This is a genomic window from Rhizobium sp. PAMB 3182 (assembly GCF_052908355.1).
In genome coordinates this window covers 2564829-2680171 of the sequence record NZ_CM128607.1, presented here as the reverse complement: position 1 = coordinate 2680171, position 115343 = coordinate 2564829, and the positions used below count along the sequence as shown (strand labels likewise).

At 62.7% G+C, this 115343-nt stretch carries 99 protein-coding genes (2 of these 99 cut by a window edge); 47 read left to right on the top strand and 52 right to left on the bottom strand.

Features of this window, described 5'->3' with window-relative positions; genetic code table 11:
• From ACU5AZ_RS12955 to pcaD, 8 genes are all read right to left on the bottom strand, one after another.
• Positions 1–518, bottom strand: the 5' portion of a protein-coding gene (locus ACU5AZ_RS12955) for a D-amino-acid transaminase (protein WP_446822774.1). The gene continues 337 nt to the left of window position 1, outside the view; 518 of the gene's 855 nt are visible here — the first part of the coding sequence; its start codon is at positions 516–518; the stop codon falls past the left edge of the window.
• A 4-nt stretch (positions 519–522) separates the two neighbouring features.
• Positions 523–1509: an N-acetyl-D-Glu racemase DgcA gene (gene dgcA, locus ACU5AZ_RS12950; RefSeq protein WP_446822773.1), complete on the bottom strand. Its 987-nt coding sequence runs from the start codon at positions 1507–1509 to the stop codon at positions 523–525.
• Positions 1506–2507, bottom strand: coding sequence for an N-acetyltransferase DgcN (gene dgcN / locus ACU5AZ_RS12945; protein ID WP_446822772.1), 1002 nt, complete (start codon positions 2505–2507; stop codon positions 1506–1508). The genes dgcA and dgcN overlap by 4 nt, the downstream gene beginning before the upstream one ends.
• Positions 2508–2679: 172 nt before the next feature.
• Complete coding sequence (locus tag ACU5AZ_RS12940; RefSeq protein ID WP_446822771.1) at positions 2680–3738, bottom strand: 3-carboxy-cis,cis-muconate cycloisomerase; 1059 nt, start codon at positions 3736–3738, stop codon at positions 2680–2682.
• Complete coding sequence (pcaG, locus tag ACU5AZ_RS12935) at positions 3735–4352, bottom strand: protocatechuate 3,4-dioxygenase subunit alpha (RefSeq protein ID WP_446822770.1); 618 nt, start codon at positions 4350–4352, stop codon at positions 3735–3737. Before pcaG ends, ACU5AZ_RS12940 begins: the two co-directional genes overlap by 4 nt.
• A 1-nt stretch (position 4353) precedes the next feature.
• Positions 4354–5103 (bottom strand): protocatechuate 3,4-dioxygenase subunit beta, encoded by a 750-nt coding sequence (pcaH, locus tag ACU5AZ_RS12930; protein WP_446822769.1) that lies wholly within the window; start codon positions 5101–5103, stop codon positions 4354–4356.
• Positions 5096–5512 carry a 4-carboxymuconolactone decarboxylase gene (pcaC, locus tag ACU5AZ_RS12925; RefSeq protein WP_446822768.1) on the bottom strand — a complete coding sequence of 139 codons (417 nt, stop codon included), beginning with the start codon at positions 5510–5512 and terminating at the stop codon, positions 5096–5098. The genes pcaH and pcaC overlap by 8 nt, the downstream gene beginning before the upstream one ends.
• A gap of 12 nt (positions 5513–5524) precedes the next feature.
• Positions 5525–6316, bottom strand: coding sequence for a 3-oxoadipate enol-lactonase (pcaD, locus tag ACU5AZ_RS12920; protein ID WP_446822767.1), 792 nt, complete (start codon positions 6314–6316; stop codon positions 5525–5527).
• Positions 6317–6407: 91 nt separating this feature from the next.
• On the opposite strand from pcaD, the gene pcaQ reads away from it, so the two are divergent.
• The 11 genes from pcaQ (at position 6408) to ACU5AZ_RS12865 (ending at position 25469) form a co-directional block, all read left to right on the top strand.
• Entirely contained in the window at positions 6408–7340 is a 933-nt protein-coding gene (gene pcaQ / locus ACU5AZ_RS12915) for a pca operon transcription factor PcaQ (RefSeq protein ID WP_446822766.1), read from the top strand.
• A 385-nt stretch (positions 7341–7725) separates the two neighbouring features.
• Positions 7726–9150 (top strand): mannose-1-phosphate guanylyltransferase/mannose-6-phosphate isomerase, encoded by a 1425-nt coding sequence (locus tag ACU5AZ_RS12910; protein WP_446822765.1) that lies wholly within the window; start codon positions 7726–7728, stop codon positions 9148–9150.
• A 131-nt stretch (positions 9151–9281) separates the two neighbouring features.
• The gene (locus tag ACU5AZ_RS12905) at positions 9282–12608 is read left to right on the top strand and encodes a transglutaminase family protein (RefSeq protein ID WP_446822764.1); all 3327 of its coding nucleotides are present in this window, start codon (positions 9282–9284) and stop codon (positions 12606–12608) included.
• Between the two features lie 9 nt (positions 12609–12617).
• Entirely contained in the window at positions 12618–15035 is a 2418-nt protein-coding gene (locus tag ACU5AZ_RS12900) for a circularly permuted type 2 ATP-grasp protein (protein ID WP_446822763.1), read from the top strand.
• Between the two features lie 14 nt (positions 15036–15049).
• On the top strand, positions 15050–15928 hold the full coding sequence (locus ACU5AZ_RS12895; protein WP_446822762.1) for a transglutaminase family protein: 879 nt from the start codon (positions 15050–15052) through the stop codon (positions 15926–15928).
• 204 nt (positions 15929–16132) lie between these two features.
• Positions 16133–18598, top strand: a complete 2466-nt coding sequence (locus ACU5AZ_RS12890) for a glycogen/starch/alpha-glucan phosphorylase (RefSeq protein WP_446822761.1) — start codon at positions 16133–16135, stop codon at positions 18596–18598.
• Positions 18595–20790: a 1,4-alpha-glucan branching protein GlgB gene (gene glgB, locus ACU5AZ_RS12885; RefSeq protein ID WP_446822760.1), complete on the top strand. Its 2196-nt coding sequence runs from the start codon at positions 18595–18597 to the stop codon at positions 20788–20790. The genes ACU5AZ_RS12890 and glgB overlap by 4 nt, the downstream gene beginning before the upstream one ends.
• Positions 20791–20808: 18 nt before the next feature.
• Positions 20809–22080, top strand: coding sequence for a glucose-1-phosphate adenylyltransferase (gene glgC, locus ACU5AZ_RS12880; RefSeq protein WP_446822759.1), 1272 nt, complete (start codon positions 20809–20811; stop codon positions 22078–22080).
• 4 nt (positions 22081–22084) lie between these two features.
• The gene (glgA, locus tag ACU5AZ_RS12875; RefSeq protein ID WP_446822758.1) at positions 22085–23527 is read left to right on the top strand and encodes a glycogen synthase GlgA; all 1443 of its coding nucleotides are present in this window, start codon (positions 22085–22087) and stop codon (positions 23525–23527) included.
• Between the two features lie 23 nt (positions 23528–23550).
• The gene (locus tag ACU5AZ_RS12870) at positions 23551–25179 is read left to right on the top strand and encodes an alpha-D-glucose phosphate-specific phosphoglucomutase (protein ID WP_446822757.1); all 1629 of its coding nucleotides are present in this window, start codon (positions 23551–23553) and stop codon (positions 25177–25179) included.
• Positions 25179–25469, top strand: a complete 291-nt coding sequence (locus ACU5AZ_RS12865; RefSeq protein WP_446822756.1) for a hypothetical protein — start codon at positions 25179–25181, stop codon at positions 25467–25469. The genes ACU5AZ_RS12870 and ACU5AZ_RS12865 overlap by 1 nt, the downstream gene beginning before the upstream one ends.
• Before the next feature lie 17 nt (positions 25470–25486).
• On the opposite strand, the gene ACU5AZ_RS12860 is transcribed toward ACU5AZ_RS12865, so the two are convergent.
• Positions 25487–25924 carry an FKBP-type peptidyl-prolyl cis-trans isomerase gene (locus tag ACU5AZ_RS12860; protein ID WP_446822755.1) on the bottom strand — a complete coding sequence of 146 codons (438 nt, stop codon included), beginning with the start codon at positions 25922–25924 and terminating at the stop codon, positions 25487–25489.
• A gap of 227 nt (positions 25925–26151) precedes the next feature.
• Between ACU5AZ_RS12860 and glgX the strand changes: the two genes are divergently transcribed.
• Positions 26152–28134 (top strand): glycogen debranching protein GlgX, encoded by a 1983-nt coding sequence (gene glgX, locus ACU5AZ_RS12855; RefSeq protein ID WP_446822754.1) that lies wholly within the window; start codon positions 26152–26154, stop codon positions 28132–28134.
• Positions 28135–28169: 35 nt separating this feature from the next.
• Positions 28170–28658, top strand: coding sequence for a MaoC family dehydratase (locus tag ACU5AZ_RS12850; protein ID WP_446822753.1), 489 nt, complete (start codon positions 28170–28172; stop codon positions 28656–28658).
• Between the two features lie 31 nt (positions 28659–28689).
• Here ACU5AZ_RS12850 and ACU5AZ_RS12845 read toward each other — a convergent pair whose 3' ends face one another.
• From ACU5AZ_RS12845 to ACU5AZ_RS12830, 4 genes are read right to left on the bottom strand one after another with little or no spacing between them, the layout of a single operon-like run.
• Positions 28690–29244 carry a sarcosine oxidase subunit gamma gene (locus tag ACU5AZ_RS12845; RefSeq protein WP_446822752.1) on the bottom strand — a complete coding sequence of 185 codons (555 nt, stop codon included), beginning with the start codon at positions 29242–29244 and terminating at the stop codon, positions 28690–28692.
• Positions 29237–32230 carry a sarcosine oxidase subunit alpha gene (locus tag ACU5AZ_RS12840; protein WP_446822751.1) on the bottom strand — a complete coding sequence of 998 codons (2994 nt, stop codon included), beginning with the start codon at positions 32228–32230 and terminating at the stop codon, positions 29237–29239. The genes ACU5AZ_RS12845 and ACU5AZ_RS12840 overlap by 8 nt, the downstream gene beginning before the upstream one ends.
• On the bottom strand, positions 32227–32544 hold the full coding sequence (locus ACU5AZ_RS12835) for a sarcosine oxidase subunit delta (protein ID WP_446822750.1): 318 nt from the start codon (positions 32542–32544) through the stop codon (positions 32227–32229). Before ACU5AZ_RS12835 ends, ACU5AZ_RS12840 begins: the two co-directional genes overlap by 4 nt.
• A gap of 50 nt (positions 32545–32594) precedes the next feature.
• Positions 32595–33848, bottom strand: a complete 1254-nt coding sequence (locus tag ACU5AZ_RS12830) for a sarcosine oxidase subunit beta family protein (RefSeq protein WP_261928722.1) — start codon at positions 33846–33848, stop codon at positions 32595–32597.
• A gap of 325 nt (positions 33849–34173) precedes the next feature.
• Between ACU5AZ_RS12830 and rpsU the strand changes: the two genes are divergently transcribed.
• Both rpsU and ACU5AZ_RS12820 read left to right on the top strand, forming a co-directional pair.
• Complete coding sequence (gene rpsU / locus ACU5AZ_RS12825; protein ID WP_261928721.1) at positions 34174–34398, top strand: 30S ribosomal protein S21; 225 nt, start codon at positions 34174–34176, stop codon at positions 34396–34398.
• 126 nt (positions 34399–34524) lie between these two features.
• Positions 34525–35427 (top strand): tetratricopeptide repeat protein, encoded by a 903-nt coding sequence (locus ACU5AZ_RS12820; protein ID WP_446822749.1) that lies wholly within the window; start codon positions 34525–34527, stop codon positions 35425–35427.
• Positions 35428–35551: 124 nt separating this feature from the next.
• Here ACU5AZ_RS12820 and ACU5AZ_RS12815 read toward each other — a convergent pair whose 3' ends face one another.
• Positions 35552–35776, bottom strand: a complete 225-nt coding sequence (locus tag ACU5AZ_RS12815) for an aa3-type cytochrome c oxidase subunit IV (protein ID WP_446822748.1) — start codon at positions 35774–35776, stop codon at positions 35552–35554.
• Between the two features lie 363 nt (positions 35777–36139).
• On the opposite strand from ACU5AZ_RS12815, the gene ACU5AZ_RS12810 reads away from it, so the two are divergent.
• Positions 36140–36703 carry a TRAP transporter small permease subunit gene (locus ACU5AZ_RS12810; RefSeq protein ID WP_446822747.1) on the top strand — a complete coding sequence of 188 codons (564 nt, stop codon included), beginning with the start codon at positions 36140–36142 and terminating at the stop codon, positions 36701–36703.
• A gap of 3 nt (positions 36704–36706) precedes the next feature.
• Complete coding sequence (locus tag ACU5AZ_RS12805) at positions 36707–38614, top strand: TRAP transporter large permease (protein WP_446822746.1); 1908 nt, start codon at positions 36707–36709, stop codon at positions 38612–38614.
• A gap of 51 nt (positions 38615–38665) precedes the next feature.
• Here ACU5AZ_RS12805 and ACU5AZ_RS12800 read toward each other — a convergent pair whose 3' ends face one another.
• Entirely contained in the window at positions 38666–39334 is a 669-nt protein-coding gene (locus tag ACU5AZ_RS12800) for an HAD family hydrolase (RefSeq protein WP_446822745.1), read from the bottom strand.
• A 117-nt stretch (positions 39335–39451) separates the two neighbouring features.
• Complete coding sequence (locus ACU5AZ_RS12795; protein WP_446822744.1) at positions 39452–40558, bottom strand: TRAP transporter substrate-binding protein; 1107 nt, start codon at positions 40556–40558, stop codon at positions 39452–39454.
• A gap of 289 nt (positions 40559–40847) precedes the next feature.
• Here ACU5AZ_RS12795 and ACU5AZ_RS12790 point away from each other — a divergent pair, with 289 nt between their 5' ends.
• Positions 40848–41621: a gamma-glutamyl-gamma-aminobutyrate hydrolase family protein gene (locus ACU5AZ_RS12790; protein ID WP_446822743.1), complete on the top strand. Its 774-nt coding sequence runs from the start codon at positions 40848–40850 to the stop codon at positions 41619–41621.
• A 3-nt stretch (positions 41622–41624) separates the two neighbouring features.
• Here ACU5AZ_RS12790 and ACU5AZ_RS12785 read toward each other — a convergent pair whose 3' ends face one another.
• The 3 genes from ACU5AZ_RS12785 to ACU5AZ_RS12775 form a co-directional block, all read right to left on the bottom strand.
• A complete protein-coding gene (locus ACU5AZ_RS12785; protein WP_446822742.1) occupies positions 41625–42593 on the bottom strand; it encodes a 2-hydroxyacid dehydrogenase in 969 nt (322 codons plus the stop codon).
• 10 nt (positions 42594–42603) lie between these two features.
• On the bottom strand, positions 42604–43635 hold the full coding sequence (locus ACU5AZ_RS12780; protein WP_446822741.1) for a LacI family DNA-binding transcriptional regulator: 1032 nt from the start codon (positions 43633–43635) through the stop codon (positions 42604–42606).
• A 127-nt stretch (positions 43636–43762) separates the two neighbouring features.
• Complete coding sequence (locus ACU5AZ_RS12775) at positions 43763–44269, bottom strand: MarR family winged helix-turn-helix transcriptional regulator (protein ID WP_446822740.1); 507 nt, start codon at positions 44267–44269, stop codon at positions 43763–43765.
• 84 nt (positions 44270–44353) lie between these two features.
• On the opposite strand from ACU5AZ_RS12775, the gene ACU5AZ_RS12770 reads away from it, so the two are divergent.
• A complete protein-coding gene (locus ACU5AZ_RS12770; RefSeq protein ID WP_446822739.1) occupies positions 44354–45145 on the top strand; it encodes a creatininase family protein in 792 nt (263 codons plus the stop codon).
• Here the strand turns inward: ACU5AZ_RS12770 and ACU5AZ_RS12765 are convergent.
• The gene (locus ACU5AZ_RS12765) at positions 45131–45652 is read right to left on the bottom strand and encodes a GNAT family N-acetyltransferase (protein WP_446822738.1); all 522 of its coding nucleotides are present in this window, start codon (positions 45650–45652) and stop codon (positions 45131–45133) included. The genes ACU5AZ_RS12770 and ACU5AZ_RS12765 overlap by 15 nt on opposite strands.
• A gap of 139 nt (positions 45653–45791) precedes the next feature.
• On the opposite strand from ACU5AZ_RS12765, the gene ACU5AZ_RS12760 reads away from it, so the two are divergent.
• The 3 genes from ACU5AZ_RS12760 to ACU5AZ_RS12750 all read left to right on the top strand — a co-directional run bounded on the left by ACU5AZ_RS12760 (position 45792) and on the right by ACU5AZ_RS12750 (position 50020).
• A complete protein-coding gene (locus ACU5AZ_RS12760; protein ID WP_446822737.1) occupies positions 45792–46907 on the top strand; it encodes a CobW family GTP-binding protein in 1116 nt (371 codons plus the stop codon).
• Positions 46907–47893 carry a WD40 repeat domain-containing protein gene (locus tag ACU5AZ_RS12755; RefSeq protein ID WP_446822736.1) on the top strand — a complete coding sequence of 329 codons (987 nt, stop codon included), beginning with the start codon at positions 46907–46909 and terminating at the stop codon, positions 47891–47893. The genes ACU5AZ_RS12760 and ACU5AZ_RS12755 overlap by 1 nt, the downstream gene beginning before the upstream one ends.
• A 276-nt stretch (positions 47894–48169) precedes the next feature.
• Positions 48170–50020, top strand: coding sequence for a methyl-accepting chemotaxis protein (locus tag ACU5AZ_RS12750; RefSeq protein ID WP_446822735.1), 1851 nt, complete (start codon positions 48170–48172; stop codon positions 50018–50020).
• A 106-nt stretch (positions 50021–50126) separates the two neighbouring features.
• Here the strand turns inward: ACU5AZ_RS12750 and ACU5AZ_RS12745 are convergent, their stop codons facing one another.
• The 4 genes from ACU5AZ_RS12745 to odc2 all read right to left on the bottom strand — a co-directional run bounded on the left by ACU5AZ_RS12745 (position 50127) and on the right by odc2 (position 53597).
• Positions 50127–50573 (bottom strand): glyoxalase superfamily protein, encoded by a 447-nt coding sequence (locus tag ACU5AZ_RS12745; protein ID WP_446822734.1) that lies wholly within the window; start codon positions 50571–50573, stop codon positions 50127–50129.
• A 232-nt stretch (positions 50574–50805) separates the two neighbouring features.
• Complete coding sequence (locus ACU5AZ_RS12740; protein ID WP_446822733.1) at positions 50806–51495, bottom strand: OmpW/AlkL family protein; 690 nt, start codon at positions 51493–51495, stop codon at positions 50806–50808.
• A gap of 305 nt (positions 51496–51800) precedes the next feature.
• Complete coding sequence (locus ACU5AZ_RS12735; RefSeq protein WP_446822732.1) at positions 51801–52388, bottom strand: GNAT family N-acetyltransferase; 588 nt, start codon at positions 52386–52388, stop codon at positions 51801–51803.
• A gap of 75 nt (positions 52389–52463) precedes the next feature.
• A complete protein-coding gene (gene odc2 / locus ACU5AZ_RS12730) occupies positions 52464–53597 on the bottom strand; it encodes an ornithine/lysine decarboxylase (protein WP_446822731.1) in 1134 nt (377 codons plus the stop codon).
• Positions 53598–54121: 524 nt separating this feature from the next.
• Here odc2 and ACU5AZ_RS12725 point away from each other — a divergent pair.
• The 3 genes from ACU5AZ_RS12725 to ACU5AZ_RS12715 all read left to right on the top strand — a co-directional run bounded on the left by ACU5AZ_RS12725 (position 54122) and on the right by ACU5AZ_RS12715 (position 56759).
• Positions 54122–55018, top strand: a complete 897-nt coding sequence (locus tag ACU5AZ_RS12725) for a LysR family transcriptional regulator (protein ID WP_446822730.1) — start codon at positions 54122–54124, stop codon at positions 55016–55018.
• Between the two features lie 71 nt (positions 55019–55089).
• Positions 55090–55722 (top strand): DUF1007 family protein, encoded by a 633-nt coding sequence (locus ACU5AZ_RS12720; RefSeq protein ID WP_446822729.1) that lies wholly within the window; start codon positions 55090–55092, stop codon positions 55720–55722.
• A complete protein-coding gene (locus tag ACU5AZ_RS12715; RefSeq protein ID WP_446822728.1) occupies positions 55716–56759 on the top strand; it encodes a nickel/cobalt transporter in 1044 nt (347 codons plus the stop codon). The genes ACU5AZ_RS12720 and ACU5AZ_RS12715 overlap by 7 nt, the downstream gene beginning before the upstream one ends.
• Before the next feature lie 11 nt (positions 56760–56770).
• On the opposite strand, the gene ACU5AZ_RS12710 is transcribed toward ACU5AZ_RS12715, so the two are convergent.
• Both ACU5AZ_RS12710 and ACU5AZ_RS12705 read right to left on the bottom strand, forming a co-directional pair.
• A complete protein-coding gene (locus tag ACU5AZ_RS12710; RefSeq protein WP_446822727.1) occupies positions 56771–56977 on the bottom strand; it encodes a hypothetical protein in 207 nt (68 codons plus the stop codon).
• The gene (locus ACU5AZ_RS12705) at positions 56974–57672 is read right to left on the bottom strand and encodes a GNAT family N-acetyltransferase (RefSeq protein ID WP_446826007.1); all 699 of its coding nucleotides are present in this window, start codon (positions 57670–57672) and stop codon (positions 56974–56976) included. Before ACU5AZ_RS12705 ends, ACU5AZ_RS12710 begins: the two co-directional genes overlap by 4 nt.
• 170 nt (positions 57673–57842) lie before the next feature.
• Between ACU5AZ_RS12705 and ACU5AZ_RS12700 the strand changes: the two genes are divergently transcribed.
• Complete coding sequence (locus ACU5AZ_RS12700) at positions 57843–58289, top strand: MarR family winged helix-turn-helix transcriptional regulator (RefSeq protein ID WP_446822726.1); 447 nt, start codon at positions 57843–57845, stop codon at positions 58287–58289.
• A gap of 3 nt (positions 58290–58292) precedes the next feature.
• Positions 58293–60281: an FUSC family protein gene (locus ACU5AZ_RS12695; protein ID WP_446822725.1), complete on the top strand. Its 1989-nt coding sequence runs from the start codon at positions 58293–58295 to the stop codon at positions 60279–60281.
• Here the strand turns inward: ACU5AZ_RS12695 and ACU5AZ_RS12690 are convergent.
• A complete protein-coding gene (locus ACU5AZ_RS12690) occupies positions 60256–60957 on the bottom strand; it encodes a tellurite resistance TerB family protein (protein WP_446822724.1) in 702 nt (233 codons plus the stop codon). The two genes, ACU5AZ_RS12695 and ACU5AZ_RS12690, sit on opposite strands and share 26 nt — an antisense overlap.
• Before the next feature lie 73 nt (positions 60958–61030).
• Positions 61031–61669 carry a 2-dehydro-3-deoxy-phosphogluconate aldolase gene (locus ACU5AZ_RS12685; RefSeq protein WP_446822723.1) on the bottom strand — a complete coding sequence of 213 codons (639 nt, stop codon included), beginning with the start codon at positions 61667–61669 and terminating at the stop codon, positions 61031–61033.
• Between the two features lie 162 nt (positions 61670–61831).
• Between ACU5AZ_RS12685 and ACU5AZ_RS12680 the strand changes: the two genes are divergently transcribed.
• The 3 genes from ACU5AZ_RS12680 to trhO all read left to right on the top strand — a co-directional run bounded on the left by ACU5AZ_RS12680 (position 61832) and on the right by trhO (position 64252).
• Positions 61832–62326 (top strand): CYTH domain-containing protein, encoded by a 495-nt coding sequence (locus ACU5AZ_RS12680; protein WP_446822722.1) that lies wholly within the window; start codon positions 61832–61834, stop codon positions 62324–62326.
• Entirely contained in the window at positions 62304–63245 is a 942-nt protein-coding gene (locus ACU5AZ_RS12675; RefSeq protein ID WP_446822721.1) for a CHAD domain-containing protein, read from the top strand. The genes ACU5AZ_RS12680 and ACU5AZ_RS12675 overlap by 23 nt, the downstream gene beginning before the upstream one ends.
• Positions 63246–63334: 89 nt before the next feature.
• Complete coding sequence (gene trhO, locus ACU5AZ_RS12670; RefSeq protein WP_446822720.1) at positions 63335–64252, top strand: oxygen-dependent tRNA uridine(34) hydroxylase TrhO; 918 nt, start codon at positions 63335–63337, stop codon at positions 64250–64252.
• A 26-nt stretch (positions 64253–64278) separates the two neighbouring features.
• Here the strand turns inward: trhO and ACU5AZ_RS12665 are convergent, their stop codons facing one another.
• The 3 genes from ACU5AZ_RS12665 to ACU5AZ_RS12655 all read right to left on the bottom strand — a co-directional run bounded on the left by ACU5AZ_RS12665 (position 64279) and on the right by ACU5AZ_RS12655 (position 68542).
• A complete protein-coding gene (locus tag ACU5AZ_RS12665) occupies positions 64279–66450 on the bottom strand; it encodes a bifunctional diguanylate cyclase/phosphodiesterase (RefSeq protein WP_446822719.1) in 2172 nt (723 codons plus the stop codon).
• A gap of 124 nt (positions 66451–66574) precedes the next feature.
• Positions 66575–67090, bottom strand: coding sequence for an NADPH-dependent FMN reductase (locus ACU5AZ_RS12660; protein ID WP_446822718.1), 516 nt, complete (start codon positions 67088–67090; stop codon positions 66575–66577).
• Positions 67091–67162: 72 nt separating this feature from the next.
• A complete protein-coding gene (locus ACU5AZ_RS12655; RefSeq protein ID WP_446822717.1) occupies positions 67163–68542 on the bottom strand; it encodes a GH1 family beta-glucosidase in 1380 nt (459 codons plus the stop codon).
• Positions 68543–68895: 353 nt separating this feature from the next.
• Here ACU5AZ_RS12655 and ACU5AZ_RS12650 point away from each other — a divergent pair, with 353 nt between their 5' ends.
• Positions 68896–69534: a CatB-related O-acetyltransferase gene (locus ACU5AZ_RS12650; RefSeq protein ID WP_446822716.1), complete on the top strand. Its 639-nt coding sequence runs from the start codon at positions 68896–68898 to the stop codon at positions 69532–69534.
• Positions 69535–69584: 50 nt separating this feature from the next.
• Here the strand turns inward: ACU5AZ_RS12650 and xylA are convergent, their stop codons facing one another.
• The 5 genes from xylA to ACU5AZ_RS12625 all read right to left on the bottom strand — a co-directional run bounded on the left by xylA (position 69585) and on the right by ACU5AZ_RS12625 (position 76402).
• Positions 69585–70895: a xylose isomerase gene (gene xylA, locus ACU5AZ_RS12645; RefSeq protein WP_446822715.1), complete on the bottom strand. Its 1311-nt coding sequence runs from the start codon at positions 70893–70895 to the stop codon at positions 69585–69587.
• A gap of 44 nt (positions 70896–70939) precedes the next feature.
• On the bottom strand, positions 70940–72391 hold the full coding sequence (xylB, locus tag ACU5AZ_RS12640; RefSeq protein ID WP_446822714.1) for a xylulokinase: 1452 nt from the start codon (positions 72389–72391) through the stop codon (positions 70940–70942).
• 26 nt (positions 72392–72417) lie between these two features.
• The gene (locus ACU5AZ_RS12635; RefSeq protein WP_446822713.1) at positions 72418–73443 is read right to left on the bottom strand and encodes a LacI family DNA-binding transcriptional regulator; all 1026 of its coding nucleotides are present in this window, start codon (positions 73441–73443) and stop codon (positions 72418–72420) included.
• A gap of 128 nt (positions 73444–73571) precedes the next feature.
• Positions 73572–75152 carry a DHA2 family efflux MFS transporter permease subunit gene (locus tag ACU5AZ_RS12630; RefSeq protein WP_446822712.1) on the bottom strand — a complete coding sequence of 527 codons (1581 nt, stop codon included), beginning with the start codon at positions 75150–75152 and terminating at the stop codon, positions 73572–73574.
• Positions 75153–75169: 17 nt separating this feature from the next.
• Entirely contained in the window at positions 75170–76402 is a 1233-nt protein-coding gene (locus tag ACU5AZ_RS12625; RefSeq protein WP_446822711.1) for an HlyD family secretion protein, read from the bottom strand.
• A 167-nt stretch (positions 76403–76569) separates the two neighbouring features.
• Between ACU5AZ_RS12625 and ACU5AZ_RS12620 the strand changes: the two genes are divergently transcribed.
• The 6 genes from ACU5AZ_RS12620 to lysS all read left to right on the top strand — a co-directional run bounded on the left by ACU5AZ_RS12620 (position 76570) and on the right by lysS (position 82215).
• Positions 76570–77217, top strand: coding sequence for a TetR/AcrR family transcriptional regulator C-terminal domain-containing protein (locus ACU5AZ_RS12620; protein ID WP_446822710.1), 648 nt, complete (start codon positions 76570–76572; stop codon positions 77215–77217).
• 94 nt (positions 77218–77311) lie between these two features.
• Entirely contained in the window at positions 77312–78049 is a 738-nt protein-coding gene (locus ACU5AZ_RS12615; RefSeq protein ID WP_446822709.1) for a TerC family protein, read from the top strand.
• Between the two features lie 149 nt (positions 78050–78198).
• Positions 78199–78594: a DUF1236 domain-containing protein gene (locus ACU5AZ_RS12610; RefSeq protein ID WP_446822708.1), complete on the top strand. Its 396-nt coding sequence runs from the start codon at positions 78199–78201 to the stop codon at positions 78592–78594.
• Positions 78595–78663: 69 nt separating this feature from the next.
• Positions 78664–79014 carry a hypothetical protein gene (locus ACU5AZ_RS12605; protein ID WP_446822707.1) on the top strand — a complete coding sequence of 117 codons (351 nt, stop codon included), beginning with the start codon at positions 78664–78666 and terminating at the stop codon, positions 79012–79014.
• 226 nt (positions 79015–79240) lie between these two features.
• Positions 79241–80713 (top strand): glutamate--tRNA ligase, encoded by a 1473-nt coding sequence (gene gltX, locus ACU5AZ_RS12600; protein ID WP_446822706.1) that lies wholly within the window; start codon positions 79241–79243, stop codon positions 80711–80713.
• A gap of 5 nt (positions 80714–80718) precedes the next feature.
• On the top strand, positions 80719–82215 hold the full coding sequence (gene lysS, locus ACU5AZ_RS12595; RefSeq protein ID WP_446822705.1) for a lysine--tRNA ligase: 1497 nt from the start codon (positions 80719–80721) through the stop codon (positions 82213–82215).
• Positions 82216–82326: 111 nt separating this feature from the next.
• Here the strand turns inward: lysS and ACU5AZ_RS12590 are convergent, their stop codons facing one another.
• Both ACU5AZ_RS12590 and tal read right to left on the bottom strand, forming a co-directional pair.
• Positions 82327–83799: a hypothetical protein gene (locus ACU5AZ_RS12590; RefSeq protein WP_446822704.1), complete on the bottom strand. Its 1473-nt coding sequence runs from the start codon at positions 83797–83799 to the stop codon at positions 82327–82329.
• Positions 83800–84044: 245 nt separating this feature from the next.
• Positions 84045–85010, bottom strand: coding sequence for a transaldolase (gene tal, locus ACU5AZ_RS12585; RefSeq protein ID WP_446822703.1), 966 nt, complete (start codon positions 85008–85010; stop codon positions 84045–84047).
• 234 nt (positions 85011–85244) lie between these two features.
• On the opposite strand from tal, the gene ACU5AZ_RS12580 reads away from it, so the two are divergent.
• Entirely contained in the window at positions 85245–86237 is a 993-nt protein-coding gene (locus ACU5AZ_RS12580) for a sugar-binding transcriptional regulator (RefSeq protein WP_446822702.1), read from the top strand.
• Between the two features lie 10 nt (positions 86238–86247).
• On the opposite strand, the gene ACU5AZ_RS12575 is transcribed toward ACU5AZ_RS12580, so the two are convergent.
• Both ACU5AZ_RS12575 and ACU5AZ_RS12570 read right to left on the bottom strand, forming a co-directional pair.
• Positions 86248–87129, bottom strand: a complete 882-nt coding sequence (locus ACU5AZ_RS12575) for a methylated-DNA--[protein]-cysteine S-methyltransferase (protein ID WP_446822701.1) — start codon at positions 87127–87129, stop codon at positions 86248–86250.
• 79 nt (positions 87130–87208) lie between these two features.
• Positions 87209–87706 carry a DUF2244 domain-containing protein gene (locus tag ACU5AZ_RS12570; protein ID WP_446822700.1) on the bottom strand — a complete coding sequence of 166 codons (498 nt, stop codon included), beginning with the start codon at positions 87704–87706 and terminating at the stop codon, positions 87209–87211.
• A 25-nt stretch (positions 87707–87731) separates the two neighbouring features.
• On the opposite strand from ACU5AZ_RS12570, the gene nth reads away from it, so the two are divergent.
• A complete protein-coding gene (gene nth / locus ACU5AZ_RS12565) occupies positions 87732–88499 on the top strand; it encodes an endonuclease III (RefSeq protein ID WP_446822699.1) in 768 nt (255 codons plus the stop codon).
• Here nth and ACU5AZ_RS12560 read toward each other — a convergent pair.
• The 4 genes from ACU5AZ_RS12560 to ACU5AZ_RS12545 form a co-directional block, all read right to left on the bottom strand.
• Positions 88489–89211, bottom strand: a complete 723-nt coding sequence (locus tag ACU5AZ_RS12560) for a sulfate transporter family protein (protein ID WP_446822698.1) — start codon at positions 89209–89211, stop codon at positions 88489–88491. The genes nth and ACU5AZ_RS12560 overlap by 11 nt on opposite strands.
• A gap of 133 nt (positions 89212–89344) precedes the next feature.
• Positions 89345–90667 carry a tetratricopeptide repeat protein gene (locus tag ACU5AZ_RS12555; RefSeq protein ID WP_446822697.1) on the bottom strand — a complete coding sequence of 441 codons (1323 nt, stop codon included), beginning with the start codon at positions 90665–90667 and terminating at the stop codon, positions 89345–89347.
• A complete protein-coding gene (locus tag ACU5AZ_RS12550) occupies positions 90664–92019 on the bottom strand; it encodes an HlyD family type I secretion periplasmic adaptor subunit (protein WP_446822696.1) in 1356 nt (451 codons plus the stop codon). The genes ACU5AZ_RS12555 and ACU5AZ_RS12550 overlap by 4 nt, the downstream gene beginning before the upstream one ends.
• The gene (locus ACU5AZ_RS12545; RefSeq protein ID WP_446822695.1) at positions 91991–94219 is read right to left on the bottom strand and encodes a peptidase domain-containing ABC transporter; all 2229 of its coding nucleotides are present in this window, start codon (positions 94217–94219) and stop codon (positions 91991–91993) included. The genes ACU5AZ_RS12550 and ACU5AZ_RS12545 overlap by 29 nt, the downstream gene beginning before the upstream one ends.
• 214 nt (positions 94220–94433) lie before the next feature.
• Between ACU5AZ_RS12545 and ACU5AZ_RS12540 the strand changes: the two genes are divergently transcribed.
• Positions 94434–95624, top strand: a complete 1191-nt coding sequence (locus tag ACU5AZ_RS12540) for a glycosyltransferase family 4 protein (protein WP_446822694.1) — start codon at positions 94434–94436, stop codon at positions 95622–95624.
• Here the strand turns inward: ACU5AZ_RS12540 and ACU5AZ_RS12535 are convergent.
• The 4 genes from ACU5AZ_RS12535 to ACU5AZ_RS12520 form a co-directional block, all read right to left on the bottom strand.
• On the bottom strand, positions 95615–97129 hold the full coding sequence (locus ACU5AZ_RS12535; protein WP_446822693.1) for a tetratricopeptide repeat protein: 1515 nt from the start codon (positions 97127–97129) through the stop codon (positions 95615–95617). The genes ACU5AZ_RS12540 and ACU5AZ_RS12535 overlap by 10 nt on opposite strands.
• Positions 97126–102153 (bottom strand): tetratricopeptide repeat protein, encoded by a 5028-nt coding sequence (locus ACU5AZ_RS12530; RefSeq protein WP_446822692.1) that lies wholly within the window; start codon positions 102151–102153, stop codon positions 97126–97128. The genes ACU5AZ_RS12535 and ACU5AZ_RS12530 overlap by 4 nt, the downstream gene beginning before the upstream one ends.
• Positions 102154–102244: 91 nt before the next feature.
• Positions 102245–102631, bottom strand: coding sequence for a DUF6165 family protein (locus ACU5AZ_RS12525; RefSeq protein WP_446822691.1), 387 nt, complete (start codon positions 102629–102631; stop codon positions 102245–102247).
• Between the two features lie 92 nt (positions 102632–102723).
• Positions 102724–103479, bottom strand: a complete 756-nt coding sequence (locus tag ACU5AZ_RS12520) for an IclR family transcriptional regulator domain-containing protein (protein WP_446822690.1) — start codon at positions 103477–103479, stop codon at positions 102724–102726.
• A 149-nt stretch (positions 103480–103628) separates the two neighbouring features.
• On the opposite strand from ACU5AZ_RS12520, the gene ACU5AZ_RS12515 reads away from it, so the two are divergent.
• The 3 genes from ACU5AZ_RS12515 to pcaF are packed head-to-tail and all read left to right on the top strand — an operon-like array spanning position 103629 to position 106272.
• Positions 103629–104336 carry a 3-oxoacid CoA-transferase subunit A gene (locus tag ACU5AZ_RS12515; RefSeq protein ID WP_446822689.1) on the top strand — a complete coding sequence of 236 codons (708 nt, stop codon included), beginning with the start codon at positions 103629–103631 and terminating at the stop codon, positions 104334–104336.
• Positions 104333–105022, top strand: coding sequence for a CoA transferase subunit B (locus ACU5AZ_RS12510; protein ID WP_446822688.1), 690 nt, complete (start codon positions 104333–104335; stop codon positions 105020–105022). Before ACU5AZ_RS12515 ends, ACU5AZ_RS12510 begins: the two co-directional genes overlap by 4 nt.
• 47 nt (positions 105023–105069) lie before the next feature.
• Positions 105070–106272, top strand: coding sequence for a 3-oxoadipyl-CoA thiolase (gene pcaF / locus ACU5AZ_RS12505; RefSeq protein ID WP_446822687.1), 1203 nt, complete (start codon positions 105070–105072; stop codon positions 106270–106272).
• Between the two features lie 110 nt (positions 106273–106382).
• Here the strand turns inward: pcaF and ACU5AZ_RS12500 are convergent, their stop codons facing one another.
• Positions 106383–106925 (bottom strand): M15 family metallopeptidase, encoded by a 543-nt coding sequence (locus tag ACU5AZ_RS12500; RefSeq protein WP_446822686.1) that lies wholly within the window; start codon positions 106923–106925, stop codon positions 106383–106385.
• Positions 106926–107895: 970 nt separating this feature from the next.
• On the opposite strand from ACU5AZ_RS12500, the gene nspC reads away from it, so the two are divergent.
• Both nspC and ACU5AZ_RS12490 read left to right on the top strand, forming a co-directional pair.
• Positions 107896–108993, top strand: a complete 1098-nt coding sequence (gene nspC, locus ACU5AZ_RS12495; protein WP_446822685.1) for a carboxynorspermidine decarboxylase — start codon at positions 107896–107898, stop codon at positions 108991–108993.
• Between the two features lie 48 nt (positions 108994–109041).
• Positions 109042–110289: a saccharopine dehydrogenase family protein gene (locus ACU5AZ_RS12490; RefSeq protein WP_446822684.1), complete on the top strand. Its 1248-nt coding sequence runs from the start codon at positions 109042–109044 to the stop codon at positions 110287–110289.
• Between the two features lie 59 nt (positions 110290–110348).
• Here the strand turns inward: ACU5AZ_RS12490 and nagA are convergent, their stop codons facing one another.
• On the bottom strand, positions 110349–111563 hold the full coding sequence (gene nagA, locus ACU5AZ_RS12485) for an N-acetylglucosamine-6-phosphate deacetylase (RefSeq protein ID WP_446822683.1): 1215 nt from the start codon (positions 111561–111563) through the stop codon (positions 110349–110351).
• Between the two features lie 313 nt (positions 111564–111876).
• Between nagA and ACU5AZ_RS12480 the strand changes: the two genes are divergently transcribed.
• Positions 111877–112809, top strand: a complete 933-nt coding sequence (locus tag ACU5AZ_RS12480; RefSeq protein WP_446822682.1) for an ROK family protein — start codon at positions 111877–111879, stop codon at positions 112807–112809.
• 127 nt (positions 112810–112936) lie between these two features.
• Positions 112937–113842 carry a bifunctional methylenetetrahydrofolate dehydrogenase/methenyltetrahydrofolate cyclohydrolase FolD gene (folD, locus tag ACU5AZ_RS12475; RefSeq protein WP_446822681.1) on the top strand — a complete coding sequence of 302 codons (906 nt, stop codon included), beginning with the start codon at positions 112937–112939 and terminating at the stop codon, positions 113840–113842.
• An 18-nt stretch (positions 113843–113860) separates the two neighbouring features.
• On the opposite strand, the gene ACU5AZ_RS12470 is transcribed toward folD, so the two are convergent.
• Together ACU5AZ_RS12470 and ACU5AZ_RS12465 are read right to left on the bottom strand one after the other, a co-directional pair.
• The gene (locus tag ACU5AZ_RS12470) at positions 113861–114565 is read right to left on the bottom strand and encodes an SDR family NAD(P)-dependent oxidoreductase (protein ID WP_446822680.1); all 705 of its coding nucleotides are present in this window, start codon (positions 114563–114565) and stop codon (positions 113861–113863) included.
• 101 nt (positions 114566–114666) lie between these two features.
• A protein-coding gene (locus ACU5AZ_RS12465) for an ABC transporter ATP-binding protein (RefSeq protein ID WP_446826006.1) crosses the window boundary here: on the bottom strand, positions 114667–115343 show its 3' portion. Its footprint extends 64 nt past the window's final position; the window shows 677 of its 741 coding nt (coding positions 65–741); its start codon lies beyond the right edge, outside the window; it ends in the stop codon at positions 114667–114669.

Here is a 115343-nt window from a genome sequence, read left to right as displayed (position 1 = left end):
CGCACCAGCCATCCGTCGTCGGCGCCGGCCTTCTTCGCCATGTTCTTGACCATCGACGGATAAAGGAGCTGTACCGTCTTGATGTCGGCGCGCCGCCAGCGCAGGTCTTCCGCCGTGATCACCTTCATCGCCAGATCGGCGATCGGCTTGGCCGTCAGCGCCTTCTTCTGCGTGAACATGACAACCGTGTTGGCCGTGTCCTTGGCCGGGAACAGGAAATCGCGATCCGCCACCCCGCGCGTCACCTGCATGTAGACGAGACCCTCGTCGATGCCGTTCAGCGCCACCAGTTCGCGATGGATGTCGAGAAGATCCTGATCCGTCAGCGAGAACGGCATGTCCAGTTCCTTCAGCGACCGGTGCAATCGCGCCATATGGCCGGGAAAATCGACAAGCTTGCTGTCGAGAACGGACGTCACCTCGTAAATGCCGTCGCCGAACAGGAAGGCGCGGTCGAAGATCGAAACCCTGGCTTCGTCCTCGGGAAGGAAGTCGCCGTTGATATAGACAGTCCGCATGATATCAGCCCCAGAGAGATGCAGACGGCGGATGCATGATCGAGCCGTCGTAATGAATGGCAGCCTCGCGCTCGGATGCGAGCAGCAGAGGCCCGTCGAGATCGACATACTGGGCGCCCTGCGCGATCAGGAAGGCCGGCGCCATGGCGAGCGATGTGCCGAGCATGCAGCCGACCATGACGCCGAAGCCTGCCGCCTGCGCGGCCTTCTTCAGCTCCAGCGCTTCGGTCAGCCCGCCGGTCTTATCGATCTTGATGTTGATGAGATCGTACTTGCCCTTGAGCTTCGGCAGCGACGCCCGGTCGTGGCAGCTCTCGTCCGCGCAGACAGGCAGAAGCCGCTCGATGCCGCGCAAGGCGTCGTCGGCACCCGCCGGCAGCGGTTGCTCCACAAGCGCCACGCCAAGCCGGACGAAGACCGGGGCCAGTTCGAGATACTGCTCGACCGTCCAGCCCTCATTGGCGTCGACAATGATCTTGGCGTTCGGCGCCCCGGCCCTGACGGCCTCGATCCGCTCGAGATCGCTGTCCGTGCCGAGCTTCACCTTCAGGAGCGGCCGGTCGGCATTCTTCGCCGCACTCTGGCGCATGCCCTCCGGCGTACCGAGCGAGAGCGTATAGGCCGTCGCCATCGGCTTGGGCTCGCGCAGACCCGCCAGCTGCCAGGCCGGAAGGTCGGCGCGCTTGGCCTCGAGATCCCAGAAGGCGCAGTCGAGCGCATTGCGCGCAGCACCCGGCGGCAGGCGCTTCTGAAGCCCCGCCCGCTCCATACCGATCTTCAGGTCGGTCGCCACCGAGCGGATCGTCTCGATGACGCCGTCGACCGTCTCGCCGTAGCGGGCATAGGGCACGCATTCGCCACGACCGGTATAGCGGCCGTCCGTCAGCTCGACCGTCACAACCCTGATCTCGGTGCGTGATCCGCGCGAGATCGTGAACGAGCCGGCGATCGGAAAGATCTCTTCCCGAACGGTAAGCTGCAATCCGCTCATATCGCCTCCAGCGCTTCGGCAAGCCTCTCCGCACCGTGTCGGAACGGATCGACGGTCGGCAGGCCCATGCGCTTCTCGACTTCGGCGCAATAGGCAAGCGATTCCGCATCCGACATGGCGGAGGTGTTGAGCGAGATGCCGACGACCTTGCAGTCGGGATTGACGATTTGCGCCATGGTCAGCGCCAGATCGCGCAGCGCCTCCAGGCTCGGCAGCTGATAGTCCGGCAGGCCGCGCATATGCGGGCGATTGGGCTCGTGGCAAAGGACAAGTGCATCCGGCTGCCCGCCATGCACCAGCGCCAGCGTCACGCCGGAATAGGAGGCGTGGAACAGGCTGCCCTGCCCTTCGATCAGGTCCCAATGGTCGGCATCGTTGTCGGGCGTCAGATATTCGATCGAGCCGGCCATGAAGTCGGCGATCACGGCATCGAGCGGCACGCCATCGCCGGTGATCAGGATGCCGGTCTGGCCGGTGGCGCGGAACGTCGCCTTCTTGCCGGCCGCGCGCATCGCCTTCTCGACGCAGAGCGCCGTATACATCTTGCCGACGGAGCAATCGGTGCCGACGGCGAGCATGCGTTTGCCTGTCCGCCTTTTGCCGTTGGCGATGGGGTACTGAACGGTCGGAATGCGCACGTCATGCAGGGCGCGCCCGAGTTCCTTGGCCTTCGCCGCGAGATCCGCTTCGTTGCGGAGAAGATTGTGAAGGCCGGAAGCAATGTCGAGACCCGCTTCGAGCGCTTCGATCAGCACGTTCTTCCACGCCGGCGAAATCACGCCGCCACGGTTGGCGACGCCGATGACGAGCGTCTTGACGCCTTTCTCGACGGCTTCGGCGATCGTCATGTCCGGCAGCTTCATGTCGGCCTTGCAGCCTTCCAGACGGAATTGGCCCTTCGCAAACTCCGGACGCCAGTCCTTGATGCCTTGCGCGACCTTGGCTGCAAGCGGATCGGGCGCATCGCCCAGGAAGAGGAGATAGGGAGTTTCGATCATGAGTTACGTATCCGGAAATGTCTGGCTGAAAACAGGGAGGGTCAAGCCGACAGAGCGGCAATCGACCGGCATCATGCGCAAAACTGTCTGCGCACGCAACCTGTCAGGGAGACTGATTTTCGATCCCTTATGCCGCAGGGGGAGGAGGTCGTCGCGACTGCGAACGGACCCTTCAGCCGGCGGTACCGAGCATCTCGATCCGCTCGGCAAGCGTCGCCGCCAGCGTCAGGCCGGCCGCCGTCGCCCCGACCATCTGCGGCAGGAGCATCCATTCCAGCGTCCATGCAGCGCCGGAGCGCTCCTGTTCGTGAACCAGGCTGTGATGAAGCCCCGAGAGCTGTACGGCGTTGAAGCGGGCAAGTGCGACAAGGGTCTCGGCCGCGACCGGATTCTGCTTGTGCGGCATGGCGGACGAGCCACCGCCGCCGGAAAGACGGATCTCGTCGGCCCGCTCGGCTAGCAGCGCGACGTCCTGTCCGAATTTTCCAAGCGAGCCGGTCAACAGCGAAAGCAAAGAGGCAAATTCCGCCAGGCGATCGCGCTGACTGTGCCATTGCGGCCGATCGGCAAGGCCGAGGTCCTTTGCCAGAGCCGCACGCACCGCATCGCCCTTCTCGGCGAACTTTTCGAGCGTGCCCGCGGCGCCACCGAATTGCAGGACAAAGCCGTCTAGCGCGAACGTGTCGAGCCGGGCTGCGCTGCGGGCCAACGGCTCGCACCACGCCTGGACGCGATCCGCCGCCGTAATCGGGATCGCCACCTGCATGCGGGTGAATCCCATCAGCCGGTTGCCGCCGAACCTATCGCGCAGCCGGTCAAGCCCGGCTATCACCGCCGCTGTCTGCGCGGCGAGAATGCCGGTCGCCTTTTTCAGGCGCAGCATCAGGCTGGTGTCGATCGCATCCTGGCTGGTGGCGCCGAAATGGACGTACTGAGCCTCGTCGCCGCCGACGGCCTGGCGCAGCTGGCGAACCAGATCCGGGATCACCACCCCGTCCCGGCCGACCGCCTCCTTCAGCCGGAAGATATCCGGCCGAAAGGATGCGCAAACCTCGGCGATCCTCAGCCCCGCGGCCGGCGGAATGACGCCGAGGCGGCCTTCGACGCGGGCGAGCGCCGCCTCGAACTCCAGCATGGCGCGGATATCCGCATCCGTCGAGAAACACGCCGAGACCTCGTCGTTGCCGACGAGGCCTGACAGGATCGGATGATCGAAGACGCTATAGCTCATATGTCGAAGAAGATGGTTTCGTTTTCGCCCTGGAGATGGATGTCGAACGTCACCGTATCGCCTTCCCGCCTGCCGATCAAAGTGGGAACGCGCACCTTGTGCTCGATCCTGGTCAAAATCGGATCGGCCGCATTCGCCTCCTCCTCGTCGGAAAAATACATGCGGGTCTGCAGGCCGATGTTGATGCCGCGCGCAACGATCCAGAGCGTGACATGCGGGGCCATCGGCCGGCCGTCGTTGAACGGCACCTTGCCGGGCTTGACGGTTTCGAAGACGAATTCGCCGGTCGTCATATCCGCCGGGCAACGCGCCCAGCCGGAGAAATTCGGATCGGCCGAACCGCGGGTTTCCGACGGCGAATTATACAGGCCGTCGGCATCCGCCTGCCAGATCTCGATCATCGCATCGCGAAGCGGCGTGCCGGAGCCGTCGATCACCCGGCCGCGGATGGTAATCCGTTCGCCGCGCGTCTTGTCGTTGACGAGCGGTCCGGAACCGAGATCGGTCTCGAAGATCCCATGGATGCCGGTGAAGTTCGGCGTGCAGCCGATGTGGACGTAAGGTCCCGCGGTCTGCGATGGAGATTCCTTCAGATAGCCAAGCGATTGGACCATATCAGTTGCCCTCCTTGCGATTTTCAAACAGCGTGGACCGGCGGCCCCGCAGAACGATGTCGAACTTGTAGGCGCGCATATCCATGGGGATCGTCGCATTCATGTCGAGCGGCGCGATCAGCCGTTCGATCGCCTCATTGTCCGGGATTGTCTTCACGATCGGACAAATCCAGATCAGCGGATCGCCCTCGAAATACATCTGCGTGATCAGCCGCTGCGCAAAGCCGTGGCCGAAGATGGAGAAATGGATGTGGGCAGGGCGCCAGTCGTTGACGCCGTTCGGCCACGGATAGGGACCGGGCTTGATCGTCTTGAACCAGTAGTAGCCGTTCTCGTCGGTGATCGTGCGGCCGACGCCGCCGAAATTCGGATCGAGCGCGGCAAGATAGGTTTCCTTCTTGTGGCGGTAGCGGCCACCGGCATTCGCCTGCCAGAATTCGACCAATGCGCCGGCGACGCCGACACCGCGCTCGTCGAGCACCCGGCCATGCACCAGGATCCTTTGGCCGATCGGCATCTCGCCAGGCTTGGCGTAGTTCAGGATCAGGTCGTTATCGAGCTCGTTCAGCATATTGTGGCCGAACACCGGACCGGTGATCTCGCTCTTGGTTCCCTCGAGCGAAATCAGGGCGCGCTGCGGCGCGCGCAGCACGGAGGTCTTGTATCCCGGCGTAAACGCCGGCGGGTGCATGCTGCGGTCACGGGTGAAAAACGAACCTGTCTCCGGCTTCTTGTTGGAAAGGTCAGCCATTGCGCTCCTCCGTCAATGCCTTCTCGGCATCCATTTGCTCAAACACCTGCTTGACGATCTTGATCGCCGTATTGGCCGCCGGCACACCGGCATAGATCGCCACATGCAGCATCGCTTCGGTAATATCCTCGCGCGTCGCGCCGGTATTGGCCGTGGCGCGCACATGCATCGCGACCTCTTCGTGATGGCCGAGTGCGGCAAGAAGCGCGATCGTCACCATTGATCGCTCACGCTTCGTCCATGTCGGCCGCGACCAGACATGGCCCCAGGCCGCTTCCGTGATCAATTCCTGGAAGGGGCGGTCGAATTCGGTCATCAGTCCGCTGGCACGGTCGACATGGGCGTTGCCCAACACCGAACGGCGTGTCGCCATGCCTTCTTCGAACCGCTTTGATGGCTGGTCGGCCATGAAAAATTCCTTCTAGTTGGTGGAGCCGAGGAAGTCGCGGAGAAGCGCGACAAAGGCCTCGGGTTGTTCGACACAGGGTATGTGGCCCGCCCCGGCGATCATCTCGAACCGGGAGGCGGCGATCAGATCCGCCGTCGAACGAACGAGGTCCGGCGGTGTCGAACCGTCCTGGTCGCCGACGACGAGCAGGGTCGGCAGCGAGATCTCCGCCGTAGACTGCGTGAAGTCCGCGTCACGAATGGCCGTACAGGTCGCGATATAGCCGTCCGCCGGCTGGCGGGTGAACATGTTGCAGTAGACCGGATAGGCGATGTTTTCCGGCGACCGGAAGGCCGGCGTGAACCAGCGCTCCATGACCGGGTCGAGAATGCTTGCCAGACCGTTCCTGGCGATGGCGTCGATGCGCGCGTTCCAGCTTTCGGCGGTGCCGATCTTGTGGGCCGTATCGGACAAGATCAGCGTCTTGACGAGCCCGGAACGGCTAGCGACGAGGCCCTGGGCGATCAGTCCGCCGACGGACAGGCCGCAGAGGATGACGTTCTTCAGCGCCAGATGATCGAGCAGTGCTGCAAGGTCGGCGACATGATCCTCGATCCGGTACGGCTCCGGGCCGCAATCGGAGAGGCCGTGGCCACGCTTGTCGTAGGTCACGATGGCATAATCGTTCTTCAAAAGATCGACCACATCGTCCCAGATACGCAGGTCGGTGCCCAGCGAATTGGAAAAGACGAGGACCGGCTTGTCAGCCGGCGAGCCGGTGACGCGATAGTGGATCGTGATGCCGTTGAGCTTTGCAAATTGCACGTCTGTTTCCTCCTGCGACGAAGATTGCATCTTCAAATTGGTTAAGTAAAATGATATTTACCGCCATTAAAATAACCAATAGGTTATGATTATGGCCGATCCGCGTGTAAAATTCCGCCACCTGCAGACCTTTGTCGAGGTCGCGCGCCAGAAAAGCGTGATGAAGGCCGCCGGCCTCTTGAACGTCAGCCAGCCCGCGGTGACGAAGACAATTCGGGAACTCGAGGACATCCTAGGCGTCGCCGTACTGGAACGCGAGGGCCGCGGCATTCGCCTGACGCGTTACGGCGAGGTGTTCCTCCGTCACGCCGGCGCGGCGCTGACGGCATTGCGCCAGGGGATCGATTCCGTGTCCCAGGAAAGAACCGGCGACGGACCGCCGATCCGCATCGGCGCGCTGCCCACGGTCTCAAGCCGCATCATGCCGGCCGCCATCTCGCTTTTCCTCGACGAGCAGACCGGCAGCCATGTGAAGGTTGTGACCGGCGAGAACGCCGTGCTCCTCGAACAGTTGCGCGTCGGCGATCTCGACCTGGTCGTCGGCCGGCTGGCCGCGCCGGACAAGATGCAGGGGTTTTCCTTCGAGCATCTCTACTCGGAAAAGGTCCTTTTCGTCGTCCGTCATGGCCATCCGCTGACGCGGTCTGAGCGCTCGCCGTTCGACGGACTTGCGGATCATCCGGTACTGATGCCGACACAGGGCTCCGTCATCCGGCCCTTCGTCGAAAGCTTCCTGATCGCCAACGGCGTCGGTCGCATCCCCCAGCAGATCGAGACGGTGTCCGACGCCTTCGGCCGGGCCTACGTGCGTTCGTCCGACGCGATCTGGATCATCTCCGAAGGGGTCGTCGCCGGCGATATTGCCGACGGCTTCCTGTCGGCGCTGCCGATCGACACCAGCGAGACGACGGGACCGGTGGGGCTGACGATGCGCACCGACACATCCCCTTCGCTGCCGCTTTCCATCCTCACCCAGACCATCCGCGAAGCCGCCCGAAGCGCTGCTGTTTCCGCCCCGCGATGAACCACGTCATCTTGCCATCAACGCGCCGGCATCTGCCAGCGCGATTGCCGCAAAATTGCACTTTTCCGGCATATGTGCGAGAAGGACGCATGCTGAAAAGCACAAGCCCTTCGTCCCTGCGGAGATTTCCCGCGTCCCAATCCGAGCTGCCCGACAGCGTCAGACTTGTCCTGCCGAACGGCACCGCTGGGAGCGACATTCTAACGCTACGCGACATCTTCTCCGCCTTGCGCCTTTCTTCGCAGGCCAGGCGGGGCGGAAGAAACAAATGGATCGTTGTCGCGTTCGTTAAAATGTCACTCCGCAATGCCGGTGAACGCGAACATTTTCAGCATATAGAATCACGCATGGCGACGTCGTAACCGAGAAACAAGGAGATTGAAGAATGGAGAAAATCGTCCCGGTCATCCTGGCTGGCGGCAAGGGAACGCGCCTCTGGCCGCTCTCCCGCGCACAGGCGCCGAAGCAGTTCATCGAGTTCATCGGTGACCGGACGCTCTTCCAGAACACGCTAGACCGGGTCTCCGACGCCAACCTGTTCGAGCCGCCGATCGTCGTCACGAACGAGGATTTCCGCTTTCTGGTCGCCGAGCAGGCCCGTGAGATGGGCGTGGCCCTGGCTGCCATCGTGCTGGAGCCGGTCGCCCGCAACACCGCACCCGCCGTCGCCGCCGCGACGATGATCGCCCAGAAGCATTACGGTGCCGGCTGCCTCGTTCAGGTGCTCGCCTCCGACCACGAGATTTCCAACGACGCGACCTATCGCAGGTGCCTTGAAACCGCAGCCCGCGCGGCTGGCAACGGCAAGCTCGTCACCTTCGGCATCGAGCCCACCGAGCCGGCAACCGGATACGGCTATATCGAAACCGGCGACGAGATCTTCGAAGGCGCCAACACGGTGAAGCGCTTCGTGGAGAAGCCCGAGGAGGACAAGGCGCGCGAGATGCTGGCCCAGGGCGGTTTCTATTGGAATTCCGGCATGTTCATGTTCTCCGCCTCGACCTTCCTCGACGAGCTCCAACGCCTTGAGCCCGGCATGTCCGAGGCCGTCAGCCAGGCGGTTGCAGACGCCGCCGGCGACCTGGACTTCACGCGTCTGGCCGAGGAGCCCTTCTCCCGCGCCGCCAATATCTCCATCGACTATGCGGTCATGGAAAAGACGGCCAACGCGGCCGTCGTCCCCTCGCCGTTCGCCTGGTCGGATCTCGGCAGCTGGGATGCCGTCTGGAAACTCGGCGGCCAGGACGAGAGCGGCAACGTCGCGATCGGCAACGCCACCATTTCCGACAGCTCGAATTCGCTGGTGATCTCCCGCGACGCGCATCTGGCCGTCCACGGCATCGACAACATGGCGGTCATCGCCAGCGAGGACGCCGTCTATGTTGGCCCACTCGACCGCAGCCAGGAAGTCGGCAATCTCGTCAAGCTGCTTGCCTCGACGTCGGCAACGGAAAACCTCACCAAGACGCATCCGACGTCTTACCGTCCCTGGGGCGGCTATACGTCGGTGCTGAACGGCGACCGCTTCCAGGTCAAGCGGCTGTTCGTCCTGCCGGGCAAGAAGCTGTCGCTGCAGAAACACCATCACCGTTCGGAGCACTGGGTCGTCGTCCGCGGCACTGCCGAGGTGACCGTCGGCGAGAAAACGCAGATGCTGCGGGAAAACGAGTCGGTCTACATTCCGCAGGGTGACGTCCACCGGCTCGCCAATCCCGGCAAGATCCTGCTGGAACTGATCGAGGTGCAGACCGGCTCTTATCTCGGTGAGGACGACATTATCCGCATCACCGACGAATTCGGCCGAAGCTGAACGAATAATGCTTTTATTACAAATGCTTGCAAGGCGGCAGATTCCGCCTTGCTTTATTCCTTTGCATTGCACAAGATCGCCTTCGGAATAATCAAGCGCCACCCTGTGTTCCAGTGTGCCCCGGAGAGACGATGTCCATACAAGCCAGCATTTATCATCTGACGCATTACAAGTATGACAAGCCCGTCCGTCTCGGTCCGCAGATCATTCGCCTCAAACCGGCGCCCCACTCCAAGACCCGCGTCATCAGCCATTCGCTGAAAATTTCGCCGGAAAACCACTTCGTCAACCTGCAGCAGGACCCCTACGGCAACTACCTCGCCCGCTACGTCTTTCCCGAGCCGGTGACCGAATTCAAGATCGAGGTCGACCTCGTCGCCGACATGACGGTCTACAATCCGTTCGACTTCTTCGTCGAGGAACAGGCCACCAAATGGCCCTTCGAATACCCGGCCGATCTCGAGGACGACCTGTCGATCTACCGCAAGCCGGAGCCCGCCGATCCGCTGCTGCTGAAATATGTGGAAAGCATCGACAAGACACCCGGCCAGGTGACGGTCGACATGGTCGTGGCGCTGAATGCCAAGCTGCAGCAGGACATCGGCTACGTCATCCGCTTGGAGCCGGGCGTGCAGGAGCCGGAGGAGACACTTTCCACCGCCAAGGGCTCCTGTCGCGACACCAGCTGGCTGCTGGTCCAGATCCTCCGCCATCTCGGTTTTGCCGCCCGCTTCGTCTCCGGCTATCTCATCCAGCTGGCCCCCGACCTGAAAGCTCTGGACGGGCCGAGCGGCACGGAGGTCGATTTCACCGACCTGCATGCCTGGGCCGAGGTGTATCTGCCCGGCGCCGGCTGGGTTGGACTTGATCCCACCTCGGGGCTGCTGACCGGCGAAAGCCACATTCCGCTCGCTGCCACGCCGCATTATCGCAATGCCGCCCCCATTTCCGGCGGCTATTTCGGCGAGGCGGAGACCGAATTCGCCTTCGACATGCAGGTCCGCCGCGTCGCCGAGCATCCGCGCATCACCAAGCCGTTCTCGGATGAAAGCTGGGATGCGCTGAACGCACTCGGCGAACAGGTCGACGACCTGCTGCAGGCGCAGGACGTCCGTCTGACCATGGGCGGCGAACCGACCTTCGTTTCGATCGACGACTTCCAGTCGGCCGAATGGAACACCGCCGCCGTCGGCCCGACGAAGCGGGATCTAGCCGACAAGCTGATCAAGCGGCTGCAGGAGAAATTCGCCCCCGGCGGCTTCCTCCATTACGGCCAGGGCAAATGGTATCCCGGCGAGAGCCTGCCGCGCTGGACCTTCTCGCTCTACTGGCGCAAGGACGGCGTTCCGGTCTGGCACAATCCGGACCTGATCGCCAAGGAGGCCGAGAAGTCGGACGTCACGCATGAGGACGCCGGACGGCTTCTGGTGACGATCGCCCAGGAACTGGCCATCAATCCGACCATGGTGGTACCCGCCTTCGAAGATCCCGCCGAATGGCTCATTCGCGAAGGCAGCCTGCCGGAAAATGTCGACCCGTCCAATTCCAAGCTGAAGGACCCCGAGGAGCGCAGCCGCATCGCCCGTGTATTCGAGCGCGGACTGACGGTGCCGACCGGCTACGTGCTGCCGGTTCAGGCCTGGAACAGCAAGGCGACGGGCATCAAGTGGGTCAGCGAACGCTGGCGCACCCGCCGTGGCCGGCTGTTCCTGGTTCCGGGCGACAGCCCCGTCGGCTACCGCCTGCCGCTGGAATCGCTGCCCCATGTGCCGCCGGCCTGGTATCCCTACATCCACCCGGCCGATCCCTCGATCCGCCGCCGCCCGCTGCCCGAGCGCTTCCAGCCGCCCGGACAGGCCATGCCCGAGGCGAGCTTCGTTCCTGATCCCGACGCCATGCAGGACCGCGTCGAGCAGTCCGTCGGTGAAGTCGGCGGCGCGGTGCGAACCGCCATGTCGGTCGAGCCGCGCGACGGCAAGCTTTGCATCTTCATGCCGCCCTGCAGCTGGATCGAGGAATATCTCGAGCTGATCACGGCTGCGGAAAACGCCGCTGCCGCGCTCGGCCTGCCGGTTCATATCGAAGGCTATACGCCGCCGCAGGACGAACGCATTAATGTCATCCGCGTCGCCCCCGATCCGGGCGTCATCGAGGTCAATATCCATCCGGCCTCGTCCTGGAAGGACTGCGTCGAGACCACCACGACGCTCTACGAAGAGGCCCGCCAGACCCGCCTCGGCGCCGAGAAGTTCATGATCGACGGCCGGCACACCGGAACGGGTGGCGGCAACCACGTGGTCGTCGGCGGCAACAATCCGGGCAACAGCCCCTTCCTGCGCCGCCCGGATCTCTTGAAGAGCCTCGTGCTGCACTGGCAGCGCCATCCGTCGCTGTCCTACCTGTTCTCCGGCCTGTTCATCGGACCGACCAGCCAGGCGCCCCGCATCGACGAAGCCCGCCACGACAGTCTTTACGAACTCGAGATCGCGCTTGCGCAGGTCCCGATGCCGGGCGAAGGCTGGCCGCCGCTGCCCTGGCTCGTCGACCGTCTATTCCGCAACATGCTGATCGACGTCACCGGCAATACCCACCGCGCCGAAATCTGCATCGACAAGCTGTTCTCTCCGGACGGCCCGACCGGACGGCTCGGCCTTGTCGAGTTCCGCGGTTTCGAGATGCCGCCGAACGCCCGCATGAGCCTCGCCCAGCAGCTGCTGGTTCGCGCACTGATCGCCCGTTTCTGGAAGAATCCCGTCGGCGGCAAGCTGACGCGGTGGGGCACCACCCTGCACGATCGCTTCATGCTGCCGCATTACGTCTGGCAGGATTTCCTCGACGTGCTCGCCGACCTGCGTGACAACGGCTTCGATTTCCGGCCGGAATGGTTCGCCGCCCAGCTCGAATTCCGCTTCCCCTTCTGCGGAGAGGTCGAATACGAGGGCTCGAAGCTCGAATTGCGCCAAGCACTCGAGCCTTGGAACGTCATGGGCGAACAGGGGGCTGTCGGCGGCACCGTCCGCTATGTCGATTCGTCCGTCGAACGCCTGCAGGTGCGGCTCGAAACGCTCAATCCCGAACGCTATACGGTAGCCTGCAATGGCCGCGCCGTACCGTTGAAGAAGACGGGGATCGAGGGCGTTTCGGTCGCCGGCGTCCGCTTCAAGGCGTGGCAGCCGGCCTCCGGCCTGCACCCGGTGCTTCCGGTCAACACGCCGCTGACCTTCGACATCTACGACAACTGGTCCAACCGCTCGATGGGAGGTTGTCGTTACCATGTCGCACATCCTGGCGGACGCAATTACGAAACTTTCCCTGTGAATGGCAACGAAGCGGAAGCCCGCAGGCTTGCGCGCTTCGAGCCATGGGGGCATACCGCTGGGTACTACCAGCTCATGCCAGAGTCGGTTTCACCGGAATTTCCGCTGACTCTGGACCTGAGAAGGCCTGTGGGGATTTAGAGAACATAGATGACCAGCTTGCCGGGGGGAGAATCGAGCGCACGCAAAAAGCCTCTTGCCGAGAAAAGCAGGAAGCTTTCGTATGCCGCCCTGCCCGGCGTGGCCGACGAGATGGTCGACAACCTCGGCAATGTCCGCCCGGTCTGGCAACGTTTCCTGCAATCGCTGGAACGCCTGTCGCCGGAAGACCTTGCCGAACGCTTCTCGCGCGCCGACCGCTACCTGCGGGAAGCCGGTGTCTTCTTCCGCGCCTATGGCGACAAGGAACATTCCGAGCGCAACTGGCCCCTCTCCCACATCCCGGTCCTGATCGACGAGAACGAATGGCATGAGCTGTCCGCCGGGCTCGTCCAGCGCGCCGATCTCCTCGAAGCCATGGTCGCCGACATCTACGGCGACAACCTGCTGGTCAAGGAAGGCTACCTGCCGCCGTCGCTGATCGCGTCCAATCCCGAATTCCTGCGGCCGCTCGTCGGCGTGAAGCCCCGCGACGGCCATTACCTACATTTCGTCTCCTTCGAGATCGGCCGCGGGCCGGACGGCAAGTGGTGGGTGCTGGCGGACCGGACGCAGGCCCCTTCCGGTGCCGGGTTCGCGCTGGAAAACCGCGTGGCCACCGCCCGCGCCTTTTCCGACATCTACGCCGACACGCATGTCCACCGCCTCGCCTCCTTCTTCGGCGCCTTCCGGGACGCGATGCTGGCGTCCAAGCAGGGACTTGAGGACCGGATCGGCATTCTCACGCCGGGACCGGCAAACGACACCTATTTCGAACACGCCTATATCGCCCGCTATCTCGGCTTCATGCTGCTCGAAGGCGAGGATCTCGCCGTCGTCAACGACCGGGTGATGGTGCGCACCGTCGCCGGCCTGAAGCCCGTCAGCGTGCTGTGGCGGCGCCTCGACGCAAGCTACGCCGACCCGCTGGAGCTCAACCAGAATTCACATATCGGCACGCCGGGCATCGTGCAGGCGCTGCGGTCTGGCTCGATCAGCTTCATCAATGCGCTCGGCTCCGGCATCATGGAAACCCGGGCTTTCCTCGCCTTCATGCCGACCATCTGTCGACGGTTGATGAACGAGAGCCTGGAAATCCCCTCGATCGCCACATGGTGGTGCGGCCAGAAGAGCGAGCGCGAACATGTGGCGCGCAACATCTCCGGCATGGTCATCGGGCCGGCCTATTCCCGCCTGCCCTTCTTCGACGACAACGGCCAGTCGGTGCTCGGTTCCTCGCTGCGCAGCACTGCGCAGGAATCGATCGCCGAATGGCTGGCATCCGACGGTGCCAAGCTGGTCGGCCAGGAAGTCGTCAAGCTGTCGACGACGCCGGTTCTGGTCGACGGCAAGCTCGTCCCCCGACCGATGAGCCTTCGCGTCTTCGCCGCCCGCACCGAAAGCGGCTGGCAGATCATGCCCGGCGGCTTTGCCCGGATCGGCTCGTCCGACGACGTTTCCGCGATCGCCATGCAATCGGGCGGCCGTGCGGCGGACGTCTGGATCGTGTCCGACAACCCCGTCGAGCGCACGACGCTGCTGCCGGCTGCGGAAAAATTCACGCGCAACATGCCCGGCAGCCTGCCGAGCCGCGCTGCCGACAATCTCTTCTGGCTGGGCCGCTACATCGAACGGGCCGAAGGCACGCTGCGCATCCTGCGGGCCTGGCATTCGCGCTTCGCCGAATCCGCCAACCCGAAGCAGGCGCTGCTCGCCGCCATCACCGACTATCTGGCACCGCTCGACGTCGACACGAAGGAGCCCGTGCCGGACACCCTCGTCCGCGACATCGAGAACGCCATCTATTCGGCCAGCAACATTCGCGACCGCTTCTCGCCCGACGGCTGGCTGGCGCTCAATGACCTCGCCAAGACGGCGCGCCGCTTCCACGAGCATATAAAGCCGGGCGACGACGCGGCGCACGCCATGACCATTCTCCTGCGCAAGCTCGCCGGCTTCGCGGGTCTCGTTCATGAAAACATGTACCGCTTCACCGGCTGGCGCTTCCTGACGATCGGCCGCTTCCTCGAACGCGGCCTGCACATGACGCGGTTGCTCGGCTACATGTCCGGCCCGGACGCACCGGATGGGGCATATGACCTGCTGCTTGAGATCGGCGACAACGTCATGACGCACCGCCGGCGCTACAATGTGAACACGGCGCAGCTGACCGTCACCGATCTCCTGGCGCTCGATCCCCTGAACCCGCGCTCGATCCTCTTCCAATTGAACGAGATCAGGACGGAGATCGAGCAGCTGCCGAACGCCTACGTCAACGGCCAGATGTCGGAATTCTACCGTGAGGCCGTGCGCCTGCATTCCGGTCTGGCGGTCATGACGCCCGAGGCTATGAACCCCGACGTTTATCACAACCTTGAACGCGAGATGGAGCAATTGTCCGACATCCTCGCGCGCACCTACCTCAGCTGACGGGTCCCGGCGGAATGCTCTACGATCTCTCGATGCATCTCGGCTACCAGTACGACACTCCGGCGTCGGGCGCGCGGCACATCCTGCGCGTACTGCCGATCACGATTCCCGATCGCCAACGCCTGATCGCCGGCACGCTCACGGTGAGCCCGAAGCCGGAAGAGCGAAGCAACTTCGTCGATTTCTTCCGCCATCCGGCGACGTCCATCCTGTTTCGCACGCCGCATGCCGCTCTCGACATCCACATGCAGGCGCGCATCCAGGTCGACACCGAACTGCCGACCGCGGATTTTTCGCCTGACCTGTCCCGGCTGCCGGACGAGATTGCCGATCAGCTGACCCTCGACCCGGATTCTCCACATCATTTCTGCGGCCCGAGCCCCCGTCTGCCCGAAACCCCGGAAATCAGCGCCTACGCCCGGGAGGTCACCAGTCCGGGCATGACCATCCGCCAGATCGCCACGGCGATCTGCGCGCGAATCTACAAGGATTTCAAATACGATCCGGAGGCGACGACCGTCGACTCCACCCCGCGGGAAGCCTTCAAGCTGAAACGCGGCGTCTGCCAGGACTTCTCGCATATCATGATCCTGGCGCTGCGCAGCCTCGGCATTCCGGCAGGCTATGTCAGCGGCTTCCTCCGGACCATCCCGCCGCCGGGCAAGGAACGCCTCGAAGGCGCCGACGCGATGCATGCCTGGGTCCGCATCTGGTGCGGCAAGACGCTCGGCTGGCTCGAGCTCGACCCGACCAACGACATATCGGTGACGACCGATCATATCGTCGTCGGTTACGGCCGCGACTATTCCGACGTGGCCCCGGTGATCGGCGTCCTGAAGAGCTACGGCGAGCATCAGACGAAGCAGTCCGTGGACGTCATTCCCGTCAAGTGACCCTTTACGCCCCGCCGCGAAGTCCCGGTCGGCCATCCAGACCGTCGCGCACTCGACGACCTGCGCCAACTGAATTTCACGATCACGGATTTCACCTGTTGCCAGCGCATTGGATAGGTGCATAAATTGCTTTTGTATCTTTCAAGCGCGCGATCGGTGGCTCCCTAACACTCTGATCGGCTTACAAAAGTATTGGTGATTGCGATGACGAATGACGTTCTGAAAGCCAATCTGCCTTCTCCAGCGCCACGTGTTTCGAACCCCGAAATTCTCGCCGAAGAAATCATCGAAAAGCTCGCCTACCGCATCGGCAAGGACGCCAAGGCGGCCAAGCCGCACGACTGGCTGACCGCCGCCATTCTCGTCATCCGCGACCGCATCATCGACAAGTGGATGGAATCCACGAAGAAGGTCTACGCAACCGGCGACAAGCGGGTCTACTACCTGTCGCTCGAGTTCCTGATCGGCCGGCTGATGCGCGACGCCGTGTCGAACCTCGAGCTGATGAACGAGCTGCATGACGCGCTGCGGTCCCTCGGCGTCGATCTCGACGTGATCGCCGCGATCGAACCGGACGCCGCCCTTGGCAATGGCGGCCTCGGCCGGCTTGCCGCCTGTTTCATGGAATCCATGGCGACCGTCGATATTCCGGCCTACGGCTACGGCATTCGCTACGTGCACGGCCTGTTCCGCCAGCAGATGGCCGACGGCTGGCAGGTGGAACTGCCGGAAACCTGGCTCGCCCACGGTAATCCCTGGGAATTCGAACGCCGCGAGGCATCCTATGAAATCGGCTTCGGCGGCTCGGTCACCACGATCGAAGATGACAGCGGCATGCAACGCTACGTCTGGAAGCCGGCAGAACGGGTGATCGCGACGGCATTCGACACGCCGATCGTCGGCTGGCGCGGCAAGCGCGTCAACACGCTGCGCCTTTGGTCGGCCCAGCCGATCGACCCGATCCTGCTCGATGCCTTCAACGCCGGAGACCATATCGGCGCTCTGCGCGAGAGCAACAAGGCCGAAAGCCTGACCCGCGTCCTCTACCCCGCCGACGCCACATCGGCCGGCCAGGAGCTGCGGCTGCGCCAGGAATTCTTCTTCTCCTCCGCCTCACTGCAGGACATCCTGCGCCGCCATCTGCAGCAGTATCCGGATTTCACCTCGCTGCCGGACAAGATCGCGATCCAGCTCAACGACACCCACCCGGCCATCTCCGTGACCGAGCTCATGCGCCTTCTCTGCGACGTCCATGGCGTGGAGTTCGAGCAGGCCTGGGACATTACCTGGCGGACCTTCAGCTACACCAACCACACGCTTCTGCCGGAAGCGCTGGAAAGCTGGCCGGTGCCGTTGCTGGAACGCCTGCTGCCGCGCCACATGCAGCTCGTCTATGCGATCAACGCGAAAATCCTGCTGCACGCCCGCAAGGAGCGCAAATTCTCCGACGGCGAAATCCGTTCGATCTCGCTGATCGACGAAAGCGGCGACCGTCGCGTGCGGATGGGCAATCTCGCCTTCATGGGATCGCATTCGATCAACGGCGTCTCGGCGCTGCACACCGAACTGATGAAGGAGACGGTTTTTGCCGACCTTCACAAGCTCTATCCCGACCGGATCAACAACAAGACCAACGGGATTACCCCGCGCCGCTGGCTGATGCAGTGCAATCCGGGCCTGACGGACCTGATCCGCGAGGCGATCGGCGACGATTTCATGGACGATGCCGAAGCGCTGAAGTCGCTCGACAAGTTCGCCCATGACAGCGAGTTCCAGAAGAAATTTCTCGGCATCAAGCGCACCAACAAGGAAAAGCTGTCGAACCTCGTCGCCCGGCGGATGGGCATCCGCATCGACCCATCATCGATGTTCGACATCCAGATCAAGCGCATCCACGAATACAAGCGCCAGCTTCTCAACATCATCGAGGCCGTGGCGCTATACGACCAAATTCGCTCGCATCCGGAACTTGATTGGGTTCCGCGCGTTAAACTCTTTGCAGGCAAGGCGGCGCCGAGCTACCACAACGCCAAGCTGATCATCAAACTGGCAAACGACGTCGCCCGCGTGATCAACGGCGATCCGGCCGTGCGAGGGCTTCTGAAGGTCGTGTTCATTCCGAACTATAACGTATCGCTTGCCGAGGTGATGGTACCCGCGGCCGACCTGTCAGAGCAGATCTCGACAGCCGGCATGGAAGCATCCGGCACCGGCAACATGAAGTTCGCGCTGAATGGCGCCCTGACGATCGGCACGCTTGACGGTGCCAACGTCGAGATGCGCGACCACGTCGGCGCCGAGAACATGATCATCTTCGGCCTGACGGCCGCGGAAGTGTCGGCGGCAAGAGCCGACGGGCACAACCCACGCGCCGTCATCGAGGGTTCCCGCGAACTGTCGCAGGCGCTTTCGGCCATCGCCTCCGGCGTCTTTTCGCCGGACGACCCAAGCCGGTTTGCCGGCTTGGTCGATGGGCTCTACAGTCACGACTGGTTCATGGTGGCGGCCGATTTCGAAGCCTATGCCAATGCCCAGCGCGAAGTTGACGCGTTGTGGATGGATCAGGACGCCTGGGTATCAAAGGCCGTCTACAATACCGCCCGCATGGGATGGTTCTCGTCCGACAGGACGATCCGCCAGTATGCGAGCGAAATCTGGAGAGCCGGATGACCGGCTCAGGGGGGAGCGGAGGAAACATGAACATACCGGCAGGCGCCATAACCGCGATCTGCGACGGCAGTCACTCCGATCCGTTTTCCGTCCTCGGTCTGCATGAGACCCCGGACGGCTTCTCGGCCCGCTGTTTCATTCCGGGTGCAGAGAAAGTCACCGCATACGATCTGGCCGGCAAGGCGCTGGGCACGCTGGAGTGCCTGGATGCCGCCGGCTTTTTTGCTGGCCCCGTCAAGCTCACCCAGCGCCAGCCGCTCCGCTACAAGGCAAGCCGCGGCACCGACGAATGGACCGTCACCGACCCCTACAGCTTCGGCCCGGTGCTCGGCCCGATGGACGACTACTACCTGCGTGAAGGTTCGCATCTCCGCCTGTTCGACAAGCTCGGCGCACATCCGCTGACGCTCGAAGGCGTGAACGGCTTTCACTTCGCCGTCTGGGCACCCAATGCCCGCCGCGTCTCGGTCGTCGGCGACTTCAACAACTGGGACGGCCGGCTGCATACGATGCGGCTTCGCCTCGACACCGGCATCTGGGAAATCTTCGCGCCCGACGTACCGATCGGCTCCGCCTACAAGTTCGAGATCGTCGGCAAGGACGGGACGATGCAGCCGCTCAAGGCCGATCCCTTCGCCCGTCGTGCCGAACTTCGCCCGCAGACGGCCTCCGTCACCGCGGACCAGCTGAAACAGGACTGGGACGACGACGATCATCGCGCCTACTGGGACAATGCCGACCACCGCCGCCAGCCGATCTCGATCTACGAGGTGCATGCCGGTTCCTGGAAGCGTCATCCCGATGGCAGTTTCTATTCCTGGGATGAACTCGGCGACCACCTGATCCCCTATTGCACCGATATGGGCTTCACCCACATCGAGTTCCTGCCGATCACCGAACATCCCTATGATCCGTCCTGGGGGTACCAGACGACCGGGCTTTACGCCCCCACGGCCCGCTTCGGCGAGCCGGAGGGCTTCGCACGCTTCGTCAACGGCTGCCACAAGGTCGGTCTTGGTGTGATTCTCGACTGGGTGCCGGCGCATTTCCCGACGGACGAGCACGGCCTGCGCCGCTTCGACGGCACGGCACTTTACGAGCACGAGGACCCGCGCCAGGGTTTCCATCCGGACTGGAATACGGCCATCTTCAATTTCGGCCGCAACGAGGTCGTGTCCTACCTCGTCAACAACGCGCTCTACTGGGCCGAGAAATTCCATCTCGACGGGCTGCGCGTCGATGCCGTCGCCTCCATGCTCTACCTCGATTACTCGAGGAAGGAGGGCGAGTGGATCCCCAACCAGTATGGCGGCCGCGAAAACCTGGACGCCGTCCGCTTCCTGCAGTCGATGAACGCCAATGTCTATGGCCTGCACAAGGGCATCATGACCATTGCCGAGGAATCCACCTCTTGGCCGAAGGTCTCGCACCCGACCAATGACGGGGGCCTGGGCTTCGGCTTCAAGTGGAACATGGGCTTCATGCACGACACGCTGAGCTACATGTCGAAGGAGCCGGTCTACCGGAAATATCATCACAACGAGCTGACCTTCGGCCTGCTCTATGCCTTCACCGAGAATTTCGTTTTGCCGCTCTCCCATGACGAAGTGGTGCACGGCAAGGGATCGCTGATCGCCAAGATGTCGGGCGACGACTGGCAGAAATTCGCCAACCTTCGCGCCTACTACGCTTTCATGTGGGGCTATCCGGGCAAGAAGCTGCTGTTCATGGGCCAGGAATTCGCCCAGTGGAGCGAATGGAGCGAGGAGCGGGAGCTCGACTGGAACCTGCTCTCCTATCCCAGCCACGGCGGCATGCAGAAGCTCGTAAAGGATCTCAATTTCCTCTACCGCGACAAGCCGGCGCTGCATGCGCGCGATTGCGAAGGCGACGGCTTCGAATGGCTGATCGCCGACGACCGGGACAATTCGGTCTTTGCCTGGCAGCGCAAGGCGCCGGGCGAAAAGCCGATCGTCGTCGTGTCGAACTTCACGCCGGTCTATCGCGAAGGCTATCGCCTGCCACTGCCGGCCGCCGGCACCTGGCGCGAGATCATGAATACCGATGCCGACGTCTATGGCGGCAGCGGCAAGGGCAATGCCGGTCGCGTCATTGCCCATGATGATAACGGGAATAAGTCAGCGTCCATTGTACTTCCACCTCTGGCAACAATCATGCTGGAGCTGGAATAAGCGTTCGGGAGGAATGTGATGACCAATAACAAAATGCGACGCCACCAGCCACTGGCCCGTGACGCCATGGCTTACGTGCTGGCGGGGGGCCGCGGAAGCCGCCTGAAGGAATTGACCGACTCGCGCGCCAAGCCCGCCGTCTATTTCGGCGGCAAGACGCGAATCATAGACTTTGCCCTGTCGAACGCCCTGAATTCCGGCATCCGCCGCATCGGGGTCGCGACGCAGTACAAGGCGCACTCCCTGATCCGCCACCTGCAGCGCGGCTGGAACTTCTTCCGCCCGGAGCGTAACGAAAGCTTCGACATCCTGCCGGCCAGCCAGCGTGTCTCCGAGCATCAGTGGTACGAAGGCACCGCGGACGCCGTCTACCAGAACGCCGACATCATCGAACCTTACGGTCCGGAATACATGGTCATCCTTGCCGGCGACCACATCTACAAGATGGACTACGAGCTGATGCTCCAGCAGCATGTCGACTCCGGCGCCGACGTGACGATCGGCTGCCTCGAAGTGCCGCGCATGGAAGCCACCGGCTTCGGCGTCATGCATGTCGATGCCAAGGACGTCATCATCGACTTTGTCGAGAAGCCCACCGATCCGCCGGGAATTCCGGGCAATGAATCGATGGCGCTCGCCTCGATGGGCATCTACGTCTTCCACACGAAATTCCTGATGGACATGCTGCGCAAGGATGCCGCCGACCCGCAGTCGAGCCGCGACTTCGGCAAGGACATCATTCCCTATATCGTCAAGAACGGCAAAGCTGTCGCCCACCGCTTCAACCAGTCCTGTGTGCGTGCCGAATCGGAAACGCACGCCTACTGGCGCGACGTCGGAACGGTTGACGCCTACTGGCAGGCCAATATCGACCTGACCGACATCGTTCCCGAACTCGACCTCTACGACGGAAACTGGCCGATCTGGACCTATGCGGAGATCAATCCGCCGGCCAAGTTCGTCCACGACGTGGATGGCCGACGCGGACAGGCGGTGTCGTCGCTGGTTTCCGGCAACTGCATCATTTCCGGCGGCGCGCTGAACCGCAGCCTGCTGTTTACCGGCGTCAGGGTGCATTCCTACTCGTCGCTGGACCATGCCGTCATCCTGCCGGAAGTCACCGTCCACCGCAGCGCGCGCCTCTCCAACGTCGTCGTCGACCGCGGCGTAGAAATTCCCGAGGGCCTTGTCGTCGGCGAGGATCCGGAACTCGACGCCAAGCGGTTCCGCCGCACGGAGAGCGGCATCTGCCTCATCACCCGCGCGATGATCGAGAAGCTGGACCTGTAGCGGCATGAAGGTTCTTTCGGTCGCTTCGGAGGTCTTTCCGCTGATCAAGACAGGCGGACTTGCCGATGTCGTCGGTGCGCTGCCGCTGGCACTCTCTGGCAGCGGCGTCGAGATGAAGACGCTGGTGCCCGGCTATCCGAAGGTGAAGGCGGCGCTGACCGCGCCCGTGAAGCTGCACGAATTCGACGATCTCCTCGGCGAAAAGGGCATTCTTCTCGAGGCAAAGTGCGAAGGCCTTGACGTCCTCGTCCTCGACGCACCCGCCTATTTCGACCGCCCAGGCGGCCCCTATACGGACGCCGCGGGCAAGGATCATCCCGACAACTGGCGCCGTTTCGCAGCCTTTTCGCGTGCCGGAGCCGAGATTGCAGCGGGCGTGATCGGCGGCTGGCGCCCGGACCTTGTCCATGTGCATGACTGGCAGGCGGCCATGTTGCCCGCCTACATGCGCTATGCCGAGACACCGGAAATCCCGAGCGTCATCACCATTCACAACATCGCCTTCCAGGGGCAGTTCTCGCCGGCGATCTTCCCCGAACTGCAGCTACCGCCGCACGCCTTCTCCGTCGACGGGGTCGAATATTACGGCGACGTCGGCTTCCTGAAGGCCGGCCTGCAGACGGCAACCGCGATCACCACGGTCAGCCCGTCCTATGCCGACGAAATCCTGCAGCCGGAATTCGGCATGGGGCTCGAAGGCCTGATAGCCTCCCGCGTCTCCAGCCTGCACGGCATCGTCAACGGTATCGACACCGATATCTGGAACCCCGAAACCGACAGGCACATCGAAGCAAACTTCACGGTGGGCGACCTGTCCGAGAGGTCGAAGAACCGCCGTGCGCTTGCCGGACGCTTCGGCCTCGATGACGACAATGGCCCCCTTTTCTGTGTGATCTCGCGCCTGACCTGGCAGAAGGGCATGGACGTGCTGATCGATGTGGTCGACGACATCGTCCGCCAGGGCGGCAAGCTCGCCGTGCTCGGCGCCGGCGAATTCGCCATCGAAGGCGCGCTGCTGGCCGCCGCCTCGCGCCATCGCGGACGGGTCGGCATGGCGCTGACCTACGACGAGCCGCTGTCGCATCTCATGCAGGCAGGCGCCGACGCGATCCTCATTCCGTCGCGCTTCGAGCCCTGCGGCCTGACCCAGCTTTACGGCCTTCGCTATGGCTGCGTACCGGTCGTCGCCCGCACCGGCGGCCTCGCCGACACCGTCATCCACGCCAACCATGCGGCGCTGGCGATGAAATGCGCCACCGGCCTGCAGTTCTCGCCGGTCACCCCCGACGGGCTGCGCGGGGTGTTGAGAAAGGTGTTTCGCCTTTATGAGGACAAGAAGACGTGGACCAAGATACAGAAGCAGGGCATGAAATCGGACGTCTCATGGGAAAAGAGCGCCGAACGTTATGCCACGCTCTACGCCGGGCTTCTTGCCCGTGACCTCTGACATTCCAGGGAGACCCCAACACCATGATCGTCACCGTTGAAACCACGCCCTTCGGCGACCAGAAGCCCGGCACGTCCGGACTGCGCAAGAAGGTGCCGGTCTTCGCCCAGAAGAACTACGCCGAGAACTTCATCCAGTCGATTTTCGATTCGCTGGAAGGCTTCTCCGGCAAGACGCTGGTGATCGGCGGCGACGGCCGCTACTACAACCGCGAAGTCATCCAGAAGGCGATCAAGATGGCGGCCGCCGCCGGCTTCGGCAAGGTCATGGTCGGCCAGGGCGGCATCCTGTCGACGCCTGCGGCCTCCAACGTCATCCGCAAATACAAAGCCTTCGGCGGCATCGTACTTTCCGCCAGCCACAATCCCGGCGGCCCGAACGAAGATTTCGGCATCAAGTACAATATCGGCAATGGCGGTCCGGCCCCGGAAAAGATCACCAATGCGATCTATGCCCGGTCGAAGGAAATCACCCGGTACGCAATTGCCGACTGCCCCGACATCGAACTCGACACGGTGGGCACCCAGACCGTCGAGGGAATGACCGTCGAGGTCATCGATCCCGTTACCGATTATGCGGAACTGATGGAAGGCCTGTTCGATTTCGCCGCCATCCGCGCGCTGATTGCCGGCGGCACCCGTGTCGTCATCGATTCCATGGGCGCGGTCACCGGCCCCTACGCGACGGAAATCCTCGAGCGCCGGCTCGGTGCGCCCGCCGGTTCGGTCAGGAACGCCGTTCCGCTGCCCGACTTCGGCGGCCACCATCCGGACCCGAACCTGGTCCACGCCAAGGAACTTTATGACGACGTGATGAGTCCCGACGGCCCGCATTTCGGCGCTGCCTCCGACGGTGACGGCGACCGCAACATGATCGTCGGCAAGGGCATGTTCGTCACCCCGTCCGACAGCCTGGCGATCATCGCCGCCAATGCGACGGTTGCGCCCGGCTATTCCAAGGGAATTGCCGGCATTGCCCGCTCCATGCCGACCAGCGCCGCCGCCGACAAGGTGGCCGAGAAGCTCGGCATCGGCATGTACGAGACGCCGACCGGCTGGAAGTTCTTCGGCAATCTGCTCGATGCCGGCATGGCCACCGTCTGCGGTGAGGAGAGCTTCGGCACCGGCTCCGACCATGTACGTGAAAAAGACGGCCTGTGGGCCGTGCTCTTCTGGCTGAACATCATGGCGGCCCGCAAGGAAAGCGTCGCCGACATCGTTAAAAAGCACTGGGCCGAATATGGCCGCAACTACTATTCCCGCCACGACTATGAAGAAGTGGATACGGATGCCGCCAACGGCCTGATGGCGGCGTTGCGCGACAAGCTCGCGACCCTGCCCGGCACGAAGATCGGCGCGCTGACGGTCGAGGCCGCCGACGATTTCGCCTATCACGATCCGGTCGACCAATCCGTCAGCGAGAACCAGGGCATCCGCGTGCTGTTTGAAGGTGGCTCGCGCGTCGTCTTCCGCCTGTCCGGCACCGGCACATCCGGCGCGACGCTGCGCGTCTATGTCGAGCGCTACGAACCCGATCCGGCAAACCACGGCATCGATACCCAGGAAGCGCTGGCCGATCTCATTTCGGCCGCCGACACGATTGCCGAAATCGGCAAGCGCACCGGCCGCAGCGCACCAACCGTCATTACCTGATGCAAGGCGGAACGCGGAGCCTTTCGGCGGCACTCGTCACCGCAGCCGGCATGCTGATGCCGGCGGCAGCTTCCGCGTTCACGCCTGAGCAGCTGGCAAAGGGCGAAGCACATTACAAGCAGGACTGCGCCCGCTGCCACGCCTCGCCGCAAATGCTGCTGGAGAACACGCCGGGAGCAACCACGTTCAAAAAAGGCGTCTGGATGACGCCTTTTCTCGCCCGGCACCACGCGCCCGTCCAGTCGACGCGCGCGCTGATCATCGGCTATATCGAGAGCTTCGGAGACTAAGCTCTCATATCGGAGCCTCAGGCGGCCTTGATGATTTCCACCAGTTCGACGTCGAAGACGAGGTCCTTGCCCGCCAGCGGATGGTTGGCGTCGACCGTCAGTGCGTCCTCGCGTACCTCGGTGACGAGAAGCATCAGCGTGCCACCATCCTGGGTCTGCGCCTGCAGCTGGATGCCCGGCTTCACGTCGATATTGGCGGGAATCGCCGAACGCGGCACGGACTGGACCTTCTGCGGATCGTGCGGACCATAGGCCTGCTCCGCCGGCACGGTGACCGTCTGCTGGGCGCCGAGCTCCATGCCGTCGATTTCCTTGTCCAGACCCGGAATGATCTGGCCGGCGCCGACGGTGAATTCCAGGGGATCGCGGCCGCTCGACGAATCGAACTCGGTGCCGTCCGTCAGCTTGCCCGTGTAATGGATGCGAACCGTGTCGCCGCTCTTTGCTTGCGTCATATGCTTCAACCTTTTGGCTGGATTTGGAAGGTGACCGCATACATGGGACTGAATACGGCCGGTTGAACGGCCTTTTCCTGTGACCTCGTCCAAGCCTAAAGAAAACGATCGCGGGATGCAAACCGCTGCGGCCTGTCGACAAGTCCCGGAAATTGATTATCAATATCGGACAAGGGACTCGCTGCCGGAGCGGCGACGACCCCGGCACAGTCAGACTGGACCCGCGAATGGCTTTCACCTCCCTCGGCGCCACGCTTACCGATAGCGGATGCGATTTCGCGATCTGGTCCAAGCACGCCTCACGCATGAACCTCTGCCTGTTCGACGCGTCGGGCAAGAAGGAGATCAGCCGGCTGCCGATGGTGCGCGGCAGTGACGATATCCATCGTGTGTCCGTGGAGGGCGTGCGGCGCGGCACGCGTTACGGATTTCGCGCAGAAGGCGTCTACTCGCCCGATCACGGCCTCTGGTACGACGCGGCCAAGCTGCTGGTCGATCCCTATGCCAAGGAACTCGACAGGCCGTTCACCTACAGCAAGCGCCTCTCCGAATTCGGTTACGACACGGCAAGCCTCGTCCCCAAGGCGATCGTGACCGCGCCGGAGACGGTGGAGATCAAGGCGCCGCTCTTCCGCCCCGGCGGCTTCATCTACGAGGTCGCCGTAAGGCCATTCACCAAGCTGCACCCGGATATTCCCGAAAAGAAGCGTGGCACCATCGGCGCGTTGGCCCACCCCTCCGTCGTCGATCATCTACTGAAACTCGGCGTCGATGCGGTCGAGCTGATGCCGATCACCGCCTGGATCGATGAGCGCCACCTGCCGCCGCTCAGCCTGAAGAACGGCTGGGGCTACAATCCCGTCACCTTCATGGCGCTCGATCCGCGCCTCGCCCCGGGCGGCGTCGCGGAATTGCGCCAGACGGTGGCGACGCTGAGGGACGCCGGCATCGGCGTGATCCTCGACCTCGTCTTCAACCACACGGGCGAGAGCGACCGCCACGGCCCCACGCTGTCGCTGCGCGGCGTCGACAACCTCTGCAGCTTTTTCCATGCGCCCGACAATCCCGGCCTGCTCGTCAACGATACGGGCTGCGGCAACACGGTCGCCTGCGATGCACCCGTCATCCGCCAGATGATCGTCGACAGCCTGAGACATTTTGTTCTGGCCACCGGCGTCGACGGATTCCGTTTCGATCTGGCACCCATTCTCGGACGCGATCTGCAGGTCGGCTTCAGCCGCGATGCGGAAACGCTGAAGGCGATCCAGACGGATGATGTGCTTTCAGACCGGATTCTGATCGCCGAACCGTGGGACATCGGCCCCGGCGGCTACCAGCTGGGCAATTTCCCGGAAAAATTCCTGGAATGGAACGACCGGGCGCGCGACGACATGCGGCTCTACTGGCGCGGCGACCGGTCGATGACGGGCGCCATGGCGACCGCGCTGGCCGGCTCTTCGCCGATCTTTTCGCGCCATGGCGGACGCCGGACGCGCTCCGTCAATTTCCTTGCCGCCCATGACGGTTTTACGCTGATGGATCTGGTCTCCTATGAGCGCAAGCACAATGAGGCGAACGGCGAGGAAAACCGCGACGGCCACAACGACAATCACTCGTGGAACAATGGCGCGGAGGGCGACACGGCCAACCGCACGATCCTCAAGAACCGCCGCGACGACGTGATGGCGATGCTGTCGACGCTGTTCTCCAGCCGCGGAACGGTCATGCTGACCGCCGGCGACGAGGGCGGTCGCAGTCAACAGGGTAACAACAATGCCTACGCCCAGGACAACGAGATCACCTGGCTCGACTGGGAGGCGATGGATGAGAGATTGATCGAACACGTCGCCTTCCTGTCGGCCATCCGCAAACGTTTTGCGGCGCTGCGGGAGACGGCATTCTTTGCAGGCGATGACGGCGACATCGAATGGCTGAACCGCCACGGACAACCGATGTCGGTCGCCGACTGGGAGACACCCGACCTCGATGGGTTTGTCATGCTGCTGCGCACGCCGGATATCAAGGCCGCCATGACGGATACCCGCCTTGCCGTTCTCGTCAATCGCGGCCGGGAACCCATGGAATTCAACCTACCCGACCGCGACGGAACCCGCTGGATGCAGGTCTTCGCGCGGGGAGACCGGCCGGCACGGACACCTGTCGTCCTTGCCCGCCGCACTGTCGCCTTTTATACAGAGCAGGAACTCTAGGCCCCGTATTACTCCCTTTTGAAAGAACTCCCTTCATGCCTTCAGAAATTGCACTGTCTGAGGTCACAGGCCTTGTAGGACAGGAGATCGGCGTTTCCGACTGGATCGTCGTCGACCAGTCGATGATCGATGCCTTTGCCAGCGCCACGCTGGATCACCAGTTCATCCATACCGACCCGGAAAGAGCCGCCGCGGAAACACCGTATGGCGGTACCATCGCGCACGGTTTTCTCACGCTCTCGCTGCTGTCGGCCATGAGCTACAGCTGCATTCCGCGCATTCGCGAACAGACGATGGGGGTCAATTACGGCTTCGACAAGGTGCGGTTCGTCTCGCCGGTCAGGTCCGGCAAGCGCGTGCGGGCGCACTTCACCCTCGCCGAGGCGAGGTTTCGCGGTGGCTCCATGCTGATGAACACCTACGGGGTGAAGATCGAGATCGAGGGCGAGAAAAAGCCGGCCCTGACCGCCGAATGGCTGACGATCAGCCAGTTCGATCCCAAGGACCGGCCCGACAACGTCTGACCGGCCGCAGGACGAGTAAAGAGACGCCGCTTTAGAGAGCGGCGTCCTCGGCACCTTCCGTCAGAAGGCCAAAGGCGTAATCGGCAAACGAGCGCCAGCATTCCACACGGAACGTGTCGTCCGCCGTGCGCAAGAGAACGATCTCGATCTTGCCGAAGATCGTGCGCGAGCAGGCGCCGACCGGAAAGGTGGCAAGCGACAGGTCCTGCGGGCAGCCGCTGCTGACGGTCGCTTCCGCACCGGGACCCGAAACGATGATCGCCGTATTGCGGTGTGATACATCCGTTGCCGAATGCAGCGCGCCCGAAGATGCCGCTGCCGCCATCAGGTCGGCCTCGTTCTCATCGATGATCAGCCATTCGTCAGGACCGATCCAGAGCGCATGCCGTCCGTCGGCGCTGTTCGATGTCTTCGGCTTGACCGGCAACGTCAGTCCCAGCGCGCCCGAAAGGGCAGACAGGGAACCGGCCGGCGCACGCAGCGAAATGCGGCTTGCCGGCACGGCCGGAGTCAGACGGACGACGGCGGAACCGCCGAACCGGCCGGAGAGAACGCCTTCGCGGCTTGCCAGAGCGATATCAGCCATTGATCCGGCCTCCTTCCTTGTCAAAGAACACCATGTCCGTCACCTCGACCTCGATGGTGCGGTCTGCCATCGGCACGTAGAGCGTCTGGCCCATCCGGCCATGTCCGCCGGCCACCAGCGCGAACGCGATCGAATGGCCGCAGTTTTCCGACCAGTAGGCCGACGTGACGTGGCCGAGCATCGTCATCGGCTTCGGTTCGTTCGGATCGGCGACGATCTGCGCGCCTTCTTCCAGCACGACCTTCGGATCCTTGGTCTTCAGGCCGACGAGCTGCTTGCGTCCCTCGCGAACGAGGTCAGGACGCTTCAGGCCGCGAATGCCGACGAAATCCGTCTTCTTCTTCGAAACGGCCCATGCAAGGCCCGCGTCATAGGGCGTCACCGTGCCGTCGGTGTCCTGACCGACGATGATGTAGCCCTTTTCGGCGCGCAGCACGTGCATGGTCTCGGTACCGTAGGCGCAGGCGCCCATGGCTTCGGCACGCTCCCAGACGGCTTCCCAGACGGCCTTGCCATAATCGGCAGGCACGTTGATTTCGAAGCCGAGCTCGCCGGTGAACGACATGCGGAAGAGCCGTGTCGGCACGCCGCAGATCTTGCCTTCGGCGACGCTCATATGCGGAAAGGCCTCATTGGAGAGGTCGATGCCTTCGACGAGCGGCGCAATGATCTCGCGCGCCTTCGGACCCTGGACGGCAATGACCGCCCACTGTTCCGTGGTCGACGTCAGCCAGACGTTCAGCTCGGGAAACTCCGTCTGCAGATAGTCTTCCATGTGCTGCAGGACGCGCGGCGCGCCGCCGGTCGTCGTCGTGACGTGGAAGCGGTCTTCCGCCAGGCGTCCGACAACGCCGTCATCATAGACGAAGCCGTCCTCGCGGGTCATGATGCCGTAGCGGCAGCGACCGGGCTTCAGCGTATCCCAGGCGTTGGTATAGAGCAGGTTCAGGAACTTCGCCGCATCCGGCCCCACGACCTCGATCTTGCCGAGCGTCGAGGCGTCGAACACGCCGGCGACCTCGCGGACCGTCTTGCACTCGCGGTCGACGGCCTGATGCATGGTCTCGCCGGCCTTCGGGAAGAACCAGGCGCGCTTCCAGTTGCCAACGTCTTCGAATTCCGCACCACGCGCCTCGGCCCAGGAATGGATCGGGGTCTTGCGGGCGGGATCGAACAGCTTGCCGCGCGAATGGTTGATCAGGGTACCAAAGGTAACCGGCGTGTAGGGTGCGCGGAAGGTGGTGAGGCCCACTTCCGGGATATCCTTGCCGAGCATTTCCGCGGCAATCGCCAGGCCATGCATGTTGGAAAGCTTGCCCTGGTCGGACGCCATGCCGTTGGTCGTGAAGCGCTTGATATGCTCGATCGAGCGCATGCCTTCGCGAACGGCGAGACGGATGTCCTTGGCGCAGACGTCGTGCTGGAAGTCGATGAACGCCTTGACGGCGGTCTCCGGCCCGGCACCTTCGGCAGCACCGATCATGCCGCCGGTCCATTCATAGGCCGACGAACCGGAGACAGCTACCTTCTCGCCAGTCGCGAATCCGGTCTCGGCAGCCATGGCCTCGCCGGCGGCGATCGCCTCGTCAATGGCCGCCTGAATGGCGTCCGTACCGTTGCAGGCGCCAACGCAGATGCCCTTCTCGGCATAGATGTTGGGCAGGAAGCGCTGCTTTTCGGCGTCGAACTTCAGCTTGCCGCGCGACTGCGAGAAGAGATGCACCGACGGCGTCCAGCCTGCCGACACGATCAGCGCGTCGACGGCGTATTTCTCGCCGCGGCTTGCGCCGTTGCGGGCAACCGTCATCGAGTTGACGCGCAGCTTGCCCGTCGTGCCGATCACCGAATGGCCGATCAGCACCTTGATGCCCAGCCGTTCGGCTTCCTTCAAGACCGCAATGCCCGGCTGCTTGCGGCAGTCGACGATGGCGACGATCGAGACGCCGGCGCGCTTGAGGTCGAAGGCGGCCTCATAAGCCGAGTCATGCGCGGTGTAGACGCCGATCTTGGTGCCGACCGCGACACCGTACTGGTTGAGATAGGTGCGCGCTGCCGATGCCAGCATGATGCCGGGACGGTCATTGTTGGCGAACACCATATGCCGCTCGATCGAGCCGGAAGCGATGATCACGCGCTTGGCGCGGACCTGCCACAGCCGCTCGCGCGGCAGGGCCTTGTCGAAGGCGGCAAGGTGATCGGTGACGCGTTCGGCGAGACCGATGAAGTTGTGGTTGTAGTAGCCGAAGGCGGTCGTGCGGGTGAGCACGGTGACATTGTCCATTGCCTTCAGGCGGGCAACGGTCGCCTGTGCCCAGTCATAGCCGTTCATGTCGTCGATGACGACGTCGGTGTCGAAGCGCAGCGCGCCGCCGACTTCCGGATTTTCGTCGACGAGAATGACCTTCGCGCCGGTCTTGGCGGCGGCAAGCGCGGCCGAAAGGCCGGAAACACCACCGCCGACGACGATCACGTCGCAATGGGCATAGCGCGATGCGTAGTGATCCGGATCCGCTTCCTTCGGCGCGACGCCGAGGCCGGCAGCCCGACGGATGAAGGGCTCATACAGATGATGCCAGGCGACCTTCGGCCACATGAACGTCTTGTAGTAGAAGCCGGCGGCGAAGAAGGGCGAGAAGAAGTCGTTGATGGCGCCGATGTCGAAGGCGAGCGACGGCCAGCGGTTCTGCGAGGACACCTTCATGCCATCGAAGACTTCCTGGACGCTGGCGCGCACGTTCGGCTGCTTGCGGGCAGCGTCGCGCGACACGTCGATCAGGGCGTTCGGCTCTTCCGGACCGGCCGACAGGATGCCGCGCGGACGGTGATACTTGAAGGAACGGCCGAGCAGATGCACGCCGTTGGCAAGCAGGGCCGAGGCAACGGTATCGCCTTCAAGCGCGGTATAGGTGCGGCCATCGAAGGTGAAACGGGCGGTCTTGGCGGGCGTCAGACGACCTGCGCCGGGAATACGGTTGGCGCCGCTCATTTCTGCATGTCCTTCTGGTTACCGGTGGCAAGAGCGGCGAGATCCGGCTTCGGCTCGCCCGCCTTGTAGGTGGTGATGAACTTGTCGCTGACGGTGTCGCGCGCCGCGTTGAAGAAACGGCCGCAGCCGTGAATGTGCCGCCAGCGCTCGAAGATGACGCCCTTCGGATTGTCGCGCAGGAAGAAGTACGCCTCGAACGCCTCGTCGGAAATCTCGGCTATGTTGGCCGGACGGACGATATGGGCGTCGCCGGCATTGCGGAATTCGAGCTCGGAGCGCTCTTCCTCGCAGTATGGGCAGTGGATCAAAAGCATGTCTTAACTCCCGGTCGGGTGGAGACCGTCAAATCTGCGAAACATCGGGATCAGTGCGCCACGGCGGCAGCCGCCGCCTCGTCGATCAGGCGTCCCGAACGGAACCGGTCCAGCGTCAGCCCGGCGGCGAACTTGTGCGGCTCGTTCTTGGCGATCAGGTGCGCGAAGAGATGCGCGGATCCCGGTGTCGCCTTGAAACCGCCCGTCCCCCAGCCGCAGTTGACATAGAGGCCCGGCACCGGCGTCTTCGACTGGATCGCGGAACGATCCGGCGTGTTGTCGGTAATGCCGCCCCACTGGCGCATCATCTTGACGCGGCGGAAGATCGGGAAGATTTCGCAGATGGCGTCGAGCGTATGGGTGATGATCTGCAGGCCGCCGGTCTGCGAGTAGGAGACGTACTGGTCGGTGCCGGCGCCGATGACCAGCTCGCCCTTGTCGGACTGCGAGATATAGGCGTGCACCGTGTTCGACATCACCACGCAGGGGAAGATCGGCTTCATCGGTTCCGACACCAGCGCCTGCAGCGGATTGGAATGCAGCGGCACGCGCACGTCGGCCATCGACATGATCGCCGTGTTGTGGCCGGAGGCCGAAACACCGATCTTCTTGGCGCCAATGAACCCACGGCTCGTCTCGACGCCGGTCACTTCGCCGTTCGGACCGCGGCGGATGCCGGTCACTTCGCAATTCTGGATGATGTGCACACCGAGATCGGAGGCCGCACGGGCATAGCCCCAGGCAACCGCATCGTGGCGCGCCGTACCGCCGCGCCGCTGCAGCGCGGCGCCATTGATCGGGTAGCGGGCGGACTTGGAAATATCGAGCGGCGGGCAATAGGCCTTCGCCTGCTCCGGCGAGAGCCATTCGTTGTCGATGCCATAGAGACGGTTTGCGTTCACATGGCGCTTGAACGACTGGACGTCGTGGACATTGTGCGACAGCATCATCACGCCGCGCGGCGAGTACATGACATTGTAATTGAGCTCCTGCGACAGGTTCTCCCAGAGCTTCAGGGAGTGCTCATAGATGTGCATGCTCTCTTCGTAGAGATAGTTCGAGCGGATGATCGTCGTGTTGCGGCCGGTATTGCCGCCGCCGATCCAGCCCTTTTCCAGGACCGCCACGTTGCGGATGCCATGCTCCTTGGCAAGATAGTAGGCCGCGCCCAGGCCATGACCGCCGCCGCCGATGATGATCACGTCATAGGCCGCATTCGGCTCGGGCGACGCCCACTGCGCGCCCCAACCCTTGTGGTGACGCATTGCCTCGCGGGCAACGGCGAAAATGGAATATTTGCGCATGGCGCCCTGTCACTCCTTGACCAAAGCAAGATGGCCGGCAAAACCGGATATTGCAGAGCCTAGCAATCGCAAATCGCGCCCCGGCGCAACGGCTCTTTTGCGACGCATTCACGCATCGCTTTCGACACTGCGACGGACAGTACATCAGATGCCGCCCGGGATCGCAAAAAATCTGGCCCGAGGCCCACTCTCCCGCTGGACTTGAAGCGGACGATCTGATATCCCGCTTTCCAATCGCAAGGCTTGCGCACTGCGAATTATTATTATTTTGCCTGCTGCAATGCCTGCGGGCGAGCAACACCAACACCAAAGGAACGGGATTCACGTGCAGGTACTTGTCCGCGATAATAACGTTGATCAGGCTCTCCGCGCTCTGAAAAAGAAGATGCAGCGCGAAGGCATCTTCCGCGAAATGAAGATGCGCGACTACTACGAAAAGCCGTCGCAGAAGCGCGCGCGCGAAAAGGCAGAAGCCGTCCGCCGCGTACGCAAGCTGGCACGCAAGCGCGCCCAGCGCGAAGGTCTCGTCGGCAACGGCCGCAGCCACTAATTGACCGGTCGTCTTTTTGACGTTTTCGGATGTAACTTGGGCGGAGGCGACCTGATCGCCGCCGCCTTTTGCTTTTCAGACGATGTGAACGATACGAACTTCGTACCGTAGGGGGAATAAAGCCTGATGACGGCTGATTTGCGCGACCGCACCATTCGCAACCACGTTTCGGCGACTTCAACGCGGACGATCAAGCGCTCGGCATTTGCCGTCGCCCTGCTCGCGGGCGCCGCACTTCTGCAAGGCTGCGTCAGCACACCGACGAGCAGTGATGTGATCAAGCTTGACCGGGCACAGGGCTCGGAACAGAACATCGCCTCGCTGACCGCTGTCATCAACGCCAATCCGAACGACCCGCAGGGCTACAACACCCGCGGCTATGCCTACGGCAGCGCCGGCGAGTTCAACAAGGCGCTGGAAGATTTCAACCGCGCCATCCAGCTCAACCCGCGCTTCTATCAGGCCTACGCCAATCGGGCTCTGATCTACCGCAACATGGGCAAGCCGGTCGAGGCCGCGCAGGATTACAGCCGCGCACTGCAGATCAACCAGAATTATGACGTCGCCTATATCGGCCGCGGCAACATCTATCGCCAGGCCGGCCGCATCGACGAAGCCTTCAGCGACTTCAACCGCGCCATCCAGCTCGACACGACCGACGGACGCGCCTACCATAATCGCGGCCTGATCTACCAGAAGCGCGGCCAGCACGAGAAGGCGATCGACGATTTCTCCAAGGCGATCTCGCTGTCGCCGAACTCGCCGGAACCCTATAACGGCCGCGGCCTCTCCTATGTCGCGCTGAACGACGACGAGAACGCCTTCGCCGACTTCAATCACGCCATCGAGCTGGACCCGAGCATCGCTGAATCCTGGGCAAACCAGGCATTCATCTACGAGCGCCGCGGCGACTTCACCAAGGCGGCCAAGTCCTATCGCCATGCCCTGGGCCTTGACCCGAAGTACACGCCGGCCCGCGACGGACTGGCACGCGTGCAGGGCAAGACCAGCACGGCAAGCGCCGGCTGAACAAGCTGGCAACCACCGCTAGGCGACCGGCGGTGTCGTATGCTCTTCAGACTTTACCGAACACAAAAAAGCCGGCCCAGGCTCAAACGCCAGGGCCGGCTTTTTGTATCTGACCGTACGTTCGTTACTTCAGGAAGATGAAGCCGGCGACGCAGGCAATGATGAAGGTCAGGAGGCCGCCGAGGAAACCACCGGCGGTGAAAAAGCCGGCAGCCATGGCAATCATCAGCGCGACGACGATCATCGTGCCGTACTTGGCGGCGGCGATGAACATGTCGTAGGTCTTTTCGTGTTCCTGATAGTTCATCGGCGCACCGGTTTCGACCGGCCCAGTCGGATGCTCGCTCATCGTCTCTTGTCTCCCCTTTGCAAACCGATCGGACAAAGGCGATCCGTCGCCCGACCCGGTCGGAATCCCCGCGAAACGACGCATGCGGATTCCATCCACTCTTGATTAAGCCGATTACACAAATGCTCCGAAAAGTGCAATGGCCTTGGCGTGCCACCGCCCGAATCGCCCCCTCGTATTTCCCGTCGCCGACAACGACAATACAACCACAAGTAACAGGACACGGTGAACTCCCCCAGGATGCGGCAAAGGCGCGCAAATATAATTCACCTGGAGCGACTTACGCACCCAATTGCCCTTGACAGACGTTGCCATCGGTTGGGCGAGCCTTTAAGGACAATGGGCGCTTTGGGGAGGAATTCTATGCAGGCTCTATTGTCCTTGAGCCGGGTGATTGACGCGGTCACGCGTTTCATCGGTCGGTCCGTGTCATGGCTGCTGCTGGCGGCGGTGCTGATCAGCGCCGGCAACGCAGTGATACGCAAGGTGTTCGACATGTCGTCCAACGCCTGGCTGGAGATTCAGTGGTATCTCTACGGCGTCGTCTTTCTGCTTGCGGCCGCCTATGCGCTCTTGAACAACGAGCATGTCCGCATCGACATCATCTCCGGCTCCTGGAAGAAGCGCACCCGCGACTGGGTCGACCTGGTGCTGCACGTCATCTTCCTTCTCCCCTTCTCGTCGCTGATGGTCTGGCTGGCATGGCCGTGGTTCTGGACCTCTTTCAATTCCGGTGAAATGTCACCGAATGCCGGCGGCCTGATCATCTGGCCCGCAAAGCTCGCCGTCCTCGCCGGCTTCATCCTCCTCACCGTCCAGGCCGTATCCGAAGTCATCAAGCGCGCGGCGGTGATCGCCGGAAAGCTCGATGACCCGCGCCCGGACAACCATGCCGACCATATCGCCGAGATCATGGAGAACCACTAAGCCATGATCGATCTTGTCGCCCACAACCTCGCGCCCATCATGTTCACCTCGGTGATGGCGCTTCTGCTTCTCGGCTATCCCGTCGCCTTCACGCTGGCCGCAGGTGGTCTCATCTTCTTCGTCATCGGCGTGGAATTTTCGACGATCTCGCCCGAGATCAAGCTGTTCTGGCCGCTGCTGCAGTCGCATCCCGAGCGAATATACGGGATCATGTACAACGACACGCTGCTGGCGATCCCCTTCTTCACCTTCATGGGCTTGATCCTGGAACGATCGCGCATGGCGGAAGACCTGCTGGAAACGATCGGCCAGCTGTTCGGGCCAGTGCGCGGCGGGCTTGCCTATGCCGTCATCCTGGTCGGAGCGCTGTTGGGTGCGACAACCGGCGTCGTTGCCGCCTCCGTCATGGCCATGGGCCTCATCTCCATGCCGATCATGCTGCGCTACAGCTACCGCCCGTCGCTTGTCGCCGGCACAATCGCGGCATCCGGCACGCTGGCGCAGATCGTCCCGCCGTCGCTCGTCCTCATCGTGATGGCCGACCAGCTCGGCAGGTCCGTCGGCGACATGTATCTCGGCGCGGTCTATCCGTCGCTGATCATTGTCGCTGCCTACTGCCTCTACATCTTCGCGATGTCGCTGATCAGGCCGAAGTCGGTGCCGGCTCTGCCGGTCGAGGCGCGCACGCTCGGATCGGGCGTGACGTCGCTGATGGTCATGCTGGCGATTGCCGCCGCGCTCTACTATCTCGGCGACACCATCCTGTTCACGGCGATCAGCCCCGAATGGCGGCTCGTCGCGTCGCTGGCCTTCGGCATTCTCGTGATATACGCGGTCGCGCTGATCAACGCACGGCTCAGCAACAAGATCATCTCGCGGCTGGCCGAACAGGTCATCATCGTGCTGATCCCGCCGCTGGCGCTGATCTTCCTGGTGCTCGGCACGATCTTCCTCGGCATCGCCACCCCGACGGAAGGCGGCGCCATGGGCGCCACAGGCGCGCTGATCCTCGCCTTCGCCAAGCGCCGGCTGAACATGACGACGCTGAAACATGCGCTGGATTCGACCACGAAGCTCTCCGCCTTCGTCATGATGATCCTGATCGGCGCCCGCGTCTTCGGCCTGACCTTCTACGGCATCAACGGCAATGTCTGGATCGAGGACCTGCTCTTGAGCCTGCCGGGCGGGGAATACGGCTTCCTGCTGGTGGTCACGCTGATTGTCTTCATTCTCGGCTGCTTCCTCGATTTCTTCGAGATCGCCTTCATCATGGTACCGCTTCTGGCGCCGGTCGCCGAAAAGCTCGGCATCGACCTGATCTGGTTCGGCCTGATCCTCGGCATCAACCTGCAGACCTCGTTCCTCACGCCACCTTTCGGCTTCTCGCTGTTCTACCTGCGCTCGGTCGCCCCGGCCAGCGCCTGGAAGGACCAGGCGACCGGCAAGATGATGAATGGCCTGAAGACGGTCGAGATCTACAAGGGCGTCGTGCCCTACATCATCATCCAGTTCGCGGTGATCATGCTGGTCATAGCCTTCCCCTGGCTCGTCACCCACTACAAGGATGATGAACCGCACATCGATCCGAATTCGGTAACGATCGACGTTCCAGGCTTCGGCACGGGTGATTCAGGCCTTCCCGGACTGGGACTGCCGCCGCTGGGCGGAGCCGACCAGGGTTCGGGCAACAACAACCAACCGGCCTTTGGCCTGCCGCCACTCAATCTCGGCACGCCCGGCGCAGCGCCGGCCCCGGATCAGGGCGGCAACAGCCAGCCCGCATTCGGCCTGCCGCCGCTGGATCTCAGCCCGCCCGGCTCGACGCCCGCACCGAATTCCGGTGATGCGCAGAAGCCGGCCGAGCCCGCCGATCCGTCGATGGATCTGAGCCAGCCGCCCAAGTTCAACTGAGGCTTGCGCAAGAGCAATGAAGCCGCCGCGGAACCGCTTCCGCGGCGGTTGCTATTTGTCGTCCAGAACAGCGGCCAGGGATTGGCGCACCGCGTGCAGGTCCGGCGCGATCCTCACGCACAGGCGCTCGACCTCCGCCGTCGGCTCAAGCAGGTCCGGAACCATGACGGTCATCATCCCGGCGCTGGACGCCGAGCGGACGCCCGTATGCGAATCCTCGAGCGCCAGACACAGGGACGGCAGGGTCGCCAGCCGGGCCGCAGCGGTGAGATACGGATCGGGAGCCGGCTTGCCGCGCTCATAGTCGCCCCATGCGACGATTTCCCGGAAGTAGCCGCCGATGCCGTGCATACCCACATGGTGGTCCACGCTCTGCCGCCGCGAGGATGTCGCGATGGCGCAGGTAATGTCGTTCATCCGTAGAAATTCAAGCAGCTCCGGAACACCCGGCTTCATCTGCAGGCGGGTATCCGCGAGTTCCTGGAAATGCGCCAGACAGATGGTCCTGAATTCGTCGGTGGGAAAGTCGGCCCCGAACAGGTCGACGAGGATCGAACGGATCGAATCCCAGGGATGCCCCAGCGTCCGGCGGAACATCTCGTCGTCCATGCGATGCCCGAGCGCGGTGATCGCCGCAAAACTTGCCTCACGATAGAGGACCTCCGTATCGAACAGCAGACCATCCATGTCGAAGACGACGGCGGCGGGGCGGCGAAGCATGGTGTTTTTTCTCCGGATCGAGGCGGTTCGCCTGCCATAAACCACGCAGTGCGGAAACAAAAAAGCCCCGGACAGGATTTTGTCCGGGGCCCAATCGGTCAATGATGTTTCAGCAGATCAGAGCTTGCCCGAGCGCTGCTGGATCATCATGAAGGTGTCGAAGGTGTACTCGGCGATCTGCGCCCAGAGATAGGCATCCTTCTTGAACGCGAGCTGGTCGTCATAGACCTTCTTGAAGCTGGCGCTCTGGTTCGACAGGTCTGCATAGATGCCAAGAGCGGCGTCATAGCAGGCAGCCATGATTTCCTGCGTGAACGGCCTGAGGACCGTGCCTTCCGCGACGAGCTGCTTGAGGGCCTGCGGGTTCTTCGTGTCGTACTTCGCCATCATGTTGGTGTTGGCGAATGCGCAGGCGTCGGTCAGGATCGCCTGATAGTGCTTCGGCAGGTTGTTGTACTTGTCGAGGTTGAAGAAGGCGTGGACGACCGGACCACCTTCCCACCAGCCCGGGTAGTAGTAGTACTTGGCGACCTTGTAGAAGCCGAGCTTCTGGTCGTCATACGGGCCGACGAACTCGGCGGCGTCGATGGTACCCTTTTCAAGCGCCGGATAGATGTCGCCGCCCGCGAGCTGCTGCGGCACGACGCCGACCTTTTCGACAACCTTGCCGGCGAGGCCGGCGATGCGGAATTTCAGCCCCTTCAGGTCGTCGACCGTGTTGATTTCCTTGCGGAACCAACCGCCCATCTGCACGCCGGTGTTGCCGGCCGGCAGACCGTAGACGCCCTGCGTGGCGAAGAACTCGTTCAACAGCGTGTTACCGTTGCCCTGGTAGAACCAGGCATTCTGCATGCGCGCGTTCAGACCGAACGGAATGGCCGTTCCAAGAGCGAAGGTCGGCTCCTTGCCCCAGAAATAATACGAGGTCGTGTGCGCGGCTTCGACCGTGCCCGCGGCGACGGCGTCAAGCGCCTGGAGACCAGGCACGATTTCGCCGGCGGCATAGGGCTGGATGGTGAAGTTGCCGTCCGTCGCTGCTGCAACGCGCTCGGAAATATCGACGGCGCCGCCGTAGATCGTGTCGAGCGACTTCGGGAATGACGACGTAATGCGCCACGTAATCTTCGGATTTTCCTGAGCGATGGCCGGCGCGGCCAGTGTGGCCGCCGCAGCGGCACCAGCCCCTGCAACACCCGCCTTCTTGATGAATGAACGACGATCCATAAATAAACCTCCCAAGTTTAAGCTGTGCCGGCTCCCCTGATTTGATCGTAATCGCCGAACACTGCGAGACCTAACCATTTTGCATCAAGCGTTTCAAGCATTTCGACTTTCATTCGTCCGGCTTTCGCATTGCCTTCGCGGGAAATTCATCACCTTGCGGCAGCTCAACCTTGCAAAAGTCGAAAAGTGCTCCGAATATCTGTCTGCGCCACCGCTTCCCGGTTGACAGCGAGGCGGGCGCGGATAGTCAAATGACAGGATCGAATTCGAACCGAAGGTCGCATCGCACATGTCGAAGCCCATCGTCGCAGTCCCGGCTGATATCCGCTTTTTCACGGAGACGAACTGGCACTGCGCCCAGAACCAATATCTGCAAGCGGCACTTGATGTCTCGGGCGTGATGTCCTTCATCATTCCGGCCTTCGAACACGGCAATGAAACGGATGCCATCCTCGACCGTGTCGACGGACTGCTCGTGACCGGTTCGGCGACCAACGTCCATCCCTCGCTCTATGGCCAGGATGCCCGAGAGGAAGACGGACCGTTCGACCCGGGCCGCGATGCCACCAGCCTGCCGCTCATTCGCCGCGCGCTCGATCGCGGCATTCCGATGCTGGCGATCTGCCGGGGCATACAGGAATTGAACGTTGCGCTGGGCGGCACGCTGGCGAGCGAAATCCAGGACCAGCCGGGCGTGTGGGACCACCGCAAGCCGGAAGACGTCCATCGCGATGAAGCCTTCGGCATCCGCCAGGGCGTCTTCGTCAAGGAAGGCTCCTGCCTCGCCAGATATCTCGGCACCGGCGAAATCCAGGTCAACTCGCTGCACCGCCAGGCAATCGCCAGGACCGCGCCCAACCTGCAGGTCGAGGCGGTGGCGGAAGATGGAACAATCGAGGCGGTCTCGGTCATCGATGCCAGGAACTTTGCCATCGGCGTGCAATGGCATCCCGAGTATTGGGCAAAGACGGACACGCCGTCGCGCCAAATCTTCGAAGCCTTCGGTGATGCGGTCCGCGCCTATGCTGGCGCCAAGGCGGGCATGGCAGCGGCCGCCGAGTAAGGCTCAGCCGTTCTTCTGTGGCGTTTCCGGCACCGGCGTCAGCGCACGGCCTTCGGCAAACCATTCGATGAGGTTGTCGACCACGAGGTCGGCCATACCGTTGCGTGTCGGCACCGAGGCCGAAGCTACGTGGGGCAGCAGCGAGGCGTTCGGAACATCGATGAGCGCCTGTGGCACATGCGGCTCGTCATAGAAGACGTCCAGCCCGGCAGCCGCGATGGTGCCGTTCTTCAAGGCCGCGGCGAGATCGTCCTCATCCACCGACCAGCCACGCCCGGCATTGACGAAAACGCCGTTGGATCCGAGGGCCGAGAGGATTTCGGCATTGATCACCTTGTGGGTCGCGTCCGTCTTCGGAACAATCGAGATCAGCGTGTCGACGTCACGCGCCATGTCGAGAAGCGATGCGTAATGCTTGTAGGGTACGTCGGTTCTCGGCGTGCGGGTGCAGTAGCTGATCTTCAGCTTGAAGGGCTCCAGCCGCTTGGCGATCTCCAGCCCGATCCGCCCGAGACCAAAAATGCCGACATGCCGTCCGGCAAGCGACAGCGGCGACAGCGGGAACGGACCTTCCTTTTCCCAGCGGCCATCGCGCAGCCACTGTTCGGCCTGCGGCAGGCGGCGGATCGTGTTGATCAGCAGCGCGACCGTGGTATCGGCAACCTCGTCGTTCAGCACATCGGGCGTATTGGTGACGATGATGCCGCGCTTGGCCGCATGCCCGACATCGACCGCATCATAGCCGACGCCGAAGCTGGCGATCACTTGCAGATTGGGCAGCATGTCCATCCATTCAGCGCTGAAGCCGCCGAAAGCAGCCGCCGCGCCGCGAATTTCGCCGCGCTCCGTCTCCGAAAGCGAGGTCGGCCCATCGATCTCCATCAGCCGCAGGTCGAATTTCTCCTTGAGGCGTTCGAGAACGCGCGGATGGCTCTTGACGGATGCGAGGATCGGAATGCGGGTATCGGACATGGGGCGGGGCTCAGGATCTGTGTGATGACGACGAAATCGGGTTGGTCGATTGCCGGATGCGCATTTCCGGCTTGATGAGGTGCAGGCCGTCAGGCTCGTGGCTGCCGCTCAATTTGTCAAGCAGCGCGCGAGCGGCCAGTCGCCCGACCTCGGCCTGCCCGTTCCAGACCGTCGTCAGCGCCGGCGTGGCGATCGCCGCTTCCTCAAGGTCGTCGTAGCCGGTCACGGAGATATCGTGGCCGGGGACGAGACCGGCGCGCGAGATGCCGTTCATCAGACCGATCGCCACCAGATCGTTCCAGCAGACGGCCGCGGTCGGCTTCTGCGGCAGAGACAGGAAATGCACCGCCGCCTCGAACCCGCCCTGCTTGCTGCGCGGGCCGGGAATGCGCAGGTTCGGGTCGACCTCTATGCCGGCCTTCTTCAGCGCCGAGGCATAGCCGAGATAGCGGTCGCGGCCTGTCGAGGTCTGGTCGGTGCCGCCGATCATGGCGATCGTCCGGTGGCCGAGGCCGATCAGATGGTTTGTGGCGAGCGCGATGCCGTAGCTGTCGTCACCGCGATAGGTGGGAACGTCGATCCCCTCCATCTGGCGCGCGACCAGAATGGCCGGCATGCCGTTGTCTTCCGCCAGCTGGATATCTTCCTTCGGCGTCCCGATCGCCGGCGACATGATGACGCCGTCACCGCCGAGCTGCAGCAGCGTCTCGATGAAGGTCCGCTGCTTCTCGACAGAATCGTAATGGTTCGAGAGGATGAAGGTGTGCTGGCTGCGGTCGAGCTCGCTTTCGATCGCCTTCAGGATTTCGCCGTAAAACGGGTTCATCACATCGTGCACGACAACGCCGATGATGCCCGACCGGGACGTCCTGAGGCTCGCCGCGCGGCGATTGTAGATGTAGCCGAGAAGTCGCGCCTGATCCTTGATACGTTCGCGCGTGGCAATCGCAACCAGCGGGCTGTCGCGCAGCGCAAGCGATACCGTAGCCGTGGAAATGCCGAGCGACTCGGCGATCGTCGATAGTTTGACCTTTTGAGCCACGACCCCTCCTGATCAAGCGATCCGGCCCGAGGCGGTGCCAGTCCGGCTTGCCGGACAAGCTTTAAAAAATTTAATTCAAGAATTCAAACGAAAAGCGATCCGGCGGAAGGCCGTCCACATATTGCAGTTAATCAAGTTGATCGTCGGCCTCGGCGGGATCCAGGTTGCGCGTAATCGCCATCAGCGACACCGTCAGCGCCCGAATATCCTTGTTCGAGAGCCCCTTCGTCGCCCGCTTTTCGCTGACCTTGAGCGCCTGATCGATTCCCTCCACGGTGTTGCGTCCGGCATCGGTCAGGAAAACCTTGGTCAGGCGTCCATCGCCGCCGTCGCTGCCGCGCGTGACGAACCCCTGCGCTTCCATGCGGCCGATCGTACGGGTCATGGTCGGCGCCTTGACGCCAAGCCGCAGCGCGATTGCACCGGCGGTCAGTCCGTCCTCCTTGGCAAGCGCGAGAATGACGCCTTCCTGCCCGGCATAAAGCCCGCATGCAGCCAGCTGATGGCTCTGTTCGGTACGCAGCGAACGGGCCGCCTGCGTCAATGCCGACGCCAGGTCCTTGCCGCCGGCTTCCGCAAGCTTCGCCTTCTTGACGGACTTATCCTTCTTGCCGTCCTTTTTCTTCTTGCCCATTTTCCCGCCGAACTCTTACTAGGAATACCGAACCATTTCAGGCTCACTGAACGTCCAATACAGAAAATAGCGAGCAACCGCCATATGCCCAATCCCGCCAGACGTTTCGAAGACAACGACCCGGCGCTCGGCCCGTCGGAGAAGAGCCGGTGGATTGCGGTCCTGCCCTTGGGCGCTCATGAGCAGCACGGACCCCACCTGCCGTTCGAAACGGATGCGCTGATCGCAGAGGGCATTGCCCGCCGACTGGCCGAAAGCCTTCCCGACACCCTGCCGGTGACCATCCTTCAAACCGAGCCGGTCGGCTATTCCATCGAGCATATGGACGTTCCCGGCACCAGGACACTGTCTTATTCGGAAGCGGTGGAGCGGTGGCTTGCGATCGCCGAAGACCTGTCGCGGCAGGGTATCCGCAAGTTCGTCATGCTGAACGCCCACGGCGGCAATTCTCCGCTGATGACCATCGTCGCGACCGAAGCGCGGGTGCGCTTCGGCATGCTGGCAGTCGCCACCAGCTGGACGCGCTTCGGTCAGCCGCAAGGGCTGATCACGCCGGAAGACAAGGCGATCGACATCCATGGCGGCGATATCGAGACGTCGGTGATGCTGGCGCTTCACCCGGAACTGGTGGACATGACGAAGGCCCGGGCCTTTCCCTCACGCCAGAGCGATTTCGCCCGGCGGTTCCAGCATCTGCGCGCCTACGGTCCGCACGCCTTTGGCTGGAAGATGGCCGATCTCAACCGCGACGGGGTGGCCGGCAACGCAGCTGCGGCGACAGCGGAAAAAGGCGAACGCCTTCTCGCCCATGCGGTCAGCGGCATCATCGAGCTGCTTCAGGACGTGGATGGCTTCGACCTGTCAGAGCTTGCCTAGCCGCCGGCGCATGAAGACGCGGCGGCTTTCGTCAAGACCCTTGGCGATATGCTCGTCCCGGATGGCGCGCATGACCGGCGACAGCGCCTCTTCCTCGAGGACCCGAAAGCCGATCCGTTCGTAGTACGGTGCATTCCAAGGCACGTCCCGGAATGTCGAAAGCAGGAGCGTGGAAAGCCCCGCCTCGACCGCCGCCTCGGCGACACGGCCGATCAACGCGGAGCCGATGCCCCGGCCGGCATATTCCTGCAGCACATCCAGTTCCTCGATATAGGCTGAGCTTTCGACCTGCCGGTAGAGAATAAAGCCGACCGGCCAGCCGGAGGATGCGACAAATAGCCTGCCGTCGCGGATATGCTCCGCGAGATCCGACGCAGCCGTCGGCCTTCCATCGGCGATCTCGGACATGCCAATGGTGCGAAAGCGCTGAGCGGCCTGCCGTTCTATGTCCTGGTAGACGAAGGTCTCCTCCAGCATACCGGGCCTTATGATGTAATCTGCCACCATGCGCCGTCCCTCCTTGGGGAAGCCCGCTGCAAAACCCTTTGAACTCCTCTCTTCTATTGCCTATATGAACCGGGATCGAATTCAAGCTCCCAACAGCTCTAATTTAGGTTCTTCTAGGAACCTTCCGAGTGAGGTTTTCATGTCCGATACCGCCCAAAGCCCCATCCCCGTAACCGTCCTGACCGGTTACCTCGGCGCCGGAAAGACGACGCTCCTGAACCGTATCCTGTCGGAAAGCCACGGCAAGAAATACGCCGTCATCGTCAACGAGTTCGGCGAGATCGGCATCGACAACGACCTGATCGTCGAATCCGACGAGGAAATCTACGAAATGAACAACGGCTGCGTCTGCTGCACCGTGCGCGGCGACCTGATCCGCGTCGTGGAAGGCCTGATGCGCCGCCCGGGCCGCTTCGATGGCATCATCGTCGAGACGACCGGCCTCGCCGACCCGGTGCCGGTCGCCCAGACCTTCTTCATGGACGAAGACGTGCGCGCCAAGACCGAGCTCGACGCCGTCGTTGCGCTGGTCGATGCCAAGCATCTGCTGCTGCGCCTGAAGGACAGCCGCGAAGCCGAAGACCAGATCGCCTTTGCCGACGTCATTGTCGTCAACAAGACCGACCTCGTCTCGCATGAGGAGCTGCACCAGGTCGAGGATGTCGTGCGCGCCATCAATCCGTCCGCCCGCATCTACGCCACCACCCGTTCGGGCGTCGATCTCGCCAAGGTCCTGAACCAGGGTGCCTTCAATCTCGAGCGCGCGCTGGAAAACGATCCGCATTTCCTCGATCACGACGACGAGGACCATGTCTGCGGCCCGGACTGCGACCATGATCATCACCACCATCATGGCCACGACCACGATCACGACCATCACCACCATGATCACCATGATCACGGTCATGACCATGGGCACCATCACCACAACCACGGCCCGTCACCCATCCACGACGTCACGGTCACGTCGCTGTCCTTCCGCGCCGGCGAGATGAACCCGGAGCGCTTCTTCCCGTGGATCCAAAAGGTCACCCAGACCTTCGGCCCGCAGATCCTGCGCCTCAAGGGTATCATCGCGTTCAAGGGCGACGACCATCGTTACGTCGTCCAGGGCGTCCACATGATCATCGAGGGCGATCACCAGCGCCCGTGGAAGGAAAACGAGAAGCGCGAGACCCGCCTCGTCTTCATCGGCCGTGATCTGGACCGCGAAAAGCTGGAAGCAAGCTTCCGCGCCTGCGAGGCAGCCGCCTGATGCCGACGGTCGCGCCGCTCGACATCGAAGGTTATGTCGTTTCCGCCGCCTTCCTGAACGATGTGCCCTTCTTCGCCGCCGCCTCCGGTCAAATCCATCGGCTGGATGGCGGCGACAAGGTCACCGAGGCGCATCAGGGTCTTCTGTCCTGCGTCAAGGATCCCTACTCCGAGACGCTGATCACCGGCGGCGAAGACGGCAAGGTCAACCGCATAGGAGCAGACGGTTCCGTCTCGCTGGTCGCCGAGGCGCCGCGCAAGTGGATCTCGGTCGTTGCCGGCGGGCCGCAGGGTGCGGTCGCCTATGCGCACGGCCGCTCGGCGCTCGTAAAGCTTGCCGACGGCACGGAGAAGGAATTCGCCGAACAGCGCACCGTCGAGGGCATCGCCTTCGCGCCGAAAGGCCTGAGGATCGGCGTGGCGCGCTACAACGGCGTGACCCTGCATTGGGTCGGAACCGCTGGACAGCCCGTCGATCTGGAATGGAAGGGCGCCCATACCGGCATCACCTTTTCGCCGGACGGACGTTTCGTCGTCACCACCATGCAGGAAAACGCGCTGCACGGCTGGAAGCTCGACGGCAAGCCCGGCGACGCCCGTCACATGCGCATGACCGGCTATCCGGCCAAGGTCAAATCGCTGTCATGGTCGCCGAAGGGCAAATGGCTCGCGTCCTCCGGCGCGCCCGCCGCCATCGTCTGGCCGTTCTCCAGCAAGGACGGTCCGATGGGCAAGGCACCGCTGGAACTCGGCACGCGGGCCGACATCATGGTCACTTCCGTCGCCTTCCACCCCACTGACGAGGTGCTCGCCATCGGCTTCATCGACGGCATGATCCTGGCCGTCCGCATCGCCGACAGCAAGGAAGCGCTGCTGCGCCGTCCTGGCAAGGGCGCGGTCACTTCGATGGCCTGGAACCGTTCGGGCAAGCAACTCGCCTTCGCATCGGAAGCAGGAGACTGCGGCGTCGTCGACATCGCCGGCTGACTGCGCACACCAATTCCGCAGGCATGCCGGAGCGTACCTGACCGGCTGCCATCGGATTCCCGCATCTATCCGGAAAAGATGCCCGCGTCGTCAAGTCTGGTTTGCAGCTGCTAATATTGGCATCTTATCAAAGGCTTTCCAAAGAATACACAAGTCTAAGCGCCATACAACGATTCCAGACCGGGACAATACAACCCGGCATAGAAGTTCGGATTCACCGTTACTTAATCATCTTCCCGCAAAATTTGACAAAGATTAAATTTTGAGGGCCCCCACATGAAACTTCTGTCGCGTTTTGGCTTGGTCAAGACGGTCACCATCTTGAGTGCCGTTGTCACGCTCGCCGCGCTTGCCGCCATTTTCGTCGTCGCCTGGCAGGTGATTTCCACCAACATCCGAACCAATGCGATCGACGGCCAGAACCGCAGCCTTCGCATTGCGGCCGAAATCGTCAGCCGCGACGTTCCCGGCACGAAGGTGACCTACGACAAGAACGGCAACATCGACAAGATCATCATGGAGACGGTTCCGACGGACGTTAAGGATCACGCCATGATCGACAGCGTCGGCCGTATCTCAGGCGAGACGGCGACGATCTTCGCATGGGACGGCGCATCGAAGGACTTCTGGCGCCAGACGACCAATATCGTCAAGCCGGACGGCAATCGCGCGGTCGGCACGCAGCTCGGGCAGAGCGGCGCCGTCTATCCCGTCGTCACCAAGGGCCAGACCTATCGCGGCGAGGCCGTCATTCTCGGCAAGCCCTATTATACCATCTACCAGCCGATCTTCTCGCCGTCGGGACAGGTGACCGGCATTCTCTATGCCGGCGTCGACGCGCAGGAAATCAACGCCGTCGCAAGCGAAATCGGCGTCAAGGTGGGCATCGCCGCCATCCTCGCAACGCTCGTCGCAGCCTGTCTGATCGCACTGGCGATGCGCGCAGCACTCGGCGGACTGCCGACGCTGACGGCCGTCGCCCGGCGCATGACGGACGGTGATCTCGCGGTGGAGGTGCCGAACCTGACGCTCGGCAACGAGATCGGCGATCTGTCGCGGGCCATCGACATCTTCCGCCGCAACGAGCTCGAGGCCCGCGAACTGCGCAAGCAGTCCGAGACTATACGGGAAAACGCCGAACGGGACCGCGCCGCCACCGAGAGCGAGAAGTCCCGCGAGGCCGATCTCATCCGCCGCTCCGTCGACCGTCTGGCCGAGGGCCTGACACGTCTGTCGCAGGGCGACCTGACGGTCAGCATCGACGACCATTTCCACGGCGACATGGAGCGCGTGCGCACCGACTTCAACGCCTCGGTCCGCAAGCTCAACGAAACCCTGACCGCCGTCAGCACCAACGCTCGCTCGATCGACGACAGCGCCGCGGAAATGCGCTCCGCATCCGACAACCTCTCCAAGCGCACCGAACAGCAGGCGGCATCGCTGGAGGAAACCTCCGCCGCTCTCGACGAGATCACCACAACCGTCAGCAATGCGTCGGCACGGGCACGCGAAGCCGCCCAGATGGTCGATGCCGCCAAGAAGAGCTCCGAAGCCTCCGCCCAGGTCGTCGCCGATGCGATTGCCGCCATGGGCCGCATCGAGGGTGCGTCCGGCGAGATTTCCTCGATCATCAACGTCATCGACGAGATCGCCTTCCAGACCAACCTCCTTGCGCTGAATGCCGGCGTCGAGGCCGCACGCGCCGGTGAGGCCGGCAAAGGCTTTGCGGTCGTCGCCCAGGAAGTTCGCGAACTGGCGCAGCGCTCGGCCAATGCCGCCAAGGACATCAAGGGCCTGATCGAGAAATCGGGTCACGAAGTGCAGAACGGCGTCACCCTGGTGCGCAACACCGGCGAAGCGCTGCAGGCGATCGCCTCGCAGGTCGCCCGGATCAACGAGTCGATCAGCGCCATCGCGACGAGCGCCGGCGAACAGGCGACCGGCCTCACTGAGGTCAACTCGGCCGTCGGCCAGATGGACCAGATGACACAGCAGAACGCGGCGATGGTGGAAGAGACGGCGGCCCTGACACACCGGCTCGCATCGGATGCCCAGGCGCTGGCCGGACTGATCGAACAGTTCAAGCTGAGCCAGGCGGCCGCAGCAAAGAGAAGCTACGCGGCCTAGTCCACGAAAGTCTGTCCAAAGTTGAAACAAGAAGACCGGCGGAGCAAACTCCGCCGGTCTTTTCGTCTTCCTGTTGTATGTCGGCATTGCGGAAACGGCGTGACCGTCACCACGCAAGCTCCAGATGAGGGCGCCCGTTCGAGGTCTTCTCGACGGTGCAGCCGTCTTCGCCGATCGTGCACGACACCCGCTTGCGAAACGCCGAGAAGCTCTCGAATGTGACGACATCGACAGGCTCGTCGAAATCGAGCGTGATACGGTAGCGCCCCGGCTGCGCCGAGATCGCCTGCACTCCGATGATCTCGCCGGAAAACGCCTGGCCGAGATAATGGCCGGAGACCCGCGACCCCAGCATGTAGAGATTGAGCGGCGGCCGGTTGCCGGCGATCGCCGCAAGCGTGTTCCAGTCGCGAAGACCATATTGCTTCGCGATCAGTTCCAGGGCTTTCGAATGACTTATGGAAGCTCCCTCGCCTTCCAGTGAAGAGCGCAGGCGCTTGGCCTGGTACTTCAATGCATGAAGGGCGGGCAGCGGCATGGATAGTCCGCTCATGACAGTCCTCTTTTCCGGCATCCCGGTCTGGCCTGATAATGTGGGTGCCCGCATTGCCACCGGCCGGATGCCTTGAAAAAGCATGAACCGTGTCTCTTTAAAGAGGGAACTTCACCATCGGCTTCTTCTCAAAAAAGCCAGCGAGCGGCAGGGGTTCCAGCCCTTGCCGCCCGAGATAGTGTCTGACCTCGAAGTTGTCAATCCGCGGGCCGCCTCCCGCGGGCGACACCGCCTAGAAGCGGTATGTAACACCGGCGCCGATCAGCCAGGGATCGAGCTTGGCCTTGCCGCTGATCGGCGTGCCGTTGAGCTTGGCGTCGTAGTCGGCGTCGAGGAAGATCTTCTTGACGTCGAAGTTCAAACCCCAGTGATCGTTGACCATGTAGTCGAAACCAACCTGCAGGGCGACGCCGAAGGTATCCTTAACCTTCAGGTCGGTGACAGAGCCATTGCCGTCCTGATTGTAGAACATCGTGTAGTTCACACCGGCGCCGAGATACGGCTTGAAGGCGCCGAAATCGGTGAAGTGGTATTGCAAAGTGAGGGTCGGCGGCAGGATCCAGGTCTTGCCGATCCGCCCGAGACCGCTGATCTTTCCGTCGCCGTAGATATTGGAGTAGGTCGTCCCAAGGATCAGTTCAGCCGCGATATTGTCGGTGAAGTAGTAGCTGATGTCGAGTTCGGGAATGACCGAGTTGCTGTAAGAGAGATCCGATCCCGACACGCCATCGACTTTACCATCGTCATTCGGCAGCACGCCGAGACCACGGACACGGACCTGCCAAGGGCTGAGCGCAGCCGCCGGCGCTTCTGCCGCAGGAGTTGCAGGCGCAAGATCGGCCGCCATGGCCGCCGGTGCCGCGACAGTGAAGATTGTTGTTGCAGCCAGTGCGAAAGTCCAAGCCGTCCAGCGAATGCCCATTTCCATTTCTCCTAAAACAAACAAGGTTATGCCTCGCGCGGAGTAAAGCGGAGCCGAAAAGCGGACGATTGATTCAGATCAACGAAGGGATCGCCTGCGACAAAAAAAGCGAGAGCGAATAGACATACGTTAAGTTGCAATCTGCTTGGAATGGCATCCGTCAAGAGTGGCGATTGATGACCGTTTTATCAGTAAAGGAAAAACGAGGCCGGAGCCCAATCGAATCGGCCGCCGACGATGATTCGCCGACGGCCGATTGCGTCAGAAACTGGCTTCGCGGAATTCGCCCGCGATGCTTGGCCGGATCAGGCGGCCCTGCGCAGCGCCTGCATGGCGGGCTTGCGGCCCGCCGCCGTCAGCACGCCTGCAGCGCCGTCGAGCCAACCGTCGACGAGTTCCAGCGCCAGGAAGCGCGCACGCTCGAACGGTCCCGGCATGACGAGGTGCTGGGTCTTGTCGGCAAAGAAGCCGAAGCGTTCGTAATAGGCAGCGTCGCCGACAAGCAGGATGGCGCCGTGGCCGCGCACCTTGGCTTCCATGATCGCATGCCGCATCAGCGCGCCGCCGATGCCCTTGCCCTCATGGGCCGGGTCGACCGCAAGCGGGCCGAGCAGAAGCGCCTTGACCGGCGTGCCGCGCGAATCAATGCCTGCCTCGATGTCCCACAGGCGCACCGTGCCGATGACCTGGCCGGCGTCGTCGCGGGCCACGAAGGCAAGGCCTTCGGACGGCAGGCGGCCACGGCGCAGCTTCTCCGACGACTTGCGGCGGCGATTCTTGCCCATGGCCTGGTCGAGCAGGCTCTCGCGGGCGGCAACATCGCCCTGATGTTCAATGTCGAGTACGAACGCCGGCGCAAAAGATGCGTGCACGGCACCAAGAACAGCGGCCATGGCGGCCTCCCCATTCCCTAGAAACTTCGAAAATTTGTGAGATTGCCGCTCCGGCGGTTCGCCGGAGCAGGCCGATCAGATCACGTAGGACTTCAAGGGCTCGAAGCCGTTGAAGGCGACCGCCGAGTAGGTGGTCGTGTAGGCGCCCGTGCCTTCGATCAGAACTTCGTCGCCGATCGAAAGCGTGAGCGGCAGCGGATACATGTTCTTCTCGTACATCACGTCGGCCGAATCGCAGGTCGGGCCGGCCAGCACGCAGGGCTCCATCTCGTCACCATCCCGCTCCGTGCGGATCGGGTAGCGGATCGCCTCGTCCATGGTTTCGGCGAGACCGCCGAACTTGCCGATGTCGAGGAAGACCCATCGGTGATTGTCGTTGTCCGACTTCTTCGAAATCAGGACGACTTCAGCCTTGATGGTGCCGGCATTGCCGACCATGCCGCGGCCGGGCTCGATGATCGTCAGCGGCAGGCGGTTGCCGAAGTGCTTGCGCAGTGCACCGTTGATGGCCAGGCCGTAGGCTTCCGCCGTCGGGATGTCCTTCAGGTACTTCGTCGGGAAGCCACCGCCCATGTTGACCATCTGCAGGTTGATGCCCTGCTTGGCGAGCGACACGAACACGCGCTTGGCATCGGCGAGCGCCGAATCCCAGGCATCGACCATGGTCATCTGCGAACCGACATGGAACGAGACGCCATAGGATTCGAGGCCCAGCTGATGGGCGTAGACGAGCACGTCGACAGCCATCTGCGGCACGCAACCGAACTTGCGCGACAGCGGCCATTCCGCACCTTCGCCGTCCGTCAGCACGCGGCAAAATACGCGTGCGCCGGGAGCCGCGCGGGAAATCTTTTCGACTTCCTCGTGGCTGTCGACGGCGAAGAGAGAAACGCCGAGCGCGTGAGCGCGGGCAATGTCGCGCTCCTTCTTGATCGTGTTACCGTACGAAACGCGCTCGGCGGTCGCGCCGGCGTCGAGCGCCATTTCGATTTCGGCAACGGATGCGCAATCGAAATTGGAGCCGAGGCTGGCGAGCAGACGAAGGATTTCGGGGGCCGGGTTGGCCTTGACGGCGTAGTAGATGGCGCTGTCCGGCATGGCCTGACGGAACGTTTCGAAGTTGCCACGCACGACGTCGAGGTCAACGACGAGGCACGGACCTTCCGGACGGCGGTTCTTGATGAAGTCGAGGATGCGTGCAGTCGTCATCGTGTTACCCTTTCGAATTCCAATGTTCCGGAGAAAACCGGAGGACAAAAGCTGTCGGGCGCTCTGCACGAAACCGGCCTTTGGAGCTGCCGGAGCCATGAATAACGCTCGATACGCGAAGGCGAACCAAAACCCGCGAAGGTTTCAATTCTGCTTTGTCTGCCTTGGATTGGTTGGGGAACCCGACCGCACTTCCGGCAATGAAGGTGTGCCTCTTCAGTAACCCCGGCTGTTGGAAAGCCGGCAGACACCAGAAAGGCCCGCACCGTCGTTGCTTCAAGATGTCCTCGCATCACCGGTTGGCCGGAGAAACGACTGGAGGGGTTAGTTCCAGGTACCTTACCGTGTCCCTCACCTTGTCGAGAGATCGGCGGACACCCACAGGCACGTGCGACTTTGGGCAAGCGAGGAGATATGGTTTCTGCCTTTAATAATCAAGAGTTTTTTGATCGATTTCTTCAAAAAAAACATTGAACGGCCTTGCCCTTTCCGTTCAATAATCCCGCACAAAGCAGGAGCTCTGAATGGACACCCTCACCCGCATCCGCGCCTTCATCGACGTCGTCGAGGCCGAAGGCTTTTCCGCTGCTGCCAGACGGACGGGCCGGTCCAAGGCGCTGTTGTCGAAATATGTGCGGGAACTCGAAGACGAGCTCGGTGCGCTTCTCCTCAATCGCACGACCCGACAGTTCTCGATGACGGAGGCCGGCCACACCTATTACCGCTCGGCGTCCGACATCCTCAAGGAAATCGACAGCCTTGCCGACCTCGTGCGCGAGAACAATGCGGACCTGAAGGGCAAGCTCCGCATCACCGCGCCGCGCACCTTCGTCGATGCCGAGGTCGGCCAATCGCTGATCGACTTCATCGTGGAGCATCCGGACCTGTCACTGGAAATTTCCTCGGAGGACCGCTTCGCCGACCTCATCGAGGAAGGGTTCGACGCCGCCATCCGAATCACCAAGATGGAGGATTCCGGCCTCATCGCCCGCAAGATCAGCGACTTCCAGGTCTTGGTCTGCGCCTCGGTCGAGTTCATCGAGAAGTACGGTCCGCTTGAGCGCCCGCAGGACCTGACCAACGTGCCGTTCCTGGTGGATACCAATGCACGCTCGCACAACAGCCTGCGGTTTAACGATCCCGCGGGCGGCGGCTTCAACGTCAATGTCAACGGCCCGCTGGAGGTCAACAGCCCGCGCGCGACGCTGCGCGGCGCGCTTGCCGGGCTTGGCGTCGCGGTCGTGCCGGACTTCGTGGCCCGCAGCCACGTCGAATCAGGCGCTCTCGTCAGCCTGTTCGAGGATTACATGGCCAAGGACAGGGGCATCTACGTCGTCTATCCGCACCGGCGCTATCTGCCGGCCAAGGTCCGGACCTTCGTCGACTTTATGTCGAACTGGTTCAAGAAGACGCAGGAATGAATGTTGAACACGCCGTATTTCGGACTCTTTCATAACCAAGGAAAGAAATACCGTTCAGGAAAGACCGACGCATGAAGAAGATTGCGCTGACAGCGTTCATATGCCTGTTGCCACTGTCGGCGTTTGCCCATCCGCATGTCTTTGCCGACGCCAAGCTTGAGGTCGTCGAAGGGCCGAACAAGACCCTCCTCGAACTCAAGCACACCTGGTATTTCGACGAGGTGTTCTCCTCCAGCGTCATGATGGACTATGACAAGAACACCGACCTCAAGCTGGAACCGGACGAACTGGCGGACATCTCCAACACGGTCGTCAATTCGCTGGCCGACTACAGCTACTACACGCTGGTGACGGTGAACGGCAAAGACGTGGTCATGGCGCATCCGCACTACATCAAGGCGGATTTCAAGGACAATCGCCTGCTGATCACCTTCGCGATCAAACCGGAAAGGCCCCTGCCGCTGAAGGGCAACATCAGCGTCGGCGCCTATGATCCGAGCCTCTACACCGCCCTCGATTTTGCCAGCGACAGCGACTTCAAGCTCGACGGCAAGGATTTGAACGCCTGCAAGCATGCGGTGATCCGTCCTGATCCCGACCAGATCATCAGCCAGAATCAGGCGAGCCTGACGGATTCCTTCTTCAGCGATCCGACGACCATCCCATCCAAGCTCGTCGCCACCCGGCTGGACGTGACATGCTGAAGCGCCGCGGCGAACTGAAGGCCGTCCTGCTCGCCCTGTCGATAGCAACGGTCCTGACCGGCGCCGCCCATGCGCAATCCTCGCTCGGTCTCGGCACTGCGGAGCCGGTCGTAAGCCTCGGCAGCGGCGGACCACTCGCGCCACTCTTCGCCTGGGTCAACGTCCAGCAGCAGGCTTTCTACCGAGCCCTGACCGGCGCACTGAAGGAAATGCGCCAGAACCCCTGGGCGCTGTGGTCGCTGGTCACCCTGTCGTTCACCTACGGCATCTTTCATGCCGCCGGCCCCGGTCACGGCAAGGCGGTCATTTCCTCCTACATGATCGCCAACGAGACGGAGCTCAAACGCGGCATCGTGATCTCCTTTCTGTCCGCCATGACGCAAGGGCTGGTGGCGATCCTGGCGATCGGCGCCGCCTTCTTCCTGCTGCGCGGCACCGGCATCTCCGTCACCAAGACCACCTGGGGTCTGGAAATCGCCTCCTATGCGCTGATCGTGCTCTTCGGGCTGAACATGCTCTGGCGCAAGCTCAGGTCGATGGGCCGCAAGCCCGCCGTGGCCGCCTCGCTTTTCGACGACCACGATCACAGCCTGTGCACGCATGACCATGCCCTCGCATTCGCCGGGGCCGGAGGCGGAAACAAGCAGCAGGCGTTCGTCTGCGACACCTGCGGCCATTCGCACGGCGCCGATCCGGCCATGCTGAAGGGGGAGCGGTTCGGCATCAGCGAGGCATGGGCGGCGATCATCGCCGTCGGCCTGCGCCCCTGCTCCGGCGCGCTTCTCGTGCTCACCTTCTCGCTGCTGAACGGCCTTTATCTCGGCGGACTTCTCTCCGTCTTCGCCATGTCGTTGGGCACGGCCATCACGGTCGCGACGTTGGCGACCCTTGCGGTAACCGCGAAGGACGTCGCCGTCCGCGTCGCAGGCGGCGGCTCACGCCTGGGCATGATGCTGTCGAACGGCATCGAGATACTCGGCGCCGTCATGGTGATCGTCTTCGGGCTGATGCTACTCGGCGCATCGCTGACCGCGTAAAGCCGGACTATCTATCGCCGGCGCTGGTAGCGCGACCTGAGCCAGAAGATCAGGAAGAAGGCGAGGATGACGAGGGCGCCAAAGGCGAAGCCAAGCAAGGGCGAATAGCCGCCGAGCCAGAGGACGATCTTCGGCATCAGCAGCAGCGCCAGGCTGACACCAACCAGGATCGCCGCCGCCGCGATCATCGCGCTGCGGGAATTGTTTTCGTTGCTCACGATCGCACCTCTGCGGACATTGCGTTGCGGATGTCGGCAAGTTTTCGCCGCTCCTGACCTGCCGTATCGAAATTTTCCGGATCGAGCCAGACTTCGAAGGCGGCTTTCAACAGGGGCCACTCCTTGTCGATCATCGAGAACCAGGCGGTGTCGCGGTTGGCGCCCTTGGAGATGACGTGCTGGCGAAACAGCCCCTCGAAGGTGAAGCCGTAGCGCACCGCCGATTTCTTGCTGGGTTCGTTGGCATTGTGGCATTTCCACTCGTAGCGGCGATAACCGAGATCCTCGAACACGTGTCGGGCCATCAGATAATGCGCTTCCGTCGCCATTGGCGTGCGCGCCATCGCCGGACCATGGGCGACCGAGCCCACCTCGACGACACCATTGGCCGGATCGGCGCGCATATAGTTGGCCATGCCAACGACCTCACCAGTCTTCCGGTTGACGAAGACCTCGGTCACCCAGCCGCCGGTCTTCTGGCCGGCATCGAGCCAGTCGGCAAAGCCATCGGCGGTTTCGAAGATCGGACACGGAAAATAGGCCAGAAGGTCGTTGATCTTCTCCGCACCGCCGAATGCGCGCCACAGGGCCTCCGCATGCTTGTCCCGGACGTAAGGCACCAGGGCGACGGTCCGGCCTTCGATGGCGACCGGTTGCGGTGCAGGGCGGGGTTTCCAGTTGGCGAGGTCGTTCATGGTCATCCGGAGCGGCTGATTGCGGAAGGCGCGATAGGATCACATAGCCGCTCCGCCTTCAATGGCAGGCGTCGCCGCGGCACGCCGATTTTCGATGACGTCGCCGCATCGCTTCTTGACAAATATATTGCATCAACATTATTTGTATTCAAACAATATGGATTACATCAATGTCTCCTGACGAACAACGGCGTGGCCTTGGAATTCTCATGGCCGGCCTGCAGCGCCGTTGGCGCCGCCTCCTCGACCATGTTCTCGCCGAAGCCGGCTTCAACGACGCCACATGGCCGCCCCTGCTACACCTCGCCATCACCGGCGACGGCATCAACCAGACCGAGCTCGCCGCGCGTGTCGGTCTCGACGGTTCCAGCCTCGTCCGGCTGCTCGACATCATGGAATCCCGGAGCCTGATCGAGCGCAGGCCCGGCGCGGACGACCGGCGCACGAAGCTGATCTTCCTCACGCCGGAAGGGCACAGCGCAGCGGAGGACGTCCGCACAATCATCGCCAGGGCGGAGACCGAAATCCTCGGCGATATAAGCGATGACGAAGTGGCACTGATGACCGACGCCGTCTTCCGGATCGACGATCGCATCCAGAATTTCAACGGGCGCTGAGAGATGACCACAAAGACAACGGCTATCGGCATGCTGAAACGTCTCGGCTTCGACGAACAGATCCTCCCCTATGCCATGCGGACCGCGCTCGCCGCCTGTATCGCACTGTTCTGCGCCTGGCTGCTCCGTCTGGAGCACCCGCAATGGGCCGCCATGACCGTCTGGGCGGCATCGCAGCCCGTGCGCGGCCATCTCCTCGAAAAGGGACTGTTCCGCGTCATCGGAACGCTGATCGGCGTGGTCTTCGGCATCGCCCTGATGTGGACCGCGGATGGCGACCCTTTCATCCTGACGCTAGGCCTGACCGTCTGGATCGCCCTCTGCGCCGCCGTCGGAAACCTGCTGCGTTCGTTCGCCGCCTATGGTGCGATGCTCGCCGGCTATTCCGCCGCGATGGTCGCCCTGCTCGAAGCAACGCATCCGGACAAGATTGTTGAACTTGGCGTGGATCGCTTCCTGACGATTACCGTCGGCGTCGGCGTCGCGCTGCTGGTCGGCTGGTTCTTTGCCAGAAGGCAGGAGACCGACCCGATCCTCCGCCAGACCCTGAAACTGACGTCAACACTGCTGCGCCGGGTCGCCGCTGACCTTGCCGGCAACGACAAACCGCACGATCGCGACGAAGAGCAGGCCGTCCTGCTGGCGGAGATGGCCGCAGTCGAGGACATGCTCGACGGCCACGGCGCGGGTTCATTGCGAAGGCGCCGCGCCTCCCGCGACATCCGCATTCTCCTGATCCGCCACATGGCCCTGATGGCCGGTCTGCGCGACGTCTCCCTGCCGACCGACGGACCGCTCTCCGAGACGCTCCACAGTCTTTCAGACGCGCTTGCGGATCATTCCCACGCAGCGGAAGCCACGAAACATCTACGCCATGCGCTGGACCTTTCGGCGAACCGCCCCCAAATTCACGACATGCTGCGGGCACTGGATATCCTGCTGCGCGACGGCACGGACCATGCCACCGCCTCCTTCCGCGGTCATGAAAGTCTCGCTCTCCACCGCGACTGGCTCGGCGCCCTGCAGGCGATGATCCGCGCCGGCGTCACCATATTTTTGATCGGCATGGTCTGGACCGTAACCGGCATTTCCGTCGGCCCCTTCATGATGCTCGGCGCCTCGATCATGGTGACGATCTTCTCCGCCTTCGACGCGCCGCATGTCATGTTGAGATCCGTCGTGTTCGGCCAGGCTTTCGGCGCGTTGGGCGCCATCGCCTGCCGCTGGCTCGTCTGGCCACTTGCCTCCTCCGAGGTCGGGCTCCTCCTCCTCCTCGTGCCCTTCATCCTCGTCGGCGGCCTGATGACCGCCAACCGCAAGACGGCCCGCTTCAGCTTCGACTACAACATGGTCCTTCTTCTGCTGTTGCAGCCCGCACTGCCGCTCGCCGGCACGGTGAGCCACAGCTTCCTGATGATGGGCGCGGTCGTGGCCGGCCCGGCGCTCGGACTTGCCGCCTTCACGCTGATCTACCCCATCAGCCTGCAACGGCGTTTCGACACGCTGATCGCGATGATGGTGCATGATCTGGAAGCGATGAGCGCGCCAGATGGCCATCGCCACGACATCGAAGTCTGGCGGATGCGTTTCTATCATCGCGTGCTGCGGCTGGTCCGGCTTGCCGGACGCATCGGCGAGGCGGACATTACCGCGGCACGCACGGGCATGACGATATTTGCGGTCGGCAAGGCGGTGCGCCAGATCCACGAAGCGGTTGATGCCCGAACAGCGAATGCAGAAATGGGCGACCGGCTGCGCCTGACCTTGCGCGATCTGCAATCCCTCTCGAGGGATCCGCAGCGCTGCGCCCGTTCACTCGAGCGCTTGGCCTCATATCTGCGCGCGGAAGCCGGCACGGAGACAAGCCTTCTTGCCCGCGCATCGGCCTTGATCGACGAAAATGCCGCTCACCTCCGACGCGCCGAAAAGGCCGGCCTGCGCGGCCTGTTTCCCGCTATGCTGGCTTTCAGGCCGAGCGTGACGCGGCCATGACTGTCGCCTCGATGTGCTCGACCAGCGGATCGGGAAGGCCCAGCCGTCCGGCCAGCAGGTCGAGATAGCCGCGCTCGGTGCGGGTGTCCGGATCGATCGTCAGGCGCGAAACCGTATAGACCTCGACGCGCTGCTCTTCCGTCTTGGCGCCGGCCACCAGTTCCGCGATGCCGAGCGGCGCGGCCAGTTCCCGCTCCAGGAACTGCCCGGCCTCGTCGTCAATCGCGGAAAGCCGGATCTTGTCCATGATGTTGGCGCGTTCGCTGGCGTCAATATGGCCATCGGCATTCGCCGCGGCGATCATCGCCCGCACGAGATGCAGGGCGAAGTCATTGTCGGTCTGCTGCAGGGAAAAGCCGGAGTCAGTCGGCGGTGGCAGCATGGCCGGCTCGGCCGGAACATTGCCGCTCTCGGCCGGCGCCTTGCCCGCCTGGTAATTCTTGTAGGCCTGGTATCCGAGGCCGGCGACGACGGCCAGCCCCCCAAGCTTCAGGGCGCTGCCGGTCAGCGAACGTCCCGTCTTGGTGCCGAGCAGGATACCGGCGATCGCGCTGGTCGCCAGCGGATTGTCCTTCGCCGTCTGCCAGGCGCCGCTTGCCTTGTCCTTGACCGTTCCCGTGGCTCCGGGAACCTGCGAACCGAGGAACTGGTCCAGCAATTTCTTGGCGTCGAACATCTTTGCAATCTCCGTTCCGTTGAGCTTGAGGCTGACATAGGAACGGAGATTGGCAATTGCAAACGCTGGAGCGTCAGCCCGCGAGTGCGGCCGCTTCCGCAGCCAGCTTGGTGATGCCGTCCCAGTCGCCGGCGGCAACCAGTTCCTTCGGAGCCACCCAGGAGCCGCCGACGCAGATCACATTCGGCAGCGACAGGTAGTCCCTGGCGTTCTTCAGCGAAATGCCGCCGGTCGGGCAGAACATCGTGCCGGCGAGCGGCGAGGAGAGCGACTTCAGATAAGCCGCGCCACCGGCCTGCTCGGCCGGGAAGAACTTGAGGATTTCGTAGCCTTCCTCGCGAAGCGCCATCACTTCGCTTGCGGTCGCGGCACCCGGCAGCAGAGGCACGTTTGACTTGCGGGCCGCATCGAGCAGCTCCTGCGTCGTGCCCGGGCTTACGATGAACTCGGCGCCGGCATCAACGGCTGCCTTGTAGTGGTCGGCATTGAGGATCGTGCCCGCGCCGGCAACGGCGCCCTCGACCCGGTCGGCCACAAGACGGACGGCTTCCAGCGCGGCCGGCGTCCGCATGGTGATTTCGATCGCCTTCAGCCCGCCGGCGACCAGCGCGCGCGCCAGAGGCACAGCCGATTCCGCGTCCTCGACAATGAGGACCGGGACCACGGGTTGAAGTTTCAGGACTGATTTCAGCTTTTCCGTTTTCTCACCCATGATCAGGAATCCTTATGCTTTAAACCGATTGAATTTGCATCTGATACAGGCGTGCGCGCGCCCTGTCGAGATAATTGCTGGCGCGGACGGAACTGATGCTTCCTTAGCGCCCAAGCTTGGTCTAGGGTAACCGCATTGTGCAGCGCAAGGCAAACCGGAGCGATGGCAAAGGAAATCGAGCGCAAGTTTCTCGTTCTCAACGACGACTGGCGGAAAACGGCCGAGAAGGGCAAGAGTTTTCGCCAGGGCTACATCGCCACTTCCGATGGCCGATCGCTGAGGGTGCGGTTGATCGACGGCAAGAAGGCGCGACTGACGATCAAGATCGGCGCGGGGACGATAACCCGCGACGAATTCGAATATGACATACCCTACAAGGATGGCCGCGAGCTGATGGCGAATGCCATCGGCAATGTGCTGGAAAAGACGCGCTACGAAGTGCGGCACAAGGGCTTCACCTGGGAAATCGACGTGTTTTCGGGTGCCTATGACGGCCTCGTCGTCGCTGAAGTCGAACTCGACAGCGAGAAGCAGATCCCCTCCTTTCCGTCCTGGCTGGGACGCGAGGTGACCGGCGACCACCGCTATTCCAACCAGTCGCTGGCTTTGGGCGGAAGTCTCGAGGAATTGCCCGATGAGCTATCAAATACGGCCTGACAAGTCCTTCAGCAATGAAGTCGCCCTGGTCGCCCGGCAGCAGATCGCCAAGGCGATCGCGCTCCTCTCCGGGCCTCCCGAAAGCCTTGATACAGGCATCCATCAGGCGAGGCGCTGCTTCAAGCGTATCCGCTCCCTTTACCGTCTGGTCGCCTCGGATGCGCGCAAGTTTCAAAAGCGGGAAAACGCCCGGTTCAGGGAGATCGCCGCAAGCCTGTCGCCCTACCGAGACTCGGCGGCAATCATCGGCGCCTGCACCGCCCTGCACCAGTCGGCGCTCTCGGGAGACGAAGCCGCGGCACTTGAACGCATCCGGCAAGCGCTGGTCGAACAGCACGACGGCAGGAAAGACGATGGCAGCGAACTGGCGGATCGCATTGCAGCGGCCAAGTCCGCCTGCGCCGAAGCCCTCGACGCTGTCGGCGACATGACCTTAGACGACGGGCGCAAAAAGACCGCCCGCCGCCTCGCCGCCGGCTGGGAAAAGACGCTGACCGGGATCGCCGCAGCGCTGGATGACTGCCGCAACAGTTCGGACCCTTCGCACTATCACGCGCTGCGCAAACGGGTGCAGGATTACTGGCGCCAGAGCGCGCTGCTTGGCGGTCTCTGGCCTTCAGCCCTGTCGATGAAGCGGACAGAAGCCAAGCGGCTGGCCGACGCGCTCGGCGATGCCAACGATCTTGCCGTCCTCTCGGCGCTTGCCGATGGCGGCAAGCTGCCCGCAGAAGGCGACGACCTGATCCACCTCAAGGTGGCGATCAACCGCAGCCTGTTCGCCATGCAGCGGGATTGCGTGGCGCTGGCGACATCGCTGTTTCCCGAACCGCCTGCTGTTGAAAGCCGCGTCATCGGCCTCCTGTGGTATGCCGCAACGGCGCGAGGGCAGGACGTTCCGTTCTGGCCGGACGAGGGTTGACGGCAGGCGCTCGGTAGAATTGGCGATTGCAACGCGGGCCCGCAGGCAGTATTTCCCGCGCAAAGACCAACGAAGGCAGACTGACCACCATGACCGGCGAAGACACGTTCCTTGTAGCTGCGCTCTATCATTTCGCTCCGTTCGAACGCTTCGAGACGCTGCGCGAACCGCTTCTCGATGTCTGCCAGGAAAATGGCGTTAAGGGCACGCTCCTTCTCGCCCGCGAAGGCATCAACGGCACCATCGCCGGACCGAAAGCGGGGATTGCCAATGTTCTCGCCTTCATCCGCTCGCAGCCGGAATTCGCCAATCTCGAGCACAAGGAAAGCCACGCGGCGAAGATGCCTTTCCTGCGCATGAAAGTACGGCTGAAGAAGGAAATCGTCACGATGGGCGTCGAGGATATCGACCCCCTGAAGATTGTCGGCACCTATGTGGCGCCCAAGGACTGGAACGAACTGATTTCCGACCCGGACACGATCGTCATCGACACCCGCAACGATTACGAGACGGCGATCGGCATATTCAAGGGCGCCGTCGATCCCAAGACCAGGACCTTCCGTGAGTTTCCCGACTGGGTGAAGAACAATCCCGGCCTGCACAACAAGCCGAAGATCGCCATGTACTGCACCGGTGGCATCCGCTGCGAGAAGGCGACCGCCTTCATGAAGGAACAGGGCTTCGACGAAGTCTATCACCTCAAGGGCGGCATCCTCAAATATCTCGAGGAAGTGCCGCCGGAGGAAAGCCTGTGGGAAGGCGCATGCTTCGTCTTTGACGACCGCGTGTCGGTGACCCACGGCCTGGAGATCGGCGAGCATGCACTCTGCCATGCCTGCCGTCACCCGCTGACACCCGAGGACTTGGCATCCGAGCACTACGAGGCGGGCGTCTCCTGCCCGCACTGCTTTGAGGAACGCACCGAAGAGGATCGCCAGCGCTATCGCCAGCGGCAGCGCCAGATCCAGCTTGCCAAGAAGCGTGGCGAACGCCACCTCGGCTCGTGACGGACATTTGAAACTGTCCTGACGGGTCAGGCCTCGGCGGAAAGCTCGAGGCGCGACCCGCCGGGGGCGTCCAGTGCCTCCTGGATTTCGGACGCCGAAACCGGCCGGCCGAAATAATAGCCCTGAAACTCGTCACAGCCGAACAGCCGCAGCATCACGGCCTGGTCTTCCCGTTCGATGCCTTCAGCCGTCACCGGGATATCGAGCGATCTTGCGAGCGCCACGGTCGCCTGCAGCATCTCCTTGGCACGATGGCCATCGTCAAGCGCGGTGATCAGCGTGCGGTCGATCTTCAAACGGTCGAAGCCGAACTGCCGCAGATAGCCGATTGAGGAGAAGCCGGCGCCGAAATCGTCGAGCACGATCTTCACGCCGAGCGCCTTAAGGCGGGCGATCGTTTCGCGGGCGCGAGCCGTGTTGTGGACGAGATAGCCTTCCGTCATTTCCAGCGACACAAGACCGGCATCCATGCCGGATTCCGTCAGCATGCCGGCGACCGTATGGACGAAGCCGGGATCGCGGAACTGCACCGGCGAGATATTGATGGAAATCCTCTTGTCCGGCCATTTCGCAGCCTGCGTGAAAGCCTGCCGCATGATCTGGCGTCCGAGCGCATGGATGAGGCCGCTCGTTTCCGCAACACTGATAAACACGTCCGGGCGAACCGGGCCGTATCCCTTGCGGTTCCAACGGGCCAGCGCCTCGAAGCCGACGACCTCGCTGTCGCGCGCCCTGACGAGAGGCTGGTAGGCGACCGTCAGTTCATCTGCCTCGATCGCCTTCTGAAGGTCGCGTTCGAGCTCCTTCTGCAGCTGGCGCTCTTCCTCCATCGTTGCGTCATACGCGATCGTCCGTCCCTTGCCGCTTTCCTTGGCACGATACATGGCGAGATCGGCAAACCGGACCAGTTCGTCGCGTGCCGTGGCGCCCGCTCTTGAGATCGCGTAGCCGATGCTGCAGCCGACGACGGCAACATGGTCGTCGATGAGCAGCGGCTCGGCGAAGAACCGCTGGATGAGATCGCCGAGATCGGCCGCCGCCTGCGCCGCATCGTCGGCGCAGAGCGCGATTGCGAACTCATCGCCGCCGACACGTCCGATCACGGCATCGGCTGGCGACAGCTGGCGCAGGCCGACGGCCACTCCGCGGATCAGCTTGTCTCCCGTGCCATGCCCGTAACTGTCATTGACGCCCTTGAAACCGTCGAGATCCAGATACATCAACAGGACATCCGACTTCGTCACGGAAGCCTCTTCGATCAGGTCATCGAGCTTTCCGAACAGCCCGCTGCGGTTCCACAGCCCGCTCAGACGGTCCTGAAGTGACATCAGCCATGCACGCCGCTCGGCGCTCTTCAGCTTGCGGATGGCAATCCACCCGACGGAAAACAGGAGGGCGAAGAACACACCGACGATGCTCATCGCCGCAACGACGCGCGGCCAGATTTGGCTGTAGCTCATGTCTCCCGGCCGGCGCGACGTCCAGACCAGCTTGCCGAGGACGTCCCCGTCCGCATTGGTTATTGCCACGAGATTGGCGGCCTCCGTATCCCGATCGACAAGTGTCATCCCTTGCACGACATAGGTTTCGGAAAGCTTCTCGATCTTCTCCTGTGTGAGGTGGCGCGCAAAGATGAGATACTTGTAATCGGCCGGGGGCACCTCGATCGAGTTGTCTTTCATGCGCACCAGGGCAACGCCGACCGCAGCAATGCCGATCTCGGTCCTCACGAAGCCGGAGGCTTCCGGAACCTCGCCGGACGCCGGGTTCTGCGCCTTGTCGATCAAGGTCTGCAGGGAAGGATCGAAATAGGAGTTCACCGGCATGCTGACCGGCAATCCGTCCTTGTAGGACAGGACCGAGTTGCCCTTCCGGTCGATCACCATGGCGACGTCGAAGAGATCGCTGTCCTTCGACATGTCCCCGTAATTGGAAATGACCCAGAACATGTTCGGGCGAGTGTAGATGTTGATCGCCGCATCGTCCCAGGCTGCATAATCGTTCAGGGTCAGCCCCAACTGCTGGCGGAACGTGTCGAGTGCGCCCTTGGTGGTCTCGCGCGAGCGTGCGTCGTCCAGCGCGTTGGCATGCGTCGCCATGTCCTTGAACGAGGTGACCACCAGAAGCACGACGACCGCCGCCATGACCGCGAATGACGCCAGGGTCCCGACCACAAGGCCGCGGGCGCTCACGCTCATGACAGATCTAAACAGTAACTTCACTGGCTGCATCCCGATAATCCGACGAGCAGATTAGCGGCAACTACAGAATGATTGGTTAATATGCAGTGCTAACACGTTGTTATAGCTTCGACTAATCGCCTCAATTGGCGCTCTTCCTGCACAGGTCGGCGAAGACACCAAGCTTCGCCTTCATGAGCGCCGCGTTGTCCCAGAGGATCGCGTCGCGGAGCGCCTCCGCCTTGCCGAGAAGCGGCACCTGCAGGAAGGCGTCCTCGACGATCGCAAGCGACATTGTCCGCAACACCTCGCTCAGTGCCTCCAGCACGAACTGTCCGCGGTGTGATGCATGGGCGAGCATCACGGGCTTGAAAGGGATCTCATCGCGGCTGACCAGCCAGTCGAGCGCGTTCTTCAGACCACCGGGAATGCCGTGGGCATATTCCGGGCAGGCGATAATCAGCCCGTCCGCGGCATTCACGTTCCGGGCCAGCGCGATGACCGGCGCCGGCGTCTTCTCTCCCTCAAGGTCCGGATTGAAGATCGGCAAGGTACCGACCAGGTCACAGAGCTCAATCTCCACATCGGCCGGCGCATGGACCGCCAGTGCTTTCAGGAGCGCTGTGTTGGAAGAAGCAGCCCGCAGACTGCCGGACATTGCCAGGAACCTGATCATGACCGCGACAGGCCATGAGTCGGCGGTTCCTGGCAACCCTCGATACGGACCGGATCAGGCGGCCATGTCATCCGCTTTCAACGGCGCCGTCACCAGCGCCTTGAACCATTCGCCGCTCTTCTTCACGGTACGGACCTGCGTCTCGTAGTCGACATGGACGATGCCGAAGCGCATGCGATAGCCTTCCGCCCATTCGAAATTGTCCATCAGCGACCAGGCGAAATATCCACGGATCGGATAGCCGCCCTTGATCAGCTCCGCCGTCGCCTTCAGGTGCGCAGCGAGATAATCGATGCGCGGCTGATCGTCGATCACGCCATCGGCATCCGGACCCATGTTGTAGCAGGCGCCGTTTTCGGTGATGTACATCTCCGGCAGGTCGTAGCGCCGGTAGAGTTCCTCGACGCCACGCTTCAGCGCCGGGGCGTAGACTTCCCAGCCGATGTCGGTGACCGTCTTGCTGATGAAGGGGGCCGACTTGACCGCCGGGAATTTCGCGCCGTCGCTGCTATCGTCGGCAACGCGCATCGGCGTATAGTAATTCATGCCCCACCAGTCGAGCTTCTGGCTGATGATCGCCATGTCGCCGTCTTCGATCTCCGGCATGCGATCGCCGAACGCCGTCATGAAGGCTTCCGGATAGGAACCCTTGAAGACCGGCTCGAAGAAGACACCGTTGTGGAACTGGAAGGCCCGCTCCTCGGCCGCCTTGTCGGCCTCGCTGTCGGAGCCGGCAATCGTCACCATCGGATTGAAGACGAGACCCGCCGGTACATTCGGCGCCTCCGCCCGGATCGCCTCGATGCCAAGCCCGTGCGCCAGCATGGTGTAGTGCAGGGCATGAAGGGCGGCGTCCATGTTCTTCTCGCCCGGCGCGTGAACGCCCATCAGATGGCTGAGCCAGACGGAGCACCAGGGTTCGTTGAAGGTTGCCACCGCGTCGAGACGGTCGCCGAGACGGGCCATCACGGTGCGGGCATAGCGCTGGAAGGCATAAGCGGTCGACCGCGCCGTCCAGCCACCGTCACCCATCAGGGCCAGCGGCAGGTCCCAGTGGTAGAGCGTGGCAAACGTCTTGATGCCGCGTGCCTTGCAGCCATCAACGAGGCGGTCGTAGAAATCGAGCCCCTCCTCGTTCACCCTGCCCGTCCCTTCCGGAACGATGCGCGGCCAGGCGATGGAGAAGCGATACGCCTCGACACCCAGGCTCTGGATCAGGTCGAGATCCTCCTCGAGACGATTGTAGTGATCGCAGGCGACATCGCCGTCGTGACGCCCGAACACGCGGCCGGGCATCTTGGAGAATGCGTCCCAGATGGATGGCTTGCGGCCGTCGGCTTTCGCCGCGCCTTCGATCTGGAATGCGGCGGTGGCAACGCCGAATGTGAAATCACCAGGGAAAGCCCGGCGAAGATCCTGGGGGGTGATGGTCATGATGTGGTTCCTTCGATGTCGCGCCCGTTGGGAGACCGGGCACACATAAATGATGATGCTCTAAAACACTCGTGCGGCGCTTGTACAGCCTTCGAACATGCGCTCTTCGTCGCAGAAGGCCTCGAAATTCGCCGCTCCGGCACGGATTCCGGACCGCCGTCACTCACGGCGAAAGGATCTACGCTCTGGTCAACATGCGATATCTCACGTAATCTTCACGCCATCAACGGGAGTGCAGGGACATGAACAAGTAAGACCGGCCTTCAACTGAAGGCATCGATACCATCCGCTGGAACCGCGACGAAATTTTGGCGCGGATTCTTTGCCAAACGGCTATTGAAAGGTCTTTCATCATGCCTCTTCTCGACAAGTCTCTACGCTTTCCCATCACCACGCCGGACGGCACCAACCTCAAGACCAGCGTCTATCTGAAGAATGCCATCGATCACCCGCGCATCGAGGCCGGTGACTACTCCTACGCGTCCTTCTTCGAGGCTCCGGACAACGTCGCCGAGGCGATCGCGCCCTATCTCTTCGCCTTCAGCCGGGAGAAGCTGGTGATCGGTAAATTCGCCCAGATCGCCAATGGCGTAAAGTTCATCACCTCGTCTGCCAATCATCCGATGGGCGGGCTGACGACCTATCCCTTCCGCATCTTCGACCCGTCGACGATGGCCGACTACCTCGACCTGCCGTTCAGCGACACTGTCATCGGACACGACGTCTGGCTCGGCTATGGCGCGATCGTCATGCCCGGCGTAACGATCGGCTCCGGCGCCATCGTCGCCGCAGGCTCCGTCGTCACCCGTGACGTTCCGCCCTATGCGATCGTCGGCGGCAATCCCGCGACAATCATCCGCCGGCGCTTCGATGAGCGAACCATCGCGGACCTGCTGGAGATCGCCTGGTGGGATTGGCCGATCGACCGGATCGAAGCCAACCTGCCGGCGCTCGAAGGCGGCGACATCGCCACTCTGAAAGCGGCAGCCTGAACCACGGGAGCCGGCGGTGATCCGCCGGCTCCCGCTTCCCTGCAATCGCCTCAGACGTAGCGGTTGACGATGTTTTCCAGATGCTCCTGGCGTCCGGACTTCGGCTGCGGATTGATGTTTTCCGCCTCGACCATCGCCGTAATGTCTTCCAGCGACATGCCGCCCGACAGCATCTTCTTGGCGCGCTCGCTTTCCCAGCCGGCGTAACGTTCGGCGAGCGGCTTCGACAGCGCGCCGTCCTCGACCATCTTCGCCGCCGCCTTCAGGCCGCGGGCGCAGGCATCCATGCCGCCGATATGGCCGTAGAGCAGGTCTTCCGGATCGATCGACTGGCGGCGCAGCTTGGCGTCGAAGTTGGTGCCACCGCTGGTAAAGCCGCCGGCCAGCAGAACCTGGTAATAGGCGAGCGCCATTTCCGGCACGTTGTTCGGGAACTGGTCGGTATCCCAGCCGGACTGGTAGTCGTTGCGGTTCATGTCGATCGAACCGAAGATGCCGAGCGCATTGGCAAGCGCCAGCTCGTGCTCGAACGTGTGGCCGGCGAGGATCGCGTGGCCCTGTTCGATGTTCATCTTCACTTCGTTTTCGAGGCCGTGCTTCTTCAGGAAGCCGTAGACGGTCGCGACGTCGTAGTCGTACTGGTGCTTGGTCGGCTCCTGCGGCTTCGGCTCGACGAGGATCGTGCCCTTGAAGCCGATCTTGTGCTTGTACTCGACGACCATGTGCAGCATGCGCGCCATCTGGTCGAGCTCGCGCTTCAGGTCCGTGTTGAGCAAGGTCTCATAACCCTCGCGGCCGCCCCACAGCACGTAGTTTTCGCCGCCGAGCTTCATCGTCGCGTCCATGCAGGTCTTGATGGTCGCGGCCGAGTAGGCGAAGACGTCCGGATCCGGATTGGTCGATGCGCCGGACATGAATCGACGGTTGGAGAAGAGGTTCGCCGTACCCCACAGAAGCTTGACGCCGGTCGCGGCCTGCTTTTCGGCGAAGTAGTCGACGATCTCGTTGAGGTTCTTCGTGTTCTCGGCAAACGTCGCGCCTTCCGGACGCACATCGGCATCGTGGAAGCAGTAATAGGGTGCCCCGAGCAGATCGAAGAGTTCGAAGGCGACATCGGCCTTCAGCTTCGCCTTCGCCATGCCGTCGCCATACCAGGGACGGTCGAAGGTGCGCCCGCCGAACGGGTCGCCGCCTTCCCAGGCGAGCGTATGCCAGTAGGCGACGGCAAACCGCAGATGGTCTTCCATCCGCTTGCCGAGGACGACCTCGTCGGGATTGTAGTGCCGGAAGGCGAGCGGATTGGTGCTCTCCGGCCCTTCATATTTGACCTTGGCGATATTGCCGAAAAATCCGGTGCTCATGATGTTTCCTCCGTAAATGGTCTCGTGGTGTGATGGATGTTGGTTCAGGACAGCGCCCGGATCGCCGGATAGAGCGAACGGTAGCGCTGGTAGGCTTCCTCGTATGCGCCGGCGAGAGTGCCATCCGGTTCGATGGACGCTGCCGTTGCGGGCGCTGTGCAGACCGCCACCGGATCGGCGCCGGTCGCCGCGATCAGACCGAGCCGGGCCGCACCGAATGCCGCGCCGAAATCCCCGTCAGCGGGAATATCGACCGGCACGCCGAGCGCGGTCGCGATCGACTTCAGCCAGTAATGCGAGCGCGAACCGCCGCCGATCGCCGTAACCCGGGAGATTTGCGTGCCGGCGGATTTCAGCGCCTCGAGATTGTCGCGTATGGCGAAGGTGACGCCTTCGAGCACGGCCTGGGTCAGCGCCGCGCGTCCCGATTCGTGGCCGAGACCGGTGAACACGCCACGGATGACCGCGTCGTTGTGCGGTGTGCGTTCGCCGGAGAGATACGGCAGGAAGGTGACACCGGTCGGCGCCTTCAGGCCCTCTCCGAGTTCCGCCGTCAGCTCGGCGGCGGACCGGCCGGCAATGCCGGAATACCAGTTGAGCGCGTCGGTCGCCGACAGGATCACGCCCATCTGGTGCCAGGTATTCGGCAGCGCGTGGCAGAAGGCATGAACCGCGCTTTCGGGTTTCGGCAGGTAGGAAGCGTTGGCCGCAAACAGCACGCCCGACGTTCCGAGCGAGACGAAGGCTGCACCTTCACTGACCGTTCCCATGCCGCAGGCAGACGCCGCGTTGTCGCCGGCACCACCGGCAACCACGACCGAACCCGCCATGCCCCACTCTGCCGCAAGTTCGCTGCGCAGCGTGCCGCCGACCTCCGTTCCCTCGACGAGCTTCGGCATCTGCCGTTCATCGAGATCAGTCGCGGCAAGCAGGTCCTTCGACCACTGGCGCTTGCCCGTATCGAGCCAGGATGTCCCGGCCGAATCCGACATTTCGGAAATGCGGTCGCCGGTCAGCCACAGGCGCAGATAATCCTTCGGCAGGAGGACGCAGTCGACCTTGGCGAAGATCTCGGGCTCGTTGTCCTTGATCCAGGCAAGCTTCGGCGCGGTGAAGCCCGGAAAGACGATGTTGCCGGTGATGCGCCGGAACATCGGATCGGCGTCCAGCTTTGCCGCCTGCTTGTAGGAGCGCGTGTCGTTCCACAGGATGCAGGGATAGAGTACCTCGCCGTCCTTGCCGATCAGCGTCGCGCCATGCATCTGGCCGGAAAGGCCGATCCCCTTCACGGCGGCGAGCTCCGCCGCATGCGTCTTCTTCAGACCGGCGACGGCGTCGCGCGTGGCGCGGATCCATTCCGCCGGGTCCTGTTCCGACCAGCCGGGATTGCGGCGGGCGACATCCAGCGAGCCGGTCGCCGATGCGATGACGTTCTGCGACGCATCGATCAGCATCGCTTTCACACCGGATGTTCCAAGATCGAGTCCCAGATACATGCTTTCCTCCCTTGTCTCCCGCCGTCTCACGGCAGGTTGTCTTTCAAGAATATGTCGATGCCGATCTTTTCCTGCGCGTCGATCACCGGCTGGCCATCGGCCTTGGCCTTCAGGATCCGGACTGCGCTGCGCACCTCGTGGCCGGGATCCTGGGCGATGATGACGTCGATCGTGCCGTCCTCGAGCGCCGCGCGCGATGCCGGCGTCAGTTCGTGGGCGACGACCTTCACCTTGCCGGCGAGCCCACACTCCTTCAGCGCCCTGACAAGACCGCGATTACCGGCGCCGAGACTGTAGATCGCGGCAACGTCTGGCCGCGCATCGATGAGCGCGCCGATCTGCCGGTAGACGATATTGCCATTGTCCCGCCCCTCGACCGGAGCCAGAACCTCAAGCTCCGGAAAGTCGCGCGCCATGGCATCGCGGAAGCCCTCGACGCGCTCGCGATGGTCCTTGACCAGCATGGAGCCCGCAATGACGGCGACCGGTGCGCCGGGCGAAGACACGAAGCGGCCGATCAGGCGCGCGGCGCAGCGGCCGGCGGCGCTGTTGTCGATCCCGCAGTAATGCGCCCGCGACGAAGCCGTGAGGTCCGACACCAGTGTGACAAAGGGAATGCCCTTCCCGATCAGCCGCTCCACCGCCGCCGTCACCTCGGGCGCGTCGACCGCGACCGCCGCCACCCCGTCGACGCCCCCGTCGCCGATCGCGTCGAGCGCCTTGGCCAGTGCCTCCGCGTCGAAGGCGGGCACCTTGACCAGGCTCACCCGGGTCCGCTCGTGCGGCCCGCGCGACTTGGCCTCGACGATCGCCTGCTCCAGCGCTGCCATGAACGAGTTGTCGCCGTCCGGAAGAATGAAGACCAGCGAGTAGATGCGGCTCTTGGCGAGGTTTGCGGCGGCGACGTCGCGGACATAGCCCAGAAGTCCGATGGCGTTTTCCACCCGCTCGCGCGTCGCAAGCTTCACGCCCGGCCGGTTGTTGAGCACCCGGTCGACCGTGGCAAGGCTGACGCCCGCTGTCGCGGCAATGTCGTGAACGGTCGGACGCACAGGAACTCCTCTCCTCGGAAGGGAGGACTATCGCTTTTTTTGATGTACGTAAATCAGAATTTTCGAACCGTCGTGCGACATAGGTTCAAGACTCTGAAAGATCTTGATTATTCCAGTTCAGGGCCGGATCAGTGTCCGGCCCCCGCAGGAGCGGCAGCCTTGGGCTTGCGCAGGATCATCGCCAGGAAGATCAGGGAGAAGAAGAGCATGGAGAGGCCTATGAAGACATCCATGAAGGACAGCAACCATGCCTGTTGCCGGACGATGCCGGAGAGCTTCTCGAGCGCGATATTGGCACCGTCGAGACCATAGCTGCTGTAATTGGCGCCGACGCTGCTCAGCCAGTTCTGTGCTGCCTGGTTGCCGGCGTTGATACGCTCGGACAGGTAGGCGTAGTGGACGTCCGTGCGTTGGGTCAGCGTGGTGTTGATCAGCGCCAGCCCGACCGCGCCTCCGAGATTTCGCGTCAGGTTGAAGAGGCCCGACGCATTGGCGATGCGCTGCGGCGGCAGCGTGCCGAGCGCAATGTTGTTGATCGGCACCATGCACAGCATCATCGACAAACCGCGCAGGATCTGCGGGATGAAGAGCTCCCAGAAATCCCAGTCTGGCGTGATGTAGGTGATCCAGTAGGTGGAGGCCCCGAATCCGGCAAATCCGATCATCATCATCACGCGCGGATCGAGCTTGCTCGAAAGCATGCCGGACAGCGGCGCGCCGACGAACATCGCCAGACCCGAAACGAACATGGTCTCGCCGATCATAAGCGAATCGTATCCGCGGATACGGCCGAGATAGAGCGGATAGAGATAGGTCATGCCGTAAATGCCGACGCCCATGATGAACGAGAACAGCGAGCCGACGGCAAAATTCATGTTGTTGAACGCCTTCAGGTCGACGACGGGAAAGTCGACCTTGAATGCCCGGTAGAAGAACACCGCGGCGCCGACGAAAAGCGCCACCGTTCCCATGACGATATGCTCGTCCTGGAACCAGCCCTTGGTATTGCCCTCTTCGAGAACATATTCCAGGGAGCCGAGGAAGACGGCCATCGAGGCCAGCCCCAGCCAGTCGAACCGTTTCAGCAGGCTGTGGTTCGGCTTGTCGAAGTCGATCAGCAGCCAGGCGGCAGCCGTCACCGCAAGCCCGGGAATGACGTTGACCAGGAACAGCCAGTGCCAGGAGAAGACATGGCTGAGATAGCCGCCGATGGTCGGGCCGATGGTCGGCGCCATGGTGGCGACCAAGCCGATGATCGGCGAGACGATATTGCGCTTGGACGGCGGGAAGATCGTGAAGGCGGCCGCGAACACCGACGGGATCATGCCGCCGCCGATGAAGCCCTGGATGGCGCGGTAGACGATCATCTGGTCGATGTTCGTCGCGGTGGCGCAGAGGATGCTGGCAGCCGTGAAGCCGGCCGCCGAAAACGTGAAGAGAACGCGCGTCGACAGAATGCGCGCCAGCGTGCCGGAAAGCGGGATCATCACCACTTCGGCGATCAGGTATGACGTCTGGACCCAGGCGATCTCGTCGGATCCGGCGCCAAGGCCCGCTTGGATTTCCGACAGCGATGCCGAGACGATCTGGATGTCCAGGATCGACATGAACATGCCGAAAACCATCGCGACGAACGCGATGGCCCGCCGCGGGTCAATGACTTCGGAGGGCGCGGACATAGCCGCGGCCGGGTTCGCTGTGGTCGCCATCTTCCGTCACCAGGGCCTTACTTGGCCGCATCCTTGTCGGGTGCCGTGCGGGAATCGACGTCGACGACGACGCTGAGGCCCGCGCGCAGATAGCCCTTGTCGAGCGCTTCCTGCGGGATAGCGATGCGGACCGGAACGCGCTGGACGACCTTGGTGAAGTTGCCGGTGGCGTTTTCCGCGGGCAGCATCGAGAAGACGGAGCCGGAAGCCGGAGCCACGGAAGCGACCGTTCCGACCAGCGGCCGGTCTTCGAACGCGTCGACAGTGATGTTGACCTTCTCGCCCGGCTGCAGGTCCTCGATCTGGGTTTCCTTGAAGTTCGCCTCGATATAGAGGTCCTTGACCGGAACGAGCGAGGCAAGACGTGCGCCCGGCGATACGAGATCGCCCTTCTGGACGGCCATGTTGCCGATCACGCCGTCATAGGGTGCGACCAGGACCGTGAAGCCGAAATCGCGCTCGGCCTTGTCCTTGGTGAGGCTGAGGGACGCGAGCGAACTTGCGGCCTCGTCGCGCTGTGCCTTGAGAACGACGATATTGGCTTCGGCAGCGGCAATGTTGGCGTCGGCGCCGACAATGTTGGCCTTCGCCTGCTGCAGGGCCGTGGAGGCGGAGTCGAGCGTCGCCTGCGAGGCAAAGGACTGGGCTTGCAGCTTCGTCGCGCGTTCTGCACTCTGCTGCGCATTTTCAAGGGTTGCCTGAACGGCAAGCTTCTGCGCCTTGGCCTGTTCCAGCGAGGCTTCCGCCCCCTTGATCTGCGCGTCGATGCGCTTGAGCGACAGTTCCTGCGTGGCGATCTGCGCAGCCGCCTGCTTGGCAGCGATGGCGTAGTCTCCGTCATCGAGGGTGATCAGCGGCTCACCGGCCTTGACCAGCTGGTTGGCCTTGACGTTGACGTCTTTGACATAGCCGGTGACCTTCGGCGAGATGACGGCGATATCGCCCGCAATATAGGCATCGTCGGTCGAGATCATGAAGCGGCCATGGGTCCACCAGTTGTAGCCGAACCAGCCACCACCGGCCAGAAGCGCGACCAGCAGGACAGGCATGACCTTGCCCTTCAGGCCGCCCTTCTTCGTTGCGGCGGCAGGCGCCTCCGCCTTGGAAGCGTCTTCCGATCGCATTTCCGGGGTGGTCTCGGTGTTGCGGGCCTCCATGGCCTCGCTGACTTCGGCAACGTCTGCATCTTGCCCCGAGTCGCCCTGCAATTTGACGACACGTGCGGAGCGGGCATCCTTCATTGTGGACATCTCTCTAACCAACTTGAAAATGAATATGGCGATATCGAACTAAACTGTTCGGTTCGATTTGACATATAGATAAAAAAGTCGCATATCAAGAGCAAATCGAACCGCTTGGTTCGAAAAAGGTTAAGGTGCCGGGAAAGATGCACTCGTACAAAGATGAAACCGATATTTTGGCAAATGACGAACAGTTGTCCGGCCCTCACCGCAGGGCGGCCGGCGAGGATCCGGTCAAGCGCGAGCAAATTCTGGACGGCGCCAAGCGCGTGTTCATGAAGCTGGGCTTCAGCGCTGCAAGCATGAACGACGTGACCCGCGAAGCAGGCGTTTCGAAGGGCACCATCTACGTCTATTTCAAGAACAAGGAAGACCTGTTCGCCTCCCTCATTGAAAGGGAGCGTAGCAAGATGGCCGAATCCATGCGCCTCGCCCTTGCGGAAGAAGCAAATGTCGAAGATGCGCTTGCGGCATACGGCCGGACCTTCGCCTATCATTTCACGTCCGCGGACGTCATCCGCGCCATGCGCAGCGTCATCGGCGTGGTCGACAGCATGCCGGAGCTACCGCGCCGCCTTTTCGCCTGCGCGCCCCAGAATGCGCGAACGGTTCTCATGGACTATTTCGAGCATCAGGTTCGTGAAGGGAAGCTCGCGATCGACGACATTGAACTTGCATCCTGGCAGTTCATGGACCTGACGACCGGCAGCCTGTTCAAGCTGCGCATTTTCGGCGAGTTCAGCCAGGACGACGCCCATCAGCGCATAGACAAGATCGTGGACGGCGCCGTTCGGGTCTTCATGGCGGCCTACCGACCCAAATAACGGCTGGGATATTGCCGGCGACAGGACCGGACGACCTTGAAGCGGGGCCGTCCAGTTCCTACGTGCCGCGAAGTCTCAATCGGAACCATCGCCAATGGACGGTATCGTCATCCTTCTCCAGGACCCTGCCGCCTGGGTTGCCCTCATCACCCTCGTGGTGATGGAAGTCGTGCTCGGCATCGACAACCTGATCTTCATTTCGATCCTCACCAACAAGCTGCCGGAAGCGCAAAGACGCCCCGCCAGACGTGTCGGCATCGGCCTCGCGCTTGTCATGCGCCTTGCCCTACTCGGCACCGTCGCCTGGATCGTCAAGCTCACGACCCCGGTCTTCGAAGCCTTCGGACACGGGTTCTCCTGGAAGGACATGATCCTGATCGCCGGTGGCCTGTTCCTGGTCTGGAAAGCCACGAAGGAAATCCACCACACGGTCGACCCGGCCGACCACGAGACCGATTTCATCGCCAGCTCCGCGACATCCGGATTGTCGGCGGCCATCGTCCAGATCCTGCTCCTCGATCTGGTGTTCTCCGTCGACAGCATCATCACCGCCGTCGGCATGACCCCGCACCTGCCGATCATGGTCGCCGCCGTCGTCATTGCCGTCGCCGTCATGATGACAGCCGCGACCCCGCTTGCGAATTTCATCGAGAAGAACCCGACCATCGTCATGCTGGCACTGGCCTTCCTGCTGATGATCGGCATGACGCTGATTGCCGAAGGCTTCGGCGTCCACGTGCCCAAGGCCTACATCTACGCGGCCATGGCGTTTTCCGCTCTGGTGGAGGTGCTCAACATGTTCGCACGCCAGGCACGCCTGAAGAAAAAATAGCCCCTGCAAAACTCCACGGATATCAACCTGCGCCCGCCATTTCGGCGGGCGTTTTCATTTTTTGATCCAGTACAGCTGAATATTTTTAAGGAACAAAAACGCGTCCGGCAGGTTTCTTGGCCATGGCATTCACGAGAAAGGAACGAGCCATGAATAAGAAAACAATCGTTATTGCCGCTCTTCTTGCCACTGCCACGGCAACCACGACGTTCGCCGCAGATTCCGCGGTCACCGGCGCTGCCGGAGGAGCCGTCACCGGCGCCGTCGTTGGTGGTCCGGTCGGCGCAGCTGTCGGTGGCGTTGTCGGCGCCATTGCCGGCGTTGCCATCGACCCGCCGCCGCAGAAGGTCATCACCTATGTCGAGACGCAGCCCGCACCGCCGCAGCCGGTGGTCATCCAGCAGCCTGTCGTCGTCGGCAAGCCGATCCCGCAGACCGTCGTCCTGACGCCGGTTCCGGAAGATCCGACCTATTCCTATGCGTTCGTGAATGACCAGCGCGTCATTGTCGATCCGAACACCTACGTTGTCGTCGGCGTGTACTGACGATAGCGAGAGGCTGCAGGGCCCGCCCCCGCCCTGCAGCCTTTCTGCATTGAAGACCTGGAGAGGAAAATGACCGTCCCCGAACTGGAAACCGCCACGCAGACGGGCCTGATCGCCATCGGCATACTGACCGTTACGCTCAGCGCCTGGGCCATCGGCGCGGACAATCCTATCAAGCCGGAATTGCAGACCGCCACATCCGCTGCAGCCGGAATTCCGTCGGTCCCCGCGCGCAAGATGGCACCGGCCGTCAAGGTTCTGAGCCTGTCGCCAAGCCCCATCGAAAGCCGGCCTTCGGATCTGACCCGGGCCGAGCAGGATGTGCGGCGCATCGGTCCGCGTTTCCTCCAGGATCCCACAACTGCCATCGACTTCCAGCATCACCGCAACGTGCCGGTGATCGAGCTCGCCGGAGCCTGAATGCGGCCGCAACTTGGCCCCACCGCGCGGCGACCTTCGCCTTACCCTTGACGTGCCTGACTGAATATGGCCTAAGGCCTGCCGAACATACATGCGCCCGACGTGCGGCGATTGCGGCACGCTGGCGGCAATGATCACCGGAAACCGGCGCCGCGCTGCGGCCGACAAAAGTCGGCCTCATGTCAGCGGGGCCGATTTTGCATGTCAGCACAGGCACCTTGAAAAGATGACCACGTCCAACGTCCGCGTCCGCATTGCTCCTTCGCCCACCGGCGAACCCCATGTCGGCACCGCTTATATCGCGCTCTTCAACTATCTCTTCGCCAAGAAGCATGGCGGCGACTTCATCCTCCGCATCGAGGATACCGACGCCACACGCTCGACGCCAGAATTCGAGCAGAAGGTGCTGGACGCGCTGAAATGGTGCGGGCTGGAATGGAAGGAAGGCCCCGATGTTGGCGGCCCCTACGGCCCCTACCGCCAGTCGGACCGCAAGCACATCTACGGCGATTATGTCGAGAAAATCGTTTCCGCCGGTCACGGCTTCCGCTGTTTCTGCACGCCGGAGCGTCTGGACGAAATGCGTGCCGCCCAGCGCGCCGCCGGCCAGCAGCCGAAGTATGACGGCCGATGCCTCAACCTGACGGCCGAGGAAGTCACGAGCCGCATGGCCGCCGGCGAACCGTCCGTCGTTCGCATGAAGATCCCGACCGAAGGCGCCTGCGAATTCCACGACGGCGTCTATGGCGACGTTTCGATCCCGTGGGAATCGGTCGACATGCAGGTCCTGCTGAAGGCCGACGGCATGCCGACCTACCACATGGCGAACGTCGTCGACGACCATCTGATGAAGATCACCCACGTCGCGCGCGGCGAGGAGTGGCTGGCATCCGTGCCGAAGCACATCCTGCTCTATCGCTACCTGGGTCTCGAGCCGCCGGTCTTCATGCACCTGTCGCTGATGCGCAACGCCGACAAGTCGAAGCTATCGAAGCGCCGCAACCCGACCTCGATCTCCTACTACTCCGCGCTCGGCTACATGCCGGAAGCGCTGATGAACTTCCTCGGCCTCTTCTTCATCCAGATCGCAGAAGGCGACGAGCTGATGACGATGGACCAGCTGGCGGAGAAGTTCGATCCGGAAAGCCTCAACAAGGCCGGCGCCATCTTCGACATCCAGAAGCTCGACTGGCTGAACGGCCGCTGGCTGCGCGAAGGCATCTCGACCGAGGAGTTCGTCGGCCGCGTGCTGAACTGGGCACAGGAAAACGATCGCTTCATGGAGGGCATGAAGCTTGCCCAGTCGCGCATCGAGAAGCTCTCCGATCTGCCCGGCCTCACCGGCTTCCTGCTGAAGGGCGATCTCGGCCTGACGGCAGCCGACTTCGCCAACATCAAGAAGGTCCCGCTCGCCGACGTTCAGGTGATCCTGGAAACGGCGCAGGCCGATCTCGACAAGATCTTCGAATGGAACCAGGAAGCGATCGAAGCCGAGCTTCGCGCCATCGCCGACCGGATGGAGAAGAAGCTGCGCGACGTGCTCGCACCGCTGTTCATCGCCGTCTCCGGCTCGTCGCGTTCGCTGCCGCTGTTTGATTCCATGGCGATCCTCGGCCGCTCCGTGGTGCGCCAGCGCCTGAAACAGGCCGCCGTCGCCGTCAAGGCGGGCATCGAAGCGGACAAGAAGAACAACGGATAAGAATCATGACCGATCAGACCAAGGAAACCGCCCTCTCCTCCGACGTGACGGAGGTTCGCGCCCAGAAGCTGAAAATGCTTCGCGAGCAGATCGGCGACGTCTATCCGGCCCATTTCCATCGCACGATGAGCAATGCGGAACTGGTGGAAAAATATGCGGGCATCGAGCCGGACACTGAGACCGGTGACATCGTGACCGTCGCCGGCCGCGTGTACTCGTCGCGCAACTCCGGCATGTTCATGGACATCCGCGACGCCTCCGGCAAGGTGCAGATCTTCTCGCACAAGGACATGACCCCGGAAGAGGCTCGCGCGCTGCTGCCGATGATCGATCTCGGCGACATCATCGGGGTCAAGGGCGAAGTCCGCCGCACCAAGCGCGGCGAGCTGACGGTCAACGCCCATGAGATCACCATGCTGACCAAGGCGCTGCTGCCGATGCCGGAAAAGTGGCACGGCGTGTCCGACATCGAGACGCGCTATCGCAAGCGCCACCTCGACATCATGACCAATGACGACTCGAAGCTGCGCTTCCGCCAGCGCTCGAAGATCGTCTCCGGCGTCCGCCGCTTCATGGAGGAAGAAGGCTTCCTCGAAGTCGAGACGCCGATGCTGCATTCCGTCTATGGCGGCGCCACGGCTGAACCGTTCAAGACCCACCACAACACGCTGAAGCTCGACATGTACCTGCGCATCGCGCCGGAACTGTTTCTGAAGCGCACGCTGGTCTCGGGGCTGACGGACAAGGTGTTCGAGGTCAACCGCAACTTCCGCAACGAAGGTGTGTCGACACGCCACAATCCCGAATTCACGATGATGGAATGCTACTGGGCCTATGCCGACTATGAGGACATCATGGGCCTCGTCGAGCGCCTGTTCGGCCATCTGGCGATGAACATCCACGGATCGACGGAATTCCGCTACGGCGACAAGGACATCTCCTTCAAGGGTCCGTTCCGCCGCGTGCCGATGCCCGACGCCGTCAAGGACGTCACCGGCATCGACTTCCTGGCGATCAAGACCGACGAGGAGGCCCGCGCCGCCGCCAAGGCCGCCGGCTTCGAAGTCGAGAAGGACTGGACCTGGGGCGAGTGCCTTGCCTTCATCTTCGAGGAGAAGGTGGAAGGCACGCTGATCCAGCCGGCCCACGTCACCCACTTCCCGAAGGACATCTCGCCCTTTGCCAAGGAAGTGCCGGGCGAACCGCGCCTCGTCGAACGCTTCGAGACCTATTGCAATGCGTGGGAACTCGGCAACGCCTTCTCCGAGCTCAATGACCCGGAAGAGCAGCGTCGTCGCATGGTCGAGCAGCTCGAGCAGGCCCATGCCCGCGGCGAGAAGGAAAAGCAGCTCGACGACGAGTTCCTCGACGCCATCGACCAGGGCATGCCCCCGGCCGGCGGTCTCGGCATCGGCATCGATCGCCTCATCATGCTTCTGACCGATGCACCGTCGATCCGCGACGTCATCCTCTTCCCGGCCCGTCGCCAGAAGGCAGACTGAGCGGAATTATTTGCAAGATACATGAGAGCGGGTCGGTATCCCTCCGCCCCGCTCTCATGCCTGAAGCCTGCCCTAAAATCCGTTCGCCTGCGCGTTGAAATGGCGTCGGGATCAGTGACCGGCCGGTTTGTGGTCTCCTCCTTCTTCCTCCTCTGTATGCTTTACGAGCGGCTTTTCAGCCGAACCGTGCGGGTCTTCGCCGATACCGGCAGCACCCGTGACCGCCTCGGCATCGATTGCCGGCGCGGTTCGATGACCGTCATCCTCGACGGCTGCCTCGGCGTGCGTTTCCACCGGCTGCGATCCGTGGCCACCCTCTTCCGCGACGGCAGGCGCATGTCCTGCCTCCTGGCTTGCGGCATCATGCTTGGTATCGGCCGGCGCCTCTTCGGCAACCGTGGCATGCGCAGGCTCCCCGTGGCCGTCCGCGGCGGTTTCATGTCCTGTTGCGCTATCGCCGCCACCATGACCGGCATCGGCATTTTGGGTGGGTTTATCCTCGTGCCCGGTGGGCTCATCGTGCGCCACAACCGGCGCTTCGGCAGCAACGCCATGTCCGCCTGAATTCGTCTCTCCATGGCCTCCATCAGCCGGGCTCTCGCTGGCGACAGCCACACCGGCCTCGCCATGGCCGGCCGGGGCGGCCTCATGGCCGGTTTCCGCAGCAGCTGCAGCACCGTGCCCGCTGGCGCCCGCATCCCCATGGCCGCCGCCTTCGGCGTCATGGCTGGCGACTGCCTCGCTGCCCTCGCCATGACCGCCTTCCGCCGTACTGTCGGAACCAAGGCCAACCATGCTCAGCATCTTCGAGAAGAAGGACGGCTCCTCCGCTGACGCGACCGGCGTTTCGGAATCGCCGCCGCCATGGCCGCCACCGTCCTTCTGGTCGGAGCCGTGACCCTCGCCTTCAGGCGCGCTTTCCCCGTGATCGCCCTCCGACTTGCCACCGCCGCCATGGTCGGCGGCAGGGGCCGCGCCATGTCCGCCGCCGCCGGACTTCTTGTCGGCCTCTTCCGGATCGACACAGCCTTCGATCTTGTCGAACAGGGACGTGATCCTGTCGATCTCCTCCTTCGGCACGACGATCTTGTTGCCGTAGAAGTCGCCGTCGGCATTGGCCGTTCCATCGATATATTTCGCCGTGAAGCCCCCTTGCGCGTTGTAATCGGGGATCTTTTCGGGATGCGCGATGAAGACGACGTCCGCGCCGACCGCCCGGCCGCGCATCTCCGCCCGCTGTTCAGGACCGTGCTCGTCAAGCACGACCACCTGAACGAGGTCGGGGTGTTTCTCCTCGATGATGGCCTTGGCGACCCGCAGCGCCGTCTTGACGCGCATCGGCCCGTCCGTCGGCGCCGTCTTGATGAAGGCGCGAATCCAGTAGCGGTTGTCCTGCTTGATGTTGAATGTCTTGACGGGAGTACAGGCAAGACCGTTCAGCGTTTCCTCCGACGGTCCAAAGAACATTTCCTGATGGAGATAGACATAGGCAGCCGCGCTCGCGACACCACCGAGAAGCCCAAGACCTCCGATGATGAAGAGAACCTTCCGGGGAATCCGGAAAATGCGCAAGATGGCTTTCACGCCAACTGCTCCGTCATCAAACTCCACTCCAACGCGCAAAAATGGATAACCCACCGTATCCGTTTGGTGTTTCCGAATGCTTAAGGAGGCGTTGAAGGGATTGGTTGCCGTAACATTAACCCGGAAAAATCATCCGGGATGACCCGTCGGGCGGGAATGAGGCGGTGCGAGATGGCGTATCGGCAGCAAAAAGGCCGGAACGCATGACGCCCGGCCTTCAAAAATTCCATGGAGCGGGAAGCCCGTCAGGCGGCAGCGGCCTGCAGTTCCTTGCGAACGATGTCACGCAGGGAGCCGAGGTCCTTGGCGAAGGAGCGGATGCCTTCCGCCAGCTTCTCGGTAGCCATCGGGTCTTCGTTCATCATCCAGCGGAACGCCTTCTCGTCGAGCGAGACCAGCGGCTCGTCCTTCGCGTCCGAAGCAGAGAGGACCTTTTCCAGCTTGCCGTTGTCGGCAGCCAGCTCGTCCATCAGCTGCGGGCTGATCGTCAGGCGATCGCAGCCTGCCAGCGCTTCGATCTCGCCGGTGTTGCGGAAGGAAGCACCCATGACGATCGTGTTGATGCCGTTCGCCTTGTAGTAGTTGTAGATCGCCTTGACGGACACGACGCCGGGATCGGTTTCGGCGGTGTAATCCTTGCCCGTCGACTTCTTGTACCAATCAAGGATACGGCCGACGAAGGGCGAGATCAGGAATACATTGGCTTCGGCGCAAGCGATGGCCTGGGCCTTCGAGAACAGCAGCGTCAGGTTGCAGTCAATGCCTTCCTTCTGCAGCACCTCCGCCGCGCGGATACCTTCCCATGTGGAGGCCAGCTTGATGAGGATGCGGTCCTTCTCGATGCCGCGTTCCTTGTAAGCCGCGATGATCTGCCGGGCCTTGGCGATAGAGCCTTCGGCATCGAAGGACAGGTCGGCGTCGACTTCGGTCGAGACGCGGCCCGGGACCAGTTCGACCAGCTTCGCTCCAACGGAAATGGCGAGACGATCGGCCACCGCCGAAACGACAGCTTCGTCCTGGCCGCCCTGCTTCTTGCCCCAGCTGACCGCCTCTGCGAGCGTCTCGGCGAATGCCGGCGTCGAAAGCGCCTTCAGCACCAGGGTCGGGTTGGTCGTGCAATCGACAGGCTGCAGGCGGGCCACGGCTTCAAAGTCGCCGGTATCCGCCACCACCGTCGTCATTGCGCGCAGTTGTTCTAGCTTGGATGCCATAATCTCTCTCTTCCTGTTCGCGCCGTCTTTACTCAATAGCTAATGTCCCAAAAGGACGAGACAAGGGCAAAGGTGCGACAGCTGACTGCGATAGGCCGGACTATCACCGCGAGGACGCAAGAAAGTCAAGCGACATTTGTCCATCCATGTTGACATAAGTCGCAAATGCACGATTATCCCGGAAACTTCTTCGCGGCTCGCCCGCGGCTGTGAAATGAACGAGGACTCCGCAAAGTGGTCAAGCTGAGACGCGGCACCCATCAGGCCTATACCGAGACGGGATCCCTGCGGCTGCGCGCCGCCTGGCTCTATTACAATCAGGGCATGACGCAGAAGGAAGTTGCCGACCAGCTTTCCATCAGCCGCACCACGGTCATCCGCATGCTGGACGAAGCGGTCAAGCGCGGCGAGGTGCAGATCTGGATCAAGGAGGGCGTCGATGACTGCGTCGAGCTCGCCGTCAAGCTGGAGCGCCTCTATGGCCTCGACGAAGCCCTCGTCGTTCCCTCCCCGGCCAAGGCGAGCGCCGATGCCATCGCCAAGAATGTCGGCCTGGCGCTCGGCCAGTTTCTGTCGGAAGTGATCACCGACAACTGCACCATCGGCACCGGCTGGGGCCGCACGATGACGGCCTCGCTGGCGAGCTTTCATCCGCCGCGTCGGGAAAACTGTCGCGTCGTCTCGCTTCTGGGTGGTGTCGTCGCCGTCCACCTCAACAATCCGATCGACTACACTTGGCAGCTCGCCAGCCAGCTCGGCGCCGAATGCTACATGTTCCTGTCGCCGCTCCTGGTCGATTCCCCCGAGACCCGCCGCAGCCTCATCGAGGAATGCGGACTGGCGGAAATCTATCGGCTCGCAGAAGAACTCGATCTGGCGATCGTCAGCTGTGGCGATATCGGCCCGCATTCGACCTCCCAGTCCGAGCGCTTCATCACCGAGAAGGACCGGGAGGAGCTGATCGCTGCCGGATGCGTCTGCGACACGATGTTCAACTTCCTCGATGCCGAGGGCAATTCCATCGACCATCCGCTGAACCGTCGCGTCATGGCCGTCGGCCTCGACAGCATCCGCAAGGCGAAGCATGTCGTGCTTGCTTCGGGCGGCGCCAGACGCGCCCAGGCAATCCGTGCCACCATCAAGCGCATCGGCTGCAATACGCTGGTGACCGACGAGGCTGCCGCGCGCGGCCTTCTGGCGCTAGCGGAAAAAGACGAAGCAGCCTGAACCCTGACGGTTAGCCGGTCTCCGACTGCGCCGCTTCCCAGCCGAGGATCGCCCGCTTGCGGGTCAGCCCCCAGTGATAGCCGGTCAGCGCCCCGCCCTTGCCGAGCGCCCGGTGACAAGGGACCACGAAGGAGATCGGATTACGGCCGATTGCGGCCCCGACGGCCCGCGACGCCTTCGGCTGGCCAATGTCGCCGGCGACGTCCTTGTAGGTCACCGCCTTGCCGAAGGGGATCTTCAACAGGCTCTCCCAGACGCGGATCTGGAAATCGGTCCCGATCAGCACGACGCGCAGCGGCTGCTCGCCGGTCCAGGCGGACGGATTGAACACGCGGGCGGCATAAGGCGCCGTCGCACTCGAATCCTCAACGAACCGCGCATTCGGCCAACGCCGCGCCATGTCGTCGAAGCAGTCTCTCTCCCCGCCCGCATCGGCAAAAGCAAGCCCGGCAAGGCCGCGGTCGGTCACGAAGATCAAGGCCAGGCCGAATGGAGACGGATGATAGCCGTAGCGCATGACCAGACCGCCACCCCTCGCCTTCCATTCCCCCGGCGACATCGCCTCATGCGTGACGAACAGGTCGTGCAGGCGGCCCGGTCCGGAGAGGCCGAGCTCGATCGACGTCTCCAGAAGCGGCATGCCCTCGTCGCCGAGCAGCCGCTTGGCATTGTCGAGCGTGACCGCCTGCAGGAAGGCTTTCGGCGAAAGCCCCGCCCAGCGCGTGAACGTCTTCTGCAATTGCGTCGGCGACTGTTTGAGGCGCACCGCGATCGCCTCCAGTGACGGCTGTTCCTGATACTCTTCCGTCAGCATTTCGATGACGCGGCAGACAGTCTCATAGTCTGTTCCGTCCGGCGTGATGTCCTGCGCCTTCGCGATCTTCATGGTCATGGCAAATCTCCTGATCGTGTCCGATCAGACCACGGCCTGGCCTTGCCAGCCACCCGATTCCTGCAAAGATGAAAAAAGCTCAAAGCCGCCGCTTCACGGTCGCCAGCGCCCCCTTGAAAGCCTTGGCAAAGCTCTCGCGGTCCTCCGGATTGAGGCAGGAGCCGATATCGGTTGCCCGTCCCTCGCCGCTCACATGCATCGACAGGATGCCGAACTCCTCGTGCCGGTCGACGCGGAATTTCGCCCAGAACGGATTGAAGCGGTATTGGGCGCGCATCCGGCCCGATGGCGCAAACTTGCGGATCGAAAGATCGGTGCGTGACACGCTGACCTCCTCGCGCGCCCGGCCGGAGCGGTAGCTCAGCCAGAAGGCGCCGTAGAGCAGCAGGAAATCGAGCCCGCAGAACATCACCACCGGCCAGGCGCCGGTCGTCATGAAGAGAGCCGCCTGCAGCGCCAGCATGGCGAAAGTCAGGGTCAGGAGCACCCTGAACCCTTTGCCGCCAAGCGAGCGATAGGGCATGAGCACGGCCGCAAAGACCGGCTGTTCGTTCACATTTTCCGCGTTGCTTTCCATCGTCGGGGCTGACTATAGAGGATTCATGGCAAAATCGTCTCCCAAATCCAGCACCCAAGCGACCCAAAAGTCAACGGCACGCAGAATCACAAAGCCGCGACGGCAGTTGACTGCCTATTCCCGCACCGAGCTTGAGGAGATTTTCCGCCGGTTTTCGATCCAGCGTCCGGAACCGAAAGGCGAACTCGCCCACGTCAATCCCTTCACGCTGGTCGTCGCCGTGGCGCTCTCGGCGCAGGCAACCGACGTCGGCGTCAACAAGGCGACGAAGGAACTTTTCAAGATCGCCGACACGCCGCAGAAAATGCTCGACCTCGGCGAAGAACGGCTGATCGGCTACATCAAGACGATCGGCCTCTTCCGCAACAAGGCGAAGAACGTTATCGCCCTGTCGAGAAAGCTGATCGACGACTTCGGTGGCGAGGTGCCACGGACGCGAGAGGAGCTGGTCACTCTTCCCGGCGTCGGCCGAAAGACGGCCAACGTCGTGATGTCCATGGCCTTCGGCATTCCGACCATTGCCGTCGACACACACATCCTCAGGATCGCCAACCGGATCAAGCTGGCACCGGGCAAGACGCCGGACCAGGTCGAGGACGTCCTGGAAAAGATCATTCCGAAGGAATACCTCTTCCACGCCCACCACTGGCTGATCCTGCATGGCCGTTACTGTTGCAAGGCGCGCAAGCCCGAATGCGAGCGCTGCGTCATCGCCGACATCTGCAAGTCGCCGGAAAAGACCTGCGACATCCCGGCGCCGCTCGTCGAGCTACCCAGCCAGATCATCGAGTGATTGCCGGGAAAGACGGATCCTTGCGGCTCAGCAGCTTGTGCAGATGCACCATCATGCCGGCCGCAAACAGCGGCGTCAGCAGGTTGACGATCGGCACGGCCAGGAAGGCGGCGATCAGCAGGCCGGCGAGAAACACCGTGGAGCCGTGCTTGGCCCGGAACTGCCGCGCCTCATTGTGGGTCCGGAAACGCGTGGCGGCGAATTCGAAATACTCCCGCCCCAGCAGATAGCCGTTGACGACGAAGAAGGCGACCAGGTTGACGCCCGGGATGAACAGCAACATGAGCGCAAACAGGTTGCCGAGAATGACGATGCCGAGGAACTTGACGGAACTCAGGATCGCATCGCCGAGCGGCATGGCCGTGCCGGGCGTGTCGGTCGGGTAGTCGCGCTGCTCGACCACCTCCGCGACATCGTCGAGAAACAGCCCGGCAATCAGAGCCGTCACTGGTGAAATCAGCAAGGCAAACGACAGTGCCAGACCGATGCTTGCGAGAATGCCGAACACGAAGGCGAGCCAGCCGGCCCAGTCGGGAATGCCGGGCAGGAAGCTCTCGATCCAGGGCAGTGCATAGGCCATGAAGCTCTCGCGCACCGCAAGCCACAGGGCCGCAAGCACCAGCACCGTCAGCCCGAGCACTTTCCAGAAGACGCCGCGCGTCTCGGATGCGAGCAGATTGACAAGGCCCAGCCTGGCCGCCTCGAGGATCATGGTCCGTCTCCTGTCTTCGTGTGGGTAACCCTCATCGATGAACGCCATGTAGGCATGCCGGTTCCCTCAAGCAAGAAGGCCCGCGGTAAAGCGGGCCTTTGCAACGGGAAACGGCGTGGCATCGCAACCGATATCAGGCCGCGCGCTCCTTGAGCACCGCGTCCAGCTTGCCGAGCAGTTGACGGGAGAGGGCGTCGCCGCTCTGCGCGCCCCGCGCCAGCACCAGCCGGGCCGCTTCGTAATCCGGCGGATCGGTGCGGAATGCGTAAAGCTCGCCGAGCGCCGGAAAGACCGCCTGTTCGCCCATCTCATAGGCCTTCTCCAGCCACTCGCGGGCGCCCTTGATGTCGACCGATCCGCCGGTACCGCTCATCATGAACCGGCCGAGATTGACCATCGCGATCGTATGCCCCTTCTGGGCGGCCTTCTTGAACCACTGGCGGGCACGCGCGTTGTCGAGCGGCGTCAGCCGGCCGAGCGTATACTGGATCGCCAGCTGGAACTGCGCTGCGACATCGCCGGCTTCGGCACCCTTTTCGAGCCAGGCGATGGCCTCGAAGGGATCTGGCGCAACGTCAACGCCCTTGGAATAGCGCTGCACCAGTTCGCGGCAGGCGCGGTGATGTCCCATGCGGCCAAGCGAGACCAGCCAGCGCATGCCCATCTGCCGGTCGCGATCCTTGTGCTCGGGATCGAGGTAGTACTTGGCGAGTTCCTCGATGGAAACCTGATGGCCCTTCATCGCGGAGGCGACGAGGATGCGAAGGCCCGTCTGCACGTCGCCTTCCTTGCTGTGCCCCTGCAGCATGAGGACCGCCAGATAATGGCGCGCGGTCATGTTGCCGGCGTCTGCGGCAAATTTCAGGTGGCGTTCGGCCTTCTCGTAGTCCGGATTGCCGACCTTGCCGCTGGCAATCAGCGTGCCGATCCCGAGATTGGCCTCGACATTGCCGGCATCCGCGGCCTTGGAATACATGATCCAGGCGGTGCGGTAATCCACCTCGCCACCGATGCCGGAGGCGCAGAGGTATCCGGCAAGTGCCATGCCCTCGATGCTGCCGGCCATGGCGGCGCGCGTGGCGTAGAGCCGCGCTTCCGTCGGGCGCGCTTCCAGGTCTTCCAGCTCGGACTGCAGCAGGTTGGCGGCAGCCCCCTTGTAGGCCGGCACGTTCGGCTGCATCAGGTAGAGCCGCGCCAGCCGCACCATGGCGCGCGCATGCCCCGCGTCGGCCGCCTGCCTGGCCCAGTGACGGGCGCGGCCGATATCGGCAATCACGCCCTTGCCACTCTCGTAGAGCTTGGCGAGTTCGTAAGCTGCGTCGCGATGGCCATGCGAACCGATCCGGCTCAAAAGCCGAGCGCCCTGCACGAGTTCGCCCCTGCGGATATACTTGCACGCACGCTTGAACATAAAATTGTCGAGGAAGGTCATCTTCCGCACGAAAAGATCCATCATGGTTCTCGCATTCCTTCAGTCAATGCAGGGCTTGCGCGCTCGAACAGATAGCCCGCAAGCGTTCTCTTGCCGACGACGATGTCGGACGTCAGCGTCATGCCCGGAACGAGCCCGTAGCCGTCAGGCCTCGAATCAAGGTTCGGGCTCTCCAGGTCGATCTTGACCAGATAGACGGCCTTGCCGTTGCTGTCGTTGTTCTTGCCGACGGTGACGCTGTCGGCAGACAGCGACCGCACGGAGCCCTTCAGTCCGCCGTACTTGGCGAATGGCCAGGCATCGAGCTTCACTTCGACTTCCTGGCCGGGATGGACGAAGCCCTGTTCCAAAGTCGAGATCTCGGCCTCGACTTCCAGCTTCGCGTCGGACGGAACGAGGATGAACATCTTCTGCGCGGTCTCGACGACCGAGCCGACGGAGATGTCGCCGACCTGCAGCACGATCGCGTCCTGCGGCGCTCGCATCTCGATCAGCTCATGCCGCTTGTCCGCCTTGGAGAGCTGTTCCATGGCGGAGTTCAGTTCGCCCTGCTGCTTGACGAGCTGCTGCATGGCGTCCGAACGCCACTGCTGGACATAATTGTCCCGCGCCGCCTTGGCGCTCTCGAGGTCGTTGGCGCTGGTTGAAAGCTGCCCCTGAATCCCGGCGATCTGCCGCTCGAGTTCCAGGCGGTTGTCCGACACCTGCAGCAGTTCCATCTTGCTGATCGCCTGCCGTTCGACCAGCGACGCCTTCATCGCCTCTGTCTGCTTGAGGATATCCAGCCGCTGGCCGAAGAGATGCAGTTCCGAGGAAAGCTGCCTGCGCAGCGCTTCGATGGCCGCCACCTTGCCGTTCAGGTTGGTGATGGCGGAATCGTATTGCGACTTGCGGGCGCTGTAATAGCGCTGCTGCAGTTCGGTGAAGAGGTCGTTGCCAAGCGGCCGGTACGGACGCCCGTCGACTTCGTCGTAAAGCCGTTCGATTTCCGCCTTCAGCGCCCCGACCTGCCGCCGCCACGAGGTGGCGTCGGCTTCAGAGAAGGTCGGATCGAGGGTCGCGAGAATCTCGCCCTTGTTGACCCGCTGGCCTTCGCGCACATGGATTTCACGGACGATCGACGTTTCGATCGGCTGGATGACGACGTGCGGGGCTTCCGAGATGATGCGCCCGGTCGACGACACGACGCGTTCGATCGGAATGAGGATCGACAGGAGAATGGCGACGCCGACAAAGGCCGCGACGACGGTCACGGTCATCCGCGCAGCCTTCGGAATGGCTGCGTTCAGGATTTCCGCACTGTCCGATATGAACTCCGAGGCCGCATTCTGCGACGCATCGGCATCGTCAGGCAACAGCGTTAAGGCCTTGAACATTGCTCTTTGCATCCATCATCATGTGGCGGTTCTGCTGGTTCCACAGATACCGGTAATCGGGGGACCGCTTCATCAGGTCGCCATGCAGGCCCGAATCCCTCAAGCGTCCGCGTTCGAACATCAGGATCTGGTCGCAGTTGACGAGCGAAGACAGGCGGTGGGAAATCATCAGAACCGTGCGCCCGCGGGCGATCTCGTTGAGATTGCCCATGATGATCGCCTCGCTGTCGGGATCGAGCGCGCTGGTCGCCTCGTCGAAGACAAGAATGGGCGGATTGGAGATCAGCGCCCGGGCGATCGCCAGGCGCTGGCGCTGGCCGCCGGATAGGTTGGTCGCGCCTTCTTCCAGCATGGTATCGTATCCACGCGGCAGCCGCTCGATGAACTCGTCGGCACCGGCAAGCTGCGCGGCGGCGATCATCTCTTCCGGCAGCGCATCCGGCTTTCCGGCGGTGATGTTGTCGCGGATCGAGCCCTTGAACATGAAGCTTTCCTGCAGCACCACGCCGACATTGGAGCGCAGGTGGTAGAGGTCGATTTCCTTCAACTCGACGCCGTCCATGCGGATAAGACCGCCATAACTGGCGTGGAGGCCCTGCAGGAGCCGCGTCACCGTCGTCTTGCCCGAACCGCTCCGGCCCATGATGCCGACGACCTCGCCCGGCTTCACGCGGAAGCTGATCTGGTCGAGCGCCGGCTGCGAACCGCCGGCATAGGTGAAGCGCACGTCCTCGAATTCGATCTCGCCCTTCAGCACGGGGCGCACGCCGCTGCCGGAAGCGCGCTCCGCCGGACGGTTAATGATCGATCCGACCTGCTTCAATGCCGCCCGGGCCTCTTCAAGCGGCTGCATGAGCGCAGCCAGCTGCACGATCGGCTGGGTCGCGCGCTGGGCAACCATGGTGAAGGCGACCAGCGTTCCGGTCATCACCGCACTGTCCGACGAGATTGCGAGATAGGCGCCGATGCAGAGCGAGCCGGCATAGATCAGCTTTTCGAGCGGTGCCAGCAGCGTCTGCGGCTGGTTGGCGAGGTTAAGCAGTTCCGTCTGCGAGCGGACGGATTCGGCGACCCGCTGATCCCATTCGCGCCGCTTGCGGCCTTCCAGCGCCATCGACTTGATCGTGCGGATGCCGTTGATCGTCTCGATCAGCATGGAGGTGCGCTGATGTTCCGACTTCATCACCCGCGCATAGGCCTTGCGGATCGGCCCCATGTAGATGACCAGCACCAGCGACATCATGGCGGCGATGCCCAGCACCCAGAAGGACAGGACGGGCGACAGCAGGAACATGGCCGGGATCAGCACGATCAGCGACAGAAGATCGAGCATCGTGCCGAACAGCTGGCCGGTGATGAAGGCGCGCACGCGCTTGGCCTCGCCCAGCCGGTGAACGATCTCGCCGGTCGGGTTCTGTTCGAAGAATTCGATCGGAAGACGCGACAGGCGGTTGAAGATGTAGAGGTTGAGGCGGACGTCGATGCGCGCGGTCGCCACCGCCGACATCATTCGCTTGAGGTAGCTGAGCGCCATGTCGAAGACCAGCACGACGCCGATGGCGATGACCATCATCATGAGCGTCGAGATGCGATGATGGACGAGAACCTTGTCGATGACGACGAGGTAGAGGATCGACGGCACGAGCGACAGGACGCCGAGCGACATGGCGGCGATCAGGATGTCCCGGAACAGCCGGCGCTCCTTGAACACCTGGCGCGTCATCCAGCTGAAATTGAACTCTTCCGGATCTTCCTCGTCGAAATGGTGGAGAACCGGCGCCTTCTTGAAGAGGACGACACTGCCGTCCCAAACCTGTTCCAGGCGCACCTGGTCGACGGCGACCTTGCCGTGAACGGCATCGTTGGGATCGCGCAGCACCACCTGCGGCGTGACCGGGTCGTTCAGATACTGATCGAAGACGAGAAGCGTGCCGTCACGAAGGCAGATGATCGCCGAAATGCTCTGGTCGAGCTGGCTCAGCACGCGCCAGGTGACCTTCAGCACTCGGCTCTTCATGCCGTGTTCCTTGGCGATCTCGGCAAGCGCCGGCAGTTCCGGCAAACGCCCCGAATCGGAAAAATCGCGCTGTATCTGCTCGAGGGAAAGCGACAGGCCCAGTTTGCGTCCGGCAAGCACCAGTGCCTTGAAGGGGGAACTCACCGAGCGGTCTGCTGTCGGATCCCGATCCGTTTCACTCATTCTGGACTACCTCTAGGCGTCTTCCGGAAGGAAAACAGGGAAAAGAGAGAGGGCATCCTGCCCATTTGGGTTCGACCCTATGTGTGGAAGCTTTCGCGATGCTGGATTCTCCGCCGTTTTTGTGCGCTACCTGCAATTCGGGCGCGCACGTCAGCGCCACGCAACATTGCCGCGGGATAAGCGCGGGGAAAGCGGACAGCATTTTCGGGAGCCGATGAGAAAGCCGGTCATCATTCACTGGGGCATTTCCAGCTTCTTCGGCTGGGGAATCTACGGTCTCAACCTCGCCCTCAACTGGTCGGCCGACCCGGATTTCGAGCCGGTCTGCTCGCTGCCGCTCCGGGGCGACCAGATCGCCGTTGATCCCCTGCGCCAGCAGGCGCTGTCGCCGTTCTTCAAGGCGTCCATCGACTTCGTGAAACGGCTGGAAGACCGCGCCGGCAAGCCGACCAGCGTCAACGCACCGGTTCTCGTCGGCCTCGGCAACGATTTCCAGACGATGCCCGGCGCCCATGGCGTGATGCTGCAAGGCGCACCGAACCTCGGCGTCGTCTTCTTCGAAGTGCCGCAACTGTCCGACGACGTGCTTGAGCGGGCCCGGTCCTTTCCGCTGATCGTCACCGGCTCGACCTGGAACGAACGGATTCTGCGCGCCTACGGGCTCACCAATGTGAAGACGGTCATCCAGGGCATCGACCAGACCCTGTTCCATCCCGCCCAGAAGCAGGGCGTCTTGAAGGATCGCTTCCTCGTCTTCACCGGCGGCAAATTGGAGCGGCGCAAGGGGCAGGACCTCGTGGTCGCCGCCTTCGCGCGCTTTGCCAAACGCCATCCCGACGCGCTGCTGGCCGCGGCCTGGCACAGCCCCTGGCCGCAGCTGGCCAAAAGTTTGGACGAAAGCGGCATGGCCGCGCCCCTGCCATTCACACCCGAAGGCAAGGTCGACCAGACCGCCTGGACCGAGGCGAACGGCATCGCCCGCAACCAGTTCCTCGATCTCGGCGCCATCCCGAATGCGCTGATGGCGCCGGTCCTGCGCGAGATGGATGTGGCCGTCTTCCCCAATCGGTCGGAAGGCGGCACCAATCTCGTCGCCATGGAGGCGATGGCCTGCGGCGTGCCGGCGATCCTGTCGGCCAACACCGGCCATCTCGACCTGATCGACGGCAACAACTGCTACGCGCTGGAAAAGCAGGCACCGGTGGACGGTAGCGGTGGCGGCGTCGGATCGGTCGCCGGCTGGGGTGAAAGCGATGTCGAGGAAATCGACGATATGCTGGAGCGCGCCTATCGCGATCGGGCAGACGCCCGCCGGCGCGGCGATCGCGGTGCGGCCAAGCTTGCCGGCTACTCCTGGTCGCGCACCGCCGACCAGATGAAGGCGATCGTCAGCGGCTATCTCTGAGCGGAAAGCCAGCCCTTCGCGATATCCGCGGCAGCGGTAATCGTGGGGGCGAATTCGCCCGGCCGCGTCTGGCGGCAGAGCGTCATTGACGGATACCAGGGCGTACCGTCCCGGTCCGTCATCCAGCGCCAGTCGGCCGCCGCCTTCAACAGCGCCACGCTCGGCACGCCCAGCGCCCCGGCAAGGTGCAGCGGCGCCGTGCAGACCGATACAAAACCGGCAAGATTGGCCATGATACCGGCCGTGTCGACAAATGCGTCCGCTCCGGCATCGAAGTCCGGTCCCGGATGCTCCAGCACAAAATCCAGCCCTCCGACCTTCCAGCCCGAGGGCGTGTCGGCCCGCTCCAGCATGCCTGCCGCCAGCTTCTGCAGGGCGATCAGCCGCACATCCGGCAAGTCGGCGAAAGGTGCAAGCTCGCGAGGTCCGGTAAGGCTGCGCCCACGCTCGACCGGCGAGTTCGGATTGCCCTTCCACACGAAGCCCAGCGCTTTCGCACCGCCATCAAGCCGCAGCGTCTTGCGCCAGTGAAGGACGCGCTCCGGCTCGGCGGTCAGATGGAACCGGGCGGCCGGGATGCTGCCGGGCGTCAGTTGCAGGCGATGCGGCAGGCCGAGCAGCGGCGACTGCAGGTCGATGGCCCCGGGATCTTCGCTTTCGCCGACGATAGTGTCGAAGCCCTGAACCCTCGACAGGAGCCTTACAAGCTTGTCCGGGACCTGAAGGACGAGCCGGCCGACAAGCGAGCGCGCCAGCGGCAACAGTTTCACGAACTGGATGGTGTCGCCGAGGCCCTGCTCCGCATGCACGAGCAGCGTCTTGCCGGGATAGGGCCGACCGTTCCAATCGGCAATCTCGGTGTGACGCGGTCTCGCCGGGAACTTCTCCGTCCGCCAGCGCCATTCGTACTGGCGGAAGCCGGCCGAAAAGTCGCCGGCCCTGAGCAGCGCCAGCGCGAGATTGTAGCGTGCCTCGGCAAGCTCCGGATAGGCGGCGACGGTCCGGCGCAGCATGTCGATGCCAGCGTCTAGGTCGCCGGTTTCGACCAGCGCATTGCCGAGATTGTGCATCGCCGTCTTGTGGCGCGGATCCAGACCGAGCGCGGTGTGATAGGCGGCAATGGCCGCGTGATGATCGCCGCGCCCGACCTCGGCGATACCGAGATTGGCATAGACCTCCGCCGTCGCATTACCGGCGGCAATCGTCTTTTGATAGGCGGCTATCGAATCCTCGAACCGGCCGGCATCCGCCAGCGCGTTGCCGTAATTGAACCACACCTCGGGCTGCGCGGTCTCTGACGCAGTCAATCTCTCGAAGAACGCGAGGGCGCCGGCGAGATCACCTGAAGAACGCCTGGCCGAGGCGGCCAGACGCAGCGCGTCGGGATGGTCGGGTGCTTCACTAAGCAGCGCTTCATAGATATCTAGAGCCGCCGGGAAATCACCTGCCGTGTGCAGATCGAAGGCGCGCTTCAATAGTGCGCTATCGTCTTCACGGCCCGTCATCGCCGCCACTCCGCAAAGCTCTTCAGCGCCGTCGCCGCCTTGTCCGCGACGCTGTCCCAGTCGCCCATCTTCGGCTGGCGAATGAGCCTGAGCTTCGGGTACCACGGGCTGTCGGAGCGGTCACGCATCCAGCGCCAGTCGGCATTGTATTTCAACAGCCCGAAGGTCGGCAGGCCTTGGGTTGCGGCGAGATGCAGAGACGAGGTGCAGGACGAAATGACGAGATCAAGGGCCTGCATTGCCGCCGCCGTGCTGGCAAAATCACCGAGCGTTTCGCCCGGCGCCTCGATGCGATCGGCAAACGGAACGTCGCGCAGCTGGTCGAGACCGTCGCGAAACTGCAGCGCCACGAAATGCATGTCCGGAAGCTCGAAAAGCGGCGCGAGACTTTTCAGCGGCGGCGAGCGGCCATTGTCGGCCCGCGCGTTCGGATTGCCCTGCCAGACGAGGCCGACGCGAAACTTGCCCTTGCCGCCGAACGTTGCGCGCCACCGTTCCACGGCATTCCCGTCAACGGCAAAGGGCACGGGCGGCGGCAGCGTTTCGAGCGTCGTGCCGAAGACGAGGGGCAGGCTGAGCATCGGAATCTCGAAATCCGCCGACGGCACCGGATCGACGCCCTGCCGGATGATCGTCATGGTCTCCGTGCCCGGCAGCGCCTTAAACAGCGGGATCAAGGGCTCGCGCAATTCGAGGATCACGCGCCCGGCCATGCCGCAGGCCTGGACGACAAACCGGGCAAACTGAATCTGGTCGCCGAACCCCTGTTCGCCATGCACGAACAACACCTTGTCGCCGACCGGCTCGCCCCGCCAGCGCGGAATTGCCAGCTTCCGGTCCTTCATCTCGAGCCCGAAAAAGCGGTGCTCGTAGTCCTTGAAGCCTGCCGGCAGATTGCCCTTCTGCAGATAGGCATGCGCCCGGTCGATGAGCGTCTCCGTATCGCCCGGCGCCAGCGCCAAAGCCTTGTTGAAGGCATCAATCGCTGCGTCGGTCCGGCCGACATCCTTCAGCGCATTGGCGAGGCCGCGATGCGACTTGGAAATCTCCGGCCTGAGAATAATCGCCCGCTCGTAGGCGGCGATCGCCTCGGCGAAGCGGCCATCGTCGCGCAACAGGTTGCCGAGCGTCATCTGCGCTTCCGCCGTCTCCTTCTCGGCGAGGCACCCGCGCAACATCGCCTCGGCTTCCGCCACCATGCCGAGATTGCGCAGTGCGATGGCGAAGTTCGTGCGGAACTCGCGGGTCTTCAGCCCCTTCTCCTGTGCCTTCAGGAAGAAGAGATGAGCGCGTGCGAAATTCTGCGTCTCCAGCGCCATCGCGCCCAGCATGTGCAGGGCTTCCGGCTCCGTTCTCGGCTTGCTGAGGAGAGCGGCATAACCCTTGCGCGCCACCGCCGTCTTTCCGGCCACATGGGCGCGGATGGCGGCGGCAAATTGCTCGCGCTCGCTTGCGGCCGGTGCTGTCGCCTCCGGCTCGGCCTGCGCGCGGAACAGGACCGAGCGGTCGCCACGGACCAGTTTTTCGAGCTCGGCGGCAAGACGGCCGACCGCACCGGCAAAGGGCGAGGCCGGGGTTTCGCCGGCAACCTGCCGGAACAGCCGCGCCGACGGATACCAGGGCGAATCCGAACGGCCGCGCAGGAACCGCCACTCCGCTTTCGCCTTCAAGAGGATCCACACCGGCTTGCCGAGCGCGCCCGCCAGATGGGCCGTCGCGGTATCCGAGGTGACGATCAGATCAAGGTTCATCATCATTGCCGCAGTATCGGCAAAGCCGTCCGGCCCGCTGTCGAAGTCCTTGGGCGGCTGGTCCACGGCAAAGCGGCCGGCAAGTGCCGCGATCTGCTCCTCGCCCGGCCCTTTCTGCAGCGCGATCAGCCGCACGCCGGGGACCTCAGCCAGCGGCTCAAGGGTCGCAAGCGGGAAGCTCCGCCCGCGGTCCACCTTCGGATCCGGATTACCCTGCCAGACGATGCCGACCCGGAAGCCGGGCTTTTCATTCAGCCATTCGGCCCAGCGCGTCTGCCGCTCATCATCCGCCGTCAGGTAGCTTGGATAGCTCGGTATGGTTTCGACCCGCGTCCCGCAACGCAGCGGCAGGCTCATCATGAAGGCGTAGTAATCGGTCGCCGGAAACCGGTCGCCTTCGCGCACGACACCGTCGACGCCCTTCGCACCGGCCATCAGCGCGGCGATCTTGCCCCGGCAACCGACGAAGACCTTGGCGGCGCCGCGTTCTTTCAGAACCGCGGCATAGCGCACGAACTGGAAGGCATCGCCGAACCCCTGTTCGGCCAGAAGAAGAAAGCTCTTGCCCGCCGGGTCCTCGCCCGTCCACTCGGCAAGCTTCGGCCGCGTCGCGCCGAGACCGAGCACGCCGACATTCAGCCGCTCCTCGTAGAGCGGCAGGCCGGCGGTGAGATCGCCACTGTTCATCAGCGCCATGCCGAGCGCCATCTTCGGATCGGGGTACCCGGGCCGGATGTCGATTGCCCGGCGGAAGCAGAAAATGGCCTCCTCTTCATGGCCGGCATCCATTTCACTGACGCCGAGGTTGGACCAGGCTTCCGCATTTCCGGGCTTTGCCGCCACCGCCTGGCGCTGCAGCCAGACCGCGATATCCGGTTCGCCGTGATTACGCTCGTGGACGCCGAGATTGTTCCAGGCATCGGAATTGGCGGGATCCGCTATGATCGCCCGTTCCCAGGCCCTCGCCGCCTCCTCGGTCCGGTCGAGCGCCAGGAGCGCCGCCCCCCACTGGACCAGGAGCTTGCTGTCCTTCGGCGCCAGCCGGCAGGCCTTTGCAAGCGCCCGCTCCGCCTCGTCCGGCCGCTCGATCGCGGTACAGGCATTGGCATAGGCGGAAAGCACCGCGAGGTTGTCCGGGTGATGGGCAAGCAGCGCTTTTGCCCGCGATAGCGCCCCTTCCGCGTGGCCGGCGGCAATTTCCCTACGAACGAGCGACAAATGCGATGGAATATGAGCCGGATCGACCTTCAGCGCGAAGACCAGCGCACGCTCCGAATCCCGCAGAAAACCGGCACTGTCGAGGGCAATGGAAAGATTGCTCCAGAAATCCGTGACCGCCGGCGCGAGCGCCAGGGATTGCAGCGCCAGGGGCAGGCAAGCGAGCGCTGTCTCGCGACTGCGGCCTCCGGCTTCCAGGTCCGCCATGGCCGTCAGGTTGAGAAGCTGTGCCGACCGTCCGCGCCGCGCCATCAGGTGACGGTAGAGCCTAGCAGCGCCTGCGAAATCACCGCGCCGGTTGACGGCGATCGCCTGTTCCAGCGCCACGGTGCCCGGATCCGGATCGATCGGCTGCGGCGCTTCGGCAAGCGCCTTGAGGTCCGCCGCGACCCGCGCCATGACGTCGGCCCAGTCGCCCTGTGTCTCCTGTCGGAAAAGGCGCATGGTCGGATACCAGGCCGTCAATTCGCCGGAGAGACCCCAGCGCCAGTCGGGAGCGGCCATCAGCATGAGCCAGACCGGCCGCCCCATCGCGCCCGCCAGATGGGCAATCGCGGTATCGGATGTGATGACGATGTCGAGCGATGCGATGAGACCGGCCGTATCAAGAAAGGCATCCGGTCCGGTATCAAAATCTGGACCGGGTTTCAGGAGGCGCAAAGCGTCGGGAACCGGCTGATCCGCACCCGATCCCTTCTGCAGCGAGATGAACTCCACGGCTTCGCCGAGCGCGCCGAGCGCCACGAACTGTTCAAGCGGCACCGATCGTCCGCGCTCGGTCGCCGCATTCGGATTGCCCTGCCAGGACAATCCTATCCTGAGCGGCCTTGCCGTACCCTCTGGGCGCTCGGGAAAGGCCGCCCATTTGTCCTTGCGCTCGGGCTCGGCGGAAAGATAGGGAAAGCCGCCATTCGGCTGATCCGGCTGCAAACCGAGCAAACCCGGCAGGGACATCAGCAGCACTTGATAATCGTGTGTCGGCAGCGCCGCCGCGCCGTCTGCGATGAGCTGAAACCGCTCGGGATTGTCGCGAAATGCCGGAAAGGTCCTGAGCAGCGCGTGCAGCTGCGGCTGGCAGACGAAGATCACCTTTTCCGCCCGCTCACCGATCAGCGGCAAAAGGCGAATAAACTGAATTGTATCACCCAGCCCCTGTTCGTGCAGGACAGCGATCGTCTTGCCGGTCAGATCCTCGCCACGCCAGAGCGGCGCCTCGGAAACGGTCGCGCGTGTTGGCTGCGGCAAAACCGCGACGCGCTTTTCATAATCGGGCCAGGCCTCGCTCCACCGGCCGAGCAAGAGTTTCGTCCAGGCGATGTTATAGGCGAGCGCGGGGAAGGTCTCCGGGTTGAGCGCCCCCCCTTCCAGCGCGGCCAGCGCCTCCGTCACACGACCGAGATTGCGCAGGCAGACGGCTCCGTTGATGATGGCCCCCATATGGCGCGGATCGGCCGAAAGCGTCTGGCGGTAATGCTCGACCGCCTCCTCGTTCCTGCCCTGGCGCTGCAGCAGGACGCCGAGATTATAGCTCGCCTCGTGTTCTTCCGGACGGAGGACAAGCGCCCGACGCAAGTGCTGTTCCGCTTCCGCGCTCCGGTCCAGCTGCAGGAGGATATGTCCCATCTGGGTGAGAAGGGCGGGATTGTCCGGGAAGGCGGAAAGGGCCTCCTCGCAGGCCGCCGCGGCCTTCTGCCAGTCGCCGCCGCGCGTCAGCGCCAGGACGAAATTGACACGGGCGCCGAGACTGCGTGGCGCGAGCGCGACAGATCGCTCTCCCGCGGCGATCGCGGCGGCAACATCGCCGGTAGACAGGAACGGCAAGACCATGTTCTGATGAATGGCGGCATTGTCGGGTTCCAGCTCCGCTGCCTTTTGCAGAACCGCGATGCCGTCCTCGGAGCGGCCGGAAAGATGCAGGGCGAGGCCGAGATAATGATGCACGTCGGCGTCGTCGGGGTTGTCATCCGCAAGCGCCTGAAGGTTCGCCACGGCCTCGGCCGCCTTGCCGGCGCCGATCAGCTTCACACAATCCTGCAGGGCGCCTTGAACCGCCACCGTCCGCAATATTCCCTCGATACCAATAAAGTCGACGCCGGGCCGACCCACCAAAACTCATGCATGACCGGCGACGCGGTCACAATGCCTGTCAAGCCTTGTAGGGCTTATAGGATTTTTCCTCAATGATCGCGGAATCAAGGGCAATGTTGATCCTTCGCTTCAGTTCCGCGCGTTCATCATTGGTTACATAAACGGCGCGCGCGAGCTTGACGAATTCGGGACCGAAATTGCCCGCATGCTCGCAGTCGCGGATGGCGTCCTCGATGTCCCATAGCTTCTCATTGACGTCGAACAGGGCGGCGCGGATCTCCTCGACCGCCGGCACCTTGGCCGTATCACCGAGTTTTTCCTCGAGAAGCGCCAGTTCCTTGCGGATATTGGCGAGCTTGCCGTCGTCGGCAATCCGGGCGCTCTTGATTTCGAGGATGGTGATCTTGTCGATCAGTTCGCCATAGGAAACGGGCACTTCAATCATTGCAGTCCTCGATATGCGAATCGTCCCTGCGTCATGCCGGGCGAATGTGGGCTCACACTAAAAGGAATCGCTTTTGCGAAACTGGCCAACCTCTAGCGCAATATCGAACGCAGCGCCTGCTGTGTTTCGGTCAACTGTTCCAGATAGAGCACGGGCATGTCTGCCGCCGATGCGCTGGTTGCGGGCGCGCCGATGTTGAGCGCTGCGACTGTCTCGCCGCGCGCATTGATGAGCGGCACGGCGATGGAACACAGGCCGAGTTCGAGCTCCTGGTCGATGACCGCATGGCCCGCCGCCCGGATTTTCGCAAGTTCGGCCATGATTTCCGCCACGCCGGTCTTCGTCAGCGGCGTGCGGGCCTGAAGGCTCGAATGCTCCAGCACCTCACGCGCCTTCGCCTCCGGAAGTGCTGCCAGCAGCACCCGCCCCATCGAGGTGCAGTAGGCCGGCATGCGGCTTCCCGGCATCAGGCTGATCGACATGATCTTTTTCAGGGAAGCGCGCGCCACGTAGACGATTTCCGTTCCGTCCAGCACCGAGACCGAAGCGCTTTGCCCGGCCCTTTCCGAAAGCCGGTCGAGATGTGGCTGCACGATGGCCGGCAGGGGCGTTGCCGACAGGTAGGCCTGCCCAAGCCGGAGAATCTTGGGCGTCAGCGCGAAGAACTTGCCGTCGTAATCGGCATAGCCAAGACCCGAAAGGGTCAAGAGACACCGGCGCGCCGTGGCCCGATCAAGGCCCGTGCGCTTGGCGGCTTCCGCAATCGTCAGCCTTGGCTGATCGCCGCCAAAGGCTTCGATGATGCTCAAACCCTTGGCGAAACCACCCAGAAAATCCGTTTCCCGCACAACCGCTCTCCAGTTCTGTGCTCACTATGTGCGATATACGAACAAATGTCAATTATCGCACATAATCCATTGCCGCCTTCCGTTGTTTGGATTATTTCAATGGCCAGCATTCCCGGCGACAGACAGGATATGCCGGGACGGAGGATTAGATGGACAAGACAATTGCAAGTCTGGCTGAGGCCGTATCCGGCATCGGCGACGGCGCCACGGTGATGATTGGCGGATTTGGCGGCTCCGGCGCGCCGATCGAACTCATCCACGCCCTGATTGACAAGGGGCCGAAGAACCTCACGGTCATCAACAACAATGCCGGCAACGGACGGATCGGCATTGCCGCCATGATCGACGCCGGCATGGTGAGGAAGATGATCTGCTCCTTCCCGCGTTCGTCCGATCCACGCGCCTTCACCGACAGGTATCTCGCCGGCGAAATCGAACTCGAACTGGTGCCGCAAGGCACGCTCGCCGAGCGCATCCGCGCAGGCGGCGCCGGCATCCCGGCCTTCTACACACCGACCGGCTACGGCACGGAAATCGCCGAAGGCAAGGTCATCGCCGAATTCGAGGGCCGGTCATACGTGCAGGAGCGATGGCTGAAGGCCGACTTCGCGATCGTGAAGGCGGAGCTCGGCGACCCCTACGGCAATCTCACCTACAACAAGGCAGGTCGCAACTTTAACCCGCTGATGTGCATGGCCGCAGCCAAGACCATCGCCCAGGTCTCGAAGATCGTACCGGCCGGCGGCATCGACCCGGAACATGTCGTCACCCCCGGCATTTTCGTCGACGGCATCGTCGAAGTGCAGAACCCGCAACAGGAAGAAGAGCTCATCCGAGCCGGAGTGGCCTACGTATGACCGTCGACACGCGAGAAGACATCAAGCTTTCCAACGCCCAGATCGCCTGGCGCGCAGCGCAGGATATCGCCGACGGCGCCTATGTGAACCTCGGCATTGGCTTTCCGGAAATGGTCGCGAAATTCCAGCCGCCGGGCCGGCAGGCGATCTTCCACACGGAAAATGGCATCCTGAACTTCGGCGAGGCTCCGGCCGAAGGCGAAGAGGACTGGGATCTGATCAACGCTGGAAAGAAGGCGGTAACGCTGAAGCCGGGCGCGGCATTCTTCCACCACGCAGACAGCTTCGCGATGGTCCGCGGCGGCCATCTCGACGTCGCCATTCTCGGCGCCTACCAGGTGGCTGAAAACGGCGACCTCGCCAACTGGCGGGTTGGTTCCAAGGGCGTCCCCGCCGTCGGCGGCGCCATGGATCTGGTCCACGGTGCAAAGCAGGTCATCGTTATCACCGAGCACGTCACCAAGAAGGGCGAGCCCAAGCTTGTCGAACGCTGCTCCTTCCCGTTGACCGGCGTCGGCTGCATCACACGGATCTATACGAGCCATGCCGTCATCGACGTCAAGGACGGACACTTCGTGGTGCGCGAAAAGCTCGCCGCCATGACGATGGACGAACTTCAGGCCATGACCGGCGCCAAGCTTTACACCGACGGCCCGGTCGCCGATCTCGTCGTCCCGGAACTCTGATCCTTGACCGGTACCGCGCCGGACCAAACGCATTGAGGAATGACATCATGACTGAAGCCTTCATCTGCGCCTATCTGCGCACGCCGATCGGCCGTTTCGGCGGATCGCTCTCCTCCATCCGTGCCGACGATCTCGGCGCGATCCCGCTGAAGGCGCTGATGGAGCGCTATTCCAGCGTCGATTTCGAAGCTGTCGAAGACGTCATCTTCGGCTGCGCAAACCAGGCCGGTGAAGACAACCGTAACGTGGCGCGCATGTCCTCGCTCTTGGCCGGCCTTCCGGTTCCGGTGCCGGGCACCACCATCAACCGTCTCTGCGGCTCCGGCATGGACGCAATCATGACGGCCGCGCGCGCCATCAAGGCCGGCGAGGCTGAACTGATGATCGCCGGCGGCGTGGAAAGCATGAGCCGCGCGCCCTTCGTCATGCCGAAGGCCGAGACCGCCTTTTCCCGCCACGCCGAAATCCACGACACGACCATCGGCTGGCGCTTCGTCAATCCGCAGATGAAGCGGCTCTACGGCGTCGACTCCATGCCGGAAACCGGCGAGAACGTCGCCCGCGACTTCGGCGTCAGCCGTGAAGACCAGGACGCCATGGCCGTTCGCTCGCAGGCGAAAGCCACGGCTGCCCAGCAGAATGGACGCCTCGCGAAGGAAATCGTGCCCGTCACCATTCCGCAGAAGAAGGGCGACCCGCTTGTCATCGACAAGGACGAACATCCGCGCGCCGGAACCGACATGGCGGCGCTCGCGAAGCTGCGGCCGCTCTTCCCCGAAGGCACCGTAACCGCCGGCAACGCCTCGGGCGTCAATGACGGCGCAGCCGCCCTGATCATCGCCTCCGAAGCCGCCGCGAAGAAGCACGGCCTGACGCCGATCGCCCGCATTCTCGGCGGCGCGACAGCCGGCGTTCCGCCGCGTGTCATGGGTTGCGGCCCCGCTCCGGCCAGCACGAAGCTCATCGCCCGCCTCGGCATGACGATCGACCAGTTCGACGTCATCGAACTCAATGAAGCATTCGCCAGCCAGGGCCTCTACGTCCTGCGTGAACTGGGCGTCGCCGACGACGATCCGCGCGTCAACCCGAACGGCGGCGCGATCGCCCTCGGTCATCCGCTCGGCATGTCCGGCGCCCGCATCACCGGCACGGCGGCACTCGAACTGTCGCTGTCAGGCGGCAGATACGCACTGTCGACCATGTGCATCGGCGTCGGCCAGGGCATCGCGATCGCCACCGAACGCGTCTGATTTCCCCCCTCCACACCCGACCGGTGGGAGGAAACTCAGGACAGGAACCCGTCGCATTAGCGTCCGCCGGGTTCCTGTCCGGTCTTTTCTCACTTGGCCGCTGTGGAAAATCAGGGGCCGTAGCGTTTCTTCATTTCCGCGTCGATCTCGGGGAACGTCATGCCCGCGCCGGCAGGCGAACCAAACTGTCGAAGTTGCACATGCGGCCAATCCTTGAAGCTGCTCCAGAAGCCGCCGGCATTGAGCCCGGCTTCCTTTGCTTTTGTGGCGTACAGTTTGTAACCGTTGACACCATTGACAAGCTTGGAGGCTGACCATTCGGCCACCCCGCCGGTTATCCACACACAGTCGATAGCTTCGCCCCATTGATGCCAGCTCAGGCCGGGAAGAGCATTGGTCACATGCGGGCCATGCGTCGGTCCAACCCGATTAAGCACGTCCGCCAGAAAAGGTGCACCGGACGCTTTCAATCTGCCGATTTCATGATTGATCGATTCTGTACTCCGGCTCTGGCGCCAAAGACGCGCCTGCTCCTCCACCGTGCGAAGTCCAAAATAAGGGCGCATTTCGACGCCCAGGCTGTTCAAGACATGCAGCAGGTCATTAACCTTGGCCCTGAATGCGGGATCCAAGCCATTCAAAGAGATTGCCATATCCTGTCCCTCCACTCCTGCCTGCAGGATAGCAAAGGGCTGCCCGATAAATCAATTAAAGATTGCATAAACAATTATAGCAACTAATAAGTGTATTAATCCTGTAAGGATGAAGGGCAGCACGGAGTTTCTTCGCGCCGCGTCACCGCTGGGAAATGGGAAAAGGAAACTAAAGCTTCCCGCTGGGGAGGAAGAGATAGGAGAGCCGGCGTCTAGGTCCGCCACTTGGTTGCACCCGGATTTCCCCGTCCCCGAATGCGTCACGCCGGCTCTCCTGTCGGGCAGTTGTTGCCTGGCCCGTAGGTTCTGGCCACCGCTGGCGAGCCCGGGTCGAATCCGGATCGCCAGAAGCGGCATGCCTGACCCTATGAAGAAAATCCAAGGTCAGGAAAATCCGCAAATATCAGGATCCCCCCATAATTCTTCGGAGATGCTCGCCCCTCGCGCTCGCGACTGGGCCGCACATAGATAGGCGACTATTGAAATGTCGTTGATCTTGATCCGAAGGGAAGGGAGAGAGTGAGAGAGTTGACTCAGGGCCCGCCGACCCCGTGCACCAAATGGCCCCATATCCGGTGCAACGCCAACTCTCTCACAATTGGGCGATAAAGCTGCCCAACCGAAACTGGATGCCAATCGCCGCCCCGGCCCTGAAGTCCTCGTTCGAAGACCGGTTGATCAGCATCTGCGAATATATGTAACCGACGGATGGCATTTGCGGAATCGCAAGAATTGGGGAGAGACGCTCCCAAATCTTGGGACAAGGCCGATTCGTCAACCGATACGCCAAGCCGCGGCGAATGCTAAGCATCGCCACATTTCCCATTGAGATATCGGCCCGGACGCGGTATGGCGCACCTGCTTTCAAATTTCGGGCAGGACGTCGACATGGACCGGCCCGGAGCGACCCGTTGAACCCCTTTGCCGCCCAGCGCCTTCGGCGCGAGAGAGAGGCGCCGGACCGCGAGCCATGCTGAAAACTCCCTACTACCTGATCGACAAGTCGAAACTCCTGAAGAACATGGAGACGATCAAATACGTGCGGGAGAAGTCCGGCGCGAAGTCGTTGCTGGCGCTGAAATGCTTCGCCACCTGGGGCGTTTTCGACTTCATGAGCGAGTACATGGACGGCACCACCTCGTCTTCGCTGAACGAGGTGAAGCTCGGCTTCGAGAAGTTCCCCGGCGAAACGCATGCCTATTCGGTCGCCTATGCCGATGACGAGATCGATGAGGTCGTCGCCAATTGCGACAAGATCATCTTCAATTCGATCGGCCAGCTGACCCGCTTTGACGATCAGTCGAAAGGCAGAACGCGCGGGCTGCGCGTCAATCCGCGCGTCTCCTCCTCCGAATGGCTGATTTCCGATCCCGCCCGTCCCTTCTCGCGCCTCGGCGAATGGGACCCGGCCCGCATCGAAACGGTGATCGACAGGATCTCCGGCTTCATGTTCCACAACAACTGCGAGAACGGCGATCTCGGCCTGTTCTCCGACATGCTCGGCAAGATCGAGGAACAGTTCGGCCACCTGATCGGCAGGCTCGACTGGGTCAGCCTCGGCGGCGGCATCCATTTCACCGGCGAGGGCTATCCGCTCGACGACTTCTGCGCACGGCTCAAAGCCTTCTCGGAGAAATACGGCGTACAGGTCTATCTGGAGCCGGGCGAAGCGGCGATCACCAAGTCGGCAAGCCTTGAAGTGACCGTGCTGGACACCATGTTCAACGGCAAGAACCTGGCGATCGTTGACTCCTCCATCGAGGCCCACATGCTGGACCTCCTGATTTACCGCCAGAGCGCCAAGCTGGAACCCAATACCGGCGATCACGAATACATGGTCTGCGGCAAGTCCTGCCTTGCCGGTGACATTTTCGGCGAATTCCGCTTCGAGACAGAACTGAAGGCCGGCGACAGAATTTCGATCGCCGACGCCGCCGGTTATACGATGGTCAAGAAAAACTGGTTTAACGGCGTGAAGATGCCGGCCATCGCCATCAGGGAACTGGACGGAACGGTGCGTGTCGTCCGCGAATTTTCGTACGGCGACTACGTCTCCAGCCTGTCCTGAACGAACAACAAATCAACCCCCAACATTGCACGGAGGCTTACGTGTGAGATGAAGAAGAATGTGCTGATTATTGGTGCGGGCGGTGTCGCCCAGGTCGTTGCGCACAAGTGCGCCCAGAACAACGACATCCTCGGAGATATCCATATCGCTTCGCGCACGAAGGCGAAGTGCGACCAGATCATCCAGTCGGTCCACGACAAGAAGGCGATGAAGCAGCCGGGGGTTCTTGAGGCCCACGCGCTCGACGCGCTCGACATCGAGGCGACCAAGGCGCTGATCGCCAAGACCGGATCCGAGATCGTCATCAACGTCGGCACCGCCTTCCTCAACATGTCGGTGCTGCGCGCCTGCATGGACACCGGCGTCGCCTACATCGACACGGCGATCCACGAGGAGCCGAACAAGATCTGCGAAACGCCGCCGTGGTACGGAAACTACGAATGGAAGCGTGCCGCCGAATGTGAGGAAAAGGGCATCACCGCCATCCTCGGCGCCGGCTTCGATCCGGGCGTCGTCAACGCCTATGCAGCGCTCGCCAAGGCGGAATATTTCGACAAGATCACCGACGTCGACATCGTCGACATCAATGCCGGCAGCCACGGCAAGTACTTCGCCACCAATTTCGACCCGGAAATCAACTTCCGTGAGTTCACCGGCGTCGTCTACTCCTGGCAGAACGGCGAGTGGCAGACGAACAAGATGTTCGAAATCGGCAAGGACTACGACCTGCCGGTCGTCGGCACGCGCCGCGCCTATCTCTGCGGCCACGACGAGGTGCACTCGCTGTCGAAGAACATGGACGGCGCCGACGTGCGCTTCTGGATGGGCTTCGGCGAGCACTACATCAACGTCTTCACCGTCCTGAAGAACATCGGCCTCCTCTCCGAGCAGCCGGTAAAGCTTGCCGACGGTTCCGAGGTCGTGCCGCTGAAGGTGGTGAAGGCCTGCCTGCCCGACCCGGCATCGCTGGCGCCGGACTACGAAGGCAAGACCTGCATCGGCGATTTCGTGAAGGGCCAGAAGGACGGCAAGGACCGCGAGGTCTTCATCTACAACGTCGCCGACCACAAGGAAGCCTACAACGAAGTCGGTTCGCAGGGCATTTCCTACACCGCCGGCGTTCCGCCGGTCGCCGCCGCGATCCTGATCGCCAAGGGCGCATGGGATGTGAAGAAGATGGCAAACGTCGAGGAGCTGCCGCCGCAGCCCTTCCTGGCGGTGCTCAACCGCATCGGCCTGCAGACCTGCATCCGTGACGAGAACGGCGAACGGCCGCTGGAATTCATCGAGCCCTGATCGGCCCGACATGACTGAAAATGCGCCCGTCGGTATAAAAGCCGGCGGGCGTTTTCCGTTTACATGATGCGATGCGCCGGCCTGCGGGTACCCTGATCCTCTTGCCCGTCGCAGATCTTGCGACCGCCAGTCCAGACCCCGGCGATGTGCAGGGTGTCCGTGAGATGCAGAAAATCCGCGCGGTGGCCGGGACGAAGGTGGCCGCGATCGTTGAGCCCCAGGAAGCGCGCCGGATAGGAGGTTGCCATCCGCAACGCTTCCGTCAGGCCGGTCTCCATGTTCAAGAGCGTGTAGCGGATGGCGGTCAGCATATCGAGATCGGAACCGGCCAATGTCCCGTCGGTCATCAGCAGGCGCGAGCAGAAATCACCCGCATGCTTTGTAATCTCGCTACCATGCAGCGTGAAAGACTCGTCAGAGCTTCCCGCCAGTGACATCGCGTCTGTAATCAGGAACAACCGTCCCTCACCCCGCTTGGCGCGGTGGGCAATCCGCAATGCCGGCGGCGAAACGTGATGACCGTCGGCAATGATGCTGCACCAGACGGAGGGATGTTCCAGCGCCGCACCGACGGCACCGGGCGCGCGATGGGAAAAGCCGCTCATCGCATTGAAGAGATGGGACACCCCGGTCGCGCCGGCATCGAACAACGCCATCGCCGTTGTAAAATCGCAATCGGTATGACCAAGACTGACCACCACCCCGCCTGCGGTCAGCTCCCTGACTTGTCCGGGCGTAATCTGTTCGCCGGCCACCGTAATGATCAGGACGCCAAGGCTCTCGCGGGCCTCGAGATAGAAGTCGATATCGGCGTCTTCGACCGGGCGAATGTATTCGCCGGGATGGATGCCTCGGCGGGCCGGCCAAAGATGCGGGCCTTCCAGATGCATGCCGGCAATACAGCTGTCCCTGGCGGCAGCAGCCGTCACGGCCTTGACGGCCGCCCGCACCGCAGCCGGGCTGTCGGTCATCATCGTTGGCAGGATCGCCGTCGTTCCCATGGTCCTGAGGCTGGCCGCCATCGCAGTCACGGTACCCACCGACGGCGACGCGTTCAGCAACTTGCCGGCATAGCCATTAACCTGCGCATCGATGAAGCCAGGCACGATGATGCCGCCGTCGAGGCGAATCACCGGGTCGTGTTCGGAAAGGTCCCGTTCCGGAACGACAGCGTGCACGCGGTCATGACTGACAAGGAGCGCGACCTTGTCGCGAAAGGCATCGCCGTCGAAAAGACGCGCGCCGACAAACGCTTGGCTGATCTGCATGTCCATACGTGCGAAAGTTCCCTGAACACCGCGCCGCCCACCGTGCACCCGCATCAGGCACAACAAAACCGCGAACAGTGTATCTCCATTCCCCTCAATCCGAGATAAAGATGCATAGTAAAAATGTAATAATTAAGGTCTTTCGCGACTTACATATGCAATCACGGAGGGCTCAACAGCGGCAAATGCTGTGATATAGCAGACCCGTGGCTGATGCCGGACGCAGCCGTCTGCATGTTTGGGAGAGCATTCCCGCTCAGCGACGACGTCGGGTGGTTCTGGCATCTGGTTCTGTCAGCAATTTTCAGGAAAACGCATAATGATCGTATGCTTTGATATTGGCGGCACGGCGATAAAGGGCGCGCTGGCGCATTCTCCGGACGATGTAAGGCCTCTGGGACGCCGTCCGACCCCCACGAACGATTACACCGCCTTTGTCGACACTCTGCGCTCCGTGATTGCCGAAACGGGCGAGCGCCCGGATTGCGTGGCCATCTCGAATGCCGGTTCCATAGATCCTGATACCGGAGCGATCATCTGCGCCAACATCCCCTGCATCAACGGCCGCCGGCTTGCCGCAGATCTCACTGCGGATCTCGGCGTGGAAGTGCTGATCGCCAACGACGCGGATTGCTTCGCCCTCGCGGAGGCGCTGGCGGGTGCCGGCCGCGGCTATCACACGGTCTTCGGCATCATTCTCGGAACCGGGGTCGGCGGCGGCGTGGTCGTCAAAGGCAAGCTGATCAACGAACGCGGCGGCTATGCCGGCGAATGGGGCCACGGCCCGGCTGCCCCACATTTTGCCGGTCAACCGCCGGTCGCCATTCCCGCCATCCCCTGCGGATGCGGCGGCGAACGCTGCCTCGACCCCATCGGCAGCGCGCGCGGCATGGAGCGGCTCCACCGCCATCTTCACGCAACGGAGCTGACCAGCGAACAGATCGTCGCTGCCTGGCAGGCGGGAGACTCAGAGGCATCCCGGACCATCGAGGTCTTCGTTGACATTCTGGCCGGGCCCCTCGCCCTGATCGTCAATCTCCTCGGCGCCGACATCATTCCGGCCGGCGGCGGTCTTTCCAACAGTGAGGCCCTGCTGGCCGAACTCGACCGATCGGTCCGCGCGAAGACCCTGCGGACGTTTGATCGACCGCTGGTGATCCGCTGCGAATGCCGGGTCGAACCGGGGCTCATCGGCGCGGCACAACTCGGCTTCGCACGGCTGCAGGAAAAGGCCGAGGCCCTGCCCGCCTGATCCTGACGGCGCCGATCACCGGACGCGAAACGACGCAGACAAGGACAAGAATGTTGTTTTCGGGCCATTCCTATACTAGAGCCTCTGCGAAAGTGCGCGACATCACACGGAGAGGCCGGCAACCGGTATGGAGGCAGCATTGAAGGCAGAGACGACCATTCTTTCTGGCAAGCCCATCGCAGAGCGGGTGCTGAGCACCGTCCGGCAGGAAACGGCGGCGCTGATCGCAGAGACCGGCGTCCAGCCCGGTATCGCGGTCGTCATCGCGGGCTCCGATCCGGCAAGCCAGGTCTATGTCCGCTCGAAGGGCAAGCGGGCGACCGAATGCGGCTTCAAGTCCGTCGAGCACAAGCTGGACGAAACCGTCTCCGAAGAGGAGCTGATGGCGCTGTTGCACAAGCTCAATGCCGATCCGACCATCCACGGCATTCTCGTCCAGCTGCCGCTGCCCTCTCACATCAACGAAGCCCGCATCATCCAGGAAATCGATCCGGCCAAGGATGTCGACGGCTTTCATCTGATCAATGTCGGCAAGCTCACCACGGGCATGACCGACACGGCTTCGATCCCCTGCACGCCGGCCGGCTGCATGATCCTGATCGAGGAAGTCATCGGCAAGGATCTCTCCGGTAAATCCGCCGTCGTCATCGGCCGCTCCAACATCGTCGGCAAGCCGATGGCAAGCCTTCTGTTGCAGGCCAACGCGACCGTTACGATCGCGCATTCGCGCACGAAGGACCTGCCGTCCGTCTGCCGTAAGGCCGATATTCTCGTTGCAGCCGTCGGTCGCCCGCAAATGGTCAAGGCCGACTGGATCAAGCCCGGCGCCGTCGTCATCGACGTCGGCATCAACCGGGTCGCCAATCCGCCCGGCTCCGAAAAGCCTCACCGCATCGTCGGCGACGTCGATTTCGACGATTGCAAGGATACGGCGTCCGCCATCACGCCGGTTCCCGGCGGCGTCGGCGTGATGACCATCGCGCTCCTGATGGCAAATACGCTCAAGGCCGCGAAGATCGCCGCTGCCAAGTAAATCGCCGGGGCATCGTCCCTACCACTCGATTGCGCTACCGTCATAGGCACGGAAGCCGCCTGACGCCTCGGGCGGCAGGCCGTCGAGCGTCGTGAGGATGTTGGTGGCGGCTTCTTCGGGAGGCACCGAGGGATGTCCCGAGAGATAGCGCGACGAGAGCGATGTCGCCACAGTCCCCGGATGAATGCTGACCAATATGGATTGCGCATGGGTGCGGCGAGCCTCGATCGCGGCCGTGTGGACGATCTGGTTCAACGCAGCCTTGGACGCCCTGTAAGAGATCCAACCGCCGAGAGCATTGTCGCCGATCGAGCCGACGCGCGCGGACAGGAAGGCGAAGATCGACCGGCGCTTGCGGTCGAGCAACGGCAGGAAATGCTTGATCACCAGCGCTGGCCCGATCGCATTGACGGCGAAGAGATCAAGCATCGCGGAACCGTCGATCTGTCGCACGCTCTTCTCCGGCCCGCGCTCGTCGGTCGCAAGCACGCCGGTGGCGCAGATGATCAGCTGAAACGGCTCGTCACCCATCCTTGCGGCATAGTTGGCGACATTAGTCTCGTCGGTGATATCGAGCCCGTCACCGCTGCGGGAGAGTCCTTGCACGTTGCCACAAGCCGCATCGCCCTGAACCGCATCCATGAGCGCATGGCCGATCCCGCCGCTGGCACCGATCACCAGCGCGCGATAGCCCTGTCCAAGCGAATTCAGTAAAACCGCCACCTTCCTGCTCCTGCGAATGTCTAAACAGGCAATACGCACACGAACAGGATATGGTTCATGAGGAAGAAGCCGGCGACCCACAGGGACCGCCGGCCAAGTATTTAGATAGCCAGGTATTCGTTGCGCAGTTCCTCGTTTTCGAGGACGTCCTGCGCCTTGCCGGAATAGACCACTTCGCCCATGTCGACGATCACCGCCTTGTCGGAGAGCTTGAGCGCGGCGACCGCGTTCTGCTCGACGATGATGGTGGTGATGCCGAGTTCCTTGATCTGCCGGACGATCTTTTCGATCTCGTGGACGATGACCGGTGCCAGGCCTTCATAAGGCTCGTCGAGCAGCAGCAGCTTGACGTCGCGGGCGAGCGCACGCGCGACCGCCAGCATCTGTTGCTCGCCGCCCGACATCGTCACGGCGATCTGGTTGCGCCGTTCCGCAAGACGCGGGAAATGATCGTAGATCTTGGCGATCTCCCATCCCTTCGGCTCGGAGACCTGCGCCAGCAGCAGGTTTTCCTCCACCGTCAGGCCCGCGATGATGCGCCGGTCTTCCGGCACCAGCTGCACGCCGAGTTGCGCCGCCTGATAGGCCTTCTTGTCATGTAGCGAATGACCGTCGAGCCAGATCTCGCCGCGTTTCAGTGCCGGATCGTCGACCCGCGCGATGGTGCGCAGCGTCGATGTCTTGCCGGCGCCGTTGCGGCCGAGCAGGGCGAGGATCTCGCCCCGGTTCAGTTCGAGCGAAATACCCTGAACGATGTAGGACTCCCCGTAAAAGGAAT

Coding starts and splice junctions, on each gene's coding strand:
- dgcA (WP_446822773.1), bottom strand. CDS start 1,509: ATGAGCGGATTGCAGCTTACCGTTCGGGAAGAGATCTTTCCGATCGCC.
- dgcN (WP_446822772.1), bottom strand. CDS start 2,507: ATGATCGAAACTCCCTATCTCCTCTTCCTGGGCGATGCGCCCGATCCG.
- ACU5AZ_RS12940 (WP_446822771.1), bottom strand. CDS start 3,738: ATGAGCTATAGCGTCTTCGATCATCCGATCCTGTCAGGCCTCGTCGGC.
- pcaG (WP_446822770.1), bottom strand. CDS start 4,352: ATGGTCCAATCGCTTGGCTATCTGAAGGAATCTCCATCGCAGACCGCG.
- pcaH (WP_446822769.1), bottom strand. CDS start 5,103: ATGGCTGACCTTTCCAACAAGAAGCCGGAGACAGGTTCGTTTTTCACC.
- pcaC (WP_446822768.1), bottom strand. CDS start 5,512: ATGGCCGACCAGCCATCAAAGCGGTTCGAAGAAGGCATGGCGACACGC.
- pcaQ (WP_446822766.1), top strand. CDS start 6,408: ATGGCCGATCCGCGTGTAAAATTCCGCCACCTGCAGACCTTTGTCGAG.
- ACU5AZ_RS12910 (WP_446822765.1), top strand. CDS start 7,726: ATGGAGAAAATCGTCCCGGTCATCCTGGCTGGCGGCAAGGGAACGCGC.
- ACU5AZ_RS12905 (WP_446822764.1), top strand. CDS start 9,282: ATGTCCATACAAGCCAGCATTTATCATCTGACGCATTACAAGTATGAC.
- ACU5AZ_RS12900 (WP_446822763.1), top strand. CDS start 12,618: ATGACCAGCTTGCCGGGGGGAGAATCGAGCGCACGCAAAAAGCCTCTT.
- ACU5AZ_RS12895 (WP_446822762.1), top strand. CDS start 15,050: ATGCTCTACGATCTCTCGATGCATCTCGGCTACCAGTACGACACTCCG.
- ACU5AZ_RS12890 (WP_446822761.1), top strand. CDS start 16,133: ATGACGAATGACGTTCTGAAAGCCAATCTGCCTTCTCCAGCGCCACGT.
- glgB (WP_446822760.1), top strand. CDS start 18,595: ATGACCGGCTCAGGGGGGAGCGGAGGAAACATGAACATACCGGCAGGC.
- glgC (WP_446822759.1), top strand. CDS start 20,809: ATGACCAATAACAAAATGCGACGCCACCAGCCACTGGCCCGTGACGCC.
- glgA (WP_446822758.1), top strand. CDS start 22,085: ATGAAGGTTCTTTCGGTCGCTTCGGAGGTCTTTCCGCTGATCAAGACA.
- ACU5AZ_RS12870 (WP_446822757.1), top strand. CDS start 23,551: ATGATCGTCACCGTTGAAACCACGCCCTTCGGCGACCAGAAGCCCGGC.
- ACU5AZ_RS12865 (WP_446822756.1), top strand. CDS start 25,179: ATGCAAGGCGGAACGCGGAGCCTTTCGGCGGCACTCGTCACCGCAGCC.
- ACU5AZ_RS12860 (WP_446822755.1), bottom strand. CDS start 25,924: ATGACGCAAGCAAAGAGCGGCGACACGGTTCGCATCCATTACACGGGC.
- glgX (WP_446822754.1), top strand. CDS start 26,152: ATGGCTTTCACCTCCCTCGGCGCCACGCTTACCGATAGCGGATGCGAT.
- ACU5AZ_RS12850 (WP_446822753.1), top strand. CDS start 28,170: ATGCCTTCAGAAATTGCACTGTCTGAGGTCACAGGCCTTGTAGGACAG.
- ACU5AZ_RS12845 (WP_446822752.1), bottom strand. CDS start 29,244: ATGGCTGATATCGCTCTGGCAAGCCGCGAAGGCGTTCTCTCCGGCCGG.
- ACU5AZ_RS12840 (WP_446822751.1), bottom strand. CDS start 32,230: ATGAGCGGCGCCAACCGTATTCCCGGCGCAGGTCGTCTGACGCCCGCC.
- ACU5AZ_RS12835 (WP_446822750.1), bottom strand. CDS start 32,544: ATGCTTTTGATCCACTGCCCATACTGCGAGGAAGAGCGCTCCGAGCTC.
- ACU5AZ_RS12830 (WP_261928722.1), bottom strand. CDS start 33,848: ATGCGCAAATATTCCATTTTCGCCGTTGCCCGCGAGGCAATGCGTCAC.
- ACU5AZ_RS12820 (WP_446822749.1), top strand. CDS start 34,525: ATGACGGCTGATTTGCGCGACCGCACCATTCGCAACCACGTTTCGGCG.
- ACU5AZ_RS12815 (WP_446822748.1), bottom strand. CDS start 35,776: ATGAGCGAGCATCCGACTGGGCCGGTCGAAACCGGTGCGCCGATGAAC.
- ACU5AZ_RS12810 (WP_446822747.1), top strand. CDS start 36,140: ATGCAGGCTCTATTGTCCTTGAGCCGGGTGATTGACGCGGTCACGCGT.
- ACU5AZ_RS12805 (WP_446822746.1), top strand. CDS start 36,707: ATGATCGATCTTGTCGCCCACAACCTCGCGCCCATCATGTTCACCTCG.
- ACU5AZ_RS12800 (WP_446822745.1), bottom strand. CDS start 39,334: ATGCTTCGCCGCCCCGCCGCCGTCGTCTTCGACATGGATGGTCTGCTG.
- ACU5AZ_RS12795 (WP_446822744.1), bottom strand. CDS start 40,558: ATGGATCGTCGTTCATTCATCAAGAAGGCGGGTGTTGCAGGGGCTGGT.
- ACU5AZ_RS12790 (WP_446822743.1), top strand. CDS start 40,848: ATGTCGAAGCCCATCGTCGCAGTCCCGGCTGATATCCGCTTTTTCACG.
- ACU5AZ_RS12785 (WP_446822742.1), bottom strand. CDS start 42,593: ATGTCCGATACCCGCATTCCGATCCTCGCATCCGTCAAGAGCCATCCG.
- ACU5AZ_RS12775 (WP_446822740.1), bottom strand. CDS start 44,269: ATGGGCAAGAAGAAAAAGGACGGCAAGAAGGATAAGTCCGTCAAGAAG.
- ACU5AZ_RS12770 (WP_446822739.1), top strand. CDS start 44,354: ATGCCCAATCCCGCCAGACGTTTCGAAGACAACGACCCGGCGCTCGGC.
- ACU5AZ_RS12765 (WP_446822738.1), bottom strand. CDS start 45,652: ATGGTGGCAGATTACATCATAAGGCCCGGTATGCTGGAGGAGACCTTC.
- ACU5AZ_RS12760 (WP_446822737.1), top strand. CDS start 45,792: ATGTCCGATACCGCCCAAAGCCCCATCCCCGTAACCGTCCTGACCGGT.
- ACU5AZ_RS12755 (WP_446822736.1), top strand. CDS start 46,907: ATGCCGACGGTCGCGCCGCTCGACATCGAAGGTTATGTCGTTTCCGCC.
- ACU5AZ_RS12750 (WP_446822735.1), top strand. CDS start 48,170: ATGAAACTTCTGTCGCGTTTTGGCTTGGTCAAGACGGTCACCATCTTG.
- ACU5AZ_RS12745 (WP_446822734.1), bottom strand. CDS start 50,573: ATGAGCGGACTATCCATGCCGCTGCCCGCCCTTCATGCATTGAAGTAC.
- ACU5AZ_RS12740 (WP_446822733.1), bottom strand. CDS start 51,495: ATGGGCATTCGCTGGACGGCTTGGACTTTCGCACTGGCTGCAACAACA.
- ACU5AZ_RS12735 (WP_446822732.1), bottom strand. CDS start 52,388: ATGGCCGCTGTTCTTGGTGCCGTGCACGCATCTTTTGCGCCGGCGTTC.
- odc2 (WP_446822731.1), bottom strand. CDS start 53,597: ATGACGACTGCACGCATCCTCGACTTCATCAAGAACCGCCGTCCGGAA.
- ACU5AZ_RS12725 (WP_446822730.1), top strand. CDS start 54,122: ATGGACACCCTCACCCGCATCCGCGCCTTCATCGACGTCGTCGAGGCC.
- ACU5AZ_RS12720 (WP_446822729.1), top strand. CDS start 55,090: ATGAAGAAGATTGCGCTGACAGCGTTCATATGCCTGTTGCCACTGTCG.
- ACU5AZ_RS12715 (WP_446822728.1), top strand. CDS start 55,716: ATGCTGAAGCGCCGCGGCGAACTGAAGGCCGTCCTGCTCGCCCTGTCG.
- ACU5AZ_RS12705 (WP_446826007.1), bottom strand. CDS start 57,672: ATGAACGACCTCGCCAACTGGAAACCCCGCCCTGCACCGCAACCGGTC.
- ACU5AZ_RS12700 (WP_446822726.1), top strand. CDS start 57,843: ATGTCTCCTGACGAACAACGGCGTGGCCTTGGAATTCTCATGGCCGGC.
- ACU5AZ_RS12695 (WP_446822725.1), top strand. CDS start 58,293: ATGACCACAAAGACAACGGCTATCGGCATGCTGAAACGTCTCGGCTTC.
- ACU5AZ_RS12690 (WP_446822724.1), bottom strand. CDS start 60,957: ATGTTCGACGCCAAGAAATTGCTGGACCAGTTCCTCGGTTCGCAGGTT.
- ACU5AZ_RS12685 (WP_446822723.1), bottom strand. CDS start 61,669: ATGGGTGAGAAAACGGAAAAGCTGAAATCAGTCCTGAAACTTCAACCC.
- ACU5AZ_RS12680 (WP_446822722.1), top strand. CDS start 61,832: ATGGCAAAGGAAATCGAGCGCAAGTTTCTCGTTCTCAACGACGACTGG.
- ACU5AZ_RS12675 (WP_446822721.1), top strand. CDS start 62,304: ATGAGCTATCAAATACGGCCTGACAAGTCCTTCAGCAATGAAGTCGCC.
- trhO (WP_446822720.1), top strand. CDS start 63,335: ATGACCGGCGAAGACACGTTCCTTGTAGCTGCGCTCTATCATTTCGCT.
- ACU5AZ_RS12665 (WP_446822719.1), bottom strand. CDS start 66,450: ATGAGCGTGAGCGCCCGCGGCCTTGTGGTCGGGACCCTGGCGTCATTC.
- ACU5AZ_RS12660 (WP_446822718.1), bottom strand. CDS start 67,090: ATGTCCGGCAGTCTGCGGGCTGCTTCTTCCAACACAGCGCTCCTGAAA.
- ACU5AZ_RS12655 (WP_446822717.1), bottom strand. CDS start 68,542: ATGACCATCACCCCCCAGGATCTTCGCCGGGCTTTCCCTGGTGATTTC.
- ACU5AZ_RS12650 (WP_446822716.1), top strand. CDS start 68,896: ATGCCTCTTCTCGACAAGTCTCTACGCTTTCCCATCACCACGCCGGAC.
- xylA (WP_446822715.1), bottom strand. CDS start 70,895: ATGAGCACCGGATTTTTCGGCAATATCGCCAAGGTCAAATATGAAGGG.
- xylB (WP_446822714.1), bottom strand. CDS start 72,391: ATGTATCTGGGACTCGATCTTGGAACATCCGGTGTGAAAGCGATGCTG.
- ACU5AZ_RS12630 (WP_446822712.1), bottom strand. CDS start 75,152: ATGGCGACCACAGCGAACCCGGCCGCGGCTATGTCCGCGCCCTCCGAA.
- ACU5AZ_RS12625 (WP_446822711.1), bottom strand. CDS start 76,402: ATGTCCACAATGAAGGATGCCCGCTCCGCACGTGTCGTCAAATTGCAG.
- ACU5AZ_RS12615 (WP_446822709.1), top strand. CDS start 77,312: ATGGACGGTATCGTCATCCTTCTCCAGGACCCTGCCGCCTGGGTTGCC.
- ACU5AZ_RS12610 (WP_446822708.1), top strand. CDS start 78,199: ATGAATAAGAAAACAATCGTTATTGCCGCTCTTCTTGCCACTGCCACG.
- ACU5AZ_RS12605 (WP_446822707.1), top strand. CDS start 78,664: ATGACCGTCCCCGAACTGGAAACCGCCACGCAGACGGGCCTGATCGCC.
- gltX (WP_446822706.1), top strand. CDS start 79,241: ATGACCACGTCCAACGTCCGCGTCCGCATTGCTCCTTCGCCCACCGGC.
- lysS (WP_446822705.1), top strand. CDS start 80,719: ATGACCGATCAGACCAAGGAAACCGCCCTCTCCTCCGACGTGACGGAG.
- tal (WP_446822703.1), bottom strand. CDS start 85,010: ATGGCATCCAAGCTAGAACAACTGCGCGCAATGACGACGGTGGTGGCG.
- ACU5AZ_RS12575 (WP_446822701.1), bottom strand. CDS start 87,129: ATGACCATGAAGATCGCGAAGGCGCAGGACATCACGCCGGACGGAACA.
- ACU5AZ_RS12570 (WP_446822700.1), bottom strand. CDS start 87,706: ATGGAAAGCAACGCGGAAAATGTGAACGAACAGCCGGTCTTTGCGGCC.
- nth (WP_446822699.1), top strand. CDS start 87,732: ATGGCAAAATCGTCTCCCAAATCCAGCACCCAAGCGACCCAAAAGTCA.
- ACU5AZ_RS12560 (WP_446822698.1), bottom strand. CDS start 89,211: ATGATCCTCGAGGCGGCCAGGCTGGGCCTTGTCAATCTGCTCGCATCC.
- ACU5AZ_RS12555 (WP_446822697.1), bottom strand. CDS start 90,667: ATGATGGATCTTTTCGTGCGGAAGATGACCTTCCTCGACAATTTTATG.
- ACU5AZ_RS12550 (WP_446822696.1), bottom strand. CDS start 92,019: ATGTTCAAGGCCTTAACGCTGTTGCCTGACGATGCCGATGCGTCGCAG.
- ACU5AZ_RS12545 (WP_446822695.1), bottom strand. CDS start 94,219: ATGAGTGAAACGGATCGGGATCCGACAGCAGACCGCTCGGTGAGTTCC.
- ACU5AZ_RS12540 (WP_446822694.1), top strand. CDS start 94,434: ATGAGAAAGCCGGTCATCATTCACTGGGGCATTTCCAGCTTCTTCGGC.
- ACU5AZ_RS12535 (WP_446822693.1), bottom strand. CDS start 97,129: ATGACGGGCCGTGAAGACGATAGCGCACTATTGAAGCGCGCCTTCGAT.
- ACU5AZ_RS12525 (WP_446822691.1), bottom strand. CDS start 102,631: ATGATTGAAGTGCCCGTTTCCTATGGCGAACTGATCGACAAGATCACC.
- ACU5AZ_RS12515 (WP_446822689.1), top strand. CDS start 103,629: ATGGACAAGACAATTGCAAGTCTGGCTGAGGCCGTATCCGGCATCGGC.
- ACU5AZ_RS12510 (WP_446822688.1), top strand. CDS start 104,333: ATGACCGTCGACACGCGAGAAGACATCAAGCTTTCCAACGCCCAGATC.
- pcaF (WP_446822687.1), top strand. CDS start 105,070: ATGACTGAAGCCTTCATCTGCGCCTATCTGCGCACGCCGATCGGCCGT.
- ACU5AZ_RS12500 (WP_446822686.1), bottom strand. CDS start 106,925: ATGGCAATCTCTTTGAATGGCTTGGATCCCGCATTCAGGGCCAAGGTT.
- nspC (WP_446822685.1), top strand. CDS start 107,896: ATGCTGAAAACTCCCTACTACCTGATCGACAAGTCGAAACTCCTGAAG.
- ACU5AZ_RS12490 (WP_446822684.1), top strand. CDS start 109,042: ATGAAGAAGAATGTGCTGATTATTGGTGCGGGCGGTGTCGCCCAGGTC.
- nagA (WP_446822683.1), bottom strand. CDS start 111,563: ATGGACATGCAGATCAGCCAAGCGTTTGTCGGCGCGCGTCTTTTCGAC.
- ACU5AZ_RS12480 (WP_446822682.1), top strand. CDS start 111,877: ATGATCGTATGCTTTGATATTGGCGGCACGGCGATAAAGGGCGCGCTG.
- folD (WP_446822681.1), top strand. CDS start 112,937: ATGGAGGCAGCATTGAAGGCAGAGACGACCATTCTTTCTGGCAAGCCC.